This is a genomic window from Massilia sp. LXY-5 (genome assembly GCF_059801075.1).
Window position 1 is genome coordinate 340967 of record NZ_JBNNEH010000001.1, and the last position, 113865, is coordinate 454831.

The following is a 113865-nucleotide window of genomic DNA, read 5'->3' on the forward strand; positions in this document are numbered from 1 at the left end:
TCGAGCATAAAACACCTCGAAACTTTCTGCCAGCCTTTGTGTCTCTTACATTTTTACCTACAAATCCACACGTCAGCTTCCCTCGTGCACGACGAAAACGGCGGACGCTGCGTGTTCCGGACCCATTTGTACAAAGATTGGACGCATCAGCCAGCTAATCCTTTAAAATTAGGTCGATTATAACTCTCTCTTTTTAAAAAGAATTCATCGATATGCGCGCCTCACGATTTTTTATTTCTACGCTTAAAGAAGCGCCATCCGACGCCGAGATCGTCAGCCACCAGCTCATGATGCGCGCCGGCATGATCAAGCGCCTGGGTTCGGGCATCTATACGTACATGCCGACCGGCCTGCGCGTGATCCGCAAGGTCGAGGCCATCATCCGTGAAGAAATGAACAAGTCAGGCGCCCTCGAACTCCTGATGCCGCTGGTGCAGCCAGCCGAGCTGTGGCAGGAAACCGGCCGCTGGGACAAGATGGGTCCTGAACTCATGCGCGTCAAGGACCGCCACGGCCGCGAGTACGCCATCCAGCCGACCTCGGAAGAAGTCATCACCGACGTCGTGCGCAGCGAAATCAAATCCTATCGCCAGCTGCCGCTGAATTTTTATCACATCCAGACCAAGTTCCGCGACGAGCGCCGTCCGCGCTTCGGCCTGATGCGCGGCCGCGAATTCACGATGAAGGACGCGTATTCGTTCGACCGCGACGTCGAGGGCATGCAGAAGTCCTACGGGATCATGTTCGATGCCTATGTCCGCATTTTTAACCGTTTTGGTTTGAAATTCCGCGCGGTGGCGGCGGATAACGGGGCGATTGGCGGCACCGGCTCGCACGAATTCCACGTCATCGCCTCGACCGGCGAAGACGCGCTGGTCTACTGCCCGGACTCGGATTTCGCGGCCAACATGGAAGCGGCCGAGGCGCTGGCCATCGGCGAGCGCGGCGCGGCCTCCGAACAAATGACCAAGGTGCCGACGCCAGGTAAAACCAAGTGCGAAAGCGTGGCCGAGCTGCTGAACCTGCCGCTGTCGCGCACCGTCAAGACCATTGCGCTGACGGTCGAAAAGGAAGAAGAGGGCAAGGTTTCCAAACAATACTTCATGCTGCTGCTGCGCGGCGACCATGAACTGAACGAGGTAAAAGTCGGCAAGGTCGCGGGCCTGGCGAACCACCGCTTCTCGACCGAAGCGGAAATCCAGGAAGTCTACGGCACCGCGCCGGGCTACCTGGGTCCAGTCTCGCCAAAAATGCCGGTGACCATTGTTGCCGACCGCACGGTCGCCAACATGAGCGATTTCGTCTGCGGCGCCAACAAGCTTGATTACCACCTGACGGGTGTGAACTGGGGCCGCGACCTGCCGGAACCGATCGTTGCCGACCTGCGCAACGTGGTCGAAGGCGACGCTTCGCCGGACGGTAAAGGTGTGCTCGCCATCGAGCGCGGCATCGAAGTGGGTCATGTGTTCCAGCTCGGCACGGCGTACTCCGAAAAGATGGGCGCAACTTACCTCGACGAAAACGGCAAGCCGGCCCCGCTGCAGATGGGCTGCTACGGCATCGGCGTGACGCGCATCCTGGGCGCGGCGATCGAGCAGAATTTCGATGACAAGGGCATCGTCTGGCCGGACGCGCTGGCGCCGTTCCAGCTCGTGCTGTGCCCGATGGGCATGGACCGCAGCGAGATGGTCAAGGCGCAGGTCGAGCAGCTGTACGCCGACCTGCAAGCTGCCGGCGTGGACGTGATCGTCGACGACCGCGGCCTGCGTCCGGGCGCGATGTTCGCCGACTGGGAACTGATCGGCGTGCCGCACCGCGTCGTCATCGGCGAGCGCGGACTGAAGGAAGGCAACCTGGAATACCAGGGCCGCCGCGACACCGAGGCAACCGCCGTGCCGGTGGCGGAGATGGTCGCCTTCATCAAGGGCAAGCTGGGCCAGTGATGCGGCAGGGTTTCCACGGCCGGGCCACGGCCTGGCTGGGCGGCCTTGCGTTCGCGGCACTTCTGGCCGCGGGCGGGAGTGCGCACGCCGGCAACCAGAAGGAAGAGGAGATGGCCGATTCGGTGCGCCTGGCGCTGTCGAACGCCATCGCCGACACCCGCCCGCCGAAACCCGCCTTCCGCGACGAGGCGGCACGGGTGCGCTACCAGCAGTGGTTCACCGAGATGTCGGCGCGCCTGAAAAAACGCCTGCCCGACGAGCTCTCGCGCACCGAATTCCTGGAGTCGGCCTGGTACGAAGCGACCCGCGCCGGGCTCGATCCGGGCCTGGTGCTGGGCCTGATCCAGGTCGAATCGGCCTACCGCAAATACGCCGTCTCGATCGCCGGCGCGCGCGGCTACATGCAGGTGATGCCGTTCTGGACCAAGGTCATCGGCGACAACGACCGCCGTAAACTCTTCCACATGCAGACGAACCTGCGCTACGGCTGCTCGATCCTGCGCATGTACATCGACATGGAGCGCGGCGACCTGTACCTCGCCCTGGGCCGCTACAACGGCAGCCGCGGCAGGCCGCAGTATCCGAATGCGGTGCTGGCGGCGTGGAAGAAGTGGGAGTTCAATCCGGTGGCGGTGGCGTCGCGCTAAGCCGATTTTGCCGGGGTCTGCCGGTTGCGGTATACACTCATCGTTTTCCCGCTACGACACCTCATCATGCGAATCAACACCCTTGCCGCCGCGGTCACGCTGGCGGCGCTTGCCGGTTGCGCCGCAACCGGCCCGGCCGCGACCACGCCGCGTCCCGCGGTCGCCGGACAAGCGAAAAACGTCATCTTCTTCCTCGGCGACGGCATGGGCATCAACACCCTCACCGCCGCCCGCATCTACGCCGTCGGCGAAGCCGGCGAGCTGACGATCGACACGCTGCCCGAATCGGCGTTTATCAAAACCTTCTCGAACGACGCACAGGTCACCGACAGCGCCGCCTCGATGTCGGCCTACATGACCGGCGTAAAACAGAACAACGGCGTGATCTCGATGTCGACCGAGACCCGGGCGCTCTCGCCGACGCTCGAGGGCAAGCGCACGGTCAGCCGCTGCAACAACGGCAAGGCGGTGCCGACCCTGGCCGAACTGGCCAAGGCGCGCGGCATGGCCGCCGGCGTCGTCACGACCACCAGCGTCACCGATGCGACCCCTGCCGCGACCTATGCCCACGCCTGCCACCGCAAGCTCGAAGAAGACATTGCCGCGGCCCTGGTGCCGGGCGGCGCCGGCTACAACAAGGCTTTGGGCAGCAGCGGCCTCGATCTCGTCTTCGGCGGCGGACTGCAGCAGTTCACGCCCGTGGACGCCGGCGGCAAGCGCGCCGACGGCCGCAACCTGATCGGAGAATTGCAACATCAAGGCTGGCGCGTCGCATCGACTACGGCGCAGTTGCAGGCACTGGCGGCGAACAGCCAGCCGGCCATCGGCCTGTTCGCCCAGAACCACTTTGCGTATGAAGCGGCGCGCGACCCGGTCAAGCAGCCTCTCTTGAGCGACATGACGGCCAAGGCGATCGACATCCTGTCCACCAACCCGAACGGTTTTTTCCTCGTCGTCGAGGGTGGCCTGATCGACCACGCGCTGCACGCGACCCTTGCCAAGCGCGCCTTGCAGGAAACGGTCGGTTACAACGCCGCCATCAAGACCGCGCTCGATAAAATGAACCGGCTCGATCCGGGTCTGAAGAACACGCTGATCGTCGCCACGGCCGACCATGACCACACCCTCTTGATCAACGGCTACTCGCCGCGCACCGGCAAGACGACGCCGGCGAATCCGGGCATTCTCGGCCTGGTGCGCAGCCTCCCGGACGGCAAGGTCCGCCTCGACAAGGACGGCGCGCCGTTCACGATTCTCGGCTTCGGCACCGGCGAACACCGGGTTGCCGGCAGCCGCAAGGACGTCAAGCTCACCGACGAGATCGCGGCCGGCGACGACTACCACCAGGAGGCCGTGGTGCGCACCAGGGCGGGCAGCGAGACGCATGGCGGCACCGACGTCTACCTCGGCGCGGCCGGCGCCAACGCCGAGCTGTTCCGCGGCACCATCGACAACACCCGTGTGTTCGACCTGATCAAGAACGCGGCGGGCCTGTGAGCCCGGCCGCCAGAAAGCATCCGATGACCAGAACTCTCCTCTCCACGCTGCTGCTGGCAGCATGCTGCACCACGAGCGCGCAGGCCGCAGCACCGGCTGCCAGGCCGCAGGCGAAAAACATCCTCTTCTTCCTCGGCGACGGCATGGGTCCGACCACCATCACGGCCGCGCGCATCTTCAAGGAAGGCGAAGACGGCCTCCTGAACTTCGAACGCCTCGACCGCACCGCGCGCATCAAGACCTACTCGGCGGACGCGCAGGTGACCGACAGCGCGCCCTCGATGGGCGCCTACATGACGGGCGTGAAGATCAACAACGACGTGATCTCGATGAAGGATGCGAAACCGGTCGCTCCCGGCAAGGACGGCAACGGCATCGCCTCCATCGACCGCTGCGGCGCCGGCAACGGCAGTTCTCCGATGACGATCCTGGAACTGGCCAAGGCCGCCGGCAAGTCGGTCGGCGCCGTCACGACGACCGAACTGACGCACGCCACGCCGGCATCGACCTTCTCCCACGTCTGCGACCGCGACATGGCCTACACGATCGCCCAGCAGCTCGTCCCGGGCGGCGCGGGCTACAACACGCGTTTGAAAGACGGCGTCGACGTGCTGATGGGAGGAGGGCGCAACCACTTCACGCCGTTCGACGCGAAGCGCAACCCGAAGGGCCGCGGCGACGGGCGCGACCTGGTCGAGGAGCTGGAAAAACAGGGGTATGCGGTCGCGAACACGCGCGCCGACATGGCCTCGAGCCGGCCGGGTAAAAAATTCCTCGGCCTGTACAGCGCCGAGAGCCATCTCGACTACGCTTCGAAGCGCTCGCCGACCCAGCCGACGCTGGCCGAGATGACGGCCAAGTCGATCGAGCTTTTATCGGGTAATCCGAACGGCTTCTTCCTGATGGTCGAAGGCGGCAAGATCGACCACGCGCTGCACGACACGAACGCGCGCAACGCGCTGATCGAAACGGTCGCTTTCGACGAGGCGATCCAGACCGCGCTGGAGCGCATGCGCGCCATCGACCCCGGCCTCGACAACACCCTGATCGTCGTCACCGCCGACCATGACCACACGATGGTCCTGAACGGCTACCCGAAGCGCGGCAACCCGGTGCTCGACATCGTGCGCGGCTACACGGACGGCGAACCGACCCGCGACGCCGACGGCAAGACGTTTACGACGCTGGTCTTCGGCAACGGCCCGAACCGGCCGGACGTGCGCGCCGACGTCGACAGCGCCCAGGCGCTGGCGCCGGACTATCACCAGGAGACGGGCGTGAAATGGTCGAGCGAGTCGCACGGCGGCGGCGACGTCAAGCTGTACGCGGCAGGGGCGGGCTCGGCGCCGTTCAGGGGGACGATGGAGAATACCCACGTGTTCGACCTGATGAAGGCCGCGGCAGGCTTGTAATCGTCCGTAACGCTATTAGCAACCCGTAGGGTGGGCGGGTCTCCCGCCCACGCGGTGATAGTCAGCTGTAAGATCACCGAACACGATAACGGAGCCGATAACGATCACCGCGTGGGCGGGGAACCCGCCCACCCTACAAAACAAAAAGCCCCGATCTCGCGAGCGGGGCTTTTTAAACATCTGGCCGCAACAGCCAGGTATTCTTATTTCAGGTGATTCGAAATGAGTTTGGTCATTTCGAACATCGAGACCTGGGCCTTGCCACCGAAGACGGCTTTCAGCTTGTCGTCGGCGTTGATCATCTGGCGGTTGTCTGCAGCTTGCAGGTCCGCTTTCTTGATGTATTCCCAGACTTTCTTCGTCACTTCGGTACGTGGCAGCGGCTTGTTGCCGACCACTGCAGCCAGTTCCGCCGATGGGGTCAGTTCTTTCATGAACGCGGCGTTTGGCTTGCGCGCTGCGGCCGGTTTCTTGGCTGCTGCCGCTTTCGGTGCTGCTTCCTTTGCAGGAGCTGCTGCCTTCTTCGCTGCAGGCTTGGCCGCGGCGGCCGGCTTGGCGGCTGCCTTCTTTGCAGGCGCTGCTGGGGATTTCTTGGCTGTTGCCATCTTCGAGCCTCCTAATATGAGAAATTGCGCAATACATCGCACGGCTTATATTGGTGGCGTTTTACTGTTCCTGCAAGTCTTTTTCACCATTTTTTCACTCTGATAAGCCCAAAAAACAGGGTTTATTCGCAACTCGTCCTCATAGAGTGAAAAACTGCAGCAAAACGCATAAAAAACGCCGCGCCGGGAGGGAGCCGGGCGCGGCGTTTGAAGAGGGCAAAAGCGTCCGGAAACGCTAAAGAAAGCCTGTTAACGCATGCCCGGCATCATGCCCTTCATCCCGCGCATCATCTTCATCAGGCCGCCGCCCTTCAGTTTTTTCATCATCGTCTGCATCTGGTCGTACTGATTCAGCATGCGATTGACTTCCTGCACCTGCACGCCGGCGCCGGCCGCGATGCGGCGCTTGCGGTTCGCCTTGATCAGCTCCGGCTTGGCGCGCTCGAGCGGCGTCATGGAATCGATGATGCCGCACATGCGTTTCACCTGCTTCTCGGCCTGGTCCATGTTGGCGCCCGCTGCCGCTTGCTGGAACTGCGCCGGCAGTTTATCGAGCAGCCCCGACATGCCGCCCATCTTCTTCATCTGCGTCAGCTGCGCCTTGAAGTCGTTCATGTCGAAGCGTCCGCCGGCCTTGATCTTGTTGGCCATGTCGGTGGCCGCCTTCTCGTCGACGCCTTTGCGGGCTTCTTCGACCAGCGCCATGATGTCGCCCATGCCCAGCACGCGGCTCGCCATGCGGGTCGGGTCGAAGGCTTCCAGGCCGTCCAGCTTTTCCGAGACGCCGGCGAACTTGATCGGCTTACCCGTCACGTGGCGCACCGAGAGGGCCGCACCGCCGCGCGAATCGCCATCGAGCTTGGTCAGCACGATACCGGTCAGCGGCAGCGCGTCGTTAAACGCTTTCGCCGTGTTGATCGCATCCTGGCCGAGCATGGCGTCGACCACGAACAGGGTCTCGATCGGTTTGACGGCGCCGTGGACGGCGGCGATTTCCTGCATCATCGCTTCGTCGATACCGAGACGGCCGGCGGTGTCGATGATCAGGACGTCGTGGTAGTGCTTCTTCGCCCAGTCCAGCGCATTGAGGGCGATGTCGACCGGCTTGTCGGTGGACGTCGACGGGAAGAAGTCGGCGCCGACCTGCTTCGTCACCGATTCGAGCTGGGCGATTGCGGCGGGACGATACACGTCGGCCGAAACGGTCAGCACCTTTTTCTTCTTCTGTTCCTTCAGGTACTTGGCGAGCTTGCCGACGGTCGTGGTTTTACCCACACCCTGCAGGCCGGCCATCAGGATGATCGCGGGCGGCTGCTGCGCGAACGAGAGCTGGGTCGCGTCGGGGCCGAGGTCGGCGCCCATCAGGGCGGCCAGCTCGCGCTGCACCACGCCGACCAGGGCCTGGCCGGGGCTGAGCGAGCCGATGACTTCTTCGCCCAGCGCTTTTTCCTTGACCTTGGCGATGAATTCGCGCACCGCCGGCAGCGCCACGTCGGCCTCGAGCAGGGCCAGGCGCACTTCGCGCAGCATCTCGGCAGTGTTCGCCTCGGTCAGACGCGCCTCGCCGCGCATCGTCTTGACGACCTTGGCAAGGCGTTGGGTAAGGTTATCTAGCATGTTCTACCTGACTATATATAGAGGACGGCAATTCGGAATCCGTCATTTTACCCTGCGCAACGGCGCGCCGCCCGTCCATGCGCCGTTCATATCGCGAATTTTTGGCCGCAGTTCTGCTGCTTGTCAAAAGCCGGCTCCGCTTTCTCTGACACATTCTGCAATCGCGGATTGTCGTTTCCTGATGGAATCACTTTGTAGGCAGGAAAGTCCGACCGATCGATGTGGAAGCACTGCATAACGGAGAAATGGCATGAGGAGAGTATTACGTATGACAAGCCTGGCCGTGCTCGTCCTGTGGGCGAGCGGCGCCCGGGCCGAGGAAGTGGTCAGGCTGGGGAACCTGAAACTGGCGCATTTCGGCGCCGTCTCCTATATCAAGGAGATCGCGCCCAGCTGCGGTATCCGGGTCGAGGAAAAGGTGTTCGCCAAGGGCCTGGACGTGATGCAGGCCATCATCGCCGGCGAACTCGATGTCGGCGCGACGGCCTCGGAGGCGGCCATTTCCGGCCGGGCCGGCGGCGCCCCGGTCGTGGTCGTCGCCGGTTTCGCGCGCGGCGGCGCGCGCCTGGTGGCACGGCCCGACCTGAAGCTGACCGGCATGGCGCAGCTCAAGGGCCGCAAGGTCGGCGTGACGCGCGGCGCGATCCAGGAGGTGCTGCTGATGGCGGAACTGGCGCGCCACAATCTGACTGCCGATGTTGCGCCCGGCAAGGACGTGCAGCTGGTCTACTTGCCCTTCGCCGACCTGAACGGGGCGCTGCTGAATAAACAGATCGACGCCATGATGCAGTCCGAACCGCAATCCTCGCAGGCGATCAACCGTGGCTTCGGCGTCGAGGTCATGAAGCCGTATGGCACCCCGATCGGCGAACCGGTGCGCACGCTGGTCATGACCGAACAGTTCTACCGCACCCGCAAGCCGCTGGCCGAAAAATTCATGCGCTGCTTCGTGCAGGCGACCAAGTCCTTCGTCGACGACAAGGCCCTGGCCTCGAAATATGTGCGCGAGGTCGTCTTCAAGGGCCAGATCTCGGCGGACGATTTCGACGACGCCATCGCCAATTCTCCCTTTTCCTACGACATCAGCGTACAGCACATCCAGGCCACGACCGACATGATGGTGAAGACCGGCGTCGGCCGCATGCGTTCGCCGCCGCGTGCGCAGGAATGGGTGCATACCGAGCTGCTTGCCGCGGCCAAGAAAAACCTGCGCATCGACTGAGGAGACGCGATGAAAACATGGAACCTGCGTGAACTGGGCATCGGCATGGTAGTGCCGCTGCTGGCCATCGCGCTCTGGCAATGGGTGGCCTGGGCGGGTCTGGTCAATCCCCAGGTGCTGCCGGCGCCCCTCGACGTCGGGCGCAAATGGGTCGAATACCTGCTGCCGCTGGCGCCCGCGGCGGACGAGGGCGGCTGGTTGAAATGGGCGCTGTCGGGCGAACTGGTGGTCGATACGATCGCCAGCCTGTACCGGGTGGTGGTGGGTTTCGCCATCGGCGCGGGTCTCGCGCTGCCGCTCGGACTGGCGATGGGCGCCAGTCCCGCCGTGTATGCCTGGTTCAATCCGCTGGTGCAGATCCTGCGCCCGATCCCGCCGATCGCCTACATCCCGCTGGCGATCCTGTGGTTCGGCCTGGGCAATCCGCCGGCCGTGTTCCTGATCGCGCTGGGCGCCTTCTTCCCGGTCCTGATGAACACGATCGCCGGCGTGCGCCAGGTCGACGGCATTTATCTGCGCGCCGCGCGCAGCCTGGGCGCCGGCCGCACCACGATGTTCGTGCGCGTGATCCTGCCGGCCGCCGTGCCCTACATCCTGTCGGGCGTAAGGATCGGCATCGGCACCGCCTTCATCGTCGTCATCGTCTCCGAGATGATCGCGGTGAACAACGGGCTCGGCTACCGCATCCTGGAAGCGCGCGAATATTTTTGGTCCGACAAGATCATCGCCGGCATGATCAGCATCGGCTTGCTGGGCCTGGCGATCGACATCGGCGTGAATCGGCTCAACAACTATCTGCTGCGCTGGCACCGCGGCCTGGAGCACTGACATGAAGATGGACACGAGAAGCGCATCCCATATCCGCATCGACGGCGTCAACAAGGAGTTCGTCAGCGGCCGGCGCCAGGTGGTGGCGCTGCAGGACATCCGGCTCGACATCCCGCAAGGCCAGTTCACCTGCCTGCTCGGCCCCTCGGGCTGCGGCAAGTCGACCCTGCTCAACGCGGTCGCCGGTTTTTCGCATCCGACCAGCGGCACGATCACGGTCGACGGCGTGCCGGTGGCGGGGCCGGGGCCGCAGCGCGGCATGGTATTCCAGGAATACGCGCTCTTTCCCTGGATGACGGTCGAGAAGAACATCGCCTTCGGTCTCGAGATCAGGCGGATGCCGAAGGAGCGCATCGCCGCCACCGTGGAGCAGTTATTGGGCATGCTGGCGCTGACGGAGTTCCGGGCGCGCTATCCGAAAGACCTGTCCGGCGGCATGCGCCAGCGGGTGGCGATCGCGCGCGTGCTGGCGCTCGATTCGCCGATCATGTTGATGGACGAGCCCTTCGGCGCCCTCGACGCGCTGACCCGCCGTAACCTGCAGGACGAGCTGCTGCGCATCTGGATGGAAACGAAGAAAACCATCCTGTTCGTCACCCACAGCATCGAGGAAGCGATCTACCTGGCCGACCGTATCGTCGTCATGACTTACCGGCCGGGCACGGTCAAGCGTGACCTCATCGTCGACTTGCCGCGCCTGCGCGACCCGGCTTCCGCCGCGTTCAACGACCTGAAACGCGAACTCGGGCAGCTCGTCATGGAAGAGCAGCAGCGCCATCACATCGATGAGCGGCGCATGGCGATCGTGGACTGAGCCGCAGCCTGGCAGGCCGGGCAGGGGCCTGCCACTCGCGTGCCCTGATGGTGTAGACTCGCGCTATGCACAACACCCTCTTTTTCGCCGCGGCCATCCTGTACGCGGCCTGCGCCCTGCTGGCCTCAAACCGGGGCGCCGTCATCTCCGGCGTCACCGCGCTGGCCTGGGCGGTGCACGGCGCCGCCCTGTGGAGCGACGCGTTCGCACCCGGCGGCCTGCGCATCGGTTTTGCCATCATGCTCTCGGCCGCGCTGTGGGTGTCGGTGGGCGCCTACTGGATCGAGAACCGGAATTTCGCCCTCGACGGCCTGCGCCGCCTGGTCATGCCCTGCGCCTGCGCCGCGGCTTTGCTGCCGCTGGTCTTCCCGGGCGCGATCATGCCGCTGCAGAACCAGTCGAGCGCCTTCGGCTGGCATGTGGCGGTCGCGGTGCTGGCCTACAGTACGCTGACGATTGCCGCCTTCCACGCGGTCCTGATGGCCTTGCAGGAAACCCGCCTGCATGCGCGCACGGTGACGGCCGGCGGCGGCTGGCTCGGCGGCGCGCTCGACCAGCTGCCGGCCTTGCTGACCATGGAAAAGCTGCTGTTCCGCCTGATCTGGATCGGTTTCGTGCTGCTCAGTCTCACGGTGCTGTCGGGCGTCGTGTTCTCGGAACAGCTGTTTGGCCGGGCGCTGCGCTGGGACCACAAGAATGTCTTCGCGCTGCTGTCGTGGATGCTGTTCGCAGCCTTGCTCGCCGGACGCTACCTGCGCGGCTGGCGCGGCAAGACGGCGCTGCGCTTCACGCTGGCCGGCTTCGCCACGCTGGCGCTGGCCTATGTCGGCAGCCGCTTCGTGCTCGAAGTCGTGCTGCATCGGGGGATCGCATGAGCCGCCTCGTCTTCTGGATCGCCCTGGCTGTCCTGATCTTCTTCGCCGTGCGCGCGAAGCTGCGCGCAGCCGTGCGCAACCAGCAGATGCACGTGCCGCCGCAGGGGCGTCCCGCCGCGGCGCCGCCGGCGGCGATCGAAGACATGACCAGCTGCGCGCACTGCGGCCTGCATTTCCCGGTCTCGGAAGCGGTACGGGCCGACGGCCGCGACTACTGCAGCCCGGCGCACGTGCCGCCTGTTGCGCACTAATTGATGACCGGCTGGCAGGTGCTGTCCACGCAATCGCGCGCGACCTTCTGGCGCTCGCTCGGGGCGCTGACCGTCACGCGCATCGTGATCGCGCTGGTGCTGATCCTGTACCTCGCCTTCGACGTGCGCGAGGGCAGTGTCCAGGCCTCCCCGGCATACGTGCGCATCTGCCTGTTCTACCTCGGCGCCGCCCTCGTGTTCGGTGCATTGAGCCTGTCCTGGCGGCGCCGCTTCACGATCCAGCTGGCGTCGCAGATCGCGGTCGACCTGGCCGTGATCTCGCTGTTGTATCTTGCCGCCGGCGGCCTGCGCAGCGGCCTCGGTATCCTGTACCTGTTCCCGCTGGCGGGCGCGGCGATCCTGGCGCCGCTGGTGCCGGCCCTGTTTTCGGCTGCGCTGGCGACCCTGTTCGTCCTGTTCGAGGCGGCCTGGCAGATGGTCAGGCGCGAAGGCGAACCGGCGCTGATGCAGGCGGGGATGTACGGCATCGCCTTTTTCGCCGTGGTCTGGCTGGTCAACCGGCTGGCGGCGCGCCTGATCGGGCAGGAAGAACTGGCGGCGCAGCGCGGCGTCGACCTGCAGGTGCAGCAGGCAATCAACGAGATCGTGATCGCGGACGTGGGCGATGGCGTGCTCGTGGTCGGGGCCGATGGACGCATCCACACGGCCAATCCCGCGGCGCGCCGCATGCTCGGCATGGACGCCGCGGCCGGCTTGCTGCTCGACGAATTGCCGGGACTCGAACCGGTGGCGCAGGCCTTCGCCACCTGGATGGGAACGGCAGCGACCCCCGCCCTGGCCGCGGTCGAGCCGGTGTCGGGGGAAGCGGGGCCGGATGCGGCCTGGGTGATCCTGAAACCCTACCAGGAAATGGCGGTTGGGGAGGCGGGCCTGCGGGCGCGGCGCGACCAGCCGGCGCACCTGAAACTGCGCTTTGCCAGCGTCGCGGCCGGCGGCGCGCTGCCGGGGCGCAGCGTGATCTTCCTGCAGGACGTCAGCGCCATCGAAAACCAGGCGCAGCAACTGAAACTGGCCTCGATGGGCCGCCTGACGGCCAGCATCGCGCACGAAGTGCGCAACCCCCTGTCGGCGATCGGCCACGCCACGGCCCTGCTGGCCGAAGACCTGCATGGCAAGGCCGAGCTGCGCTTGTTAAAGATCATCGGCGACAACGTGGCGCGCGTGAACCGCATGGTCGAGGACATCCTGCAGCTCTCGCGCAAGGCCCAGCCGTATGCGGAACCGGTGCAGCTGGCGCCGTTCCTGCTGGAGCTGAAAAACGAGTTCTGCGAAACCCAGGGCCTGCTCGATGAGATGGTCTGGCTGGGCGGCGCCGGTGCGATCGAGGTACGCTTCGACGCCCTGCACCTGAGGGAAGTGCTGGTCAATTTGCTGGGCAATGCGATCCGCTACGCCAGCCGCAAGCCGGCCAGCATCCGCATCTGGCCCGAGCTCGACGCCTTCGGCACGCTGGAGTTGCACGTGCAGGACGACGGTCCGGGCATCACGCCCGAGGTGCGCGCCCACCTGTTCGAACCGTTTTATACGACCTCCAGCAAGGGCACCGGCCTGGGGCTGTACCTGGCGCGCGAGCTGTGCCTGAACAATGGCGCTAAACTCGATTACGAGTCGCGGTTCGACACGGCGGCGCTGGGCCCGCGCAAGGCCAGCGGCCGTTTCGTCATCACCTTCGCCCAGCCGCAAGCGGCCGGCGCGAGCGCTGAGTAAAAGAGGAAAGCATGACATCACCCCGCATCCTGGTCGTCGACGACGAAGCGGACCTGCGCGAACTGCTGGAGATCACGCTCCTGAAAATGGGCCTGGACGTCGATTGCGCGGCCACGCTGCGCGAAGCCCGGCGCCTGGTCGAGGACAACCAGTACCAGCTGGTGCTGACCGACATGCGCCTGCCCGACGGGCTCGGACTGGAACTGGTGCGCGAAGTGTCGGCTAGCTCGAAGACGCCGATCGCCGTGATCACCGCCTTCGGCAGCGCCGAAAACGCGGTGGTGGCCCTGAAAGCCGGCGCTTTTGATTACGTGTCGAAACCGGTAGTGCTCGATGAGCTGCGCGTGATGGTGCGTTCGGCGCTGAAGCTGTCCGACGGTAGCGCCGCGGCTGGGGCGGGCGAGGGCACGGGCTCGCGCCTGATCGGCAATTCGCAGGCGATGCAGGCGCTGCGGGCCCAGATCGGGCGCCTGGCGCGCTCGATGGCGCCGATTGCGATCACCGGCGAGTCCGGCGCCGGCAAGGAACTGGCCGCGCGCGAAATCCACGCCCAGAGTTCGCGCGCTGCGAAACCGTTCGTGGCGGTGAACTGCGGCGCGATTCCCGAAAACCTGATGGAGTCCGAATTCTTCGGACACCGCAAGGGCGCGTTCACCGGGGCCGGGGAGGAGCGCGACGGCTTCTTCCAGGCGGCCAATGGCGGCACCCTGATGCTGGACGAGGTGGCCGATTTGCCGCTGGCGATGCAGGTCAAACTGCTGCGCGCGATCCAGGAGCGGCGCGTGCGCAAGATCGGCGCCACCAATGAGGAGCCGGTCGACGTGCGCATCATCAGCGCCACCCACAAGGACCTCGCCCGATGCGTCGAGACGGGCGTCTTCCGCCAGGATTTGTTCTATCGCCTGAACGTGATCGAGCTGGCGCTGCCGCCGCTGCGCGAGCGGCTCGACGATTTACCGGTGCTGGCCAACGGCATCCTGGCGCGCCTGGCCGGGCCTGGCGGGGCCTCGCTCGGGCCCGGCGTGCTCGATGCCTTGCGCGCCTACTCCTTCCCGGGCAACGTGCGCGAACTGGAGAACGTGCTGGAACGGGCGCTTGCCTTCGCCAATCATGGCGTGATCGAGGTCGGCGATTTATCCCTGAAAGCCGCGCGCCTGGCCGACGTGGCGCGGGTGGAACCATTGCCGGTCGTCGCCACGCCGCCGTCCCCGGCCGCGGCGCCGCCCATGCCGGCGGCCGCGCCGCTTGCGCAGGAAGTGCAGGGCCTCGGTCCGGCTTCGCTGCCGAGCAACCTGCCGGCTTACCTGGAACAGGTGGAACGCGACATCATCCAGCGCGCCCTCCAGCAGACCCAGTTCAACCGCACCAGGACCGCCAGCCTGCTCGGCATCAGCGTGCGCCAGCTGCGGTATCAAATGCAGAAGCTCGATATCCAGGCGCCGGAAAACTGAATTTTGTGTCATCGCACAACTCCGGCTTGTCAAAAAGCGTTGCCTTTTCGCCAGTGCAAAATGGTGCGCGCTGCACTGCGTTTGGGCACTGCCTTCACGCGCTGAACAAGCATTAAGCAGCAGGTTAGTGCTCACTTACCGGCCAGCGCGCATTCGAAGTCCAGCGCTCCGATGTCAAGAGTCCGGGACATAAAAAACACCTGAATTTGAAAATTTATTCACTTGCGGCTTGCGCCGGCCAAGTACTACAATTAGTCCAATGTCAAACCACGGCACTATATCTAGTAGTAGCAGGCTCAAGTGTCAAAGACCTTTTGTGTAGCAGTGGCAACAATGGCATAGTGTGCGTCTTGTTGTTCGAATTTGCTCCAAGCAAGATAAATCCATCCGCAGCAACGTTGTCCAGCCTGGTCACTCAGGCTGGCCGGGGTTCGTTTTGCTTCGTATTTTTTAGTTAATTTTTGGCTGCCCGTAACGCGGGTGATCGATAAACATAGGCGGCAGCCCGACTGCCCTTCCTGGAGGCCCCATGCAGACTTCTCAAGACATTTCCATCCACCCGCAAGCGGCACCAGGAACGGCAGCCGGCGCCAATAGCGCCGCCGAACTGGCCGCCCGCGCGGACTACCGCATCCTGCGCCGCAACGGCGCCGTCGTCCCGTTCGAGCCAAATAAAATCTCGGTCGCGATGACCAAGGCCTTCCTGGCGGTCGCCGGTGGCCAGGGCGCGGTCTCGGCCCGCATCCGCGAGCTGGTGGAAGAGCTGACCAATAACGTGGTCGCTGCCCTGATGCGCCGCCAGCCGAACGGCGGCACCTTCCACATCGAAGATGTGCAGGACCAGGTCGAACTGTCCTTGATGCGCTCGGGCGAACACGATGTCGCGCGCGCCTATGTCCTGTACCGCGCCAAGCAGATGGAAGAGCGCCGCGCCGCCAAGGAAGCCGCCGGTGCCCAGCACGTGGCCGCGCCGCAGATCCACGTGGTCGATGGCGGCCAGCGCGTGCCGCTCGACGTCAACTATGTGCACGCCCTGGTGAACGCCGCCTGCGCCGGCCTGGAAAAGCACGTCGACGCCGACGCCATCGTCGCCGAGACCCTGCGCAACCTGTACGACGGCGTGCCGGTCGAAGAGCTGCACAAGTCCGCCATCCTGGCCGCGCGCGCGCTGATGGAAACCGATCCGGCCTACAGCCAGGTCACGGCCCGCATCCTGCTGCACACGATCCGCAAGGAAGTCTTCGGCAAGGAAGTCCCGCAAGCCAAGGCTGCCGCCGAATACATCACCTATTTCCCGCAGTACGTGGCGAAAGGCATCGAGAACGAACTGCTCGACGCCGAACTGGGCAACTATGACCTCGAGCGCCTGGCAAAAGCCATCGTCGCCGACCGCGACCTGCAATTCGGCTACATCGGCCTGCAGACCCTGTACGACCGTTACTTCCTGCACGTGCGCGAAACCCGCATCGAGATGCCGCAGGCCTTCTACATGCGCGTCGCCATGGGCCTGGCCCTGCGCGAAGCGGACCGCGAAGAGCGCGCCATCGAGTTCTACAACCTGCTGTCGAGCTTTGACTTCATGAGCTCGACGCCGACCCTGTTCAACTCGGGCACCCGCCGCTCGCAGCTGTCGTCCTGCTACCTGACCACCGTCGGCGACGACCTGGAAGGTATCTACGACGCCATTAAGGAAAACGCGCTGCTGTCGAAGTTTGCCGGTGGTCTCGGTAACGACTGGACCCCGGTGCGTGCGCTCGGCTCGCGCATCAAGGGCACCAACGGCAAGTCGCAAGGCGTGGTCCCGTTCCTGAAAGTGGTCAACGATACGGCCGTGGCCGTGAACCAGGGCGGCAAGCGCAAGGGCGCGGTGTGCGCCTACCTGGAAACCTGGCACATGGACATCGAGGAATTCCTCGACCTGCGCAAGAACACCGGCGACGACCGCCGCCGCACCCACGACATGAACACGGCGAACTGGATTCCCGACCTGTTCATGAAGCGCGTGATGGAAAAGGGCTACTGGACCCTGTTCACCCCGAGCGAAACGCCGGACCTGCACGACCTGGTCGGTAAAGCCTTCGAACAAGCCTACCTGGCCTATGAGGCCAAGGCAGAGCGCGGCGAAATGCTGGTGTTCAAAAAGATCGAAGCGCTCGACCTGTGGCGCAAGATGCTGTCGATGCTGTTCGAAACCGGCCACCCATGGATCACGTTCAAGGATCCGTGCAACATCCGTTCGCCGCAGCAGCACATCGGCGTCGTGCACTCGTCGAACCTGTGCACCGAGATCACCCTGAACACCAGCGCCGACGAAATCGCGGTCTGCAACCTGGGCTCGATCAACATGCCGCAGCACATGAAGGGCGATGGCCTGGATCACGTGAAACTGCAGAAGACGATCCGCACCGCGATGCGCATGCTCGACAACGTCATCGACATCAACTACTACGCCGTCGACAAGGCGCGTAACTCGAACCTGCGCCACCGCCCGGTCGGCATGGGCATCATGGGCCACCAGGACTGCCTGCACATGATGCGTGTGCCGTTCGCCTCGGACAAGGCCGTCGAGTTCGCCGACAAGTCGATGGAAGCCGTCTGCTACTACGCCTACATGGCCTCGACCGAGCTGGCCGAAGAGCGCGGCCGTTACGAATCCTACGCCGGTTCGCTGTGGGACCGCGGCATCCTGCCGCAGGACTCGATCAAGCTGCTGGCGGAAGAGCGCGGCGGCTACCTCGAGCAGGACACGAGCGAATCGATGGACTGGACCGTGGTGCGCGAGCGTATCAAGCAGTTCGGCATGCGTAACTCGAACTGCGTGGCGATTGCCCCGACCGCGACGATCTCGAACATCATCGGCGTCTCGGCCTGCATCGAGCCGACCTTCCAGAACCTGTATGTGAAGTCGAACCTGTCCGGCGAATTCACCGAGATCAACGGCTACCTGGTGCGCGACCTGAAGGCACGCGACCTGTGGGACGAAGTCATGATCGCCGACCTGAAGTATTTCGACGGTTCGCTCAGCAAGATCGACCGCGTGCCGCAAGACCTGCGCGACATCTACGCCACGGCCTTCGAAGTCGAGCCGAAGTGGCTGGTCGAGCAGGCATCGCGCCGCCAGAAGTGGATCGACCAGGCCCAGTCGCTGAACATCTACATGGCCGGCGCCTCGGGCAAGAAGCTGGACGAGACCTATAAACTGGCCTGGCTGCGCGGCCTGAAGACGACCTACTACCTGCGCACCATCGCGGCGACGCACATGGAGAAGTCGACCACCCGCACCGGCGCGCTGAACGCGGTGCCGGTCTCGGGCGGCCTGGCGGCCGGTCATGCGGCGCCGGCAGCGGCTCCGGCGGCAGCACCTGCCCCCGTTGAAGCAGACGGCGCGGCTTGCTACCTGCGTCCGGGCGATGCCGGTTTCGACGAGTGCGAGGCGTGCCAATAAGTTGCCAATAAGCGGTCTTTAACTAATTAATCCACGCCCGGCCGAGTGCCGGGCGCAGTTGTCACAGAATTCAAGAGGAACAAATCATGCTGTCATGGGACGATGAACCAACGAGCGCCGCGCGCGCACCGCAAGCTGCTGGCCTGCCGGAAACCGTCGACGCCGCCCTGGTCGCCACCCGCGTGAACGCCGACGACAAGCGCATCATCAACGGCAAGACCGACGTCAACCAACTGGTACCCTTCAAATACAAGTGGGCCTGGGACAAGTACCTGGCCGGCTGCGCGAACCACTGGATGCCGCAGGAAGTGAACATGCAGCGCGACATCGAGCTCTGGAAGAGCCCGAACGGCCTGTCGGAAGACGAGCGCCGCCTGGTCAAGCGCAACCTCGGCTTCTTCGTGACGGCCGACTCGCTGGCCGCGAACAACATCGTGCTGGGTACCTACCGCCACATCACGGCCCCGGAATGCCGCCAGTACCTGCTGCGCCAGGCGTTTGAGGAGGCGATCCACACCCACGCCTACCAGTACATCGTCGAGTCGCTGGGACTGGATGAAAAAGAGATCTTCAACGCCTACAACGAGATCGCGTCGATCCACGACAAGGACCAGTTCCTGATTCCGTATATCAACGTGCTGACCGACCCTGATTTCAAGACCGGCACGCTGGAAGCGGACCAGACGCTGCTGAAGTCGATCATCGTCTTCGCCTGCATGATGGAAGGCCTGTTCTTCTACGTCGGCTTCACCCAGATCCTGGCGCTGGGCCGTCAAAACAAGATGACCGGCGCCGCCGAGCAGTACCAGTACATCCTGCGCGACGAGTCGATGCACGTGAACTTCGGCATCGACCTGATCAACACGATCAAGATGGAAAACCCGCTGCTGTGGACCCCGGCCTTCCGCGACGAGATCAAGGCCCTGTTCCTGGAAGCGGTAGAACTCGAATACCGCTACGCCGAAGACACCATGCCGCGCGGCGTGCTGGGCCTGAACGCGACCATGTTCAAGGGCTACCTGCGCTTCATCGCCAACCGCCGCGCCGTGCAGATCGGGCTCGATCCGCTGTTCCCGGCCGAAGAGAATCCATTCCCATGGATGAGCGAGATGATCGACCTGAAGAAGGAACGTAACTTCTTCGAGACCCGCGTGACGGAGTACCAGACGGGTGGGGCGCTGAACTGGGATTGATTCCAGCTGCTCTATATAGATGTCGAGAAGCCCGGTGAAAAATCATCGGGCTTTTTTTATGCGCTAACCTAGACCGAACCTGACTCCACGTAGCGACTTGATCAACACGATCAAGATGGATAACCCGCTGCTGTGGCCCCCGGCCTTCCGGGACAAGATCAAGACCCTGTTCCTGGAAGCCGTCAACTTCCATACCGCTACGCCGAAGACACCAAGCCGCGCGGCCTGCTGGGCCTGAACGCGACCATGTTCAAGGGCTACCTGCGCTTCATCGCGAATCGCCGCGCCGTGCAGATCGGGCTCGATCCGCTGTTCCCGGCCGAAGAGAATCCATTCCCATGGATGAGCGAGATGATCGACCTGAAGAAGGAACGTAGCTTCTTCGAGACGCGCGTGACGGAGTACCAGACGGGTGGGGCGCTGAACTGGGATTGATTCCAGCTGCTCTATATAGATGTCGAGAAGCCCGGTGAAAAATCACCGGGCTTTTTTTATGCGCGTGCGCCGTCGGGGCGCGTCACGATGCCGAATGTCTGGCGTCCGTGACGGTCAAAGCAGATAAATCGTCTCGACTTGGCGCGCGTCCTTCGTTGGCCGGCCGAAGCAGGTCCATTTCAAGGGAGGCCTGATGGAATCAGGCGCGCTTTGAAATGAAGCGGCGCGGCGCGCGCTGAAGTTCCCGCACGGGGTTTGTTGTAGTCGTAGCGAAGAAGTGAATTTACGCGTGCGCGGGTTGCGGAGTGACAAGGTTTTCGTGTACTTTACGTGATTGAATTTGTCAAAACGTGAACATGGCCTTTTTCGCATGCTCGCAGGCAGACAAAACCGATTGAAAAAGGGAGTCGAAACAGCCTCGGCAAGCGCAGCAAATGCGGCGCGAAATGAGCTTCGAGACTTCCGTAATGGGACGCTGATTCAAGCCAGCATGCACATAAGCGTAACGAAAAGAACAAGCCGCACTGCCTGATCCTTTTCAGGCAAGGCGGCTTTTTCTTTTCGTGCTCGTAAGGGCAGCGATGTGAAAGCGCAGCTAAGTAATGGATGGGTGTCCCGACGTCGTTGGCTGAAGCGCTGCAATTGTGAGGAGTTGCAGCAGTTCAGCTGGTGCCGGATTCATTGGCAGTAACCCAAACGGTTTATGCCGATGAATAACCCGCCCGGCCATCCGGACGGACGGGTTTCAACCTTGTAGCGTATTTTCTCATCGCAGAGAAGGAGAACTAAAATGGCAACAGCAGCGAAGAAACCAGCAGCAAAACCGGCAGCGAAATCGGCCGCCGCAGAGAAACCAGCCGCCAAGTCGGCAGCGAAGACGACGGCCAAAGCGGCCGCCAAGCCTGCTGCCAAACCGGCAGCAAAAGCTGCATCGAAGACTCCGGCAAAAGCTGCCGCAAAACCAGCGGCGAAGGCCGCTGCAAAGCCAGCAGCAAAACCAGCAGCGAAGAAAGCCGCCGCCAAGCCGGCAGCCAAGCCGGCTGCAAAGAAAGCCGCCGCTAAACCGGCAGCCAAGCCAGCTGCCAAGAAAGCCGCTGCCAAGCCGGCAGCCAAGCCGGCTGCAAAGAAAGCCGCCGCCAAACCGGCAGCCAAGCCAGCCGCAAAGAAAGCCGCTGCTAAATCCGCCGCCAAGCCAGTAGCAAAAGCAGCTGCCACCAAGTCGGCAGCCAAGCCAGCGGCCAAGAAGACCGCTACCAAAGCCGTAGCCAAGCCAGCCGCCAAGACCGCAGCCAAGTCGGCAGCCAAGCCGGCAGCGAAGAAGACCGCGACCAAAGCCGCGGCCAAGCCAGCTGCCAAGAAAACCGCGACCAAAGCAGCAGCCAAGCCTGCCGCCAAGACCGCAACCAAGTCGGCAGCCAAGCCAGCAGCGAAGAAGACCGCAACCAAAGCAGCAGCCAAGCCAGCAGCCAAAAAGACTGCAGCCGCCAAGCCGGTAGCAAAAGCAGCAGCGACCAAGTCGGCAGCCAAGGGGGCGTCTGCAAAGACGTCCGCGAAGAGCGCAGCCAAGGCACCGGCGAAGACCGCTGCCAAGGCGCCAGCCAAGTCCGCAGCGAAGACCGCTGCCAAAGCACCAGCCAAGTCGGCATCGAAGGGTCCGGCCAAGGCACCGGCGAAGACCGTCGCCAAGACCGCAGCCAAGGCACCAGCCAAGACTGCAGCCAAAGCATCAGCCAAGAGCGCTGCCAAGGGGACGGCTGCGAAGCCGTCCGCGAAAGCCGCTGCCACGAAGGCGCCGGTCAAGTCAGCCGCTAAGACTGCCACCCCAGCTCCAGCCAAGGCTGCTGCTACCAAGACCGCCGCTACCAAGACCGCAGCGCCAGCTCCGGCCAAAGCAGCAGCGACCAAGCCAGCCGCTACCAAGACCGCAGCATCCGCTCCGGCCAAAGCAGCAGCGACCAAGCCAGCCGCTACCAAGACCGCAGCATCCGCTCCGGCCAAAGCAGCAGCGACCAAGCCAGCCGCCAAGCCAGCTGCCAAAGCTGAAGCCAAGCCCGAAGCCATGAAGGCCGAAGCCAAGCCGGAAGCAGCGAAAGCCGAAGCCAAGCCGGAAGCAGCCAAGGCCGAAGCCAAGCGGGAAGCCGCCGCAGCACCTGCGGTGAAGGCGGAAGCCAAGCCGGAAGCGGCAGCCAAGCCAGCAGCCAAGAAAGCCGCTGCGAAGAAGCCGGCGGCCAAGGAAACGGAAGCCAAGCCAGCCCAGGCAGCAGGCGAAGCCAAGCCGGCCGCACCGGCACCAGCGGCGAAGACCGTGCTGGCACCGGCAGCCGCCTGGCCGTTCCCGACCAGCAGCCGTCCGTAATCCCGGGTCTGGCCCGCTTTAGGGCAAAATACCGCTGTGTGAACCGTTCACACAGCGGTTTTTTTATTTCAAGGAGTTCTCGTGCTGTCCATTCTTCAGTTGATCGTCGATACCATTGCCACTGTGCTGGGCGGGGTGCTCCTGTTGCGCTTCTGGATGCAGGCCATCCGCGTGCGTCCGCCAGCCTCGGTGGCGCAGTTCACCTTCACGCTGAGCGACTGGCTCGTGAAACCCCTGCGCCGCATCGTGCCGGGGGCAGGCGGCTACGACTGGGCAAGCCTGATCGGCGCCTTCCTGGTGGTGCTGCTGGCGACCTCGATCCTGTTCATCGTCGGGGCGTCGGTGGAGCAGGTGCTGCTGCTGGCGCTGGGGCGCTTCGTGAAGTGGATCATCTACGGTTTCATCGCGCTCCTGATCATCGAGGCGATCTTCAGCTGGGTCAATCCGCATGCGCCGCTGGCGCCGTTCGTGCATGCGCTGAACGATCCGCTGCTGCGGCCGATCCGCAAGGTGGTGCCGCCGATCGGCGGGCTGGATTTGTCGGTGCTGGTGGCGGTGCTGCTGCTGCAGATTGCGCTGTATTTGCTGAGGACTGTGGTGCCGATTTGATTGGGTAGTACGGATGTGAAAACGGGCAGCCTGGCTGCCCGTTTTTTTTTGGCTTCGCTTGAGGGCGTAACGCGTGGGCTCGGGGAGCCCGGTGAACCCGTCATTGAGGACATTGTCCTCAATGACCCCTACAGTGCGCATCCGCCAACAGTGTATGCCGGCGGTTGTACCCTTTTAATTATTTGAAGCGGTAGCCGAAGGCGGCTTCGAATTTATTGGCGATCTCGGCCGGAGTAAAACTGTGGTTCTGGCCGCCCTGGTGGGCGATCTTGATGGAGCCGAGCAGGCTGGCGATGCGGCCGGTGGTCGGCCAGTCGTAGCCTTGCGCGATGCCGTACAGGAGGCCGGCGCGGTAGGCGTCGCCGCAGCCGGTCGGGTCGACCACGGCGGTGGCCGGCACGGCCGGGATGTCGTGGCGCTCGCCGCCGGCGTAGATCTCGGAACCCTTTTCGCCGCGGGTGACGATCAGCGCCTCCAGGCGCGCGGCGATCTGTTCGAGCGAGAGGCCGGTGCGGTCCATCACCATCTCGAATTCGTAGTCGTTCGCGGCCAGGTAGGTGGCCTGCTCGATGAAGGTCAGCAGTTCTTCGCCGCTGAACATCGGCAGCTGCTGGCCCGGGTCGAACATGAAGGGCAGGCCCTGGGCGGCGCAGTCGCGCGCGTGCTTGAGCATGCCGTCGCGGCCGTCCGGGGCGATGATCGCCACGCGCAGCGGGCCCTGGTCGGCGACGTTGTTCTCGTGCGAGAACTGCATCGCGCCCGGGTGGAAGGCGTTGATCTGGTTGTTGTCCTGGTCGGCAGTGACGAAGCACTGGGCCGTGTAGGCGTCCTGGATGGTCTTGATGGCACGCGTCTTGATGCCGAAGTTGCGCAGGCGCTCGAGGTAGTCGGCGCCGTCCTGGCCGAGGGTGGCCATGATCAGGGGCTCGCCGCCGAGCAGCTTCAGGTTATAGGCGATGTTCGCCGAGCAGCCGCCGTATTCGGTGCGCAGGGTCGGTACCAGGAAGGAGACGTTCACGCGGTGCAGCTGGTCGGCCAGCAGGGTCTCGGCGAAACGGCCGTGGTATTGCATGATCTTGTCGAATGCGAGCGATCCGCAGATCAGGGTAGCTTGGGTCATGTGAGGTCCAACGTCAATTCAGGGGTAGAAGACGGCAATGTGGTAGCCGGAAGGTTTCAGGTCCTCCACGCGGAAGTGGAGTTTGATCGCGTGTTCGGCGCGCGGCGCGATGCCGTTCGCGGCCGGGGTGTCGGCGGCGAGATAATCCCTGGGGCCGAATACGCGGCGCACCAGCGGTTTGTCGTTGGCGTCGGTCAGCGCCAGTTCCAGGCTCGGCCAGGCCTGGGCCGTGGTGCCGGCGTTGCGCAGCTCGGTGGTGAAGGAATAGACGCCGCCGCCGAGCGTCGTCAGTTCGCCCGTTTCGATGGCGAGGTTGTCGATCTGGGCCGGCAGTTCGACGCGGCAGCCGAAGACGGCGCAGCTGGAGACGAGGGCCGGTTTCGCGGCCGGGAAGCGGGCGGCGAGGGCGTTGCGGAAGTTCAGTACCCCTTGCACGAACAGGAGGATCAACAGGGCGATGGCGGCGGCGACCAGCGCGATCTTGCGCGCGCGCCCGTTCTGCTCCTGCTGGCGGCCGCGCTTGACGAACTCCGGCTCGTCGATCTCGGCCGCGCGCAGTTTCGGTTGCGCTTCGATGCGGGTGGGCGTGAGCTTCGAACGGCGCGCGGCGGCCTTTTCGGCACGCTTGGCGGCCGGCGTGCGCGCAATCGGCGGCACATGGGCGGCGGCGGGCGGCGTGACCACGCTGGCAGTCGATTCGCGCATCAGCAGCGGCGGCGCGTCGTCGGCGGGAACGTTGGCGCGTGGCGCGGGCGCAGCCGGTTCCAGTTCCGGTTCGTGGCCGGGCAGGGGCGCGGCGACCAGTTCTTCGTCGACCGGCAGGCCGAAGGCGGGCTCGATGCGGCCGGCGTGCTGCGGGACGAGCGGCTCAGGCTCCGCTTGCGCTTCGAGGACGGGTTCGGCCGCGTCGTCGGGCTGCGGCGCAAGGGCGGCCGGCTCCGGCGCGGCGGGCGGTGTCGCCTCCGCAACCGGCTCCGGGTTCTTCAACAGCTGCGACCAGGGCGGCATGACCGGCTGGACGGGCTCCTCGTCGATCACGGGTTCTTCGGGTGCGGACCCGGACGCCTCGACCGCGACCGCGTCGGGCACGGGCGTTTCCACTTCAGGCGCCGCGGGTGCATCGACTTTCGGCAGGATCCCGAACGGATCGAAGGTATGGTCGAAGTCGAGCGTGTAGACCGGCTGGTCCTCGAAACGCGGTAGCTCGACCGCCATGTCCAGCGGCGCGAGCGCTTCGTCGTCAGCCAGGGACTCCTCCTCAAGGGCAGGCGCAGGCTCGGGTTCGGGTTCGGATATGGGGGCGGGTTCGACGACGGCAGCGGGCGCCGTGTCGGGAGAGGGCAGATCAGGCTTGGCAGCCACCGGCGCCTTGGCCGGCAGCGCATCGAGGTCCACCAGGGTGGCGCTGCCGTCGAAGATCTCCTGGCAGGAGCCGCAACGGACAATGCCCCCACGCAGCTTGAGTTGGTCCGAGGCGACCCGGAACATCGTGCCGCAATGGGGGCATTGGGTGGCAAGCGCCATGCCGGGCTCCTTAACCGTTGGTAGTGGAGCGCGCGGCCGGTACCGTATCCTGGCCGAGCGTCCCGTGAAGGGCAACCCAGCCGTCCTGCTCGGCCCAGACGCCCAGCTTGATGAAAGGTGCGTAGGCGGCGGCCACTTCGTCGGCCTGGCGCGCCAGCACGCCCGAGAGCACCAGCGAACCGCCAGGCGCCACGCGGCCCGACAACATCGGCGCCATCAGCTTCAATGGGCTCGACAGGATGTTGGCCACGACGATGTCGAACTTGCCATTTGCATGGCGCTCGTTCGACGAGGCGGCAAATGCGTCCGGCACGTAGAAATCGATTTCGCAGTTGTTACGCTCGGCATTCGCACGCGCCGATTCGATCGCCTGCGGATCGATGTCGACCCCGGCCACGTCGCCGGCGGCCAGCTTCTTGGCGACCATCGCCAGGATGCCGGAACCGCAGCCGTAGTCCAGGACGCTCTTGCCCGGTGCCGGATGGGCTTCCAGCCACTCCATGCACAGGCGGGTGGTCGGATGGCTGCCGGTGCCAAACGCCAGGCCTGGATCGAGTTCGAGAATGAGCCCGTTCGGGTCCGGCGCTTCGTGCCAGCTCGGCACGACCCAGATGTTGGTGCCGATGTGGATCGGCTCGAATTGCGACTGCGTCAGGCGTACCCAGTCGGCATCGGCCACCGCGCGGGTGGAAAACGCCGGCACGGTAGTGAGCCCGATGGCGGCCGCTGCTTCGGCGACGATGGCCTGTTGGTCAGCGTCGATGTCAGTCAGGGCCACGACACGGCTGTGATCCCAGGCCGCCTCGGTCGGCTCCATGCCAGGTTCGCCGAACAGCGGCTTTTCCTGGTCGGTGCCTTCGTCGGCATCTTCCACCGAAACCGACAGCGCGCCCGCTTCCATCAAGGCGTCGGACAGGCTTTCCGCGTGCTCGCGTGCGATTTCGATGATGACTTCGGTCCAGCTCATGCGTCAGCCTTGTTTTCCGGGGCCACGACAACCTTGGTGTCGGGGCGATTCGCCAGCTTCTGCTCCAGGTAATGGATGTTGGTGCCGCCTTCGATGAAGCGGGCATCGACCATCAGTTCGCGGTGCAGCTGGATGTTGGTCAAAATACCCTCAACCACCATTTCCGACAACGCAATTTGCATGCGGCGGATTGCTTGCTCACGAGTAGCACCGTAGGAAATTACCTTGCCGATCATCGAGTCGTAATGAGGTGGCACATAGTAGCCCGCATACGAGTGCGAATCGACACGGATGCCGGGACCGCCCGGCGGGTGCCAGCCGGTGATGCGGCCAGGGGACGGCGTAAACTTGAATGGGTCTTCCGCATTGATGCGGCATTCGATCGCGTGGCCGGCCAGCATGATGTCGCGCTGGCGGAAACGCAGCTTCTCGCCGCAGGCGATGCGGATCTGTTCCTGCACGATGTCGATGCCGGTGATCATTTCGGTGACCGGATGTTCGACCTGGACGCGGGTGTTCATTTCGATGAAATAGAACTCGCCGTTTTCATACAGGAATTCGAAGGTACCGGCGCCGCGGTAGCCGATCTTGCGGCAGGCTTCGGCGCAGCGGTCGCCGATCTTCTCGATCAGCTTGCGCGGGATGCCCGGTGCCGGCGCTTCCTCGATCACCTTCTGGTGGCGGCGCTGCATCGAGCAGTCGCGTTCGCCCAGCCAGACGGCGTTTTTGTGTTCGTCGGCGAGGATCTGGATTTCCACGTGGCGCGGATTCTCCAGGTACTTCTCCATATAGACTTCCGGATTGCCGAAGGCGGTACCGGCTTCGGTCTTGGTCATCGCCACGGCGTTGAGCAGGGCCGCTTCGGTGTGGACCACGCGCATGCCGCGCCCGCCGCCGCCGCCGGCAGCTTTGATGATGACCGGATAGCCAACCTTGCGGGCGGTCTGGATGATTTCCTTCGGATCGTCAGGCAGGGCGCCATCCGAACCCGGCACGCAAGGCACGCCGGCGCGGATCATCGCCTGCTTGGCCGAGACCTTGTCGCCCATCAGGCGGATCGAATCGGAACGCGGGCCGATGAAGACGAAGCCCGATTTTTCCACGCGCTCGGCGAAGTCGGCGTTTTCCGACAGGAAGCCGTAGCCGGGGTGGATCGCTTCGGCGTCCGTCACTTCGGCGGCGCTGATAATCGCCGGCATGTTCAGGTAGCTCAGCGCGGACTGGGCCGGGCCGATGCAGACGGACTCGTCGGCCAGCTTCACATACTTGGCGTCCTTGTCGGCTTCGGAGTGGACGACCACCGTCTTGATGCCCATTTCGCGGCATGCGCGCTGGATACGCAGCGCGATTTCACCACGATTGGCGATAAGAATTTTTTCAAACATGGTTAGCTTCGGAGTGTGAGAGAGCCGGCGTCGTGCGCCGGCCTGGGTTCGGGATCATGCGGCCGGAACGATGTCACGGCCGGGCGGCGCAGCGAAAGCCGAAACTTAGCCGATCACGAACAGTGGCTGGCCGAATTCGACCGGCTGGCCATTTTCCACCAGGATCTTGGTCACCACGCCGGAGACATCGGCGTCGATTTCGTTCAGGAGTTTCATTGCCTCGATGATGCAGAGGGTGTCGCCTTCCTTGATGTTGGTGCCGACTTCGACGAACGCAGCGGCGCCCGGAGCGGACGAACGGTAGAAGGTGCCGACCATCGGCGACTTGACGACGTGACCAGTTTCAACGGCAACGGCCGGTGCTGCAGGCGCGGCCGGGGCAGCAGGAGCGGCGGCTGGGGCGGGCGCCGAATATTGCTGCATGCCGGACGGCATCATGACCATCTGGCCTTGGGGCGCGGCGGACGACTTGACGATGCGAACCTTGCTTTCGCCTTCTGTCACTTCGAGTTCAGCGATGTCCGATTCGGCGACGAGGTCGATCAAAGTCTTGAGTTTACGTAGATCCATGTGAAACCCCTTGGAATTATTGTGGTATTAAGAGAGTAAAACAGCGCGCCAAAAGAGGGCGCAGCCGAAGATGATGCATGAAGTTACTTGAGATTAACGCTATTTGAGCGCGAAGTCGATGGCATACCGGTATCCGTCGATGCCGAGCCCGCAGATGGTGCCGCGGGCCAGCGCCGACAGGTAGGAATGGTGGCGGAATTCTTCGCGCTGATAAATATTTGAGATATGGACCTCAATGAACGGGATCGCCACCGCAGCAAACGCATCGCGCAAGGCCACGCTCGTGTGGGTCAGCCCGCCAGGATTGATGACGATCGCGTCCACGCCTTCGCTACGGGCGGCGTGGATGCGGTCGATCAGCGCACCTTCGTGGTTGCTCTGAAAGCAGGAAAGCGACCCGCCCGCTGCGATGGCCTGGGCCGTCGCAGCGCTTTCGATGTCGGCCAGCGTTGCCGCGCCATACACCGCAGGCTCGCGGGTTCCCAATAAATTCAGATTGGGACCGTTGAGCAGCAGTAGCTTTTTCGCCATTATTTTGTAGAGTCTATGCTCGAAAGTGACGCATTTTGCCGCCAACGTCAGCTATTGGCAAGCGATAAAATTCTCCGTGGATAACAACCACTTGCGCGGAGATCGGAAAAGAACGACCGTTCGCGAGCTCTACAGTGCCGCGAGGTCGGCCTTCAACTCGTCGAATTTCAGCTTGCCGAGGTAGGTCTTCCTTACCTGGCCGTCCGCGCCGATGAGTACCGTGAAGGGCAGGCCGCCATTCGTATTACCGAAGGCGCGCGACAGTTCCGTGCCGCCCATGCCGCCCACATACAGCGGGTACTTGATGTTGTGCTTGGCCGCAAATTCGCTCATGGCCAAGGGCGAATCGATGCCGAGGCCGATGACATTGAAGCGCTTGCCGGCCTCTTCGTTGGCGAGGGCCGACAGCTCGGGCATTTCCTGCACGCAGGGTCCGCACCAGGTGGCCCAGAAATTGACGAGCAGGGGTTTGCCTTTCCACTGAGACAGGGACTGCGGCTTGCCCGCCAGGTCGTTCAGGGTTTGCGCATATAAGTGAGTGGAGGCGGTGTGCGCTGGGCCGCCGCCGTCCGGCGTACCGGTCGGGGCGATGCTGGTCGTCAGCGGAGCTGGCACCGGCTTCGTTTTGCTGCCGAACACAACGCCAAGGGCGCAAAAAATCGCTGCCACGGCCGCCACGGCGGCCATCTTTTTATTCTTCATTCGTCCTGTTCCAGGGATTCGTCGGTAGACATCAGGGCGCGCAGGCCGGCCGCGTCGACACGCTGCAGGCGGCCATCGCCCCGGGGTTTCAGTGCGCCGCGCAGATCGTGAAAATCGTAGAGCTCGGCATGCACCGCTTCCTTATGCCACAGGAAGCTCACCGTTTCAACGGGATCGTGTCTGGCGCCCTTAAAGTGGGGCGTTTCCGAGATATCTATATTGACGTTGCGGTTCAACAGATAAATCTCGACCTCTTTCGCGCTGTCGGCGAACAGTTGCAGGTGGATGTCGTCGTGCTCGCCGGCCGTGCCGTTCAGCACGGCCCCTGTCAGGTAAGGGCGGAACTCGGCCAGCGCATCCATCACTTGCAAGGCCGTTTCGCGCAGCGCCTGCAGGCGTTCGGCGTGGGCCGCGCCGCCGAACAGGGTCAAATAGCGCCGTACTTCCTCTTCGATCTCGCCGTTGTCCGGCATCAGGTTCGGCTGGGGCTGGTCCACACCCAGCACTTGCCGGGCGGCCTTTTTGCGTGCCGTGGGGTAGTCGGCGCCGTCTTGCGCGATCATGCGCGCAGCCGTCGCGGCGATCTGCGCACGCAGCTGCTGAAGGTCATTATTCTGGGTTGGCATCATGACCTCGATCATACTCTTGAACGGAAAATGGCATCGCGTCGGGTAGAATCGCGTATTCGCTTTATTCCTTACCATCATGCACATTCACATCCTCGGCATTTGCGGCACCTTCATGGGCGGCCTGGCGGTCCTGGCGAAAGAGGCCGGCCACCGCGTTACCGGTTGCGACGCCAACGTCTATCCCCCGATGAGTACCCAGCTCGAGGCCCAGGGTATCGAACTGATCCAGGGCTATGGCCCGGAACAGGTGTCGCTGAATCCCGACCTGTATGTGGTGGGTAATGTGATGACGCGCGGGAATCCGCTGATCGAGGAAATCCTGAACCGCGGCCTGCCGTATGTGTCGGGCCCGCAGTGGATCGGCGAACATATTTTGCGCGAAAAATGGGTGCTTGCCGTGGCCGGCACCCACGGCAAGACGACGACCTCGTCGATGCTGGCCTGGATCCTGGAAGACGCGGGCTATGCGCCGGGCTTCCTGATCGGCGGCGTGCCGATGAATTTCGGTATTTCGGCGCGCCTGCAGGGCGCCACCGAATCGGACTTCTTCGTCATCGAAGCGGACGAATACGACACCGCCTTTTTCGACAAGCGCAGCAAGTTCGTGCACTACCACGCGAAGACGGCCGTGCTGAACAACCTCGAATTCGACCACGCCGACATCTTCCCGGACATCGGCGCCATCGAGACCCAGTTCCACCACCTGGTGCGCACCGTGCCCGGCGTCGGGCGCCTGGTCGTCAACGGCGACGAAGCCTCGCTGGCGCGCGTGATCAAGCGCGGCTGCTGGAGCGAGAAGGAAACGTTTGGTTCGTCCGACGGCGTGAACTGGGCAATGGTCGAGCATCCGGGCGGCGCCAGCTTCGACGTCATGTTCAATGGCGAGAACCAGGGCACTGTGCACTGGGAACTGACCGGCAAGCACAACCGCTCGAACGCGCTGGCCGCGATTGCCGCTGCCCGCCACGTCGGCGTGCCGGTGGCGCAGGCCGTCGATTCGCTGTCTCGCTTCCAGAGCGTCAAGCGGCGCATGGAAGTACGCGGCGTGGTGAACAACGTCACCGTCTACGACGATTTTGCGCACCACCCGACCGCGATCGCGACCACCGTCGGCGGCCTGCGCCAGCGCATCGGCAGCGCGGGGCGCATCCTGGCCGTGCTGGAGCCCCGCTCGAACACGATGAAGCTGGGCGCTATGAAGGATGCGCTGCCGGGCAGTCTGAAAGATGCGGACCTCGTGTTCGGCTTCGGCAGCCAGCAGGCGCTGGGCTGGTCGCTGGCCGATGCCTTGAAGCCGCTGGGCACGATCGCGCACAGCTTCGACCAGATCGACTACATGGTGCAGGCCATCGTGCAGGCGGCCCAGCCGGGCGACCACATCCTCGTGATGAGCAATGGCGGCTTCGGCGGCGTGCACCAGAAGCTGCTCGAGGCGCTGGCGCAATGATTTTGTACTTGCACGGCTTCCGCTCGTCGCCGCGTTCCTTTAAAGCGCGGGTGATGCAGGAACGCATGGCGGCGGCCGGCCGCGCGGGCGACCTGATCTGCCCGCAGCTGCCGGCGTCGCCGAAAGCGGCGATGGAACTGGCGCTGCTGCTGGCGGAACGCCACGCGCCGCACAACCTGTCCATCGTCGGTTCCTCGCTGGGCGGCTTTTATGCGACCTGGCTGGCCGAGCGGCTGGACGTGCCGGCCGTGTTATTGAATCCCTCGGTCGATCCCCTGAAAAACCTGGAGCATCACGTCGGCGTGACGACGAACTGGCACTCAAGCGAACCTTTCGAATTCCGGCGCGAATACATCGATGAGCTGGCCGAGCTGAAAGTGGCGCGCATCACCAGGCCGGAACGCTATTTCCTGATTGCCGCGACCGGCGACGAAGTGCTGGATTACCGCGACATGGTGAATCACTATGCCGGTGCGCGCCAGCACGTGATCGAGGGCAGCGACCACGCGATTTCCGAATTCCCGCAGTATGTGGATGAGGTGCTGGGCTTTTGCCAGCCGCACGCGGACTGGTCGCCAGGGCAGGAGGGCGCGCCCCGGTGAGGGGACAATCGCTGCGCCTGGCGAAGTGGCATCGCAGGGCCGCCGCCGTCGGCGCCGAGGGGTCCATGCGCGGCTGGCTTGAAACGAAGGGTTCGCTGACGGCGCGCCTGGTGGCGCACAGCGCGGCGTTTCGCGTGCGGCGCCTGCACCAGGAGGTGGCGCTCTGTTCGCTGGAGGAGGCGGTGCCGATCGGCCTGCCGCGCCGCGAGCGCGTCTGGGAGCGCGAGGTTGTATTGTGCTGCGATGGCGTGCCGGTGGTCTTCGGCCACACCGTCGTACCGATGTCGGCCACGGCGAACGACTGGCCGCTGTTTTCGGCGCTGGGCGAGCAGTCGCTCGGTTCCACCCTGTTTTACGACCCCAAGGTCGTGCGCGGGCCGCTCGAATTTGCCCGGCTGCGCGCTGGTCACCCGCTGCTGGCGCGCGTGCGCGCAGCGCTTGGAGCTGACCTGGGTAGCAAGGATTTCCATGCGCGGCGCTGTGTTTACCGCCGTCATCAAGGCCTGTTGATGGTCACCGAAGTATTCTTGCCGGCTGTATTGGAGCTGACGGCAGCTGCAACAATAAAGATAGCGAAATAACATGAACGTATTTTTTGAAGAATCGGGCGACTTCAAGGTCGGCACGGTGTTGTCGACGGCTGGCGAAGCCTATCAGGTCGAACTGTCGAGCGGCAAACGGTCCAAGGTCAAGACCAAGGACGTCTTGCTCCAGTTCGAGAAACCGGCGCCCGAAGTGCTGCTGGACGAAGCCAGGGGGATCGCCGCCGAGGTCGACCTCGACTTCCTGTGGGAGGTGGCGGGGCAGGAAGAATTCGGCTTTGCCGAGCTGGGCGCCGAGTACTTCGGCCACGCCCCGTTGCCCGCGGAGGCCGCGGGCCTGGTGCTGGCCCTGCACAACGCCCCGATCTATTTCTATAAAAAGGGCCGTGGACGCTACAAGGCTGCGCCCGAGCAGTCGCTGCGCGCGGCCCAGGCCGGCATCGAAAAGAAAAAGCAGCAGGCACTGATCCAGGCCGGCTATGTCGAGGAACTCAAGGCGGGCACGCTGCCGGCCACGATGCAGCCGATCGTCGCCCAGTTGCTGTTCAAGCCGGACAAGAACACGATCGAATACAAGGCGCTGGAAGCCGCGGCCGACGAGCTGCAGACCACCGCGCCACGGCTGATGCTGGCCACCAAAGGCTTCGCCTCGCCCAAAGACCTGCACATGGGACGTTTCCTGTTCGAGAACTTCTCGCGTGGCGCCGGCTTCCCATCGGTCGCCGTGCCGAGCGCGCCGACTGCGCTGCCTGTCGCCAGGGTCGCCGCCTTCTCGATCGACGACGTCACCACCACCGAGATCGATGACGCCTTCTCGGTCGAGCACCTGGACGACGGCACCGTGCGCGTCGGCATCCACATCGCCGCGCCGGGCCTGGCCATCAAGCCGGACGACGAGATCGACAAGATCGCCCGTGCGCGCATGTCGACCGTCTATATGCCGGGCGACAAGATCACGATGCTGCCGGACGAAGTCGTCAACGCCTTCACCCTGGCCGAGGGCACGACCTGCCCGGCACTGTCGCTGTACGCGGTCCTCGATCCGGCCGACTGGTCGACGATCTCGACCACGACGCGCGCCGAACTGGTGCCGATCCAGAGCAACCTGCGCCACAACGACCTCGACGAGCTGGTCAACGAAGAGACGCTGGAAAACGGGGCGGGCGAGTATCCGCACAAAATGGAATTGGCCCTGCTGTGGAAATGGGCGCTGAAACTCGAAGCGGGCCGTATGCAGAAGCGCGAAGCCTTCGGTTTGAAGCCGGAGCAGGCGAACCGGGTCGACTTCAATTTCTATGTCGAGGACGACGTGGTCTCGATCGTGCGCCGCAAGCGCGGCGCGCCGCTGGATAAAATCGTCGCCGAACTGATGATTTTCGCGAACAGCACCTGGGGCAAGCTGCTGCACGACTCCGGCGTGCCGGGCATCTACCGTTCGCAGGGCGCCGGCAGCGGCGCCGGCTGGGCGGCGAAGATGCAGGTGCGCATGGTCACCCATGCGGCCCCGCACCAGGGCCTGGGCGTCGATCAATACGCCTGGAGCACGTCGCCGCTGCGCCGCTACACGGACCTGGTGAACCAGTGGCAGATCATCGCCTGCGCCGAGCACGGCGTGACCGCGCCGCTGGTCGCCCCCTTCAAGCCACGCGATGCGACGCTGTTCTCGATCGTCTCCGCTTTCGATGCGGCGTATGCGTCCTACAACGACTTCCAGCAGACGATGGAACGCTACTGGTGCCTGCGCTGGCTGGGCCAGGAGGGCGTCAAGCAGGCCGAGGCCGTCGTGCTGAAGGACGACGTGCTGCGCCTGACGGACGTGCCGCTGGTGATCCGCCTGGCCGGCATGCCGCAGGTGGCGCGCGGCGCGCAAGTCAAACTCGATATCGTGCGCTGGGACGAGGTCGACCTGTCGCTCGAGGCGAGATTGCTCGAAGTGGCGGCGGCACCGGGCGAGGAGATCGCGTTCGAGGAAGAAGAGGGCGATAGCGGAGAAGCGGCGGTCGAAGAGGCAGTCGAAGCCGAAGGTGCGGTGGCAGTGGTCAGCACCGATGACCCTGCGCCAGCAGAATCGTAAGCCGTTAGCAGTCGTGTAACGTAGGGTGGGCTCCTGAGCCCACGCGGTGATACGTAGCTCCAGCATCAGCGTGCACGAACGCGCAGCCGGTGCATATCACCGCGTGGGCACAAGTGCCCACCCTACGGTAGTGGTAACGATGTTGCCGTGCTGCCACCCAGCCCGCATCGGCAACCCACACGGCCGCTGCGCACGGTAGAATGCTCGGATTCCCAGATTCAACAGCCGTCCGGCTCCCCGCGTGAAGTATTCCCGAGAAAACCGTCCCCTCATGATTGCCCTGGCCGCTTCGGTGGCGGCGCATGCGGTCCTGCTCGCCATCCGTTTCGTGGCGCCCGATGCCTTGCGCTTCGAGCCGGCCGATCCGGGCCTGGAAGTCATCCTCGTCAACGCGAAACATGCCAAGGCCCCGAGTAAAGCCGAAGCGCTGGCCCAGGCCAACCTCGAAGGCGGCGGCACGGCCGATGCCGGGCGTTCGAAATCGCCGCTGCCCGACCTGCGCAAGAACGAGAACGGCGACAGCATCAAGGCCCTGCAGAAGCGCATCGTCGAACTCGAGCAGCTGCAGCAGAACGTGCTCACGCGCGCGCAACAGTCGCCGTTCACCGCCGCGCCCGTCACCGACAAGGACAAGCCCGATCCGACCCGTACCGGCGCCGACGAGGTCGACACAACGCGCCAGATCGCGCGCATGACGGCAGAAATCACGCAGACCATCGAGGACCAGAATAAACGTCCGAAGCGCACCCATATTTCGCCGAGCACGCGCCAGGTCGGCTATGCGCTGTATTACAAGGCCATGCAAAAGCAGGTGGAAGAGGTCGGCACGCTGAACTTCCCCCAGCAGAACGGCAAGAAACTCTACGGCGAGCTGGTGGTGTCGATTCCCGTGTTCCAGGACGGCAGCCTGTACCAGAAGGAAGGCGGACCGCGCATCGAGCGTTCGTCCGGTAATCCGGCGCTCGACAAGGCGGCCCTGGAAATCGTGCGCCGCGCGGCTCCCTTCGGCGCCTTCCCGCAGAACATGCGCACCGCCGGCAAGGATGACCTGTGGATCGTGATCACGCGTTTTACTTTTACACGCGAAGAAAAAGTGAAAGCCGAACTCCAGGAGCAGGTATGACCGACCAATACTGCGTGATCGGCAATCCGATCGCCCACAGCAAGTCGCCCGAGATCCACCCCGTGTTCGCCGCCCAGACCGGACAGGACATCGCTTACGGACGCTGCCTGGCGCCGCTCGACGGTTTTACGGAGGCGGTGCGCCAGCTGGTCGCCCAGGGCTATCGCGGCGCGAACGTCACCGTGCCCTTCAAGATCGAGGCAGTGGCGGTGGCCACCCGGCTGACCGGGCGCGCGCGCGCCGCCGGCGCCGTGAATACCCTCAGCTTCGAGGACGGAGAGATCGTCGGCGACAACACCGACGGCCCCGGCCTAGTGGCCGACATCGTCCGGAATGCCGGCGTCGCGCTGGCTGGTCAACGCATCCTGCTGCTCGGCGCGGGCGGCGCGGCGCGCGGGGTCATGCTGCCGTTTATCGAGCAACAACCGGCATCGATCCTGGTGGCCAACCGCACCCGCGCCACGGCCGACAGCCTGGTCGCCAACTTTGCCGGGCACGGCGTTCCACTGGCCGCCTGCGGCTTCGACGAGATCGAAGGACCCTTCGACATCGTCATCAACGCCACCTCGAGCAGCCTGGGCGGAACGATGCCGCCAGTGCCGGCCTCGGCTTTTGCCAAAGGCAGCCTGGCCTTGGATATGATGTACGGCAGCGCGCCGTCGCCCTTCATGGACTTCGCGCGCGCGCAGGGCGCCGTCACGCGCGACGGCCTCGGCATGCTGGTCGAACAGGCCGCCGAAGCGTTTATGGTCTGGCGCGGCGTGCGGCCCGACACGAGCGCTGTCTTCAAACAATTACGCACCTAAAAAAACGATAATGGCAAAACGAGGCAATGCGGCGGGGACAGGCAAGGGCGGACGGCGCTGGATCAAGTGGATTTTTCTCGGGCCGATCCTGGCCGTCTTTTTACTCCAGCTGTATTTCTTCGTGCAGGTCTGCTGGTTCGCCCGGTTCAATCCCGGTTCGACCAGTTTCATGCGTGAGCAACTGTCGGCGCTGCGCGAAACGAATCCGAATGCCCAGCTGAAGTACCAGTGGGTTCCTTACGAGCGCATTTCGGATAATCTGAAACGCGCCGTGGTCGCCTCGGAAGACGCGAATTTCGCCGACCACCCGGGCGTCGACTTCGACGCCCTCGAACGCGCCTACAACCGCAACAACCGCAAGCACAAGGTCGTCGGCGGCGGCTCGACCATCACGCAGCAGCTGGCCAAGAATTTATTCCTGTCGGGCTCGCGCAACTACCTGCGCAAGGGCCAGGAGATGATCATCGCCTTCATGCTGGAAACGGTGATGAGCAAGCGCCGCATCCTGGAGATCTATCTCAACGTCGTCGAGTTCGGGCGCGGCGTGTTCGGCGCCGAAGCGGCCGCGCGCTATTACTTCAAGACGCCGGCAGCCAACTTGCAGCCGTTCCAGGCGGCGCGCCTGGCCGTGATGCTGCCCAATCCGCGCTACTACGATGTTCATCGCAGCACGAATTATCTGGTCAAGCGCACCGGACTGATCCAGCGCCGCATGGCCTCCGCCGAAGTCCCATAACACTCGCTTCTTGATTTCGCTGAAAAACAGCCTAATGCGGGGCAAAAGTGTTGTTTCGGGGTGGCCGGGCTCGGGGCTAACGGGTACACTTGCGTCAGTTTTGATTCCGGCCGAGAAAGCGCATGATCAACGTATTTGTCCTACAAAATGGCCGACTGAACCAGGTGCCCATCGCTTCCCGCGCGGACCTGGAGAATGCCACGCCTGTCTGGGTCGACCTCACCGATCCGGATGACGACGAACGCGCGTGGGTCAAGGCGATTTATGGCGTCACCCTGCCGGGCGAAGACGAAGTCTCGGACATCGAAGCCTCGGCCCGCTACTACGAAGCGGAGAATGGCGACCTGCACCTGCGCACCGACTTCCTGCTCGAGGAAGAAGACGGCCCGTCGCGGGTGGTGACGGTTGCCTTCATCCTGTCGGGCAAGCGCCTGTTCTCGGTCCACTCGGACGATTTGCCCGTGTTTCGCCTGGTGCGCATGCGCGCCCGTTCGCGTCCCGGTTCGATCGCCGACTACATGGACGTGCTGCTCGACTTGTACGCAACCGATGCCGAGTATTCGGCGGACGCGCTCGAGGGCATTTACGAGAGCCTGGAAGAAGTCAGCCAGCGCGTGCTGCAGAAGGAATTCACCGACCAGGATGCGGCCGCGGCGCTGAACGCGATCGCCCACGAGGAAGATTTGAATGGCCGCATCCGCCGCAACATGATGGATACCCGGCGCGCCGTCAGTTTCCTGATGCGCGGGCGATTACTGAACTCGGAACAGTTCGACGAAGCGCGCCAGATTTTGCGCGACATCGAATCGCTGGACGGCCACACCTCTTTCCTGTTCGACAAGGTCAACTTCCTGATGGATGCCACGGTCGGCTTCATCAACATCAACCAGAACAAGATCATCAAGATCTTCTCGGTGGCCTCGGTCGCCTTCATGCCGCCGACGATGATCGCCAGCATCTACGGGATGAACTTCCATAAATGGTTCCCGGAGCTGGACTGGTCGTATGGCTATCCGTTTGCGCTGGCGCTGATGGCGGCCACGGCGATTGCGCCGCTCCTGTATTTCAAAAAGCGTGGCTGGCTGAACCTGGCGTAGCAAACGACGCTTATTTTCCTGCGACGGAACCCACCGGCTCGCGAAACCCTTCGCCGCCATCCTCGCAGCGCATCCTGCTGAGCACCTTCCCGCGCCGGGAGACGATGACGCCGTCCTCGAATTCGGGCGTCTTGCCATCGTCCGCGCGCGCCACCTTGCTGTAGACGGTATACGTATAGGCGCCGCGCTCGAACGCGACCGTCGTTTCGCCACCGCCGACCAGCGGCCTCGATTTGACGGTGAAGGCGACACTCGCCTGGCGGCCGGGCTCGGGGTAGGACAGTTCGACACCGTCCGGCCGGCCGAAACGGTAGCTCAGCATGCCGCGGTCGCCGCTCGCGCGGCACAGCGAGACCAGTTTGGTGCCCACATGGCAGGCGAACACGACTGGTTCGTCGGCGGCGCACAGCGACGCGGCCGATGCGAACGGCGCAACGAAGCAGCAGGCCGCTGCGACGACGCGTTCAGATACCCAGTACTTTCTTGATGCTCGCAAGGCGTGCTCCGCGATCTTCCAGTCCATTCAGGCCGCCATTCACGGCACGGGTGACTTGCTCGAGGTCGTCCAGGTCGGCAAGCGTATTGACTGTACGCGCATCCCAGTAATAGAAAGCCGATTCGATGGCGTATTTGAGCTCGCTCATGACGAGGTCGGGTTGCGCCACGAAATCGCGCGGATCGGCAGGGTTGCGCGCGTTGTGCGCCGTCGTAAAAGCGGCGTAATTGTCCTTGCCGGTCAGCTGGATCAGGCCGCGTCCGCGGTAGCGGTAACCGTCGCCCGAGGCTTCGTCGCCATTGCCGAGGCGGTTCGCGTACACATAGGCGAGCAGGTGTTCCGGATTGCCGGCGTACTTGTCCTGTTCCGTCCACAGCTTGGGGCGCAGGCGGTCGGGCTGGTCTTCGGCATTCAGGTGGCAGTCGTCGAGGGCGCGCTCGTAGCGCGACGGTCCACCGCGGCACCCGAAAATCTCGTGCATGCGTGGCACCGAATAGCGGCCGTTTTCCTCTGTCGCCCGAAAGCCGCTTTCATGCCCGATCTGGGCCAGGAAGTGGGACAGGCGCAAAGGCGTAGTCACCTCGTAGCGGCGCGCGTAGTCGTTCAGGCTATCGACCAGGGCGGCGTAATAACTGTCGGGATTGGTCGCATCGGCCGCGTGCAGCAGGGCGAGCGTGACCACCGCCTGCCCGGTCTGGGGCAGGGGCTGCTGAAAGCGCGGCACCCGTGAACGGGGCGCGCCGGGAGAAGAACGTCGGAGTCGTGCCATGATCAACCCAACCGGAGTTGGATCCATGATGGCACAAGCGTTGGCGGGCGCCGCGCGCGCGACAGCGCCCCGTTTGCTCTGCCTTAAGCGATGCGGGCGAAGACTTTCCGCGCGGCTGAAATCGTTTCCTCGATGACCGCATCGTCGTGCGCAGCGGACACGAAGCCCGCTTCGAACATGGCTGGAGCGAAATACACACCTTCATCCAGCATGCCGTGGAAGAAGGCATTGAAGCGCGCCTTGTCGCCCGCCATCATCTGGCCATAGGTCGACGGCACCGTCTCGCTGAAATAGAAGCCGAACATGCCGCCCACCGAATCGCCGCAGAAGGCGATGCCCGCTTCTTTCGCCGCTGCCGTCAGGCCGGCGACCAGCTTCTCGCCGGCGGCCGTCAGCCGCTCATAAAAGCCGGCTTCCTGCACGATCTTCAGGGTCGTCATGCCGGCGGCGACCGCCACCGGATTGCCCGACAGCGTACCGGCCTGGTACACGGGGCCGATCGGCGCCATCTTCTGCATCAGGTCGCGCTTGCCGCCAAAGGCCGCCACCGGCAGGCCGCCGCCGATGACTTTACCCAGGGCGGTGAGGTCCGGGGTGATGCCGTACATTTCCTGGGCGCCGCCGAGGCCGACGCGGAAGCCGCACATGACCTCGTCGAAAATCAGCACGGCGCCGTGTTCGGTGCACAGCTCGCGCATGCGTCCGAGGAATTCGGGCGTCGCGCGGATCAGGTTCATGTTGCCGGCGACCGGCTCGACGATCACGCAGGCAATCGTATCGCCCATCGTTTTAAAAGCGTCTTCCAGCTGGGCGACGTTGTTGTAGTCGAGGACCAGGGTGTGCTTGACGAAGTCTTCCGGCACGCCGGCCGAGGTCGGGTTGCCGAAGGTCAGCAGGCCGGAGCCGGCTTTCACCAGCAGCGAGTCAGCGTGGCCGTGGTAGCAGCCTTCGAATTTCACGATCTTGTCGCGGCCGGTGGCGCCGCGCGCCAGGCGCAGGGCGCTCATCGTCGCTTCGGTGCCCGAGGAAACCAGGCGCACCTGCTCGATCGACGGCACCAGCTTGCAGATTTCTTCCGCGATCTCGATCTCGGCTTCGGTCGGCGCGCCAAAAGATAGACCATTAGAAGCAGCAAGCTGCACCGCCTTGACAACTTGAGGGTGGGCGTGGCCGACGATGGCCGGGCCCCAGGAACCGATGTAGTCGATATAGCGCTTGCCGTCGGCGTCCCAAAAATACGGTCCCTCGGCGCGGGTGATGAAGCGCGGGGTGCCGCCGACCGAGCGGAAGGCGCGCACCGGCGAATTCACGCCGCCGGGCGTGGTTTCCTGGGCGCGGGCGAACAGGGTGTCGTTACGGGATGCGGATTGGTCAGTCGTCATGTCTTGGATGCTTTCGTGCTGCCGGCCTGCGGCAGGATGCGGTAGAAACGGTTGGGAACGAGCTTGCCCATGCCGAAGCGCTGGGCGTGCAGGAGGGCGCCATAGGTGTACTCCTGGGCGGCACGCAGGGCGTCGATGGCGTCCATCCCACGCGCCATCAATGCGGCGATCGCGCCCGAGAGAGTGGTGCCGGCGCCCACGAAATGGCCGGGCAGGTGCTGCCAGTCGATGATGGTGACGCCGTCGTCGCGGTCGAACAGGGTGTTGGCGCGTTTATGCCCCTCGCTCGAGGTGCCGGTGACGAGCACGTACTGGCAGCCGCGCGCGGTCAGCTCGGCGACGTCCGTCTCCAGGGACCCCTCTACTCCGGCTTCGCGCCAGAGTTCGGCCATGCGTCCGAGTTCCGATTGCGACAGTTGTAATACCGTCGCCTGCGGTGCCAGGATCTGGCGGATCGAGGCGACGATGTCCTCGTCCGACATGCCGGAGTCGGGCAGGGCGGAGAGAAACGGGTCGACGATCAGCGGCACCTCGGCGTAATCGGAAACGATTTCGGCGATCGCCGCGGCCTGCTCGATGCTGGCAATCGCCCCGATTTTCACTGCGGCGATCGGCATGTCCTCGAGCACCTGGCGCGCCTGGTCGGCCATGACGCCGGTGTCGACTTCATGCCATTCTTCGACGCGCGCGCTGTCGGACACCAGCAGCGCGGTGGTGATGGAGAGGGCGTGGCAGCCATGGGCGGCGAAGGTGGCGACATCTGCCTGCACGCCAAGTGCCCCGACCGGGTCGGACACCCCAAATGTGAGAATCAGCGGAGACGGTTGGTTTTGCACGACGGGTAGATTAAGATACCTGATTCCCCATTTTACTAGATCGAAGGAACTACACGTGAGTAACGAGACGACCGCAACCGCCTACCAGACCTGGATGTGCCTGATCTGCGGATGGGTCTACGACGAAGAAGCGGGCGCCCCGGAAGACGGGATTGCTCCCGGTACCCGCTGGGCCGATGTGCCGATGAACTGGACCTGTCCGGAATGCGGCGCCCGGAAAGACGATTTCGAAATGACCGCGATCTGATTGTGTAGGGTGGGCTCCGCCCACGCGGTATCGTGCTCATGCATACCACTGACGACATTCCACGCTGCGGCTGTGCAAATGTCCGACCGCGTGGGCGGAGCCCACCCTGCAACATCGGCATTTCCGATGCCAACTTTGCAATCAAGTTATCAATTCCACCCCACCCGATAACGTAATTTCTAGCCCTTCCAACAAGCTTTTCCCCCTTCCGTTTGCTCCTAGTTGACGCTGTGCAACACTTCACGCACAAGCCCATCGCCCTATGCTATCTTGGCGGTCCATGCTGAAGTGAAACGAAAATGACGACATCGCAGCAAGCAAGCAGCCTCACCGTGATGGTGGTCGACGACAGCAACACGATCCGCCGTTCGGCCGAGATTTTCCTCACCCAGGCCGGCTACCGCGTGGTGCTGGCCGAGGACGGTTTCGATGCGCTCGCCAAGATCAACGACCACCATCCGGCGCTCGTCTTCTGCGACATCCTGATGCCGCGCCTGGACGGTTACCAGACCTGTGCGCTGATCAAGAAGAGCGCGCGTTTTCACGCGACGCCGGTGGTCATGCTCTCGTCGAAGGATGGCCTGTTCGACCGCGCGCGCGGCGCGATGGTCGGCTCGAGCGCCTATCTCACCAAGCCGTTTTCCAAAGATACCCTGCTCGCGGCCGTCCGCGAGCACACGGCCCCACAGGCCGGAACCCCTTGATTTGCGGAGCCCCCGTGGCCATACACAAGATCCTGATCGTCGACGACTCACCGACGGAACGCTACTACCTGACCGACATCCTGGTCAAAAACGGCTTTGCCGTCTCCACTGCCGACAACGGCGAAGAAGCGCTGGTCAAAATGCGTGCCGACCGGCCCGAGCTGATCCTGATGGACGTCGTCATGCCTGGCGCGAACGGCTTCCAGGTGACGCGTTCGATCGCGCGCGACCCCGAGCTGGCCGCCGTGCCGGTCATCATCTGCAGCAGCAAGAACCAGGAAACCGACCGCATCTGGGGCATGCGCCAGGGCGCCAGGGATTATTTCGTCAAGCCGGTCGATCCGACCCAGCTGCTGGCGCGCATCGCCGCCCTGGGCGCCTGATGAACGCCGGCGTGAACGGCAGCGCGCTCGCCCCGGCGGCGGCCCGCCGCACCCGCCTGCGCGACTACCAGGCGCAGTTGCTGGCCCGGATGCAGGCCGCGCAAAGCGGCGCCGCAGAGGCGCAGCACCAGCTGGGCGTGGACATCGGCGGCGCGCGTTATTTATTGGAGCTGACCGAAGCCGGAGAAATCGTGGCGCCGCCGCCCCTGGCCGGCGTGCCGCTGACCCAGCCCTGGTACCTGGGGCTGGCCAACGTGCGCGGCAGCCTGCTGGGCGTGATCGACCTGGCGCGCTATCTCGACCCCAAGGCCGCGGCCAGCGGGCCGGAGGCGCGCCTGGTCTCGCTGGCGCCGCGCCTCGGCTTCAATTGCGCGCTGCTCGTCACGCGCGTGTACGGCCTGCGTCGCCGCAGTGCGATGCAGGCCGAGGGCGCCGTGCTGCGCGACGCCGACGGCCATGCATGGACGCCCTTGTCGCTGGCGGCACTGGTGCGGGAAGAACGCTTCCTGCACGTCGCCCTCCAGCCCCGCCAATAAAAACACCGCAGCACCAGGAGCCGCAATGGGAATCGCTTCAAAGATGGGCCTGAATTTCCTCCCGAAGGGGAAGGGCGAGAACGACACCGTGCTGGCGTCGCCGGACACGCGCTTCGGCGCCGAGCTGATGCCGGAGACGCCGCCCGCCGCTGTGGAGGCAGGCGGCTCGGCCGAGGAAGCCATGCTGCGGCTCGGGAACGTGATGCGCCGCCGCGCACCGGGTGCCGCCGAAGAGAGCGAGGAAGAGGATAACCTCAGCCTGCCGCTGATCGGCCACCTGTCGCTGCCGCGCCAGCTGCGCCTGCTGCTGGTCGCCTTCGCCGCCGGCATTTTGCTGACCATCCTCGGGATGTGGCAGAACGCCGCCGTCAACGCCAAAGTCGCCGCCCAGATCCAGGTCGCCGGCGACATCCTGATGCATACCCAGCGTGCCGGCAAGGCGGCGCCGAACGCGCTCGCCGGGCGCCCCGATTCCTTCGCCCAGCTCGACGAGAGCCGCGCCGAAGTCGAGCGCAATATGCGCCTGCTGGCCAAGGGCGGCGATCTCGGCGCCGTCAGCATCCCGGGCGCCAGCGGCCGCCAGGCCGCCCAGCTGGCGCGCGTGCGCAATACCTGGAACGCCTCCGACCAGGGCGCGGCCAACATCATCAAGATGAAGCCGGCGCTGATCGCCTTCGACAAAAGCGTGCGCCAGCTCGACGCCCTCGCGTCCGAAATGCTGACCCTGACCGAAGACCTGATGGCGCAGAACGTCGAACGCGGCGCCAGCGCGCGCGAGCTGGCCGCGATCGGCCGCATGATGATGCTGACCCAGCGCCTGGCGCGCGGCGCCAACCAGTTCTTCGCCATCGGCGTGCCCGGCGACGACGCCGCGGTGCGCATCGGCGCCGACAGTGCCGCCTTCGAACATGCGCTCGGCGAGCTGCAGGGCGGCGGCGCGGCCCAGCGCAACCCGGATTTGCGCGACAAGCTGATCCAGGTGCAGACCCGTTTCAATGCCTTCCGCAAGGACTTCGCGCCCTTCCTCGACAACCCGGCGGCGTATTCGAAAGCGCGCGCCGCCGCGCGCACCATCCACCGCGACAACGAAGAAATCAAGAAGGAAGTCAGCGCGCTGCAGGCCGGCTACCGCGAACAGCAATCCACGCAGAACAGCTGGTTCTGGCTGCTGGTGGTGGCCTCGATCTTCACGCTGGCCACCGCCGGCTCGATCAGCCGCGTCATGCTGCAGGACTCGCGCAACCGCACCCGCGGCGCCGACGCGCGGCGCCGCGAAGCGGAAAGCCTGCGCCAGCTGGCGCAGGCGCAGGAAGAAGAAGCCAAGGCCACCAACAACCAGAACCAGGCCGCGATTCTGCGCCTGATGAACGAACTGCAGGAAGTGGCCGACGGCGATTTGACCGTGCACGCCACCGTCTCGGAAGACATCACCGGCGCGATCGCCGACTCCGTCAACTATACGGTCGAGGAGCTGCGTACGCTGGTGCAGCGCGTCACCACCACCGCCGAGCAGGTGACGCAGGCCTCGAACGAGGCGCAGACGATTTCCACGGGCTTGCTGGACGCGACCGGACAGCAGTCGCGCGAGATCGAGGAAGCCTCGTCGACGGTCCTGCGCATGGCCGGCGAGATCACCGACGTATCGAAGTCGGCCAACGAATCGGCCGAGGTCGCGCGCCAGTCGGTGGCGGCGGCGGAGCAGGGCGCGGCGGCGGTGCAGAACGCGATCCTCGGCATGCACGAGATCCGCGAACAGATCCAGGAAACCTCGAAGCGCATCAAGCGCCTGGGCGAATCCTCGCAGGAGATCGGCGAAATTACCGAACTGATTTCCGACATTACCGAGCAGACCAACGTGTTGGCGCTGAACGCGGCGATCCAGGCGGCGTCGGCCGGCGAAGCGGGACGCGGCTTCTCGGTCGTGGCCGAAGAGGTGCAGCGCCTGGCCGAACGTTCCGGCGACGCCGCCAAGCAGATCGGCGCGCTGGTGCGGACGATTCAGACGGACACGCACGACGCCGCGGCGGCGATGGAAAAATCGACCCAGGGCGTGGTCGAGGGTGCGCGCCTGTCGGATGCGGCCGGTGCCGCGCTGGCGGACATCTCGCGCGTCTCGAACCGCCTCGCGGAACTGATCCAGGGGATCTCGTTTGCGACCGGGTTGCAGGCGACATCGGCCAACGGCGTGGCGCACAATATGCAGCACATCCTCTCCGTGACCGAGCATACCCAGGCCGGCACCGAGCAGACCGCACTATCGATCCGCCAGCTGGCCGTGCTGGCGCAGGAACTGAAAAACTCGGTGTCGCGCTTCCGCGTCGCCGCCTGAGGACCAACCCCGACAACGACGATGACTTCATCCCAGCCCGCGCCCCTTTTTGACACCGGCCCTTTGTCCTGGGTGATCGGCGAGATCCGCGGCGCGCTCGAGCGCTCCAGCAGCGCCCTGAACGATGCGGCGACGCGTTCGAGCGAAGCCCAGCCGACCCTGCTGCTGCATGCGAAGACGCATTTGCACCAGGCGCACGGCGCGCTGCAGATGGTCGATGTCGAAGGCGTGGGCCTGCTCACCAGCGCCGCCGAGCGCGCGCTCGACCGTTTCAAGGAGCGCACGCTCGACTGCACGCCGGAGAGTGTCAAGGCCGTGCGCGAGGCCTTCGGCGCGATCGGCGAATACCTGGACGAATTGGTCGCGGGCGCCGCGCCCCAGCCTGTACGCCTGTTCCCGTATTACCGCGCGCTGCAGGAATTGCTGGGCGCGGAGCGCATCCATCCGTCCGACCTGCTCGCTATCGACACGACGCATGCCGTTGCGTCCGGCGATGCCGCGCTTGAGTACGCGGCTTGCCGCGCCCAGTTCGAGAAGGCGCTGCTGCCTTACCTGAAGAGTCCTGACGCCGCCGCCCAGCGTACGCATGCGGGCGCCCTGGCCGCGGCGATCGCGCCGTTGACGCCTGCCGGTACAGCCTGGCAGGCGCTGCATGCGGTCGCCACGCTGGTGGCCGGGGGCGCTCTGGCGGGCGACCTGTTGATCAAGCAGCTGTTCGGCCAGATCAACCTGCAGCTGCGCCGCCTGGCCCAGGGCCAGGCCGGCCTGCCCGACACGATGCTGCGCGACGCGCTGTTCTTCATCGCGGCCGCAGGCGAGGCCGGGGGCGAGGCGGCGGTCCTGCGGCGCGCCTTCCGCCTCGACGGCGCGGTGCCGGCCGATTATGCCGAGCGCCGCTACGGCAAGGTCGATCCGCACGCGCTGAAGGAAGCCAAGGAAGCGCTGGCACGCTCGAAGTCGGACTGGGACCAGCTCGCCGTGCATCCCGACGCCGCGCGCGAAGCCGATTTCAACGGCGCGCTGGCGACGCTCGCCGGCGCCAGCGAGAAGCTCGGCGCGCCGGCCCTGGCGCAACTGCTGCGCGAACTCGGCCAGGCCGCCAACGACTCGATCGCTTCGGGCCGCAACGATCAGTTCGGCCTCGAGATGGCCACGGCCATGCTGTTCGTCGAACACGGCCTGGACCAGGTGCGCCAGCTGCCGGAGGATTTCGGGCAGCATGCGGAAGTGGTGGGCCAGCGCTTGCTGGCCCTCGCTGCCGGTGAAACGCCGCCCGCGGCACCCGACTGGCAGAACGAACTGGCGCAGTCGATCCAGCAGGGCCAGACGGTGGCCGTGCTGGCGGGAGAAATCAAGTCCGGCCTGCGCCAGGTCGAAAAACTGCTCGACGAGTATTACGACGACCCGCGCCACAAGCGCGGCGCGCTGGTGGCGGCCGCTCCGCTGCTGCACCAGATCCAGGGCGCACTCTCCATCCTCGACCACGAGGCGGCGGCGCGCACCGCGCACCATGTGCGCGAGGCGGTCTCGAACCTGGCCGAGGGCGACGGCGACGTCCAGGCCCAGGCCGGCACGCTGCATAACATCGCCCGGAATATCGGCGCGTTGGGCTTTTTCACCGACATGCTGGCGCAGAACAGCAACAGCGCGAAGGACCGCTTCGTGTTCGACGAGGAAGCGGAGCTGCTGTGCGAGTTGAGTGTCGAGCAGGCGAGCGCCGCGCAGGAAGCAGCGATGCCGGTGTCCGCGGTGCCTGACGAAGCTGCTGCTGCTGCTGCGGCCCTTGCACCGGAAGCCGGCATCGACGCCGAACTGCTCGAGATCTTCGTTGCCGAAGCGGGCGAAGTGCTGGACACGATCGCCGCCACACTGCCCGAGCTGCGCCGCGACCCGCAGGCGCAGGACGCATTGACCATCGTGCGGCGTGCCTTCCACACGCTCAAGGGCAGCGCGCGCATGGTCAGCCTCGACGAATTCGCGGCCGGCGCGGCGGCACTGGAGCGCGTGCTGAACGTCTGGCTCGCGGACGCCCGCGCCGCCACGTCCGATCTGCTCGATCTCGTCGGACACGCGCACGCCGAACTTTCGCCCTGGGTCGCCGAACTGGCGGCAAGCGGCAGCTCGGCACGCAGCAACGCCGGGCTGATCGCGGCAGCCGAAGGCGTGCAGGGCGGCGCCGCCTTTGCCGTGGAGCCCGTGACGGCCGAGGAGACGCCGCCGGCGCAACGGGAAGCGGCCAGCAATGTGATTTCCCTGCCGACGGCCACCCGTCCAGCGCCGGCCGCCGACGAGAACATGCACCGCGTCGGCACGCTTGAGATTCCGCTGGCCCTGTACAACATCTATGTCGCCGAGACCGACGAACTCCTGCGCCTGCTCGAGCGCGATTTCGGCGAGTGGCGCCATGAAACGGGACGCCTGGCCAGCGCCGAGGCATTGAAGGCGGTGCACACGCTGGGCGGCACGTCGGGCACGGTCGGTTTCCTCCCCTTGCGCGACCTGGCGCAGGCGCTGGAGACGACGCTCGAGATGCTGGCGGCGCCAGGCTTGAGCCTGAGCCCGGCCCAGCACGACGTGCTCGACGCCGCGCTGGCGCGCGTGCGCCAGATGCTGCAGGCCTTCGGACGCGACGAACTGGCGCCCGCCCAGCCGGACATGCTGGCCGAGCTCGACGCCCTGCGCACAGCCCTGGCGCAGCAGCAGGCCGCAGCCGCGTACGGCGACGCCGGCACGGATCTCGCGCGCCAGCTCGACACGCTGTTCGCGCAGGCCTACGACAGCCTGCGGGCCGAGCCGCCGGTGGCGGTGCCGGCTGCGCAGCCCGTCGAGGAAAAACCGGCCGCGGACGCAGCCGTCGACGACCTGTTCGGCCTCGATTTCGACGCCTTGTTCGATGCGCCGGAGGCCCAGGCCGAAGCGCAGGTGGAACCGGAAGCGCAAGCGGAACCTGTGCCCGAGCCCGAGCCCGAGCCCGAGCCCGAGCCCGAGCCCGAGCCCGAGCCGCACGAGGCGGCCCAGCCGGAAGCGACCGCGCGTCCCGTGGCCCTGGCGACGGACGGCGCGCCGGCGCCCGAACCGGTGCTGCACGACGAGCTCGATCCAGACTTGCTGCCGGTGTTCCTGGAAGAGGCGGCCGACCTGCTGCCGCAGATCGGCAACGGCCTGCGCCAGTGGCAGAACAACCCGCAGGACCCGGCGCCGGCGCAAGGCCTGCTGCGCACCCTGCACACCGTCAAAGGCAGCGCGCGCATGGCCGGCGCGATGCGCATCGGCCAGCATACCCACGAGCTGGAAACGCAAGTCGAGAACATGGTGCATGCGGGGACCAGCGCGCCCGCCGCGTTCGACGAGCTGATGGCCAACTACGACACGGCGCTGGCGCTGTTCGAGCAGCTGGTGCAGCCGGCGCAGGCGCCGGCAAGCGATGCGCCCGATGCGTCCGAAGCGCCGGCGGAGCCTGCCGCGGATGCGCTGACCCCGAGCGAGGCGCGCACGCCGCTGGTGCGGGTACGCGCCGACATCCTCGACCGTCTCGTGACCCAGGCCGGCGAGGTCTCGATCACGCGCTCGAAACTGGAAAACCAGATGGGCGTATTAAAAGCTGCGCTGGGTGAGTTTTCCGACAACCTCGGCCGCCTGCGGCGCCAGCTGCGCGAAGTCGAGATGCAGGCCGAATCGCAGATCGCCTCGCGAATGTCGATCGCTGGCGAGCGCGAGTTCGACCCGCTCGAATTCGACCGTTTTACCCGGCTGCAGGAACTGACCCGCATGATGGCCGAGAGCGTCAACGACGTCGCCTCCTTCCACGAGTCGCTCTCGCGCACGGTCGACGGCGCCGGCGAAGAACTGGCGGCGCAATCGCGCATGACGCGCGACCTCCAGCGCGACCTGATGCGGGTGCGGATGGTGCCCTTTGCCAGCTTGTCCGAACGCCTGTTTCGCGTCGCGCGCCAGACGGCCAAGGAAACGGATAAACGCGTAAACCTGGACATCCGCGGCGGCGCCGTCGAGATCGACCGCAGCGTGCTGGAACAGATGGCCGCGCCCTTCGAACACCTGCTGCGCAACGCCATCGTGCACGGCATCGAGCCGCGTACCGAGCGCGCAGCCGGCGGCAAATCCGATACCGGCGAGCTGCTGGTGCAGGTGAGCCAGCAGGGCAACGAGGTCGTGCTGCAGTTCGGCGACGACGGCGCCGGCCTGGATTTGGGGCGCATCCGCGCCAAGGCGATTGCGCTCGGCCTGATTGCCGGGGATGCGGAACTGAGCGACGCGCAGGCGGCCGAACTGATTTTCGCGCCCGGCTTCTCGACCGCCGATACGCTGACCGAACTGGCGGGACGCGGCGTCGGCATGGACGTGGTGCGCTCGGAAGCGCAGGCCCTGGGCGGGCGCGTGACGATCGACACCGAGGCCGGGCAGGGCACGCGTTTTACCATCCGCCTGCCGCTGACCCTCGCCGTCACGCAGGTCGTGCTGGTCGCCAGCGCCGGCAAGACCTATGCGCTGCCCTCGACCCTGGTCGAGCAGGTGGTACAGGTGCGCGAGCCGGACCTGGCCGCCGCCGCGGAGACCGGCACGCTCGACGCCGGCGGACAGGTACTGCCCTTCCACTACCTGCCGGCGCTGCTGGGGGAAGGAGACCGTTTCGAACCCGGCCTGCGTTCGCGTCCGGTGCTGCTGCTGCACAGCGCCGGCGAGCGCATCGCACTGCAGGTCGACGAGGTACTGGGCAACCGCGAGGTGGTCATCAAAAACCTCGGACCGCAACTGGCGCGGGTGCCGGGGATTGCCGGCGCCACGGTGCTCGGCAGCGGCGACATCGTGTTGATCCTGAACCCGCTGGCCCTGGGCCGGAATGCCGGGAGCGTGGGCATGGTTCCCGCCGCGGCCCAGCCGGCGCCCGTCCACCGCCCGACGGTGATGGTGGTCGACGACTCGCTGACCGTGCGCCGCGTGACCCAGCGCCTGCTCGAGCGCGAGGGCTACCGGGTGGCGCTCGCCAAGGATGGGGTCGACGCGCTGGCGCAGCTGCCGGAAGTGCGTCCCGACCTGATGCTGGTCGATATCGAGATGCCGCGCATGGACGGTTTTGATCTCGTGCGCCACGTGCGCGGCGATCCTGCCACGGCCGCGCTGCCGGTGATCATGATCACCTCGCGCACGGCCGACAAGCACCGCAATGTCGCGCTGGGATTGGGCGTAAATGCGTATTTCGGCAAGCCGTTCCAGGAGCCGGTGTTGTTGGGGGCGATTGCCGGGTTGTTGAATGGCGAGATGCCGGAGGCGTAATCGATTTGCCTATGCCGTAGGGTGGGCTCTCGAGCCCACGCGTTCGTGCCCCTGAACACCCGACGGCATCACCCGCCTTTGACGACGGTAAATCGCTCCAGCGTCCGCTGCCGCGCCTGCGCATGATCGATGATCGGCTCCGGATAATCCCTCCCCAACACGATCCCGCACGCCGCCAATTCATCCGCCGGCACCAGCCACGGCGCATGAATATCCCGCGCCTCCAGCTTCGCCAGCTGCGGCAGGTACTGTTTTATAAACTCCCCCTGCCGGTCGAACTTCTGCGACTGCGTCACCGGATTGAAGATGCGGAACCACGGCTGCGCATCGCATCCGGTCGATGCCGCCCACTGCCAGCCGCCGACGTTCGAGGCCAGGTCGTAGTCGTTCAATTGGCGCGCAAAATAGCGCTCGCCCCAGCGCCAGTCGATCCCGAGATCTTTTACTAAAAAGCTGGCCGTCACCATGCGCAGCCGGTTGTGCATGAAGCCGGTCGTGTTCAGCTGGACCATCGCCGCGTCCACCAGCGGATAGCCGGTACGGCCTTCGCACCAGGCGGCAAATAAAGCCTGCGCCGGCTCGCCCGCTTCCCATGCGATCGCATCGAAGGCCGGCTTGAACGACTGCTGCGCGATATGCGGATGGTGGAACAGGATCATCGCGTAGAACTCGCGCCAGATCAGTTCCGACAGCCACACCGGCGCGCCCGCGCCACCGGCGCCATTGGCCATCATCTGGCGCAGCGTGCGCACCAGGTGGCGTACCGAGGTAGTGCCGAAGCGCAGGTGAATCGACAGGCGAGACGTTGCGTCCAGCGCCGGGAAGTCGCGCGCCGTGCCGTAATCAGCCAGGCGTGGCAGGAAGTGTTCGAACAGTTCACTTGCCCCCGCCATCCCGGGCGGCGCGGGCAGGGGACCGTCATCGAACCCGAGCTGCGCCAGGCCAGGCAGCGCCACCTCGGGCACGGGCGCCAGGGCCCCCGCATGCGGTTCGATCATCCACGGCGCGGCCGCTTCCGGCTGGGCGGCCAGGCGCTTGAGCCATGCGTTCTTATACGGGGTGAACACGCCGTAGATCCCGCCGGCCAGGGTCAGCACCTCGTTTTTCTCGAAAATCACCTGGTCCTTGAAGCGCAACAGGCTGCGGCCCCCGGCTTCCAGTGCCGCGGCCACGGCCGCGTCGCGGGCGATCGCGTCCGGTTCGTAATCCTCGTTGACGTACACGCTGCGGGCATCGAGTTCGGCGGCCAGGCGCGGGATCTCGTCCACCGCGGCGCCGTGGCGCACCATCAGCCCGCCGCCGAGTTTGCGCAGCTCGGCGTCGAGTTCGCGCAGGCTGGCGTGGATGAAGCGCACGCGCCGTTCCTCGCGCGGCAAGCCGTCCAGGATACCGGTGTCGAACACGAAGACGCAGACCACGCTGCCGCCGTATTGGGCGGCATCGCGCAACGCATGGTGCAGGGCGGCGTGGTCGAAGGCGCGCAGGTCGCGCCGGAACCAGACAACAGACTTGCTTTTCGGAATCATCGTGTTTTCAGTCAACAGGGCGAGCCATTTTACGGGCTAGGATCGAACGGTTGCATCACGTTATCGAGTGGTGCTTCGCGCGCGCAACGGCGCTCCGGATGGCTGGTCGCGCGTTTCAGTGTAAACTATCGAAAAGCCTAATGTTGTAGTCGGGATACTAGCCAACAGAGAGTCAGCGTATGAAGAAGAGCAAAATCGGCACAACTCTGCCCATGGCCGGCCTGCCGCAGGGAGGCGAAACACTCGGCAATATCGGTCCGGCACCGTCAGGGTTGAATTTGGCCAATCATTTCCTCATCGCCATGCCTTCCATGGAAGACCCGATCTTCGGCGGCGCGGTGGTGTACATCTGCGAGCATAACGAAAAAGGCGTGCTCGGGGTCGTCATCAACAAGCCGACCGACATGACGATGGAGGTGCTGTTCGACCGCATCGACCTGAAAGTGGCCGAAGGCCTGCGCGCGCAGGTAGTCGACGAGCCGATCATGTTCGGCGGTCCGGTCCAGGACGACCGCGGCTTCGTGCTGCACAGTCCGGGCGGACGCTATTCTTCCTCGCTGAACGTGACCGACGACGTCGCCTTCACCACCTCGATCGACGTGCTCGAGGCGGTCGCCAGCGGTGCCGGACCCGCCCGCATGCTGGTTTCGATCGGCTACGCCGGCTGGAGTCCGGGCCAGCTCGAGGAAGAATTGTCGCGCAACGGCTGGCTCACCGTGGGCGCCGACGCCCACGTGCTGTTCGACCTGCCGATCGAGGAGCGCTACAACGCCGCCATCAAATTGCTGGGTATCGATCCGATGATGCTCACCACCGAGGCCGGCCATGCGTGAGCTTGGTCGAGATTGATGGTTGAGATTGTTTTTGGATTCGACTTCGGCATCAAGCGGATCGGTATCGCGATGGGCAATACGCTGACCGGGCAGGCCCAGCCTCTCACGGTCGTGAACGCCATCGACAACGCCACCCGCTTCAAGACCATCGGCGCGCTGATCGACGAGTGGCGCCCGACGCGCCTGGTCGTCGGCGAGCCGCGCCATCCGGACGGCGCCGAGCACGACATGACCTTGCGCGCGCGCCGCTTCGCCAACCAGCTGCACGGCCGCTTCGACCTGCCCGTCGAGCTGGTCGACGAGCGCTACTCTTCCGTCGTGATCCCCGCCAGGCGCGGCGAGATTATCGACGCCAAGGCTGCCTCCATCATTTTGCAACAGTACTTTGACGATCATGCCAACAACTAATCAAGACTTCGATGCCGAGGCGCTGTACCGCGCCCTGCTCGAACAGGTGCGCGCGGGCCTCGCGAACGTGCCGGACGCCGCCATCGTCGGCATCCATTCGGGCGGCGCCTGGCTGGCCGAGCGCCTCGCCGCCGACCTCGACCTGAAAGGCCGCCTCGGCTTCATCGACGTCTCGTTCTACCGCGACGACTATGCCAGGAAGGGCCTGCATCCGGACGTGAAGCCGACCCATATCGGCTTCAACGTCGACGGCGCCACCATCGTGCTGGTCGACGACGTACTCTACACGGGGCGCACGACGCGCGCCGCGATCAACGTGCTGTTCGACTACGGCCGCCCGGCCTGCATCAAGCTGGCGGCGCTGGCCGACCGCGGCGGGCGCGAGCTGCCCGTGGCGCCCGATTTCGTTGGCGTGACCACCACGCTGGCAGGCCGCCAGTCGCTGTCGCTGGCACGCGACGCATCCGGCCAACTCTCGCTCACGATCGAAGAAGACAATGCCGACTCTGAACAATAACCCGCAACTGAACAAGAACGGCGAGCTGCAGCACCTGCTCACCATCGAAGGCCTGCCCAAGGCGATCATCAACCATATCCTCGACACCGCGCAGAGTTTCGTCGGCATCTCCGACCGCGAAGTGAAAAAGGTGCCGCTGATGCGCGGTAAAAGCGTGTTCAACCTGTTCTTTGAAAACAGCACCCGCACCCGCACCACCTTCGAGATCGCCTCGAAGCGCCTGTCGGCCGACGTCATCAACCTGAACATCCAGGCCTCTTCGACCACGAAGGGCGAGTCGCTGTTGGATACCATCGACAACCTGGCGGCCATGCACGCCGACATGTTCGTGGTGCGCCACGCGCAGTCGGGCGCGCCTTACCTGATCGCCAAGCACCTGAACGACAGCGGCCGCAAGGAAATCCACGTCGTCAACGCCGGCGACGGTCGCCATGCGCACCCGACCCAGGGCCTGCTCGACATGTACACGATCCGTCACTACAAGCAGGATTTTACGAACCTGCGCGTGGCCATCGTCGGCGACATCCTGCACAGCCGGGTGGCGCGTTCGGACATTCACGCACTGACCACCCTCGGCGTGCCGGAAGTGCGCGCCATCGGCCCGCAGACTCTGCTGCCGAGCGGCCTGGAACACATGGGCGTGCGCGTGTTCAACAACATGGATGAAGGTCTGAAAGACGTCGACGTCATCATCATGCTGCGCCTGCAGAACGAGCGCATGTCGGGCGCGCTGCTGCCCTCGGCCCAGGAGTATTTCAAGAGCTACGGCCTGACGCCCGAGCGCCTGGCGCTGGCCAGGCCGGACGCGATCGTGATGCACCCGGGGCCGATGAACCGCGGCGTCGAGATCGACTCGGCGGTGGCCGACGGCAAGCAGGCCGTCATTCTGCCGCAGGTGACCTTCGGGATCGCGGTACGGATGGCGGTGATGAGTATTTTGGCGGGAGGCAGAGCTTGAACTTCGCACGGATGAAATTACATATCAAGAACGGGCGTGTCATCGACCCGGCGAATAACATTGACCGCGTGACGGACCTGTTCATCGTGGATGGCAAGGTAGCCGCTGTAGGGGACGCGCCCGCCGGCTTCACGGCCGACGACACCATCGACGCTTCCAATCTCGTGGTCGCTCCTGGCCTCGTGGATCTGTCGGCACGCCTGCGCGAGCCGGGCTACGAATACAAGGCGACGCTGGAGTCGGAAATGCGCGCGGCGGTGCAGGGCGGCGTGACGACGCTGGTCTGCCCGCCCGACACTGATCCGGTGCTGGACGAGCCGGGCCTGGTCGAAATGCTGAAACACCGCGCCCGCAACCTGGACCTGGCCCAGGTGCACCCGCTGGGTGCGCTGACCATGGGCCTGAAGGGAGAAGCGCTGACCGAAATGGCCGAGCTGACCGAGGCCGGCTGCATCGGCTTCGCCCAGGCCGAAGTGCCGATCCTGGACACCAACGTCCTGCTGCGCGCCCTGCAGTATGCGAAAACCTTCGGCTATACCGTCTGGCTGCGCCCGCAGGATCCGCACATCGGCCGCGGCGGCGTCGCCCACAGCGGGCCGCTGGCCTCGCGCCTGGGCCTGTCGGGCGTGCCCGTCATGGCCGAGACGATCGCCCTGCACACCATTTTCGATCTGGTGCGCTCGACCGGCGCCCGCGTCCACCTGTGCCGCATGTCGTCCGCGGCCGGCCTCGACCTGGTGCGCGCGGCGAAGAAGGAAGGCTTGCCGGTCACCTGCGACGTCGGCGTGCACCACCTGCACATGACCGACGCCGACATCGGCTTCTTCGATTCCAACGCGCGCCTGACCCCGCCGGTCCGGAGCGGCCGCGACCGCGACGCCATCACGGCCGCCCTGCTGGACGGCACCATCGACGCCGTCTGTTCGGACCACACCCCGGTCGACGACGACGAGAAGCTGCTGCCTTTCGCCGAAGCCTCGCCGGGCGCCACCGGTCTGGAACTGCTGCTGTCGCTGATGCTGAAGTGGGTGGAAGACCAGCGCGGACAGGATGCCCTGCCGCGTGCGCTGGCCAAGATCACCGCCGACGCCGCACGCACGGCGGGCCTGGCAGCCGGCGACCTGAAAGTGGGCGCGGCCGCCGACATCGTCGTGTTCGACCCGAACGTCCGCTGGCTGGTCGAAGGCGCGGCGCTGGCCAGCCAGGGCAAGCACACGCCTTTCCTGGGCTATGAACTGACCGGCCAGGTGCAAGTCACGGTCGTCGGCGGGCGCATCGCCTACCAGCGTTAAGCATTGCGCGGGGCTGCGGCCCCGCTTCTCTTTTCTACGATGATTCGACTTCGCCTCGCCTGGCGCCTCGCGCGCGTGATCGTCCACCTGCTGGCAGGCCTGGCGACCTGCGCGCTCGTCTTCCCCTGGGCCGGCCGCCGGCTGCGCGACGCGGCCACGCGGCGCTGGTCGCGCCGCCTGCTGGCGATCTGCAACGTCCGGGTGGAAGAAGCCCCGGGCGCGCCGGCGCTCGAGCACGCGCTGTTCGTCGCGAACCACATCTCCTGGCTCGACATCTTCGTCCTCAATTCGCTGCACCCCTGCCGCTTCGTCGCCAAGGCCGAGATCCGGTCCTGGCCGGTGCTCGGCTGGCTGGCCGCCGCCGCCGGCACGGTGTTTATCGCGCGTGGCAACCGGCGCGAGCTGCGCCACATTTTCAAAGGGATCGTGTCGGTGCTGGGACAGGGCGAGCGGGTCGCCTTCTTCCCCGAGGGGACCGTCGGCCAGCAGGGTAGCGTGCTGCCCTTCCACGCCAACCTGTTCGAGGCCGCGATCGACGCCAAAGTCGCGCTGCAGCCCTGCGCGCTGGCCTATCTCGACGAGGCCGGCGCCTGGCACCGCGGCGTCGACTATGCGGGCGACGTGAGTTTCGTCGACAGCATCGTCACCATCCTCGGCGGCGCGCCGGTGCGGGCACGCGTGGCCTGCCTGGCCCCGATCGCGGGAGAGGGTGCGCACCGGCGCGAACTGGCGCAGGCGGCGCACGACGCGATCCAGGCGGCGCTGAGGCCCGTGGACGCATCGCCGCTCCTGGCGCAATCGGGCAGCGTCTAGCCTTTTCCGCTGTGCGGCCGGTATTCCGGGCAGTCGACCTGCAGCAGGCCTCGGTCGTCCAGGCAGACGGCGGTCAGCTTGCCGCCCCAGACGCAGCCGCTGTCGAGTCCCACCAGGTTCGGGCGCAGGATCAGGCCCAGCGCCGACCAGTGGCCGAACACCACCGTCACGTCCATCGTGCGCCGGCCCGGCAGGTCGAACCAGGGCAGCAGGCCCGATCCGATCGGTCCGCTCTCGCTTTCCTTGTGCGCGAAATCCATCGTCCCGTCGGGCAGGCACAGGCGCATGCGGGTGAGGGCGTTGACGATGCAGCGCAGGCGGTCCATGCCGGTCAAGTTGTCGTCCCAGCGGTCGGGCTGGTTGCCGTACATCTGCGCCAGGAAATCGATCCAGCCGTCGCCGCGCAGGACCTCCTCGACCTCATTGGCGAGCGCCATCGTCTGCGCCGCGTCCCACTGCGGCGCCACCCCGGCATGCACCAGCAGGTGGGCGTCGACGAAGATCGCCAGCGGACGCCCGCGCAGCCAGGCCAGCAGTTCGTCGCGGTCGGGGGCGGCGAGGATCTCGTCCAGGGTGTCGGACTTGCTGGCGCGCTGGGCGCCGGCGGCCACCGCCAGCAGGTGCAGGTCGTGGTTGCCGAGCAGGGCTTCCACGCGGCCGCCGCTCGTTTCGGCCAGCGCCTTCATGCGCCGCAGGGCCAGCAGCGACTCCGGGCCGCGGTTGATCAGGTCGCCGACAAAGAGGATGCGCGCATGGGTGCCGGCGCCGGCGTCCTGCGCGATTTTTTCCAGCAGGGCCTCTGCCTCATGGGCGCAACCCTGCAGGTCGCCGATGACATAGGTTTTCATAATCTGACTTCCTGGCCGCCGCGGCGGATATTCTTGTTGGATAATGCCGCCAACGCAGCGATGCGGACGGATGAATGGCTGTGGAGGGCATACTAAATGATTTTGCCGGGGTGCGCAGTCTTGCGGACCGGGCGGTTCGAATACTCAGGACAGGGGACGGCATGAGCAGCATGCACAGGGCGCGCAAGGGAATCATCCTGGCGGGCGGATCGGGTTCGCGCCTGTATCCGATGACGACGGCTATCTCGAAGCAAATGCTGCCGGTGTACGACAAGCCGATGATTTATTATCCGCTAACGACGCTGATGCAGGCGGGAATACGCGAAATCCTGATTATCTCGACCGAACAGGATTTGCCGCGCTTCCAGCAATTGCTGGGCGATGGAGGGCAATGGGGATTGGCCCTGCATTATGCCGTCCAGCCCGCGCCCGAGGGAATCGCGCAAGCCTACCTGATCGGCCGCGCATTTCTGGCCGGTGGTCCCGCGGCATTGGTCCTGGGCGATAATATCTTTTATGGCCATGGCCTGGAGCAGACACTGCAGGCGGCCAGCGCGCGCAACGAGGGCGCGACCGTATTTGCCTACCATGTGAACGATCCGCAGCGTTACGGCGTGATCGAATTCGACCGCGGCGGCAAGGCCTTGTCGATCGAGGAAAAACCGCAGGTGCTGAAATCGAATTATGCGGTGACCGGACTGTATTTCCACGATGGCGGAGTCTGCGATATCGCGGCCGGCCTGCGTCCCTCGGCACGGGGCGAACTGGAAATCACCGATATTAACCAGGCTTATCTGTCGGCAGGGCGATTGCGGGTCGAGCTGATGGGGCGTGGGATGGCCTGGCTCGATACCGGCACCCATGAATCCCTGCTCGATGCCTCGCAATTCATCGCCACCATCGAAAAACGCCAGGGCCTGAAAGTGGCGGTGCCCGAAGAAACGGCATTTCGGATGGGCTATATCGATGCCGCGCAACTGCACGCCCTGGCCGCGCCCATATCCGGTACCGGATATGGGCAGTACCTGCTGCAATTGCTCAGGGAAGGCGTGCTGAAATAAGCGCCTGGCGCGCGCTGCTGTCTTCCGGCAAGCTCGATCGCCGCCACCGAATTGCGTTTTCGATACATCCTCGCACCCGGTCTGGCGCAATTCCAACACTACTCACGCGGTACACGGGCCTGCCCGCGTTGAGGGCGCTTATCCGGTTAGAATAGATTTGACTCCTTTGCAAGCACGCGAGGTGGACGTTTCTCGTGCGCCTTTCGCCGCCCCGGCGTCCAGAGCGGCTGCCCCTTGCGCTTTAAAACCGCGGAAACGCCATGTTTTCATTCTTCGTCAGCTTCGTCTGCTCGGCCCTGCTGACCCTGCTTGTGATCAAGCACGCGAGACTGCGCAGGCTGGCGCTCGACACCGACTTCAAGGGGGTGCAGCGCGCGCATACGCACCTGGTGGCCCGGATTGGCGGGCTGCCGATCTACCTGTCGGTGGTGCTGGCCGCCGCGATCTCGATCGCGCGCCAGCCGACGTCCTTGCAAGCGCTGCCGCCGCTGCTGCTGTGCGCCTTCGTCGCCTTCCTCGGCGGCGTGCTCGAAGACTATACCGGGGCGGTGCGGCCTTCGCGCCGGCTGCTGTTGACGATGACCGGCGCCATGCTGGCCTATCTGCTGCTCGACGCGGCCATCGGACGCATCGACCTGCCGTTCGGAATGGTGATTTTTGTCGCGGGCTGGGTGGCGCTGCCGCTGACGGTATTGGCGGTGGCGGGGATTGCGAACGCGGTGAATATCATCGACGGCTTCAATGGCCTGGCAAGCATGGTCACGATCTGCATGCTGCTGTCGCTGGCCTATGTAGCCTTGCAAGTGAACGACATGTTCATCCTGATTACCGCCCTGATGGTCGCCGGTGCGACCGCCGGGTTCCTGATCTGGAATTATCCGGTGGGCCTGATATTCCTCGGCGATGGCGGCGCCTATTTCATTGGATTCATGCTTGGCGAACTGGCCCTGTTGCTGGTAATGCGCAACCCGCAAGTGTCGACCTGGTACGCGGCATTGCTGCTCATTTATCCCGCATTCGAAACCCTTTTCTCCGCTTACCGCCGTATGTTTGTGCGCGGAAAATCGCCTGGGGTACCCGACGGTATTCACTTGCACAGCCTTATTTTCAGGCGTATTGTCAGGTGGACTGTCGGTAATAAAGAGGCCAGGGCGCTGCTCCAGCGTAATGCTCGTACCTCGCCTTATTTGTGGTTATTTTCACTCATGGCCGTCATCCCTGCCACATTGTTCTGGCAAAATACAATCGTCTTGATAGTATTCTGTTTATTGTTCGTTATCAGCTACCTGTGGCTGTATGCGCGTATTGTTCGATTCAAATCGCCGAGATGGCTGATTTCGCGCAAGAAGGACTGGCAATAAATTGCCAATGTAGTATATTGCGACATTTGGTGAGATTTCACCTGAATTGGATTAACCCAACTTTCGAGGAACGATGATGGATCTGTCAAATATGTCGGTTGGCGATTTGCGCAACCTGCAGGAGCAAATCAAGCAGGAAATGAAACAGCGCGAGCACCAGGAAGTGCAGCAGGCACGCGAGCAGATCCTGGCTATCGCTCAAAAGGTAGGCGTACCGCTGAAAGACCTGATGACCACGCCTGCACGTGGAACCAAAACTGGTACGGTCGCTGTGCGTTATCGCCACCCGGACAATTCGTCGCAGCAGTGGACCGGCCGCGGCCGCCAGCCTAAATGGGTCAAGGAATGGGTCGAAGGCGGTAAGTCCCTCGATAAACTGCGCGTTTAAATCCTTCCCCCGTTACCGGCGCTCGCCGCTAACGTACTTCTGCACCTCAGCCGGCCATCCGTTTCCACGGTGGCCGCGCTTGCCGCTACAATACCCCCTGTTTTGTCATCCTCTCATCATTGGCGCTGGCCGCTTTCCGTGCTGTTCATATGCACCCACCGGGCAGGCATCGCGGCGCCCGACTCTTCAAGGTAGAACATGGTTGCTCTCTCAAAAACGATTTTCAAGGCGTATGACATTCGCGGCGTGATCGACAGCACGCTCGACGCGGGCGTGGCACGCAGCATTGGCCAGGCCTTTGGCCAGGCGGCGCTTGCCAAGGGGGAGCGCAGCGTCGTGATCGGCCGCGACGGCCGTTTGTCGGGCCCGGCGCTGTCCGCAGCCCTGGCCGAAGGCCTGCAGGCCGCCGGCGTCGACGTCATCGACCTCGGCATGGTCGCCACGCCCATGGTCTATTTCGCCACCAATGTGCTCGAGGGTACGCGCTCGGGCATCATGGTCACGGGCAGCCACAATCCGCCCGACTACAACGGTTTCAAAATGGTGCTCGCGGGCGAGGCGATCTACGGCGACGCGATCACGGCCTTGTACGACAGCATTCAGGCGCACGACGGCAGCAGCGCCGCCGACAAGGGCAGCTACCGCACCCACGACATCCGCGCCGCCTACCTCGAGCGCATCATCGGCGACGTCAGGATTGCGCGTCCGATCAAGATCGCGGTCGACTGCGGCAACGGCGTGGCCGGCGCCTTCGCGGGCGACCTGTACCGCGGCATGGGCTGCGAAGTCATCGAGCTGTTCTGCGAAGTCGACGGCCACTTCCCGAACCACCACCCGGACCCGGCGCACCCGGAAAACCTGCAGGACCTGATCCGCGCGCTGCAAACGAGCGACGCCGAGATCGGCCTGGCCTTCGACGGCGACGGCGACCGCCTGGGCATCGTCACCAAGGACGGCCACATCATCTATCCGGACCGCCAGATGATGCTGTTTGCGGCCGATGTCCTGTCGCGCAATCCGGGTGCCGAAATCCTGTACGACGTCAAATGCACGCGCCACCTGGCACCGTACATCGAGCAGCACGGCGGCCGTCCGCTGATGTACAAGACCGGCCACTCGCTGGTGAAGGCCAAGCTGAAGGAAACCGGGTCCCCGCTGGGCGGCGAGATGAGCGGCCACGTCTTCTTCAAGGACCGTTGGTACGGCTTCGACGACGGCCTGTATGCGGGCGCGCGCATGCTCGAATTGCTGACCAAAGTCGACGATCCGTCGGCGCTGCTGAACGCGCTGCCGATGGCGATCAGCACGCCCGAGCTGCACCTGCACCTGGACGAGGGCGAGAACGTTGCGCTGATCGACAAGCTGCGTACCGACGCCACCTTCCCGACTTCGGAAAAAATCAACGACATCGACGGCCTGCGCGTCGAGTACCCGGACGGTTTTGGCCTGGCCCGTTCGTCGAACACGACCCCGGTCGTGGTGCTGCGCTTCGAGGGCGAGAACCCGGAAGCGCTGGCGCGCATCCAGGACGAATTCCGCAGCGTGATCCTGGCTGCCAAGCCGGATGCCAAGCTGCCGTTCTGAAGCAATCCTGAAGAGAGATGCATGTGAAGATCCTGCTGGTGCGGGTGTCGTCCCTGGGCGACGTCCTGCACAACCTGCCGATGGTGGCCGACCTCCTGCGCCACCATCCGCAGGCGACAATCGACTGGGTCGTGGAAGAGGGCTATGTCAGCCTCGTGCGCCTGAACCCGCACGTGCGCAAGATTATCCCGTTCGCGCTGCGGCGCTGGCGCAAGGGCCTGCGCAGTCCCGCGGTGCGCGCCGAGATCAAGGCCTTCTTCTCTACCTTGCGCGAAGAAGAATACGATCTCGTCTTCGACACCCAGGGTTTATTAAAAACCGGGATCATCATGGGCGCCGCGCGCATCAAGCGCGGCGGGCGCAAGGTGGGCCTTGCCAACGGCAGCGAGGGCTCCGGCTACGAGGGCATCTCGCGACTCTTCCACACCGAGAGCGTCCCGCTCGACCCGCGCACCCATGCGGTCGCGCGCGGGCGCCTGGTGGCCGGCACGGCGCTCGGCTACCCGGTCGACACCGCACCCGACTTCGGCCTGCCGCCGCCCGAGTCCACCCAGCGTCCCCACTGGCTGCCGCATGAGCCATTTGCCGTCTTCTTCCACGGCACCGCGCGCGACGCCAAGAAGTGGGCGCCCGCGAACTGGATCGCCACCGGCCTGGCCTTGTCGCCGATGCCGGTGCTGCTGCCCTGGGGCTCGGAAGGAGAGAAGCGCGAAGCCGAGGCGCTGGCCGCCCGGCTGCCGAATGCGCGCGTGCTGCCGAAGCTGTCGATGATGGATGCCGTGACGCTGGCGCAGCAGGCGGCGCTGGCGATCGGGGTCGACACCGGACTGACCCACATCGCGGCCGCCTTCTACCGGCCGACGGTCGAGATCTATGCCGATTCGCCGAAATGGAAGACCGAGGGCAACTGGTCGCCGCGCATCGTCAACCTCGGCGACCAGGGCGCGCCGCCCTCCAGCGCCGAGGTGATCGCCGCCGCGCGCGGCCTGCTGGGCGTGCAATGAACCGCACACTGTATTCCTTCCTGTGGTGGCTGGCGCTGCCGATCGTGCTGGCGCGCCTGTGGTGGCGCGGACGCAAGGAGCCCGGTTACCGCGGCCACGTAGGCGAGCGCCTGGGCTTCTACGACGACGTGGCGCCTGCGCGCATGACCTTCATGGTGCACGCCGTGTCGGTCGGCGAGACGCGCGCCGCCGAGCCGCTGGTCGAAGCGCTGCTGGCAGGGTGGCCCGGGAGCCGCGTGCTGCTGACCCACATGACGCCGACCGGCCGCGCCACCGGCCGCGCGCTGTTTGCGAAACACGGCGCGCGCGTCATTCAATCCTATCTTCCTTACGACACCGGCTTCATGGTGCGGCGCTTCCTGCGCCACTATGCGCCGCGCATCTGCATCCTGATGGAGACCGAAGTCTGGCCGAACCTGATCGCCGGCTGCGCCGCACGGCAGGTGCCGGTGGCGCTGGTGAACGCGCGCCTGTCCGAGCGCTCGCTGCGCCGCGGCCAGCGTTTCGGTACCTTGATGTCGGAGGCGGCACGGGCGATCACGGTCGTGGCGGCGCAGACCGAAGCGGACGCGCAGCGCATCCGTTCGCTTGGCGCGCCGAAGGTGGCGATTACCGGCAGCATCAAGTTCGACGTCGTGCCGCCGCAGGCGGCGCTGGCCACCGGCAGCCGGCTGCGCGCACGCCTCAATGGCCGTCCGGTCTTCCTGTGCGCCAGCACGCGTGAAGGCGAAGAAGTCCTGATCCTCGACGCCTATACGCGTTTGAAAGACCGGCCCGCCGGCATGCTGCTGGCCATCGTGCCGCGCCACCCGCAGCGCTTCGACGAAGTTGCGCAACTGGTGCGTGCACGCGGCCTGTCGCTGCAGCGCCGTTCGGACATGAACGAGGCCGCGGTCGACGCCGCGGTGGAAGCCGATGTACTGCTGGGCGACTCGATGGGCGAGATGTTCGCCTATTACGCGGCCTGCGACTGCGCCTACATCGGCGGCAGCCTGCTGCCGCTCGGCGGACAGAACCTGATCGAGGCCTGCGCGCTGGGTAAACCGGTGCTGGTGGGCGAACACACCTTCAATTTCCTCGACGCGACCGAGGAAGCGGTCACGGCCGGTGCGGCGCTGCGCGTGCCCGACGCGGACAGCCTGCTGGCGCAGGCCGTGCGCCTGTTATGCGATGCGCATGCGCGCACCGAAATGGGCACCCATGCGGCGGATTTTGCAAGCCGCCACCGTGGCGCGACCCTGCGCACTGTTGAACTCTTGCAACAGGAATTTGAGTAGTTTTTGATACCATTGCTTTTTGAGTTCGGCAGAAAAAGGGGATGCGCATGTCGTCGTTAAATCGCCCGGAACCAGGCGGCAGCAGCAAGCCGATGGCCATGGTGGCGCATGGAGCAACCGATGGCGCCGGTGACGCTTACTTTGGATCCTCGGGCGCGCCCGCCTTGCCGACGGTCGCCACCGCCCTGGGCGACCTGCATTTCTTCGTACGCTATTCGCTGCGCGAATACATCGGCTTCATGTGGCAGCACGGCGGCTTCCTGATCCGCCGCCGCCGCATCCGCTGGCCGGCCAGCTTCTACTGGCGCATCAGGAGCACGGCCAGCGCGGCCCTGAATTTCGTGCTGCTCGGACGCGGACGCCGCACCTACGAATTCACCATCGACGAACACGGCATCGTGCGCACCAGCGGCGGCGTGACCCTGATCGGCTGGTCCGACGTGACCGCGGTGCGCACCTATTCGCGCGGCTTCATGATGGTGTTGAAGCGCGGGACGCTGCCGATTCCGTTTCGCTGCCTGAACGAGGCGCAGCGTGGGGCGATGCGCGGGCTGGCAGAGGCGCGGCGCGATCACGTGCTGAGGTAATCGACGTTTCCTGGATTGCTGACGTGCGTTGAACGCGTGGGCGGAGACCGCCCACCCTAGGTCCCTGCGATAAGGCATGACATTGACCGTAGTGTGAGCGGTCTCCGCCCACGCAACCGGCTCACGTGTAGCCGCACAAATCGATCAATCCGTAAACAACACCGGCATCTCATGCGAGCGCCTGCGTAGCTCCAGCCGCGCCCCGTCGTAATCCGCATACACCGACCCGACGACCGCCCAGAAGCGCGGGCTGTGGTTCATCTCGCGCAGGTGCGCCAGTTCGTGCACCACCACGTAATCGAGCAGCGCCAGCGCATAGTGCACCAGGCGCCAGTTCAGGCGGATGCTGCCGCCCACCGTGCATGATCCCCAGCGCGTGCCGGCCGAGGACAGCGTCAGCGCGCTGTAGCGCACGCCGAGCTGCGGCGCATAGAAGTCGAGGCGCTCGACGAACAGGCGCTTGGCTTCGGCCTGGAACCACAGCTTGATACGTTCCTTCAGCTGCCACTCCGACAGTCCCGGCGTCACGCCGACATTCAGTTCACGGGTCTGCGCATCGAATACGCAGTGGCTGCGCGCGGCCGGCTGCAGGCGCAGCACGATTTCGCCACCCAGGTAGGGCAGGCGTGCGCCGTCTTCCCAGACCAGCGGCACGCGCTCGGCGCGCCTGGCGCGGCGCTCGCCGCGTTCGTGCAGCTTGGTCAGGATCCAGCGCTGCTTGGCGCGGATCGCGTTGTCGATGTCGGGCAGGATGGCGCGCCGCGGCGCCGTCACGTGCAGGCCGTCGTCGTCGATCATGAAGCCGATCGAGCGGCGCGCAGAGCGTTTCAGTTCGTAGTCGACCGCGTAGTGGCCCAGCACGATGCGCCGCAGGGGCGGATCCTCGGGCGTGCGCGGCGGAGAGGGCAGATTGATGCGGGGCGGCGCAGGAGGCGCCTTGAACAGGGGCTGCGGAGGCGGCGGCACCGGCGCCGGCCTTGCGGCCGGCACCAGCGCTGCGAACGGGTCCTGGGCGGTCCGTTCCTGGCTAAAAAGGTCGAGCTGGGGCCCGTCGGTCTTGGGGGAATTCATGGCGTGCAGAGGTGGAGGTGCTGTGATCTGCGCGCCGACTTCGTTCAGCCACCGGTGTAGACGTGGGGCGAAATGACGCGCATTTCTGATTCTATCCAATTTTCGACCTCTTGCATCAGACTGTCGGGAGTGTGGTGTTGCGGCGATATCGGTTTGCCAATCGAGACCGTCACGAGTCCTGGCCGCTTGATGAAGGAATTCTTCGGCCAGCACTCACCTGAATTATGCGCGATCGGCACGACCACGGCTTGGGTTTCTACAGCCAGGCGCGCACCGCCGCTCTTGTACTTTCCCTTTTTTCCAACAGGGATGCGCGTCCCCTCCGGGAACATGATGATCCACTGGCCGTCGGCCAGGCGCCGCTTGCCGTGGCGGACCACGTGGGCAAAGGCGTTCTTGCCTTCGCTGCGGTCGATCGGGATCATGCGCAGCAGCGCCATCGCCCAGCCGAAGAAGGGGATGTAGAGGATTTCCTTCTTGAAGACGAAGACCAGCGGGCGGATCAGGTTCGGCAGCAGGAAGATCGTCTCCCAGGCCGACTGGTGTTTCGACAGCACGATGGCCGGCGCGTCCGGCAGGTTCTCGTAGCCCTTGAACTGGTAGCGGATGCCGCAAATGACTTTCGCGCACCAGATGATGAAGACGTTCCAGCGCGAGGTCACCCAGAAGCGCTTGTTGTAGGGAAGCGGGGCGGCCAGAAAGCAGACGCAGGCCCAGACCACGGTGGCGACCACCATCACGATGGCAAACAGCAGGGAACGCAGGAAGGGGACGACGTTACGCAAGAAGGACTCTCTTTGGATATATTAGTTGGGCTGAGGGCGGGCGCTGCTTTTCAGCAGGCTTGTCACCATCGCGGCCAGGTCGGGGAAGACCTGGGTGCCGGGCGGCAGGCCCCCGGTCTCGTGGGTTTTTTCGCCCTTGCCGGTCAGGACCAGGTTGGGCAGGCAGCCGCTGATGAAGCCGGCCTGCAGGTCGCGCAGCGAATCGCCGACCGTCGGCACGCCCTTCAGGCTGACTTTAAAACGCTTGCTGATCTCCTCGAACATGCCGGCCTTCGGTTTCCTGCAGTCGCAGTTGTCGATCGCCGCGTGCGGGCAGAAGAACACCGCGTCGATGTCGGCGCCGACCTGCTGGGCGGCGTTGTGCATCTTCTGGTGGATCGCGTTCAGCGTCTGCATGTCGAACAGTTCGCGCGCGATGCCGGACTGGTTCGAGGCGATGATGACCCGGTAGCCGGCCTGGTTGAGGCGCGCGATCGCCTCGAGCGAGCCGGGAATCGGAATCCACTCCGCCGGGCTTTTAATAAAATCCGGGGAGTCATGGTTGATGACCCCGTCGCGGTCGAGGATGATCAGCTTCATGGTAATGCCCTTACGCGGCCAGCTTCGAGATGTCGGCCACGCGGTTCATCATGCCGTGCAGCGAAGACAGCAGCGCCAGGCGGTTGTTGCGCAGCGCCTGGTCCTCGGCCATCACCATCACGTCGTTGAAGAAGGCGTCGACATCGTCGCGCAGCTGGGCCAGGGTTTTCAGCGTGCCAGCGAAGTCGCCGTTTGCGAAGGCCGCGTCGACCTGCGGACGCACCCGTTCGATCGCACCCGCCAGCTTGCGCTCTGCTTCTTCCTGCAGCAGTTCCTGCGAGACGGTCCCGATGGCGGCATCGGTCTTTTTCAGGATGTTGGTGATGCGCTTGTTGGCCGCGGCCAGCGAGGCACTTTCCGGCAGGGCGGCGAAGGCCTGCACCGCTTCCAGGCGCTGCACCACGTCGTCGACGCGGTCCGGGTTCTGGGCCAGCACCGCTTCCACTTCGTTCGGCGTAAAGCCGCGCTCGCGCAGCATGCCGCGCAGGCGATCGAGCATGAAGGCGCCGACTTCCTCGCGCGGATCTTTAAATGCAGCTTGCCCGGCGAAGACGTTGGCGGCGTCCGCCAGCAGCTCCGAGATCGCGAGAGGCAGGCGTTTTTCCACCAGCATGCGCATCACGCCCAGTGCGTGGCGGCGCAGCGCGAACGGATCCTTCTCTCCAGTCGGCTGCAGGCCGATGGCCCAGATGCCGACCAGGGTTTCCAGTTTATCGGCCAGCGCGACCACCAGGCCGGTATTGGTGGAGGGCAGCTTGTCGCCGGCGAAGCGCGGCTGATAGTGTTCGGATGCGGCCAGCGCCACTTCATCCGGCTCGCCGTCGTGGCGCGCGTAATAGGTCCCCATGATGCCTTGCAGCTCGGGGAATTCGCCGACCATGTCGGTCAGCAGGTCGGCCTTGGCCAGGCGCGCGCCGCGTTCGGCCAGGGCCACGTCGTAGCCGAGGCGTTTGGCGATGGCGCCGGCGAGTCTGGTCACGCGCTCGGTGCGCTCGGCCTGGGTGCCCAGCTTGTTGTGGTAGACCACGTTCGCCAGCTGCGGCAGGCGCGATTCGAGGCTCTTCTTCTTGTCCTGCTCGAAGAAGAACTTGGCGTCCGACAAGCGCGGGCGCACGACGCGCTCGTTGCCGCCGACGATGTGCTGCGGGTCGTCGGTCGCAATATTCGAGACGATCAGGAAGCGCGAACGCAGCTTGCCTTCGCTGTCGGTCAGCGCGAAGTATTTCTGGTTCGTCTGCATGGTGAGGATCAGGCATTCCTGGGGCACGGAGAGGAAGGCGTCCTCGAAGCGGCATTCGTAAACCACCGGCCACTCGACCAGGGCCGCGACTTCGTCGAGCAGCGATTCCGGCATCAACACCTGGTCGGCGCCCGCTTTTTCAAGCAGCTGGGCGCGGATGCTTTCCTTGCGTGCGTCGGCGCCGGCCATGACCTTGCCCTCGTTCTCGAGGATGGTCGCGTACTTGTCGGCATGCGTGATCGCGATCGACTGGCCGTGCGACAGGAAGCGGTGGCCCATGGTCAGGCGGCCGGCATCGAGACCGAGCAGGGTCAGTGGCAGCACCTGTTCGCCAAACAGGGCGAGCAGCAGGTGTACCGGACGCACGAACTGCACGGTGGCGCCGTCGGGGCGCTGGTAGCTCATGACTTTCGGGATCGGCAGCTTGGCGACGGTGTCGGCCAGCACCTCCTGCAGGCCGCCGGCAAGCGCGCTGCCCGGTGCGGTATAGGTGTAGAAGAAGCTTTCCGCTTTACCGTCCTGGGCGCGTTCGAGGTCGGCGATGCGCAGCTCGGGGAAGCCCAGGGCCGCCAGCTTCTTGGCCAGCGGCGCGCTCGGGTTGCCTTCCTTGTCGAGGGCGACCGAGACCGGCAGCACTTTTTCACGGATCGATTTGTCGGGCGAGGTCGCGCGCACCCTGGTGATCGAGACGGCCAGGCGGCGCGGTGTGGCGTAAGGGGTGACGACGCTGTCGGCGTCCAGGAAGTCGCGGGCCTTGAGGCCATTGGCGATACCGGCGGCAAAGGCCGCGCCCAGTTTGACGAGTGCTTTCGGCGGCAGTTCTTCGGTCTGCAGTTCGACGAGGAGTGTTTGATTCATGGGTTCTGTTCTTGTCTGGTGCGTCGGTGTTCAGGCAGCGGCTGGGGCGGCAGCGGCGTTCGGTGCCATCGGGAAGCCGAGCTTCTCGCGCGAGTCGTAATAGGCCTGGGCGACCAGGCGCGACAGCGTGCGCACGCGGCCGATGTAGGCGGCGCGCTCGGTGACCGAAATGGCGCCGCGCGCATCGAGCATATTGAAGCTGTGCGAAGCCTTCATGATCTGCTCGTAGGCCGGCAGCGTCAGCTCCAGTTCGATCAGGCGCTTGGCTTCCGATTCGTGGTTGGCGAAAGCCTGGAACAGCAGATCGGTGTTGGCGTGCTCGAAGTTATAGGTCGACTGCTCGACTTCGTTCTGGTGGAAGACGTCGCCGTACGACAGCTTCTTCTTCTGGCCATTCTCTTCCCACTCGGTCCAGACCAGGTCGTAGACGTTTTCCACGCCCTGCAGGTACATGGCAAGACGCTCGATGCCATAGGTGATTTCGCCCAGCACCGGCTTGCAATCGAGGCCGCCCACTTGCTGGAAATAGGTGAACTGCGTCACTTCCATGCCGTTCAGCCAGACTTCCCAGCCCAGGCCCCAGGCGCCCAGGGTCGGGCTTTCCCAGTCGTCTTCGACGAAACGCACGTCATTCTTTTTCAGGTCCAGGCCCAGCGCCTCGAGCGAACCGAGGTAGAGATCGAGGATGTTTTCCGGGGCCGGCTTCAGGACCACCTGGTACTGGTAATAGTGTTGCAGACGGTTCGGGTTCTCGCCGTAACGGCCATCCTTCGGGCGGCGCGAAGGCTGCACATAGGCCGCGCGCCATGGCTCCGGTCCAATTGCGCGCAAGAAGGTGCCAGTGTGGAAGGTGCCGGCGCCCACTTCCATGTCGTAAGGCTGGAGCAGGGCGCAACCTTGCTTGTCCCAATAGGTCTGCAAGGTCAGAATGATTTGTTGGAATGTGAGCATCTTGAAATGGCGTCGCGAGGAAAAGCGCGAACACGGTGAGTTTGCTAAATGACCAATTCTAGCGGGTTTTGAGCGGCCTCTGGGACCGGATTCACCTCAACTATTCAGCATTGGCCTTTTTCTTGAGGTAAGTGCGCCCGGAAAACCAGGCGCCCAACAGGGCCAGCGCGCCCAGCAGCAGGAAGGCATAGTTGCCGAAGCGAATGTAGGGCGTCATGCCGGCCATGCCTTGTACCTTCGCCGCGAGCACGCCCTGGCGGAAGTAAGGGATCGTTTGCGCGACATTGCCCTTGCCGTCGATGATCGCCGTGGCGCCGTTGTTCGTCGCACGCAGCATCGGCCGCCCCGTTTCGAGCGAGCGCATCCGCGAAATCTGCAGGTGCTGCGGAATCGCCACCGATTCGCCGTACCAGGCCAGGTTCGACACGTTCAGCAGCAAAGTCGCCGGTTGCGCCGCGCCGCGCAGCTGGGCGGCGATTTCCTCGCCGAACACGTCCTCATAACAGACATTCGGCAGCACCAGCTGGTCCTTCACCTTGAACGGCTGCTGGACTGCGGCACCGCGCGTAAAATCGCCCAACGGAATGTGCATCAGGTCGGTGAACCAGCGGAAGCCGGTCGGGATGAACTCGCCGAAGGGCACGAGATGATGCTTGTCGTAGCGGAAGGATTCGCCTTGCGGCCCCAGGCTGGCGACGCTGTTGGCGTAGTCGGTGGCGCTGTCCATCAGCGGGATGCCGAACACCAGGTGGCTGCCGCTTTGTTTCGCGTAGTCGCCCAGGTGCGCCAGGTAGCCGCTCGGCAGCTGGTGCGGGAACACGGGAATGGCCGTTTCCGGGGCGGCGACCAGGTCGGCCGGCTGCGCCGTCAGCAGTTGCTGGTAACGGTCCAGGATCTTTTGCAGGTGTTCGTTGCTGAACTTCTCGTCCTGCGGGATGTCGCCTTGCAGCAGGCGCACCGAGATCGGGGCGCCGGACGGATGGGTCCAGTCGATCTGGCGCAAGCCATAGCCGCAAGCGAGCAGGGCGCAGAACAGGCCGATCGCCAGCGGTCGCGCGCGCTGGGTCAGCATCACGAGGCAGCCGGCGCAGACCGCGACCAGCACGCCGATGCCGTACACGCCGATCAGCGGCGCAAAGCCACCCAGCGGCGCGACGTTGTGCGCATAGCCCGAGGAAGCCCAGGGAAAACCGGTAAACACCCAGCCGCGCATCCATTCGGACACGCCCCAGGTGACCGGCAGGACCAGCAGCACGAAGCTGACCAATGGCAGCGACCAGCGCCGGCGCAGCCAGGTGGCGCTGCCGGCGGCAAAGGCCCCGAACAGGCCCATGTACAGACCGAGCAGGCAGATGGCGATGGCGGAGAGGATCGCCGGCAAGCCGCCGAAACGGTTCAGGGCGATATACAGCCAGTGCATGCCGGCCACCGACCAGCCGAAGCCGAAGGCCCAGCCGAGCAGGGTCGCGCGTTTCACATGATTGCCGAGCCCGACCCGGTAGAAGAAGTAAGCCAGCAGCAGGAACTGCAGCGGCCACCAGCCGAAGGGCTCGAAGGAAAACAGGGAAGCGCCGCCGGCGAGGCCGGCAACGACTAACTCACGCAGCGAAGGATGCGCGCCCCGCACCACTGGCACGGGCGTGCTGGCGGGACGGCGGCGCAGCATCAATCGTCGTCGTCGCGGGCGTGCTGCGTGTGCGGCAGCTTTTCGACCAGCAGGACGTGGATCTGGCGCGCGTCGGCGCGCAGCACCTCGAAGCGCAGATTACGCAGGGTGAATTCCTCCCCCTTGTGCGGCATCCGGCCCAGGTGGCCGGCAACAAAGCCACCGATGGTGTCGGCTTCGTCTTCCGGCAGGTCGACGCCGATTTCTTCGTTGAACTGGTCGATCTCGGTCAGCGCTTTGACGCGCCAGCGCGGGCCCAATTGGCCTTCCTTGACGGAAAGAACGTTATCTTCTTCCTCGTCGAAGTCGTATTCGTCCTCGATGTCGCCGACGATCTGTTCCAGCACGTCTTCGATCGTGATCAGGCCGGCCACGCCGCTGTACTCGTCGACGACGATGGCCATGTGGTTGTGGTTGGCGCGGAAATCGCGCAACAGCACGTTCAGGCGCTTCGACTCGGGAATGAAAATCGCCGGACGCAGCATGGCGCGCACGTCGAACGATTTCTCCGTGTAATAGCGCAGCAAATCCTTGGCCAGCAGGATGCCGACGACCTTGTCGCGCTCGCCTTCGATGGCGGGGAAGCGCGAGTGCTGGGTTTCCAGCACGATCGGCAGCCATTCCTCGATCGGATCGGTGATGTCGATCACGTCCATCTGGGAACGTGGCACCATGATGTCGCGCGCGGACAGGTCGGAGACCTGGAACACACCCTCGATCATCGACAAGGCATCGGCGTCGATGAGGTTGCGCTCGTGTGCTTCGTGCAGCACTTCGAGCAGCTCGGTGCGATTTTCTGGCTCAGGGGAGATGAGTGCGGTCAGTCGTTCGAAGAGCGACCGGTGGGGTTTGGCGTCCGATCGGACGTCACTGGGATACTCGGGCATAGTTGGCGTGAAGCCGTTGTTACGATGGGCGTAGCATACACCAAAAGCGGACCCGCCAGAGCGCGGGAGCCGGGACGCGGCACTGTCGAGCGAAGTCGGCAGGCTTGCTTTATCATGGATAAATTGGCCAAAAAGCAAAGGAATCGCCCCATGCCCGCCCTCACCATCAACGGCACCACCACCACCCTCGACGTCCCCGACGACATGCCCCTGCTGTGGGTGCTGCGCGACGTGGCCGGCCTGACCGGCACCAAGTTCGGCTGCGGCCAGGCCCTGTGCGGCGCCTGCACCGTCCACCTCGACGGCCAGCCGATCCGCTCCTGCGTGACCCCGGTCTCGGCGGCGGCCGGCAAGAAAATCGTCACGATCGAGGCCATCGGCCAGGACCCGGTCGGCGCCAAGGTGCAGGACGCCTGGCGCCAGATCGACGTGGTGCAGTGCGGTTATTGCCAGTCGGGCCAGATCATGTCGGCCACCGCCTTGTTGCAGGCGACGCCGAAGCCGAGCGACGCCGACATCGACAATGCGATGTCCGGCAACATCTGCCGCTGCGGCACCTATGGACGTATCCGCCAGGCGATCAAGATCGCCGCCGCCAAATAAGGAGATTTTGTGAGCCAAAACAAGACCACGCAAGTCTCCCCGGCGCGCCGCCGTTTCATGCAACTCGGGGCTACCGCCGGCGGCGGCCTGCTGTTCGGTTTCTCGCTGTTCGGCTGCCAGAAGGACGGCGACCGCAAGGAAGCGCCGCCCGAAAAAGCCGTGGGCACAGCCAGCACCGAACACTCCGACACCCCGGCCGGCCTGGCGCGCGACGCGTTTATCCGGATCGACCGCAGCGGCATCGTCACCCTGATCATCCACAAGGTCGAGATGGGGCAAGGCACCTTCACGGCGATGCCGATGCTGCTGGCCGAGGAACTCGGCGCCGATCTGTCGAAAGTCAAACTCGAGCAGGCACCGGCGAACAACGAGCTGTATGCCGATCCCTTGCTCGGCGGCCAGGTCACGGGCGGTTCGACCTCGGTGCGCGGCGCCTGGAAGCCGCTGCGCGAAGCCGGTGCCATGGTACGCAGCGTGCTGGTCTCGGCTGCCGCGAAAAACTGGAATGTCGACACCAATGAATTGCAGGTCGTGGCCGGCAGCGTGCGCCACCAGGCCTCGAACCGCTCGGCCCACTTCGGAGAGCTGGTCGACGCCGCCTCGAAAATGGACTTGCCGAAGAACGTCAAGCTGAAGGCCCCGGAAGATTTCGTGCTGATCGGCAAAACCATGAAGCGCCTCGATTCGCCGGCCAAGACGGATGGTTCAGCCCTGTTCGGCATCGATGCGCGCTTGCCGAACATGGGCATTGCCGCCGTTGCCGCCTCGCCGGTCACGGGTGGCAAGCTCGCCGCCGTCGACGAGGCCAAGGCAATGGCCGTGAAAGGCGTGCGCCAGGTGCTGCGCCTGGAGGGTGCGGTCGCCGTCGTGGCCGACCATTTCTGGGCTGCAAAGCAGGGCCTGCTGGCTGCCGCGCCGCGCTGGGACGATGGCGCCAACGGCAATGTCTCGCTGGCCGGCATCGTCGCCGACATGATGAAGGTATCGGAAGGCGGCGGCGCCGTGGCGAAGAATGCCGGCGATGCCGTCAAGGCGCTGGCCAGGGAAGGCGGACGCAAGGTCGAGGCCGTGTACGAAATGCCTTTCCTCGCCCACGCGACCATGGAGCCGATGAATTGCACGGTCGACCTGCGCGCCGACGGCTGCGACCTCTGGGTCGGCACGCAGGTGCCGGCGCTGGCGCAGGGGGCGGCCGCCAAGGTGGCCGGCATTCCGGTCGAAAAAGTCAAAGTCCACAACTATTATTTAGGTGGCGGCTTCGGCCGGCGCCTGGAAGTCGACTACGTGATCCAGGCGGTCGCGTTCGCGAAACTGACCAAGGGGCCCGTCAAATTCATCTGGACCCGGGAAGAGGATATCCAGCACGACATGTTCCGCCCATATTACGTGGACCGGCTGTCGGCGCGCCTGGACGACAAGGGTCATATCGCGGCCTGGTTCCATCGGGTGACGGGCTCGTCCATCATGTCGCGCTTCGCGCCGCCGGCCATGAAAAATGGCGTCGATCCGGATGCGGTCGAAGGTGCGGCCGATTTGCAGTACACGATTCCCGACATGCGGGTCGAGTACGTGCGCCACGAACCGCAGGGCGTGCCGACCGCCTTCTGGCGCGGCGTCGGCCCGACCCACAACGTCTTTGTCGTGGAAAGTTTCATCGACGAACTGGCACAGGCGGCCAGGCAGGACCCGCTTGCCTTCCGCCGCGCTTTACTCGATAAATCGCCGCGTACCCTGGCCGTGCTGAACCTGGCGGCGCAGAAGGCCGGCTGGGGCAAGCCGCTGGCGCCGGTGGCGGGACGCAAGGTCGGGCGCGGCATCTCGACCCAGTTCGCTTTCGGCAGCTATATGGCGCAGGTGGCGGAAGTCTCGGTCGGCCCGGACGGCGACGTGCGCGTGCACCGCGTCGTGTGCGCGGTCGACTGCGGCCAGACGGTCAATCCGGACACCATCGTTGCACAGATAGAGGGCGGCATCATCTTCGGCGCCACGGCGGCGCTGTGGAACGAGATCACGATCGACAAGGGCCGGGTGCAGCAGACCAATTTCGGCGACTACCGCATGATGCGCATCAATGAAGCACCGAAGGTCGAAGTGCATATCGTGAATAGCAAGGATGAGCCGGGTGGCATCGGCGAGCCCGGCACGGCGGGCATTGCGCCGGCGCTGGCGAATGCCGTGTTCGCGGCGACCGGCAAGCGGATTCGCAAGCTGCCGATCGGCGAGCAGTTGAAAAAGGCGTAAAAAAAGCCGGCGCGGGTGGCAAGCCACCGGCGCCGGCGTTTCGTATCGAACGCGCCGTAAACTTATTCCGCGTATGGGTCCGGATACCCGAGCACTTCCATGATGTCGCGCTCGAACTGTTCCATCTCCTCGGCTTCCTCGTCGTGTTCGTGGTCGTAGCCCTGCGCATGCAGCACGCCATGCACCACCAGGTGCGCCGCATGTTCCTCGACCGTCTTCTTCTGTTCGTCCGCCTCGCGCTGCAGCACGTCCGTGCACAGGATGATGTCGGCCTGGGTCGGCTCGTCGTCCGCCAGTTCCTCGCCTTCGTTGTAAGCGAAGGTCAGCACGTTGGTCGCATAGTCCTTGCCGCGGTAGTCGCGGTTCAGCGTTTGCCCCTCGGCACTGTCGACGAAGCGGATCGTCAGCTCGGCCGGGCCAAGCAGGGTGGCGCGCACCCAGCGTTCGACCAGTTCAGGCGTGATGGTCGATTCGAGGCGGGCGTCCGGGTACTGGACGTCCAGGTCAAGCGGGTGATTTTTTTCTTGCATTGCGGACTGGAGTTGGTTTTGGCAAGGCGCCCATTTCCTGGACGGCGGTGGCTTTTTCGTAGGCATCGACAATGCGGCCCACCAGCGGGTGGCGCACCACGTCGGCGCTCGAGAATTGCGTAAAGGCGATGCCCCGCACGTCTTTCAGGACGTGCATCGCGTCGACCAGGCCGCTGCGCTGGGTTTTATGCAGGTCGACCTGGGTGACGTCGCCCGTCACCACGGCCTTGCTGCCGAAACCGATGCGCGTGAGGAACATCTTCATTTGCTCGACGGTCGTGTTCTGCGCCTCGTCGAGAATCACGAAGGCGTGGTTCAGCGTGCGGCCGCGCATGTAGGCGAGGGGGGCAATCTCGATGACCTGCTTCTCGAACAGCTTTTGCGTGCGGTCAAAGCCGAGCAGGTCGTACAGCGCGTCGTACAGCGGACGCAGGTAGGGATCGACCTTCTGGCTCATGTCGCCCGGCAGGAAGCCCAGGCGTTCGCCCGCTTCGACCGCTGGACGGGTCAGGATGATGCGTTTCACGGCGTCGCGTTCCAGTGCGTCGACTGCGCAGGCGACGGCCAGGTAGGTTTTACCGGTACCGGCCGGGCCGATGCCGAAGCTGATGTCGTGCTCGAGCACGGCTTTTAAATACTGGATCTGGTGCGGGGTACGGCCGCGCAGGTCGCTGCGGCGCGTTTTCAGCATCGGGCTGACGAGTTCCGACTCGTCGACATCCGCCTCGGCCTGCTCGGCTTCCTTGACCTGGCTCGGCTCGTCGGCGCCTTCGGCTTTCGGTTTCAGCCCGGCACGCTGCTCGACCAGGGCCAACTGCACTTCCTCGATCGGCACGACCTTGTTGGCGACCGCATAGAAGCGTTCGAGCAGTTCGACCGCGCGTTCGGCATTGGCGCCGTTGACGATGAATTTCTCGCCGCGGCGGAAGATGGTCACGTCGAGCGCCGCCGAGATCTGGCGCAGGTTCTCGTCGAGCGGACCGCACAGGTGGGCAAGCCGCGAATTATCGAGCGGCTCGGGAATGAAGTAGGACGGCTGGGTCGGTTGTGTTTTCAACTGGCTATGGCAATCGTATCGAGATTGGCGACGAGTTCGCCGCGCAATGAATAATCCAGGCTCTCGGTGACGCGCACATCGACCAGCTGGCCGATCAGCGCATGTCCCGAGCTGCCCGGCGCGAAAATGACCACCCGGTTGCTCTCGGTGCGGCCTTGCAGTTCGGACGGATCTTTCTTCGACGGTCCCTCGACGAGCACGCGCTGGACCGTGCCGACCATCGCCGCACTGTACTTGCGCGTGTTGGCGTCGATCAGGGCCTGCAGGCGTTGCAGGCGCGCCAACTTGACCTCGTGCGGGGTATCGTCTTCCAGGTTCGCGGCCGGCGTGCCGGGGCGCTTGCTGAAGATAAAACTGAAACTGTTATCGAAGCCGACATCCTGCACCAGCTTCATCATGGCCTCGAAATCGGCATCGGTTTCGCCGGGGAATCCCACGATGAAATCCGAGGAGATCGCGATGTCGGGGCGCACCGCACGGATGCGGCGAATGATCGATTTGTATTCCAGCCCCGTATAGCCGCGCTTCATGGCGCCGAGGATGCGGTCGGAACCGTGCTGCACGGGCAGGTACAGGTGGTTCACCAGCTGCGGGATCTTCGCGTAGGCGTCGATCAGGCGCTGCGTAAATTCCTTCGGGTGGCTGGTGACGAAACGCAGGCGCTCGATGCCGGGAATGTCGGCCACGTATTCGAGCAGCAAGGCAAAATCGGCAGTCTCGCCACTTTCCATCGTGCCGCGGTAGGCATTCACGTTCTGGCCCAGCAGCATGATTTCCTTGACGCCCTGGGCAGCCAGTCCCGCTACTTCCGTCAGCACGTCCTCGAAGCGGCGCGACACTTCCTCGCCGCGGGTGTACGGCACCACGCAGTAACTGCAATATTTACTGCAGCCTTCCATGATCGACACATAGGCCACCGGGCCGTCGATCTTCGCCGGGGGCAGGTGATCGAACTTCTCGATTTCCGGGAAGCTGATGTCGACCTGGGCCGTGCCGGTGCTGCGGCGCTCGCGGATCATCTGCGGCAGGCGATGCAGGGTCTGCGGCCCGAACACCATGTCCACATGCGGCGCGCGCTTGACGATCGCTTCGCCTTCCTGTGAGGCCACGCATCCGCCTACACCAATGATGAGGTCGGGACGCTCGCGTTTCAAGGCGCGCAACCGACCGAGGTCGGAAAATACTTTTTCCTGAGCCTTTTCTCGTACAGAACAAGTATTAAAGAGAATAACGTCGGCATCCTCGGGCGTCTCGGTACGCACGAGCCCGTCGGACGCGCCGAGGACGTCCGCCATCTTGTCCGAGTCGTACTCGTTCATCTGGCAACCAAAGGTCTTGATAAATACTTTTTTCTGCATGTGTTTGGTGAGAAAGGAAGGCGGGAGCCGTGGCAAGGCGACAAGCCAGTTTACCGTAATTTGGTCTTGCTCACCAAAAAACGGCTTATGCATGGGCGATATTCGATGCGTTTTGGAATGATGTGTTGCCCGGTCTGAAACGATTGCCATTCTAGCCAGATTGTTAAATTGCGCGCAGGAATTAAATCGCTGGGACTAAGGCAGAGTCAGCGTTTGCTCAATATATTTCCTGTTGTAAATCAAGACCTTCGATCCAAATTCTTTTACACAAATTACCAAAAAAAATCTCTTGCGTGCGCCACAAATTATCCCCATGTGTTGAAATGCCTATGTGACAAGCTTTCCACACGATAGCTTGATTTCCAACAATGACTCATGTGCTCGGGACGGACACGAAGGGTTCGTAAGGGTCTGATAATTTGTTTGAAAGACAAGTGCGTTCGGGGGAGTATCAAGCAGGACGGATGTATGTCGGCATTGTTTTTAAGCTAGGACTCAGACTCGTTCTGTTTAATGGCCCAAGAGCGTGTCCGGGAACTTATGTTGACGGAAGCACAGTCATTAACAAAGTTCGTAGCGGAACTATTTTATTCACTTTACGAGGTAAAAATCATGGCACACCATGCTTTGTCATCGCAGGAAAGCTACAACCCCAACCACCTGCTCGACATCTTGCTCGGCAAGATGCAGCTGAAGAACGACGCGGCCCTGTCGCGCATGCTCGAGGTGGCTCCACCGGTTATCAGCAAAATCCGCCACCACCGCCTGCCGGTCGGTGCCTCGCTGCTGATCCGCATGCACGAAGTGACCGGCATGAGCATTCGCGACCTGCGCGACTTGATGGGCGACCGCCGTACCAAGTATCGCCTGTCCGACGCCCAGGGCCGTCCGAAGCCAGAAGAGAAGGCAGCGCAAGCGGCAGCCGCCCAACAGCAGCAGCAACAGCAGCAATCGCAGAACAACGAGGCTACGCCTTCGTCGTCCGGCAACTATGCGCACTAATATCGACGGCATGGCAAGTCTCATTGCCATGCCTTCGGTAAAGCCAGGCAGCGGCCCGGCGTCCTGAGCGACGCCGCGCGCGCTGCCTGTTCTTTTTCGCGTCCCGCTGGCGCTTGCCTGCCGGATGCGTTGTCGTTTCCGCTTTCCCTTTCATTTGCCCAGCTTGCCGTGCGCTCGCGCGTCCGCCACGGCCTTGCCGCGCCCGTAACTCCCGTCCTTGGCCTTTTCTGCGCCGTCCCAAGCGCTGGTGCGCCGATTATTGTATTCTCGCCATGCTTCGCCGGACTGCCTTTCATACAGCCCGGCGCGTTTATCACCCACCAGATCTAGGACACCAATGAAACTGTACTTCAGCCCCGGCGCCTGCTCGCTGTCTCCCCACATCGTCCTGCTCGAGGCCGGCCTGGCATTCACGTCCGAACGCGTCGACCTGCGCGAAAAGAAGACCGCCGGCGGCGACGACTACCGCGCCATCAATCCGAAAGGCTATGTGCCGGCCCTGGCGCTGGACGACGGCACGCTGCTGACCGAAGGCCCGGCCATCGTCCAGTACCTGGCCGACCTGGCGCCTGGCGCGGCCCTGCTGCCGCCCGTCGGCGACGTCGCGCGTTATAAAGTCATCGGCTGGCTGAACTTCGTCTCCGCCGAATTGCACAAGAACTTCGGCCCGCTGTTCAACCCGGCCGCGACCGAGGACATGAAGGCCCACGCACACAAGATGCTCGCGCTGCGCCTCGACCACGTCGCCTCGCAACTGAACGGCCGCGACTACCTGGAAACGCATTTCAGTGTGGCCGATGCCTACCTGTTCACGGTGCTCGGCTGGACCGATTTCCTGAAAGTGAGCCTGGACGCCTGGCCGGTGCTGGGCGAGTACCGCGCCCGCGTTGCCGCGCGCCCGGCCGTGCAGCAAGCGCTGCGCGAAGAAGGCCTGGTCAAGTAAACGATAAAGTAAGAGAACGTAAGCGGGTACCGTCCCACTCCCTCTGGGCGGTACCATGAGCCCATGACGAGTCAACGCTACATTGCCCTGATCCGCGGGATCAACGTCGGCCGCGCCAAGCGCGTGGCCATGGCCGATTTGCGCAAGCTGCTCGAGGAGCTTGGCTATACCGACGTGCGCAGCGTCCTCAACAGCGGCAACCTCGTGTTCGCCGCCGATGGGGTCGAAGCAGTTGCGGCCGCGGCCGCGATCGAAGAACAGATGGTGCTGAAACTCGGCGTTGCCGCCAAGGTGATGGTGCTCAGCCGCGAGGAACTGGCCACCGTGCTGGCCGAGAATACGGTGCTGGAGCAGGCGAGCGACCATGCGCGCCTGCTCGTGTTCATCCTTGGCGACGCCGCCCTGCGCGCAGCGGTCGCGCCCCTGTGCGAACAGGCCTGGGGCAGCGAGGCGCTGGCGCTCGGCCAGCGTGCGGCGTATGTCTGGTGTCCGGAAGGCGTGCTGGCCAGTGCCGCAGCCACCGCGCTCGGCAAGCAGCTGGGCGACAACACGACCTCGCGCAACTGGAATACCTTGTGCAAGCTCTATGCGCTGTGCAATGAGCCGGCGATGGCGCCGCCAGGAGCGTAACGAGTTCGCCTCGTGCCGACTCCTGTACCTGCTTGACGCTTTACTTGAATTTTTCGCTGCTGTGCCGACGCGCCCGATAGCCGAGCAGGATCAGGCCGACCAGCATCATGGCGGAAACCTCGGGTTCCTGCAGCTCGGAAATGCTGGTCGGCAGCGCAAAACGCCGTGACGCACCGACGTTCGATTCGTGCCGAAAACAGCTCGGCGGCAAGTCGCCGCGCATCATCGTGGAAGTCCGCAAACCTGTGAAAGAAATGCGACAGGGAGTCAATCCGACAATGCCAAGCAGTCAAGCTTTTCGTCGCCTCTCATTGAAACTGTATTAACTGTTTTCCATAATGACCACGCGTGATACTGCATTTTTTGCCAGGCCGACAACGAATTGCGTTGTCAAGGTTTCCAGCTATGAGCCCGATCAAGAAATTTTAAGCGTGGCGTATACATCTGCGTTTTCTTTACGGGTATAGTCTCTCTATCCCTATTGCCCCAAGGCATCAAAATGATGTCGAACTCATATGTTCGGCATATCTACGGCCTCCAAGAGCCGCCGCCTTTCCGACAGTTTCATTTGGAACGGCAACCGCTGTTTGCACTGTCGCAGCCGCGCACCAACCATTTGTAAAGTCACGAACATGCCCAATTTTGCCCGACTTCAGATTGCCCTCAAGAACATTTATGTACGCATCGCTGCCGCTGTCCTGCTGGGCGCGGTCACTGGCATTGCGATCTATACGGCTGACGCGCCGCAGGATCCAAGCCCGGTCGTGCATTCGCAGGACATTTCTGAAATCACGCGCCTGGCCGGCCAGAAAGACAAGCTCGACTACCTGATGGTGGCCAAGCCGCTGTCGGAGTCGCCGCGCTATGTCTTCAAGTTCAAGGATGCGCCCGCGCTGCACGTGGTCAAGGTGCCGAGCACCTCGCACCTGTCGCTCGAGCGCGAAGTGCTGCTCAAGAATGCGATTCCGTATTCGATCGCCAAGGACGAGTTCCTGGCCTCGCACAAGAGCGTGCTCGACGAAGGCGGCTCGGTGGGCGCCGACGCGGCCGACTTCCTGAAGCGCCACGCTTTCGAGATCGTGCTGTTGCTGTTGATCGTCTACAGCCTGAAGTTCGGTATCCCGGGCATGGGTGCCAGCGCCACGATGATCATGCCGGACAAGCTCAAGGGCAGCATGGACGACCTGATCGGCATGGAAGACATCAAGCAGGAAGTGCTGCACCTGGAAGACATGATCCGCAACCGCGACGAGTACGCGTCGCACAACATCGACAAGCCGTTCAACGTGATGCTGACCGGGCCTGCCGGTACCGGCAAGACGAAGCTGGTCGGCTACCTGGCCAAGCGCCTGAACCTGCCGCTGATCTCGGCGTCGGGCTCGGCCCTGGAATCGGGTTACGTCGGCGGCGGCTCGAAAGCCCTGAACGCCCTGTACCGCAAGGCTTGCGCCAAGGGCAAATGCATCATCTTCCTCGATGAAGGCCAGAGCCTGTTCATGCCGCGCGGCCGCAGCGAAAAGAAATGGGAAGACGATACCGCCAACACCCTGCTCGGCCTGCTGGACGGCGTGAAAAGCGACAAGGGCCAGGGCGTCATCTGGGTCATTGCTTCGAATTTCGACGACGCCTCGACCGAGATGGACGAAGCGATGCTGCGCCGCTTCTCGGTCAAGATCAACTTCCGCCTGCCGAACAAGGGCGAGCGCCGCGAACTGATCAAGAGCTTCCTGTCGCGTAAAAAAGAGGGCCTGGTCGACTACAACGACCTCGACCTGGACCAGGTGGCGGAAATCACGCAGAACCTGAGTCCGGCCCTGCTGGAAACCGTGGTCGAACGTGCTTCGATGCTGTCGATCCAGGAAAAGACGATCATCAATACCGATCTGCTGTTCCGTGCCTACGAGCGCGCCACGATCGGCCTGACCGACCGCGCCACCACGGCCGAGAAGCACAAGCAGCGCGAGCGCATCGCCCTGCACGAACTGGGCCACTTCTTCATGCAGATCGACCCGCACCTGCGTGCCGGCCTCTCCCTGGCCGAAGTGAAGGAAAAGTCGCACCTGCTGAAGATTTCGACGGAAGCGGTGTCGAAGATCGGCGCCCTCGGTTACGTGCTGCAGTCGGGTGACGACATGTCGCTGCGCACGCTGGAAGAGCTCGAGCGCGACGTGGTCGGGCTGTACGGCGGCATGGCGGCCGAAGAGCTGTTCTACGGCGCCCGCGGCATCTCGGTCGGCGCCCAGAACGACATCGAGAAGGTCACCAAGATGCTCAACCTGATGGTCAACCGCCTGTCGATGTACTCGCGCTCGAAGATCGACTACAGCCAGTTGAAAAACGACGCCAGCGGCGAGCACACGCTGCGCCAGATGGAAGAAAAGGCCGACGAACTGTATAGCTACACGCTGGGCGCGATGCGCGACTACCGCGCGCTGATCGAGTCGCTGAAGGACACGCTGCTCGAGCAATACGTACTGTCGAAGGACGCCGTGTTCGCGCTGCTGGAAGAGCACAAGGACTTGCTGCACTTCGCACCGAAGCACGCGAACCTGAAACTGTGCTCGGAGACCGGGGAGATGGTCGCAGCCTGAGATCTGGCGTCAACAAAAAATGCCCGCTGTGCGTGATGCGCCAGCGGGCATTTTTTATTGTTGGCCGATGCGCACGGAATGGTGGGCGCAGCCACCTCAGTGCTGGTGCTCCTTCTCCTGCAGCGTCTCCATCACATAGCGCGTCATGCTTCCCGCCAGCTCCTGCTCGCCGAGGAAGACCTTGCCGCCCGTATCCCGGCGCAGCAGTTCCGCCTCTTCCTCGTTATGGGTGCGCACCACGCAGCGGATCGCCGGATTGAGCATCGTCGCCGTCTCGACCATCTTGCGGACGTGGAAGGTGTCGGGCGTGGCGATCACCAGCACCGCCGCGCGCGCGATATGGGCCTGGATCAGCACCGCCGGTTCGGCCGCATTGCCGACCACCGCCGGCTGGTCGCGCCGGCGCAGCGCTTCGACCAGTTCGCGGTTCTGTTCGGCGACGACGAAGTGCACGCCCTGCGCAGTCAGTTCGTCGGCGATGCGCCGTCCCACGCGGCCGAAACCGACCAGCACCACCTGCCCGGTCAGGCGTTCGTGCGGCACCGTCATCGGCAGTTCGGCCAGCGGATCGGGCGAAGCTTCGAGCTTGCGCACGGCCTCTGAATTCGCGCGCAGCCAGCGCTGCAGCGGCTCGATCGCCTTGAACAGCAGCGGATTGACGGCGATCGAGATGATGGCGCCGGCCAGGATCAGGCTTTGCCCCTCTTTCGGCATCAGTTCCAGCGAAATGCCGAGCGCCGCCAGGATGAAGGAGAATTCGCCGATCTGCGCCAGGCTGGCCGAAACCGTGATCGCCGTATTCAACGGATAGCGCAGGGCCAGCACCAGCACCATGGCCGCGATCGACTTGCCGAAAATGATGACGGCGACCACTGCCAGCACCTTCACCGGGCTGTCGACCAGCACCGCCGGATCGAACAGCATGCCGACCGAGACGAAGAACAGCACCGAGAACGCGTCGCGCAAGGGCAGCGACTCTTCGGCGGCGCGGTGGGAGAGGTCCGACTCGCGCAGCACCATGCCGGCAAAGAAGGCGCCCAGCGCGAACGAGACCCCGAACAGCTCCGAGGAGCCATAGGCGATGCCGACCGCGGCGGCAATCACCGCCAGCGTAAACAGTTCGCGCGAGGCCGTCTTGGCAACCCGCCACAGGAACCAGGGAAACAGTTTGCGGCCGACGATCAGCATGAAGGCGACAAAGGCGCCCACCTGCAGCAGCGTTTTACCGAGCGCATATAGAAGCGATGCATCTGCCCCCCCGGCGCCGTCGGCACCCTTGCCGCCGAGCGGACCGGCGAGCGCCGGCAGCAGCACCAGCACCAGCACCGTGACCAGGTCTTCGACCACCAGCCAGCCGACCGCGATGCGGCCGTTCATCGAGTCGAGGATGCCGCGCCCTTCGAGCGCGCGCAGCAGCACCACGGTACTGGCCACCGACAGCGCCAGGCCGAATACCAGGCCCGCACCGAGGCTCCAGCCCCACATGTACGCCATGCCCATGCCCATCGCGGTCGCGACCGCGATCTGCAGCACCGCGCCGGGCAGGGCGATCTTGCGTACGTCGAGCAGGTCGCGCAATGAAAAGTGCAGGCCGACCCCGAACATCAGCAGCATCACACCGATCTCGGCCAGTTGCGAGGCCAGCCCGACGTCGGCAACGAAGCCCGGCGTGGCCGGTCCGATGACGATGCCGGCGGCGAGATACCCCACCAGGGCCGGCAGTTTCAGGCGCACGGCGAGCATGCCGAAGATGAGGCCGAAGCCGAGGGCGGCGGCGATGGTGGTGATCAGGCTGAGTTCATGATGCATGCAGGACGGCTCCTTATCAAGGTGGAATCGCACCAGTATAAGCGACGTAGACGACATGGCCGGAAAATAGAGGATTGCCTCGGGAGGCTGGCGGGTCCAGCCCGGCTCTGGCTGGCTATAATCGATTCGATAAAGGCGGTTACAGCCACGAACACAAACAGGAGACAGCATGAACAAGGTATTCGTCACGGGCGTGGGCATGATCCCCTTCGCCAAGCCGGGCGCGAGCGCGCCGTACCACGTCATGGCGGCGGAAGCAGCGCGCGCCGCCCTGCAGGACGCCGGCGTCGACTACAGTGACATCGAGCAGGCCTATGCCGGCTACGTGTACGGCGACTCGACCTGCGGCCAGAAGGCGCTGTATGGCGTCGGCATGACCGGCATCCCGATCGTCAACGTCAACAACAACTGCTCGACCGGCTCGACAGCCCTGTTCCTGGCGCGCCAGGCGATCGCCAGCGGCGCCGCCGACTGCGTACTGGTGCTCGGCTTCGAGCAGATGAGCCCCGGCGCCCTCGGCTCGGTCTTCACCGACCGCCCGGCGCCCTTCGACGATTTCGACGCCGTCACCGACCGCCTTGTCGGCAAGCCGGAAATCCCGCTGGCGCTGCGCTACTTCGGCGGCGCGGGCCTGGCGCACATGGAAAAATACGGCACGCCCCTGGAAGCCTTTGCCCGGATCCGCGCCAAGGCCAGCCGCCACGCCGCGAACAACCCGCTTGCGCTGTTCAGGAAGGAAGTCACGGCCCAGGACGTGCTCGACGCGCCGATGATCTGGCCCGGCGTGATGACGCGCCTGATGGCCTGCCCGCCGACCTGTGGCGCCGCCGCGGCCGTGCTGGTCTCGGAAGAATTCGCGAAGAAGCGCGGCCTGCGCGCCGACGTGTTCATCGCCGCCCAGGCAATGACGACCGACCGTGCCAGCACCTTCGAGGCGAACGACATGATGCGCCTGGTCGGCTACGAGATGAGCCGCGAAGCCGCCGCCAAAGTCTACGCGCAGAGCGGCATCGGCCCGGACGACCTCGACGTGGTCGAGCTGCACGACTGCTTCGCGCACAACGAACTGATTACCTATGAAGCCCTCGGCCTGTGCCCGGAAGGCGGCGCGGACAAATTCATCCGCGACGGCGACAACACCTATGGCGGCAAGGTCGTCACCAATCCCTCGGGCGGCCTGCTCTCAAAAGGACACCCGCTCGGCGCCACGGGCCTGGCCCAGTGTTTTGAACTGACCCACCAGCTGCGCGGCAGCGCCGGCGCCCGCCAGGTGGCGAATGCACGCACGGCTCTTCAGCACAACCTGGGCCTGGGCGGCGCCTGCGTGGTCACCCTGTACCAGGCAGCGTAAGGAGAGGCGCATGGAACTGATGACGCCCTCCTGGATGAACCCGGAACTGGACAGCTTCCGCGACGCGGTGCGCCGCTTCGTGGCGACTGAAGTCGCCCCGCACGGCGAGCGCTGGCGCCACCAGCAGCACGTCGACCGCGCGCTCTGGCACAAGGCCGGAGAGATGGGCCTGCTGGCGGCCGACATCCCCGAAGAATACGGTGGCTCGGGCGGCAACTTCGCCCACATGGCCGTCGTGTTCGAAGAGCTGGGTTATGCCGGCGACATGGCGTTTGGTCTGCACGTACACGCCATCGTTGCGCACTACCTGCTCAATCAGGGCACCGAAGAACAGAAACAACGCTACCTGCCGCGGCTCGCCAGCGGCGAGATGATCGCGGCGATCGCGATGTCGGAACCGGGCGCCGGCTCCGACCTGAAAGGCATCCGCACTACGGCCGTCAAAGGCAGCGATGGCTACCGCCTGAACGGCTCGAAGACCTTCATTTCGAACGGTTATTTGGCCGACCTGATTCTGGTCGTCGTCAAAACCGATCCGGCCGCCGGCGCCAAGGGCATCTCGCTGATGCTGCTCGAGACGAAGGACAATCCGGGCTTCCGGGTCGGACGCATCCTGGAAAAGGTCGGGCAGAAGGGCCAGGACACCTGCGAGCTGTTCTTCGATGACGCGCGCGTGGCGCCCGACGGCGTGCTCGGTGGCGAAGAGGGCAGGGGTTTTATCCAGCTGATGACGGAGCTGCAGTATGAACGCACCATCATCGGGGTGGCCGGTGTCGCCGCGATCGAACGCGCGCTGCAGCTTACGGTCGACCATGCAAAGGAGCGCAAGGCCTTCGGCCAGGCCCTGATCGAGATGCAGAACACGCGTTTCGTGCTCGCCGAAATCAAGACCGAAGCGACGGTGGCGCGCATCTTCATCGATCGCTGCGTGGAAGACATGCTGGCTGGGCGCATGGACACCGTGCGCGCTTCGATGGCGAAGTACTGGATCTCGGATTTGCAGTGCAAGGTCGTCGATCAGTGCGTCCAGCTGTTCGGCGGCTACGGCTACATGCTCGAATACCCGATCGCCCAGATGTACGTCGACGCGCGCGTGCAGCGCATCTACGGCGGCGCCAACGAGATCATGAAAGAGATCATCGCCCGTTCGCTGTAATCTGCCCCTGGTTTTCGTAGGGTGGGCTCCGCCCACGCGGTACAACGCATCCGAGTCGAGGAGTCATTCATGCCAGGTCCACTAGCAGGCATCAAAGTCATCGAAATGGTCGGCCTCGGCCCCTGTCCCTTCGCCGCCATGATGCTGGCCGACATGGGCGCCGAGGTGATCCGTATCGACCGCAAAACCAAACCCGGCGCCGACAACCCGTTCCCGATGCTGGGCACGAAATTCGACGTCATGGCCCGCGGCCGCCGCTCGCTCGCGCTCGACCTGAAAAAGCCGGAAGCACGCGCAGTCGTGCTGCAACTGGCCGAACAGGCCGACATCCTGATCGAGGGTTTCCGCCCCGGCGTGATGGAACGCCTCGGCCTCGGCCCCGACGCCTGCCTGGCGCGCAACCCGAAGCTGGTGTTCGGGCGCATCACCGGCTGGGGCCAGACCGGCCCGCTGGCGCAAGCCGCCGGCCACGACCTGAACTACATCGCCCTGTCCGGCATGCTGCACGCGATGGGGCGCGCCGACACGCCGCCAAGCCCGCCCCTGAACCTGGTCGGCGACTTCGGCGGCGGCGCCATGATGCTGGCCTTCGGCGTCGTCTGCGCGGCACTGGAAGCGAAGACCTCGGGCAAGGGCCAGGTGGTCGACGCCGCCATGACCGACGGCTCGGCCCTGCTGGGCGCCATGATGTACGGTCTGCGCGCCTTTGGCTCATGGACTGACGCGCGCGAAGCCAACATGCTCGACGGCGGCGCGCCGTTCTACGATACCTATGCCTGCCGCGACGGCAAATTCCTGTCGGTGGGCGCGATCGAGCCGCAATTCTATGCGCAGCTGCTGGAGATCACCGGGGTCGCTGACCCGGATTTCGCAAAACAGTGGAGCCAGAAGCGCTGGCCGGAACTGAAAACGAAATTCGCGGCGCTGTTCGCCACCCGCACGCGCGACGAGTGGTGCGAGATATTGGAAGGGACCGACGCCTGCGTCGCGCCGGTGCTCGACATGGCGGAAGCGCCGGGCCACCCGCACAATGCGGCGCGCGCCACGTTCGTCGAGATCGACGGCGTGATCCAGCCGGCGCCGGCGCCGCGTTTCAGCCGCACCCAGGCCGAAGCAGGGCAGGCCGCCGCCGCACCCGGGCAGCACAGCGCCGCCGTGCTCGCGGACTGGGGTTTTAGTCAGGAATCAATCGAAACGCTGAAAGGCGCCGGGGTCATATAGGATTGCTACGGTAGAGACAAGCTGCCGTGCACATATGACCAAGGAACGTGAACTCGACAAATCGAAACGGCTGGCGCTGGGCTTTTTCATCGGCGCCGCGCTGCTCTTCGTCCTGAGCTTTTTCCTGCCCCAGAACTGGTGGACGGGATTACTCAAGGCCTTTGCCGAAGCGGCGATGGTCGGCGCCCTGGCCGACTGGTTCGCCGTGGTCGCGCTGTTCAGGCGGGTGCCGATTCCGATCGTCTCGCGCCATACCAACATCATCCCCAACAACAAGGCCAGGATCGCCGACAACCTTGCGCTCTTCGTGCACGAAAAATTCCTCGATACCGAATCGATCGTGCGCCTGATCCAGAAACACGACCCGGCGCAGAAAGTGGCCGACTGGCTGACCAAACCGGCCAATACCCGGCACATGGGCAGCTACCTGGTCAAAACCGCGGGCTGGATGCTCGACTTCACCGAAGACGCGGCGATCCAGAATTTCATGCGCAAAGCCGTGCACACGATGGTCGGCAGCGTCGATTTATCCAGATCGGCCGGCACCATCCTGGAAAGTCTCACCAAAGGCGGACGCCACCAGGAGTTGCTGAACGAGGGCATTTACCAGCTCGCCAAGCTGCTGGATAACGAAGAAACCCAGGCGACGATCGCGCAGGGTATCGTCGACTGGCTGAAGGAGGAATATGCGCTGGTCGAAAAAATGCTGCCGTCCGAACTCATTGGCCGCAAGGGCGCCGATATCGCGGTCAAACTGGCCTTCGGCATCCTCAGTAAGGTGTCGCGCGACCCGGATCACCCGCTGCGCCAGCGTTTCGACGAGTTCACCGCCGAATTCATCGAGCGCCTGAAAGCGGACCCGCAATTCTCGGAAAAGAGCGAGGAGATCAAGCACTACTTGCTGAACGATGACACGCTCAACAATTATCTGGCATCGCTGTGGGGCGACCTGAAGGCATGGCTCAAGAAAGACCTGGAGAGCGACACCTCGACTTTGCGTGCGCGCCTGGAAGCGACCGGCGCCTGGCTGGGTAAAACCCTGGCCGAGGATCCGCAATTGCGCCAATCGCTCAACGAGAACCTGGAACTGGCGGCGCGCGCGGCGGCGCCGGAATTTGCCGTTTATCTCACGCGGCACATTGCCGATACCGTGAAAAACTGGGACAGCGCCGAGATGTCGGAACAGATCGAACTGAATATCGGCAAGGATCTGCAGTTCATTCGTATTAATGGCACCATCGTCGGCGGCCTGATCGGGGTTATCCTCTACCTGCTGTCTTCGCTGCCAGGAATCGTCCACTAGGAGAAGTCATGGAACAGGCATTGGATGCATGGCTTGCCGCCCATCCCGATATCGAAGCAATTCCCGGCCGCGACCTGTTCATCGTCGCGCGCTACCTGATTCCGATGGAAGCGAGCCTGATGCAAGGCTGCATGGAAGCGTCCGGCATCCCGGCGGTGCTGGCCGATGCGCACCTGATGCAGGCCGATTTGCTGCTGGCGCCGGCCCTGGGCGGGGTACGCATCCTGGTCCCGGCGTCCTTCGTGCAGCAGGCGCAGTCGGTGATCGAAGCCTTCAAGCGGGGCGACTTCGCACTCGACGACAATAGCGACGTCGAATAAAAAAGCCACCGGTTCTCGCGAAGCGGTGGCTTTTTGAACGACTGCGTTTGGTGGTGATAGGTGGACTTGAACCACCGACCCCAGCATTATGAGTGCTGTGCTCTAACCAACTGAGCTATATCACCGAAACTCTGTATAGCAAAATGGCCCGACTCGCATGAGCCAAGCCATTTGCCTGGAATTCTGTGGTGGTGATAGGTGGACTTGAACCACCGACCCCAGCATTATGAGTGCTGTGCTCTAACCAACTGAGCTATATCACCAAAAGAGAACGCTATTATCCAAGGCCCGGCGCCTTGTGTCAAGGCTGTGTACACCGAGCAAGCACGGTTGTGCGCAGTGCTGCTAACTTGGCAAGCCCTTCAGCTGCGTCAGGATTTCTCCCGTCGGGTCGCGCCCGAGGCAGTCGACGACGATCCGGTCCGGCATCGCGCGCAGCCAGGTCAACTGGCGCTTGGCGAGCTGGCGGGTGGCGATGATGCCGGTCTCGCGCAGGCCCGCGCGGTCGATCTTGCCGTCCAGGTAGTCCCAGCTCTGGCGGTAGCCGACGCAGCGCATCGACGGTAAATTCGGCGACAGGTTGCCCCGTGCGCGCAGGCGCGCCACCTCCGCCACGATGCCGTCGTCGTCGGAGTCGCCCAGCATCTGGTCGAAACGCAGCGCGATCCGCTTGTGCAGCACCGCGCGATCGGACGGCTCCAAAGCGAACGAGACGAGATCGAAAGGCAGCTCTGGCTTCTCGCGCCGCGCCAGCAGGGACGACATCGGCTGGCCCGTCAATTCGATGATTTCCAGCGCGCGGTTGATGCGCTGGGCGTCGTTCGGCGCCAGGCGCTCGGCCGTGACCGGGTCGAGTGCGCGCAGTTTGTCGTGCATGCCCGGCCAGCCGATGCGTGCGGCTTCGGCATCGAGCGCAGCACGCACGCCGGCATCGGCGGTGGGTAAATCGTCCAGGCCGTCGGCCAGCCCCTTAAAGTACATCATCGTGCCGCCGACCAGCAGCGGCAGCTTGCCGCGCGCGCTGATCTCGGCCACCAGGCGCAGGGTGTCGGTCCTGAACTGCATCACCGAATAGGCGTCGAGCGGGTCGATGATGTCGATCAGGTGGTGCGGCGCGCTCGCCAATTCTTCCGCCGTCGGTTTCGCCGTACCGATGTCCATCTCGCGGTACACGAGGGCGGAGTCGACCGAGATGATCTCGACCGGCTGTTCACGTGCGATGGCGAGGGCGGCTGCGGTCTTGCCCGACGCGGTCGGGCCCATGATCGCCACCGCCAGAGGCTTGGCGTCGCTTGCTTTCACGATCATCTTATTGGCCGCGCAGGAAAAGTTTGTCGAGCGCGGAGATGTCGAGCTGGACCCAGGTCGGGCGGCCGTGGTTGCACTGGTCGGCGCGCTCGGTGTGTTCCATCTGGCGCAGCAGCGCGTTCATTTCCTGTGTCGCCAGGATGCGGTTGGCGCGCACGGCCGTGTGGCAGGCGAGGGTGCCGAGCAGTTCGTTGCGGCGCTCGATCAGCACCCGCGAGCCGCCGAATTCGCGCACGTCGCGCAGCACGTCGCGCGCCAGGGTCTGGGCGTCGGCATTTTTCAACAGCGTCGGCACCGCGCGCACGGCCAGCGTCGTCGGCGACAGCGCGGCGATGTCGAAGCCCAGCGCCTTTAATGTCTCCTGGTGGTCGGTGGCGGTGGCGACCTCGATCGCGTCGGCAAAGAAGGTCACCGGAATCAGGAGCGACTGCACCTGCATGTCCTGGCCGTCGACCTGGGCGTCGAGCGCGTTTTTCAGCTGCTCGTACAGGATGCGTTCGTGCGCGGCGTGCATGTCGACCAGCACCAGGCCCTTCGTGTTCTGGGCCAGGATGTAGATGCCGTGCAGCTGGGCCAGCGCGAAGCCGAGCGGGAAGTCGTCGTTGCTGGGCGCGGTCGAGGTGGCCGGCATCGGCATCGCCGCCGCTGAGGCAGGGCGCTGCGCGGAATCGGCGAACAGGGCGCCGTAATTGGCCGTGCTCTGCGCGACGCCCTGCGTGGCCGGCGCATCCCAGCGGCTGCCCGGCGGGAAGGGAGAGGGCGAGAAGCTCGGCGCCAGCTGGGCGCCGAAGCCGGTCTGCTCGTGCGGACGGCGCCAGTCCGTGCCGCTCGGCGTGATCTCGGCGGCCGTGATCGGCGCCGGCACGCTGCCGTGGGCGGTGGCGGAGGTCGCCGCCAGCGCGCGCTGCACTGCGTGGAACACGAACTGGTGCACCGCGCGGCTGTCGCGGAAGCGCACTTCGATTTTGGACGGGTGGACGTTGACGTCGACCAGCGCCGGGTCCAGATCGAGCGCCAGCACGTACGAGGGGAAGCGGTCGCCGTGCAGCACGTCCTGGTAGGCGGCGCGCACCGCATGTACCAGCAGCTTGTCGCGCACGTAGCGCCCGTTCACGTAGAAGAACTGGCCGTCGGCGCGCGCCTTCGAGGCCGTCGGCAGGCCGGCATAGCCGTGCAGGCGCAGGGGGCCGGCCGCTTCATCGATGTTCAGGCGCGCCTCGGCGAAATCGCTGCCGAGGATCTGGGCGCTCCTTCTCGCCATCTCGCACACGTTCCAGTGGTCGATCGTGCGTCCGTTATGGGTCAGGCTGAACGACACGTCCGGCCGCGCCAGCGCGATGCGGCGCACGACTTCGGCGCAGTGGCCGTATTCGGTCTGTTCGGATTTCAAAAACTTGCGGCGCGCCGGCGTATTGAAGTACAGGTCCTGCACGTCGATCGTGGTGCCGCAAGGGCCCGACGAAGGCGCGACCGTGCCCAGGTGCGAGCCGACGATTTCCCAGGCGTGCGGCGCGTCGGCCGTGCGCGAGGTGATCGACACCGCCGCCACCGACGCGATCGAGGCGAGCGCCTCGCCGCGGAAACCGAGCGTGGCCACGTTTTCCAGGTCGGTCAGCGAGGCGATTTTCGAGGTGGCGTGGCGGGCCAGGGCCAGCGGCAGCTGCTCGGGCGCGATGCCGCGGCCGTTGTCGGTGATGGCGATGCGCTTGACGCCGCCTTCCTCCAGCCGGACCGTGATCTGGGTCGCGCCCGCGTCGAGCGCGTTTTCGAGCAGCTCTTTTACCACGGCCGAGGGCCGTTCGACCACCTCGCCGGCGGCGATCTGCGAGATCAGCTGGTCGTTCAGCTGCTGGATGGGACGGTGGGTGGGGACGGGCGCGTTCATACCCGGATTATATCGCGCGGCCCCGCCGCGGAATCGCCGCAGCCCTTATTTTGCCTCACGCACCGGAATCGGCGCATTGCACAGGTCGACGTGACCGGCCGCGACCTTCGTCCACGGCCCGCCGCGGTTGCGCTGGGCCTCGACCACTTTCTGGAAGGTGGCGCTGTCGGTGCGCATGACTTCGAACTTCGAACGCTCGGCTTCCGGAACGTCGGCCGCGACGCGGAATGCCTTGATCGGCACCTGCATCTCCGGCTTGTCGAAGAAGCCCATCGGCGCCGGGCCGCGCGGCACCGTCGACAGCAACGGCATGCCGGACACGACGCGGCCGACCACGGTGATGTTGCGGTCGAGCTGGCGCGGCGCCTGGCCGGTAACGACGTACAGCGCGGTGCCGCCGCCGCTGTCGGCATCGGCGTCGCGCCCCACGCCGACCATCGCGTAGCAGTGGGCGAGCCAGGTTTCGCCGGTTTTCGGATCGCGCCCGACCGGGAAGCCGTTCGAGTGGCCCACCTGCGGCGCGTAGCCGTCGACGTCCTTCAGGCGCGTAAACTGCGTGTCATTCTTGAGCGGCACCGTGAACTCGCCCTTCAGGGTCATCTTCGCTTTTTTCGGTTGTTTCGGGTTCTTCTCGTCCGGGTCGCCCCACTGGACGACGAAATTGTCCTGCGAGCGCAGGATGACGAGACCGTCGAAATAGTTTTCGCGGGCCAGCGCCTTGATGTTGGCCGCGTGGTTCGGGGCGAAGGTCGGGGCCAGTTCGATCACGACGCGCCCAAGGGGCAAGTCCATGTACAGGGTGTTCTCGGGATCGAGCGCGCGCCAGTCGGCCGGCTTCGATTCCTTGACGATATCGCCGACGCTCGGCTTCGGCGGCAGGGGTTTCATCGTGGCCGCCTGCGCGCCCGCCGCCACCGCCAGTGTGACAGCTGCCTGTACTGCAATCCGGACTGCCTTCATCTCCACTCCTCGTCTTATTAATGGTTATTAATGTTGAGTAATTGTAATCGCGATTTTTATGCTGTCTGCAAAACTTAACACTTCCTTAAAAACTGGCGCGGCGCTTGCCCGCCCGGCGGTTCGGTACACCGGTCTGATGGTATGATTCGTTGTTACCGTTTAGGAAAATTATGGATCTGATGCAATTTTTCAGCATGATTCTTCATGTTGATAAGACGTTGGGAGTGCTGCTCGCCGAGTACGGCATCTATGTCTATATGGTCCTGTTCGCGATTGTGTTTTGCGAAACAGGTCTGGTGGTCCTGTTTTTCTTCCCGGGCGATACCCTGCTGTTCATTGCCGGCGCCTTCTGCGCTACCGGCCAGATGAGTTATCCATTACTGATGCTGCTACTGATTGTCGCGGCGGTCACCGGTAACACCCTGAATTACTATATCGGCGAAGCCGTCGGCCAGCGCATGTTCACCCAGAACTACCGCTGGATCAACAAGGACGCGCTGCACCGCACCCACGATTTCTTCGAAAAGCACGGCGGCAAGACCATTATCCTGGCCCGTTTCGTGCCGGTGGTGCGCACCTTCGCACCCTTCGTCGCCGGCGTGTCGGACATGACCCACTGGCGCTTCCAGCTCTACAACATCACCGGCGCCGTGTTGTGGGTCGCCAGCCTGGTGACTGCCGGCTACTTCTTCGGCAACATCCCGATCGTGCGCGACCACCTGACGGAAATCGTGCTCGTGGGCGTCAGCGCCGCGATCGTGCCGCTTGCCATCGGCGGGCTGTACAAGTTCGGCCGCAAGGTGCTCAGCCGCTAAGCGCATGCGCAGCTTGCACGAATGACCAGCGCGCCGGATTTATCCGGCGCGTTTGCGTTTACCCTCTCAAGTTTCTTCATGGAAGCGTCGTTAAGGAGGGGTGAACTCACTTCTCTCCACCCCCATGCGTAACCTGATCGCCCTGTTTGCCACCAGCATCCTGATGCTGAGCGCAAGCGCCAACGAACCGCCGCACGCCGCCAAGCCGGCGCCGGAGGCCGACAAGAAATCGCAGGACGCCGCCAGACTGGCTGCCGCGCTGGCCAGGCCGGCCGTGGCCGCCGACAAGCCGACCGCCGGGAAAGTGGAGAAGGACGAGAAGGGCGGCAAGGCGTCCGCGCCGCTCACCAAACCCCTGGTCGACAAGCCGCTGATCGACAAGTCCCTGGCCGAAAAGCCGCCCAGGGCCAGCGCGGCGACGGCCGACAAGGTCGCCGCCGCCGTCTCCGCTCCCGACGACGATGCGCAAGTCGACCTGTCCGTGAAAATCGCCGAGCGCCTGGCCGAGATGCGTGCCAGGCAGGCTGCGCGCGCGGCCGCGGCCGCTAAGGCGAGGAAAGCGGCCGAGGCCAAACGCAAGAAGGAAGCGGCGATCGCGGCCGCGCCGAAGATCAGCAACCACTGGGATTACGAGGGCGAATTCGGCCCGGAAAACTGGGGCAGGATCAACCCGGCCTGGGCCCAGTGCGGCAAGGGCAGCCGCCAGTCGCCGATCGACATCCGCGACGGCATGAAGGTCAACCTCGACGAGATCGATTTCGACTACCGTCCCGCGAGCTTCACCGAGATCGACAACGGCCACACGGTGCAGGTGAATGTCGCCGGCGGCAGTTTCATCCAGGTCGGCGTCGAGCGCTACGAGCTGGTGCAGTTCCACTTCCACCGCCCCTCGGAAGAACGCATCAACGGCAAGGGCACCGAAATGGTGGTGCACCTCGTGCACCGCGGCCGTGGCGGCCAGCTGGCGGTCGTCGCCGTGCTGCTCGAGCGCGGCAAGCCGAACGAGGCGATCCAGACCGTGTGGAACAACATCCCCCTGGAGAAGGGGCAGCTCGGTTCGCCGGGCGTGGACCTCGACCCGCTCGAGCTGCTGCCGAACCGGCGCGAGTACTACACCTACATGGGTTCGCTGACCACGCCGCCCTGCACCGAGAACGTGCAGTGGCTGGTGATGAAGCAGCCGATGACCGCCTCGCCGGCGCAGATGGCGCTGTTCTCGCGCCTGTATCCGCTGAACGCGCGGCCGCTGCAGGAAGGTGGTGGGCGGATGGTCAAGGAATCGAATTAAAGGAAAAGCCGGCGATGCCGTAATGCCGGTCAGTTGAGCCGAAGCAGCCGCGTAACCTAGGGTGGGCACTTGTGCCCACGCGTAATACCTGCCATCAAGATCGTCGATTACGGCATCGGAGCCGGTACGTATCACCGCGTGGGCTCGGGGAGCCCACCCTACGGTGCACTCAATGCGCGGCCGGTGCAGTTGAACGCGTGGGCGGGAGACCCGCCCACCCTACGGGTCAGAGTTCAGCTGACCTGGTATTCACCTACCCAGGCTTCACCCGGCTGCAAGGCCGGCCCCTCCAGCCGCGCCGGCTCGATGCACACGAAACGCCGGTATTCTTCGTCCGCCATATCCGCCAGCGCCGCCGCATCCTCAAGCCCCGGATTCCACACCACCGCATCCGCAAACCCATCCTGCCGCAGCGTCAGCACGACCCCGCCATCGACCAGGGCGAGGCGCGGCTCGACGCCCTGGTACACGCGGTCGAACTTGTCGCTGATCGCCAGCTCCTCGCGCTCGACGCCGAGGATGCGCACGCTGCCCACATCGTCGACGAGGAAATAGGTATGCAGCGCCGCCGCGAACGGGAAGGGCGTGGCGCCCGTATTGCGCACTTCAAAAGCCATCGTCAGCTCGTTGGCGCGGATCGCGATGCGCAGCCTCAATTCAAACGCGTGCGGCCAGGCTTGCGCATGCTGCGGCGCCAGGTCCGACGGCGCCAGCGCGAACACGGCAAAGGCCCAGCCCTCATCGAGACCCTGGTCGAGCACGCGCCAGTTGCTGACCCGCGCAAAACCGTGGCGCATGCCGCTGCCGCGTTCCGCGAATTGCGGGAAGATCACCGGCACCCCGCCGCGGATCGCCTTGCTGCCGTCCAGCGCCGACTTCGCGCTGCAGAACAGGCGCTCGCGCCCGTCGGCGCCGCGCCAGGAAATCAGGTGGGCGCCGTACAGCGTGACGTTCGCCTGCGCGCCGTCGGGAGAAGTGAGCAGCAGGGCCGGCAATTGGCCGAAGGTGGTGGAGACGGCGGCATCGAGATGGTTCATGTCTAAAACCTGACGGATCTGGGCCGCGTAGTATGCCATGGCAGCCCGGAATGCGGCCTTACGTCATGCGGCTCTTCGCCATCGGCGGATTCGCCGAGAAATAACGCTTGATGCCCTTGGTGATGGCGTTCGCCAGCTGCTCCTGGTAGTCGTCGTCCTTCAGCTTCGCTTCCTCTTCCGGATTCGAAATGAAGGCCGTCTCGACCAGGATCGACGGAATGTCCGGGGCTTTCAGCACCGCGAATCCGGCCTGCTCGACGGCCGCCTTGTGCAGCCGGTTGATGCCGCCGATCTCGCCCAGCACCGCCTTGCCGAGTTTTAAACTGTCGTTGATCTGGGCCGTCGTCGACAGGTCGAACAGCACGCTGGCCAGCTGGCGGTCATGCTTGGCGAGGTTCACGCCGCCGATCATGTCGGCCTTGTTCTGGTCGGTCGCGAGCCAGCGTGCGGCGGTCGAGCTGGCGCCTTTTTCGGAGAGCACGAAAACGGACGAGCCGCGTGCGCGCTGCTCGATGAAGGCGTCGGCGTGGATCGAGACGAACAGGTCGGCCTGCACCTTTCTTGCCTTTTCCACGCGCGTGCCGAGCGGGACGAAATAGTCGCCGTCGCGGGTCAGCATCACGCGCGTGTTCGGCAGCGCTTCCAGGCGCGTTTTCAGTTTTTTCGCCACCGCCAGCACGATGTCCTTTTCGCGCGTGCCGGTGGCGCCGATCGCGCCCGGGTCCTCGCCGCCGTGGCCGGGGTCGAGCGCGATCGTCACCATCCGCACCACGTTGTTCGCAGGGAGCGGCGGTTTATTCGCAGGCTTGCCGGGCGCCGGCGCCGGCGCCGGCGTCGGCTGCATTGGCTGAGTAGCGCGCGGTGCCGCGTTGCCGCTCATGGCGGCGATTTCCGCTTCCAGGCGCGCCACCGGATCGGGCGCTACCGGCTGCGCGGGCGGCACCGGTACGGCCGGCACCGCGGTGGCCGTGCCGTCGCCGGGCGACCATTCTCCCTTGTCGATCAGGGCCGCGATCGGATCGGCTTCGCGTACCGGATACAGGTCGAAGATCAGGCGGTGTTTATACTCCGCGACCGGGGCCAGCGTGAACACCTGCGGCTTGACTTCTTCCTTCAGGTCGAACACCAGGCGCACCACGTTCGGGCGGTTCTGGCCGACGCGTACCTGCTTGATGTACGGGTCGTTCGACTCGATTTTCGCCACCAGGCTTTTCAGGGTGTCGTTCAGTTGCAGGCCGTCGATGTCGACTACCAGGCGCGGCGGATCGGGCACCAGGAAGTGCTCGGCCTTCAGGTTGGTGTCGTTTTCCAGCGTGACGCGCGTGTAGTCGTCGGCCGGCCAGACGCGCACGGCGAGAATCTGCGCCGCATATGCGGGCAGCGGGGCGATCACCGACAGCAGCAGCGTGCCGCCGGCTTTGAGCACGGTACGGCGGCGCGCAGGGGAGGTCACGGAGGCGGGGCGAAGGAGAGGCGGTCGAGACATAGCAGGCCCTGTGGAGACAACGCCTGCAATTCTACAGCACGTCCGACCCCGTGGACCTCGAGCGACACCCGGACGTCGGGTGGCGGCAACACCGGCTCGCCCTTTTCCGGCCACTCGACGATGCAGATGTTCTTGCCGTCGAAGTCTTCGCGAAAGCCCGCATCCAGGAATTCCTCCGGACTGGACATGCGGTACAGGTCGTAGTGGATGATGTTGGCGGGCTGGCCGTCCAGCTGCACCCGATACGGTTCCGACAAGGTATAGGTCGGGCTTTTGACGGTGCCCTGGTGCCCGGCCGCCTGGATCAGCGCGCGCGTGAGCGCCGTCTTGCCGGCGCCGAGGTCGCCGTGCAGGTAGATGACGAGGCCCGGAACGACGGCCCGGGCCAGGGCGGCGCCAAGGAGAAGGGTCGCCGATTCGTCCGGCAGGTAGGCTGTGAAGTGCTGCATCAATTAAAATGGTAGGTTTGGTGGCGCGCTGGTGCCGTGATTGTCCTTGACCGAATGTCCATTCAACTCCCCGACCTGCAGGAACTGACCCGTGCCATCAAGGCCTGGGGACGCGAACTCGGCTTTGCCGACGTCCGCATCGCCGACGTCGACCTCGCGCACGCCGAAGAAGGGCTGACTGCCTGGCTGGCGGCGGGTCATCACGGCGAGATGGATTATATGGCAAGCCACGGCATGAAGCGCGCCCGGCCGGCCGAACTGGTGCCGGGAACGGTGCGCGCGATCGTGGCGCGCATGGATTATCTGCCGCTGCAGGAGGGCTGGCGCGAGCGCGAGCTGGCGCGCCAGCTGGAGCCGGGCGCCGCCGTGGTGTCGATGTATGCGCGCGGCCGCGATTACCACAAGGTGCTGCGCAACCGCCTGGCCCAGCTGGCCGAGCGCGTGAAGGGCGAGATCGGCGAATATGGCTACCGGGTGTTTACGGATTCGGCACCTGTGATGGAATTGCCGCTGGCAGAAAAGGCGGGCCTGGGCTGGCGCGGCAAGCACACGCTGCTGCTCTCGCGCGACGCCGGCTCGACCTTTTTTATCGGCGAGATCCTGGTCGATTTACCACTGCCGGTCGATGCGCCGACGAGCAGTCACTGCGGCGCCTGCAGCAACTGCATCGACCTCTGTCCTACCCAGGCCATCCTCGGCCCTGGCCGGCTCGACGCGCGGCGCTGCATCTCTTACCTGACGATCGAACTGAAGGGGAGCATTCCGGTCGAGCTGCGCGGCCTGATCGGGAACCGCATCTACGGCTGCGACGATTGCCAGCTGGCCTGCCCCTGGAACAAGTTCGCGCAACGGGCGACGGTGCCGGATTTCGACGAAAGAAATGGTCTCGGCGACGCCAGCATGCTGGAACTGTTCGCGTGGGAAGAAGAGGAATTCAACCGCCGTATGGAAGGCAGTCCGATCCGGCGCATCGGCCACGAGCGCTGGCTGCGCAACCTGGCGGTGGGGCTGGGCAATGCCGCGCAGGGGCGCCGCGGCGATCCGCTCATCGTGGCGGCACTGCAGGCGCGCGCAACGCACCCGTCCGCGCTGGTGCGCGAACACGTCGAATGGGCGCTGCTGCAACACGCATCATAGTTCGATGCGCTTGGCGCGCATGGCCGACCAGTCGCCATCGATCGAGATCATCGCCACGGCGGTGATCCCGTTTTCCTTCAGATAAGCGTTGATCGAGTCGCGATTGATATCGGTGGCTTTCGAGGCCGTCTGCTTCAGGTAAGCGATCCAGAGCGAACCCTTGTCGCTTAGCCGTTCTTTGGCCTGCGGCAGGAATTGCTCGAGGTCCTTGCGGTTCATGCAGAACATCATGATCACGTCGAAGGGGCCATCGCCTTCCTTGACCAGCTCTTGCGGAAACTGCGCCACGACCGTCGGGTGGACGCTGCCGTTCATGATCAGCATCGATTTCGCGTTGCGCAGGAACATGCGGTCTGCAACTGTCTTTTCGTTCATCTGCTTTCCCTAAAGAAGTTGGCGTCACGGGCGCAAGCAGCGACGCGTTCAATGTGGATTTTACAAGCGATCGACAAAACGGGACGGCGTTCGGCACGTCCTGTGCGCGCTCATTTGTGACCGGAAGTCGTGCCTGAGTTGTGGTGTGGGAAAAGGGAACCGAAAGGGAACTACTTCAGCAAGCCCGCCAGCTCCACCGCCGTCTTGACCTGCATCTTGTCGAAGATGTGCGCCCGGTGCACCTCGACCGTCCGCATGCTGATGCCGAGTTCGTCGGCCACGACCTTGTTCATCTTGCCGGCCAAAATCAGGTCGAGCACTTCGCGTTCGCGTGCCGACAGGGTCGCCAGGCGCGCCTGCACGCGGGCGGCGCTGGCGGCGTTGCGGGCCGCGGCCAGGGCCTGGTCGACGCGGTCCATCAGGTCGTTGTCGTTGAAGGGCTTTTCGAAGAAATCGAAGGCGCCGCGCTTGAGCGAATCGACCGCCATCGGCACGTCGCCGTGGCCGGTGAGGAAGATGACGGGCATCCGCGCCAGCCAGCCGCGGCTGATGATCTGGTCGAACACGGCGATGCCGTTCATGTCGGGCATGCGCACATCGAGCAGCACGCAGTCGCCCTCCGGGTCGGGTTCCCCGACACTGTCGAGGAAGGCCTGGCCGCCGGCATAGCCGCGCACCGCGAGTCCGCGCGACTGCGCCAGCCAGGCGAGGGCATCGCGGATCACGTCTTCGTCGTCGACAATATGCAGCATCGGGGTCTCCTGGTTGCCGTCATTGTAGCTCGGCCGGCGGGGCGGCGGAGGGCCGCGGCAGGCTGAAGGTGAAGACGGTACCGCCGCCCGGGTTCGGCGCATGGGTCAGCGTGCCGCCGTGGAACTCGATCGCCGTGCGGCAGATCGACAGTCCCATGCCCATGCCCTCGGCCTTGGTCGAGAAGAAGGGAGAGAACAGGCGCTCGGCCACGTCGGGTGCGATGCCATGGCCCTTGTCGATCACGGAAACGGATACCTGAGCCGCGTCGGCGCTGGCCGTGATGCGCAGGATGCGCTGCTCGGGTGCCACGTCCGCCATCGCCTCGACGCCGTTGCGCGTCAGGTTCAGCAGCACCTGCTCGAGCATCACGCGGTCGGCCGAGACCGGCGGCAGCCGCGCCGGCAGCTCGATCTGGAGGGCGACATACCACTTGCGCGCCTGCAGTTCGATCAAGGCGCGCACGCCGTCGACCACGCTGTAGATATCGACCGTCTCGCGCTGCGGCTCGCTCTTCTTGACGAATTCGTGCACGCTTTTGATGATCTGTCCCGCGCGCTGGGCCTGCTGGCGCGCCTGCTCCAGCGCGCGCCGCAGCAGGGTCGGCTCGATCGCCACGCCCTTGTCGGCGCGCTCGAGCACATTCAGGGCGCCGGCCGTGTAGCTGGAAATGGCCGCCAGCGGCTGGTTCAGCTCGTGCGCCAGCATCGACGAGATCTCGCCCATGGTTGCCAGGCGCGCGCTCGTTTCCAGCTTTTCCTGCTGCTGGCGATTGAGTTCCTCGGCCTTCTTGCGGTCGGTGATGTCGAGGATAGAACTCATCCAGCCGGTCTGGTTGCCGCGGCTGTCGACCAATGGCGCCTCGAACACGAGCACCGGCACCCGGACGCCATCCGAGCGCTGGAACACGGTCTCGAACTGCGGCGTGATCGTGCCGGCCAATACGCCGGCGAAGCGTTCCTCGTATTCGCCGCGCGCTTCCGGCGCCCAGTAGGGCATCGGCGGCTTCCTGCCTACCAGCTCTTCCGGCGGCAGGCCGACCATCTCGCAGAAGGCCTTGTTGACATAGGTGACGCGCCCCTCGAGGTCGCGCGCGCGCAGGCCCGTCATCAGCGAATTTTCCATCGCGGTGCGGAAGGCCATCTGCTGGCGCAGCGCGGACTCGGCCGCCAGCGTGCGCGAGATGTGGCGCCACAGGGTGAGCAGGCTCCACAGCAAGCCGAGCGCCAGCACGATCACCGAGCCGACGAGTAAATTCGGCAGCAGGCGCGGCGCGCCCTTGACGCTGTCGGTGGCGAGCACGATCGAGGCGCCGGGCAGGTCGAGCGCGCGGCGGTGGGTGTAGACCCCGCGCCCCGGGCCGCCGTCGGCGCGCGCCGCCACCGCGACGTCGTTGCGGTCGAGCAGGGACAGGGCATTGTCCTGGGCGAACCACCAGGGCACGGTTTCGTTCAGCAGGGTTTTCAGGCTGTAGGTCGCCATCAGGCTGCCGGCGTAGGCGCCGTCGTGGTACAGCGGCAGGTAATAGTCCAGTAAACCCTGCATGTGCGAGGTGGCGCCGTAGGGCTCGGTGTAGCGTCCGGCCCGTGTCAGGCGCGCCATCTCCTGGGTCTCGCTCAGGCCCGGCGCGCCGCCGGCCGGGTCGGCCCCATGGCGCGCCAGCACCTCGCCGTTCGGCCCCAGCCACAACACGCGGCGCAGTTCCGGACCGTTCTTGAACAGTTGCGCCAGGCGCGCCTGCAGCACGGCGGGCGCGGGCGGCTTGTCGGCCAGGTCGGTGCCGAGCGTGGCCAGCGCTTCCTCGCTGCGCGCGAGTTCGAAGCGCAGGGTCTGCTCGACCCACAGCGTGTCGGCGATCAGTTGTTCCTGGCGCTCGTTGCTTTCCATCTGGCGCGCCTGCCAGGGCAGCCAGAACAGGACGGCGAGAAACAGCAGCACCAGCAGGACCGGCACCAGCCAGCGCCAGGGACGGGCCAGGTTGGCGCGGCGGCGCAGGGAAAACGGGTTATTCATGGGATAGTGGAAGGTTTTCTTGTGCGATGCTATTGTGGACTTCTGTCGTGGCAACGCAACCGCGGTCCGCGCCAGGCGCCTTGCTTATTTCATCTTTTTCGATCGACGCATGACCATCAAATTCCTGGCCGCGGTCCTGGCCTTTGTCGCCTCTCTCAATGTCGCCTGGGCCCAGGCCCCGATCGTCATCCGGTTCAGCCACGTGGTCGCGCCCGATACCCCGAAAGGGCAGGCCGCCGAACGTTTCAAACTGCTGGCCGAACAGTTCACGCGCGGCCGGGTCAAGGTGGAAGTGTATCCGAACAGCCAGCTCTACAAGGACAAGGAGGAGCTCGAAGCCCTGCAGCTGGGCGCCGTCCAGATGCTGGCGCCCTCGCTGGCCAAGTTCGGCCCGCTCGGCGTGAAGGAATTTGAAGCGTTCGACCTGCCGTATATCTTCCCCTCGAAGGCGGCGCTGTACGCCGTCACCGAGGGGCCGATCGGGCGCGACCTGCTCGGTAAGCTGCAGTCGAAAGGCATCACCGGCCTGGCCTATTGGGACAACGGCTTCAAGCTGATGTCGGCCAACCGGCCGCTGCACGTGCCGCTCGACTTCCGCGGCCTGCGCATGCGCATCCAGTCGTCGACCGTGCTCGACGCCCAGATGCGCGCGCTTGGGGCCCGGCCCCAGGTGATGGCCTTCTCGGAAGCCTACCAGGCGCTCGAGACGGGCGTGGTCGACGGTACCGAGAATCCGCCCTCGAACATGTACACCCAGCGCATGCACCTGGTGCAGAAGCACCTGACGGTGTCGAACCACGGTTATCTCGGCTATGCGGTGATCGTCAACCGCAAGTTCTGGGACGGATTGCCGACCGACGTGCGCGCCGCGCTCGAACGCGCGATGCGCGACGCGACCGCGTTCGAAAAAACGATCGCCCAGCGCGACAACGACCGCGCGCTGGAGGCGATCCGCAAGGCGGGCAAGACCACGATCTACTACCTGACGCCCCAGGAACAGGAGAAATGGCGCGCCGCGCTGCTGCCGGTGCACCGCCAGATGGAGCGTCGTATCGGCAAGGATTTAATTGATGCAATTGCCCGACAAACAGCGGAGAAATAATGACGCTTCGGTCAGTAAGAACGGTGTCGCGAGGGGTGTCGTGACACGGGCGCCTCGACTGTGGTGCATTTGCGAAAACCGTATATAAAAAACTATTCTTCGTTGGCACAGTTGCGTTATGATTGGGCGCTGCGGCACCAAAGCGGTGCAGGCAACCCGGACACAGTCTTTGGAGGGGCAGAAAAAGCACGGTAGTCCATACCGGAGATCATGAGAGGAGACACACGTTCGACAGAAGTCGTTGGCACTGCCAAACGACCGGGACGTGCCTGATGATTGGAGCGCACCCAAGGGTGCGCTTTTTTTTCGCCTGGGGTTTCGTGAACACCCGTCAGTTTGCTATAACACCTGGCATTGGCATCACTGACCCCGTACGTTACCTCGACGCCGTAGGTATCGTTTCAGGCTGCCAGCTCCTCCAGCGTTCTGGCATCCACCGGCCTGCTGAATAAATACCCCTGCCAGTGATCGCACCCGATCCCCGCCAGAAAGTTGCGCTGGGCCTCAGTCTCGACCCCTTCGGCGATGATTTTCAAGCCTAAGGATTTGCCCAGCGCAACCACGCTGCGCGCGATCGAGGCGTCGTTCGGGTCGTCCAGCACATCGCGCACGAAACTCTGGTCGATCTTCAATTGGTCGAGCGGCAGCCGCTTCAGGTAGCTCAGCGACGAATACCCCGTACCGAAATCGTCGAGCGAGAAGCAGATGCCGTGTTCGCGCAGGGCATGCATCTTGCCGATCGTTTCCTCGACGCCTTCGATCATCAGGGTCTCGGTCAATTCCAGTTTCAGGCAGGCCGGATCGATGCCGCTTTCGCGCACGATGGCGAGCGTCTCTTCAACGAAATCCCGCTGCAGGAACTGGCGCACGCTGACGTTCACGGCGATCGTGAAGTGGGCTGTGGCCGCCGAGGCCGACCAGAGCGCCAGCTGCTCGCAGGCGGTGCGCAGCACCCAGCGGCCCAGGGGCAGGATCAGGCCCGAGGTCTCGGCGATGGCGATGAAGCCGGCGGGTCCCACCAGGCCGCGCGTCGGATGCTGCCAGCGCACCAGCGCCTCGGCGCCGGTGAGCAGGCCGTCGCCGTCGACCTGGCCCTGGTAGTGCAGCACGAACTGCGAATCGAGCAGCGCCGCGCGCAGCTCCGTCTCGATCTCGGTGCGGTAGGTCACCTCGTGTTCCATCGACGGATGGAACAAGCGCAGCGTGTTGCGGCCCTGGCGCTTGGCCTCGTACATCGCCAGGTCGCCGCGCCGCATCAGGTCGTCCAGCCTGTCTTCGTGGCCGGTGCTAAAGGTGACGCCGATGCTGCAGCTGGCGTGGTGCACGGCGCCCCCGACCTCGAAGGGTTCGCGCAGGGCCACGAGGATTTTTTCGCCCACGGCCTCGGCATGCTGCCGCGCTTGCGGCTCGTCCGGACCGAGCGCGTCGAGCAGGATCACGAATTCGTCGCCGCCCAGGCGCGCCACGGTGTCGCTCGCGCCCACGCAGGCCAGCAGGCGCGCGGCGACCTGCTGCAGCAGCTGGTCGCCGACGACATGGCCGCGGCTGTCGTTGAGGTCCTTGAAATTGTCCATGTCGAGGAACAGCAGGGCGCCCACGTGGTCCTGGCGCCCGTGCCGGCCGAGGCAACCCGTGACCCGGTCGTAGAGCAGGCGCCGGTTCGGCAGGCCGGTCAGCGAATCGTAATAGGCCAGCTGGACGATTTTCTCGTCGGCCTGCTTGCGCGCGCTGATGTCGGACTGGGTGCAGACGAAATTGGTCAGTACGCCGTTTGCATCGCGCACGGCGCTGACCGTCAGCCAGGCCGGATAGCGCTCGCCGTCGCGGCGCCGGGTCCAGACTTCGCCCTGCCACGACTGCTCGTAGCGCACGCTGTCCCACATCCGTTCGCGGTAGTCGTCGCCGTCGCTCTCGAGCGAGAACGGCGGGAAGGGCGCGCCGGCCAGTTCCGACGCCGGGCAGCCGTTGAGCGTGCCGAAGGCCTGGTTGGCTTCGACAATGATCGCATCGGGCGTGAGCACGCACATGCCTTCGGCCGACTGGAACACGGTGGCGGCGATGCGCAGCGATTCCTCGGCCTGCTTGCGCGGTGTGATGTCGGTAGTGATGCCGCACAGCGCGTGGACTTCCTCGTCGTGCACCAGCGGGATTTTGGTGGTCAGGTAAAGCTTGCCGTTGAGGCACTCCTCCGCCACGTAACGCTCGTGCCGCTCGATGACGGCGAGGTCGCCGGCGCGCGTCATCCTGGCCTGCTCGGGACCGAACAGGTCGGCATCGGTCTTGCCCAGGATGGCGGCCGCCGGCCGGTTCAGCAGGCGGCACAGGGCGCCGTTCACGTACTGGAAGCGCGACTGGGCATCCTTGATGTAGATGAGGCTATCGACGCTGTCGAGGATGGTCGAGAGTTTGCGCTCGTTGTCGCGCAGCGCGCGCGTGCGCGCCGCGACCTCGGTGCGCAGCCAGCTCGCCACGGCCAGCGCGGAGAGCAGCAGGCCGATGGTCGCGGCCAGGGTCCACAGCAAAGCCGGCGGTACCGCGGGCGCCGGCCCGGCCGCCTGCCAGCGGCGCAGCGAGGCGAAATACACCGAGTCCGGGTCGGCGCGCCAGGCGCCCAGGTGGCGGTCGATGGCGTCCAGCACCGCCGGCTGGCGCCCGGGCATGGCAGCGTAATACAGGCGCGCCGGATTGAACACGACCGGCGTGGCCTCGAGCCCGTGCGCCTTCGCGCTGGCCTCGCCATAATAGTGGTTCGCGGCCACGACATCGGCCTGGTCATTGCCGACCATCGCGAAGCCCTGCTCGAGCGAGACGACCGGCACCAGCACCGCGCCATACCCGGCCAGCACGCCAGGGAGCACTTGCGCCTGCACCGAGCCGGCCAGCACGGCCACGCGGCGGCCTTTCAAATCGAGCAGGGAACGGATCGCGCTGCCGGGACGCGCATAGATCTGCGACCAGCTGTGCAGCACCGGCACCTGGTGGAAGGCATAGCGGCGCGCGCGTTCCTCGGACCAGGCCACGTCGGGCAGCAGGTCGATCCGGCCCGCGGACAGCGCGTCCAGGCAGGCCTGCCATTCGCAGGCGACGAATTCGAGCGGCCAGTGTTCGGCGCTGGCCATTTCGCGCAACAGGTCGACCAGGATGCCGGAGGCGCCGCCGTCCTCGTTCATGAACACTTTCGGCGCATTCTGATAAATTCCGACCCGCAGCGGCGCCTGCGGCGCGGCGCCCGCCTGGGCCAGGCAGGCAAGCAGGAACAGAAGGGCCAGAATGCGTTTCGCGGGCGGCATGGGGATCCTGTCACGTATGAGGCCAGCATAGCCTTTTTCGGCTCAGCCGGCCGCCACGGACAGGCAATTTCCCCAGCGAAAAAGTTTGGTAAGCGCGGCGCGCGAGGAGTAAACTGTGGCGATGACTACACAACAAGGCAGCGAGCTGTTTTCCGCCATCGTGGCGGCCCCGTTCGGCGCGATCGGCATCCGCACCGAGGATCAACGGGTGCGCGAGCTCGTCTATTTGCAGCCGCGTTTCCACGAGAAAGACGCCCAGGATGCCGTGGCCGAGCAGGCCGCGCTGCAGGTCGAGCGTTACCTGGCGGACCCCGATTTCCGCTTCGATCTGCCGCTGTTCGAGGCCGGCAGCGCCTTCCAGAAACGCGTGTGGGACGCGATCAGCGCCATCCCGCGCGGCTCGGTGCTTACCTACGGCAGGATCGCCAAGAACATCGGCTCGGCCCCGCGCGCGGTCGGCCAGGCCTGCGGCGCCAACTGGTTCCCGCTCGTCATTCCCTGCCACCGCGTGACCGCCGCCGGCGGCCTTGGCGGCTTTTCGAACAACGACGACGAAAACGGCTTTCACCTGTCGGTGAAACGCTGGCTGCTGCGCCACGAAGGCGCGACCGCATCTCCATGGCAGCAGCAGGCGATCTGGGACTGATCGACGAGTTCTGCGACACGCTCTGGCTCGAGCAGGGCCTGGCGAAGAACTCGCTCGACGCTTACCGGCGCGACATGCGCATGTTCTCGACCTGGCTCGGCGTCAAACGCCCCGGCCGCGGCCTGCTCGGCGCCGGCCCCGAAGACCTGGCCAGTTATTTCGCAGAGCGCCATCCCGACACCAAGCCGAGCACGGCGAACCGGCGGTTGTCGGTCTTAAAACGTTTCTATGCGCTGGCGCTGCGGCGTAACCAGGTAGCCGAGGACCCCTGCCTGAAGATGGCCACCGCGCGCCAGCCGACGCGCTTCGTGCATACGCTCTCCGAAGCGCAAGTCGAGGCATTATTGGCCGCGCCCGACGTCGCCACGCCGCTCGGCCTGCGCGAGCGCACGATGCTCGAACTCATGTATGCGAGCGGACTGCGGGTGTCGGAACTGGTGGCCCTGAAAATTGTCGAACTCAGCTTGAACGATGGCGTGTTGCGGGTCACGGGTAAAGGCGCGAAGACACGGCTGGTGCCGTTCGGCGCCGAAGCGCGTGCCTGGCTCGAGCGCTATTTGAAGGATGCGCGCGGCATCATCCTGAACGGGCAGGTCGACGACGCCCTGTTCGTGACGGGCCGCGGCGGACCGATGACGCGCCAGATGTTCTGGGTCGTGATCAAGAAGCATGCTGTCAAAGCCGGCATCCACGCGCCGCTGTCGCCGCACACGCTGCGCCATGCCTTTGCCACCCATTTGCTCAACCACGGCGCCGACTTGCGCGTGGTGCAACTGCTTCTGGGACACTCCGACATTTCCACCACACAGATCTACACCCATGTTGCGCGCGAACGCCTGAAGCATCTGCATGCACAGCACCATCCACGTGGTTAATTCAAAACTTGAAAGCTTATCTGGCGCATAATAGTCGCGCACCGGGAGCGTTCCGCGCTCTACATCCATTCAAGTCAGAGCATAAGAGGTGATCATGGCCAAAACCAACTTCAGTTATGAGAAGCGGCAACGGGAACTGGAAAAGAAACGCAAGGCGGAAGAAAAAGCCAAGCGGAAAGCAGAAGCGAAGAACCATCCGCAGGGGGAAGGGATGACGGAGGAGGCGTCGAACGATGCCGAGGGCGATACTGAGGTGAATGCGGATGCGCAGGAGACGCAGACGCCGTAGTCGATTTTGTACATGTTGATACGATAACGCGCCGCAGTATTGGCTTCGAATGAAGCTGACACTGCGGCGCGTTCACGCGTGGGCTCGGAGAGCCCACCCTACGTTACTGCGGCGCGTTCACGCGTGGGCTCGGGGAGCCCGATGAAACCGTAGGCGAGGCCATTGGCCTCGCCCACCCCTACGTTACGCGGCGGCCCGGGGGTGACTCAAGCATCCCGGGCATTCCCTACGCGCTTTCCTTCGCGATGACAGGTGCGACCTCGGCCACATGCTCGTGCCCTTTGGCAAACCAGCGGCGTGCCCGCTTGCCGATATTGTCCAGATAACTGTAGGCCACCGGCACTACCACCAGGGTGAGCAGCGTCGAGGTAATCACCCCGCCGATCACCGCCCGTCCCATCGGCGCCTGCGTTTCGCCACCGTCGCCGGCGCCGATCGCCATCGGCAGCATGCCGAAGATCATTGCCAGCGTCGTCATCAGGATCGGGCGCAGGCGTACCTGTCCCGCTTCCAGGATCGCCGCGAATTGCGCCTTGCCTTCGCGCTGGCCGTGGTTCGCGAAGTCGACCAGCAGGATCGCATTCTTGGTGACTAAACCCATCAGCATCACGACGCCGATCACCGAGAACACGTTCAGGGTGCTGCCCGTGGCCAGCAGCGCCAGCAGCACGCCGATGAGCGACATCGGCAGCGACATCATGATGGCAATCGGCTGCAGGAAGGAGCCGAACTGCGAAGCGAGCACCAGGTAGATGAAGATGATCGCGATCACGATCGCCGAACCGAAGTTGGCCATCGTTTCCGCCATCTGCTGGGCATCGCCGCCGACGTCGAAGCGCACGCCTTCCGGCAGTTCGATGGACTCCATCGCCTTCTTGATGTCGGCATTCACGTCGCCCGAAGGGCGGCCTTCGATACCGGCATAGATCGCGACCCGGCGTTCCAGCGCCTGGCGTTTTAACACCTGCGGGCTGAACGAAGGCACGAACTCGACCACCTGGCGCAGCGGCACCATGATCGGGTTGCCGGCCGCGTCGACGCGCGAGGAGGCCAGCGACAGGTCGGCCAGGTCCGCCACCTTCTGGCGGCTGCTGCGCGGCAGCTGCACGTTGACTTCGTAGTTCTGGCCGTCCGGCGCCAGCCAGTTGCTGATCTGGTCGCCGCCCACGAAGGGACGCAGCGCCGCGCCGACCTGCGCCACGGACAGGCCCAGGTCGCTCGCCAGCTCGTTGTTGATCTTGATGACGGTGGCGGGATTGGCGCCTTCCTGGCTGTACTCGATGTCGGCCACGCCTTTGATGGCGCGCATCTTGTCCATCAGCTTGTGGGCGGCGGCGTCGAGCTTGGCTTCGTCGCGGCCGAGAATCGCGATGAAGATCGGCTTGTTACCGACCGACATCGTGATGCCGGCGATCGGCTGCAGGCGCGCGCGAATCACCGACTCCATCGTTTCCTGCGAGCGGCGGTGCGTCTTCTTCACGTCGGTCAGTTTCAGGATCACCTGGGCACTGTTATGTCCCTCGTAGACGCCGATGGCGCTGCTGATCGCCTCGATTTCCGGATAGGCGCGCAGCGCCTCTTCCACCTGTTTCACCTTGCCGTCGGTGTAGGCCAGGCTCGAGCCAACCGGGGTCTTGAACTTCATCTGGATGAAGCCGTCGTCGGTTTTAGGAGCGAACTCGCCGCCGATCATCGGGATCAGGAACAGGCTGCCGACGAAAATGCCCAGGGCCAGCGCCAGCGTCGATTTCCTCCAGCGCAGGGCCAGCGCCAGCACGCGGCCATAAATACCGT

101 protein-coding genes, 2 tRNA genes and 1 pseudogene (2 of these 104 only partly in view) are annotated in these 113865 nt (G+C 64.7%); 61 read left to right on the forward strand and 43 right to left on the reverse strand.

Annotated features, from left to right (window positions below):
• A protein-coding gene (locus ACI48I_RS01550; RefSeq protein ID WP_193688328.1) for an RNA pyrophosphohydrolase crosses the window boundary here: on the reverse strand, positions 1-8 show its start. The gene continues 613 nt to the left of window position 1, outside the view; 8 of the gene's 621 nt are visible here — the first part of the coding sequence; it begins with the start codon at positions 6-8; its stop codon lies off the left edge, out of view.
• A gap of 204 nt (positions 9-212) precedes the next feature.
• On the opposite strand from ACI48I_RS01550, the gene ACI48I_RS01555 reads away from it, so the two are divergent.
• The 4 genes from ACI48I_RS01555 to ACI48I_RS01570 all read left to right on the forward strand — a co-directional run bounded on the left by ACI48I_RS01555 (position 213) and on the right by ACI48I_RS01570 (position 5499).
• A complete protein-coding gene (locus ACI48I_RS01555) occupies positions 213-1943 on the forward strand; it encodes a proline--tRNA ligase (RefSeq protein WP_498573134.1) in 1731 nt (576 codons plus the stop codon).
• Entirely contained in the window at positions 1943-2590 is a 648-nt protein-coding gene (locus ACI48I_RS01560; RefSeq protein WP_193688330.1) for a lytic transglycosylase domain-containing protein, read from the forward strand. The genes ACI48I_RS01555 and ACI48I_RS01560 overlap by 1 nt, the downstream gene beginning before the upstream one ends.
• A 66-nt stretch (positions 2591-2656) precedes the next feature.
• Positions 2657-4087: an alkaline phosphatase gene (locus ACI48I_RS01565; RefSeq protein ID WP_498573135.1), complete on the forward strand. Its 1431-nt coding sequence runs from the start codon at positions 2657-2659 to the stop codon at positions 4085-4087.
• A 23-nt stretch (positions 4088-4110) separates the two neighbouring features.
• Positions 4111-5499 carry an alkaline phosphatase gene (locus tag ACI48I_RS01570; protein ID WP_498573136.1) on the forward strand — a complete coding sequence of 463 codons (1389 nt, stop codon included), beginning with the start codon at positions 4111-4113 and terminating at the stop codon, positions 5497-5499.
• A 203-nt stretch (positions 5500-5702) separates the two neighbouring features.
• Here the strand turns inward: ACI48I_RS01570 and ACI48I_RS01575 are convergent, their stop codons facing one another.
• Both ACI48I_RS01575 and ffh read right to left on the reverse strand, forming a co-directional pair.
• A complete protein-coding gene (locus tag ACI48I_RS01575; RefSeq protein ID WP_056343657.1) occupies positions 5703-6104 on the reverse strand; it encodes an SWIB/MDM2 domain-containing protein in 402 nt (133 codons plus the stop codon).
• A 249-nt stretch (positions 6105-6353) separates the two neighbouring features.
• Positions 6354-7721, reverse strand: coding sequence for a signal recognition particle protein (gene ffh, locus ACI48I_RS01580; protein WP_193688334.1), 1368 nt, complete (start codon positions 7719-7721; stop codon positions 6354-6356).
• Positions 7722-7989: 268 nt separating this feature from the next.
• Between ffh and ACI48I_RS01585 the strand changes: the two genes are divergently transcribed.
• The 10 genes and pseudogenes from ACI48I_RS01585 to ACI48I_RS01630 all read left to right on the forward strand — a co-directional run.
• Positions 7990-8943 (forward strand): ABC transporter substrate-binding protein, encoded by a 954-nt coding sequence (locus tag ACI48I_RS01585; protein ID WP_498573137.1) that lies wholly within the window; start codon positions 7990-7992, stop codon positions 8941-8943.
• 9 nt (positions 8944-8952) lie between these two features.
• On the forward strand, positions 8953-9771 hold the full coding sequence (locus ACI48I_RS01590) for an ABC transporter permease (RefSeq protein WP_193688336.1): 819 nt from the start codon (positions 8953-8955) through the stop codon (positions 9769-9771).
• A 1-nt stretch (position 9772) separates the two neighbouring features.
• Positions 9773-10585 (forward strand): ABC transporter ATP-binding protein, encoded by an 813-nt coding sequence (locus ACI48I_RS01595; RefSeq protein ID WP_227496675.1) that lies wholly within the window; start codon positions 9773-9775, stop codon positions 10583-10585.
• Between the two features lie 65 nt (positions 10586-10650).
• Positions 10651-11460, forward strand: coding sequence for a cytochrome C assembly family protein (locus tag ACI48I_RS01600; protein ID WP_193688337.1), 810 nt, complete (start codon positions 10651-10653; stop codon positions 11458-11460).
• A complete protein-coding gene (locus ACI48I_RS01605; RefSeq protein WP_193688338.1) occupies positions 11457-11711 on the forward strand; it encodes a PP0621 family protein in 255 nt (84 codons plus the stop codon). The genes ACI48I_RS01600 and ACI48I_RS01605 overlap by 4 nt, the downstream gene beginning before the upstream one ends.
• A 3-nt stretch (positions 11712-11714) precedes the next feature.
• Positions 11715-13439: a sensor histidine kinase gene (locus ACI48I_RS01610; protein ID WP_193688339.1), complete on the forward strand. Its 1725-nt coding sequence runs from the start codon at positions 11715-11717 to the stop codon at positions 13437-13439.
• An 11-nt stretch (positions 13440-13450) separates the two neighbouring features.
• On the forward strand, positions 13451-14890 hold the full coding sequence (locus tag ACI48I_RS01615; RefSeq protein WP_193688340.1) for a sigma-54-dependent transcriptional regulator: 1440 nt from the start codon (positions 13451-13453) through the stop codon (positions 14888-14890).
• 529 nt (positions 14891-15419) lie between these two features.
• Positions 15420-18335: a ribonucleoside-diphosphate reductase subunit alpha gene (locus tag ACI48I_RS01620; RefSeq protein WP_498573138.1), complete on the forward strand. Its 2916-nt coding sequence runs from the start codon at positions 15420-15422 to the stop codon at positions 18333-18335.
• A gap of 86 nt (positions 18336-18421) precedes the next feature.
• Positions 18422-19528: a ribonucleotide-diphosphate reductase subunit beta gene (locus tag ACI48I_RS01625; RefSeq protein ID WP_193688342.1), complete on the forward strand. Its 1107-nt coding sequence runs from the start codon at positions 18422-18424 to the stop codon at positions 19526-19528.
• A gap of 94 nt (positions 19529-19622) precedes the next feature.
• A pseudogene (locus ACI48I_RS01630) lies at positions 19623-19963 on the forward strand (ribonucleotide-diphosphate reductase subunit beta); the annotation flags it as partial.
• Positions 19964-20641: 678 nt separating this feature from the next.
• On the opposite strand, the gene ACI48I_RS01635 reads toward ACI48I_RS01630, so the two are convergent.
• Positions 20642-21709 carry a hypothetical protein gene (locus ACI48I_RS01635; protein ID WP_498573139.1) on the reverse strand — a complete coding sequence of 356 codons (1068 nt, stop codon included), beginning with the start codon at positions 21707-21709 and terminating at the stop codon, positions 20642-20644.
• A 313-nt stretch (positions 21710-22022) separates the two neighbouring features.
• Between ACI48I_RS01635 and ACI48I_RS01640 the strand changes: the two genes are divergently transcribed.
• Both ACI48I_RS01640 and ACI48I_RS01645 read left to right on the forward strand, forming a co-directional pair.
• On the forward strand, positions 22023-22319 hold the full coding sequence (locus ACI48I_RS01640) for a histone (protein ID WP_498573140.1): 297 nt from the start codon (positions 22023-22025) through the stop codon (positions 22317-22319).
• An 81-nt stretch (positions 22320-22400) separates the two neighbouring features.
• Complete coding sequence (locus ACI48I_RS01645; protein ID WP_498573141.1) at positions 22401-22928, forward strand: YggT family protein; 528 nt, start codon at positions 22401-22403, stop codon at positions 22926-22928.
• A 178-nt stretch (positions 22929-23106) separates the two neighbouring features.
• Here ACI48I_RS01645 and ACI48I_RS01650 read toward each other — a convergent pair whose 3' ends face one another.
• The 8 genes from ACI48I_RS01650 to ACI48I_RS01685 all read right to left on the reverse strand — a co-directional run bounded on the left by ACI48I_RS01650 (position 23107) and on the right by ACI48I_RS01685 (position 30356).
• Positions 23107-24048, reverse strand: coding sequence for a carbohydrate kinase family protein (locus ACI48I_RS01650; protein ID WP_498573142.1), 942 nt, complete (start codon positions 24046-24048; stop codon positions 23107-23109).
• A gap of 18 nt (positions 24049-24066) precedes the next feature.
• Complete coding sequence (locus ACI48I_RS01655) at positions 24067-25572, reverse strand: zinc-ribbon and DUF3426 domain-containing protein (RefSeq protein WP_498573143.1); 1506 nt, start codon at positions 25570-25572, stop codon at positions 24067-24069.
• 10 nt (positions 25573-25582) lie between these two features.
• Positions 25583-26539 carry a 50S ribosomal protein L11 methyltransferase gene (gene prmA / locus ACI48I_RS01660; protein WP_498573144.1) on the reverse strand — a complete coding sequence of 319 codons (957 nt, stop codon included), beginning with the start codon at positions 26537-26539 and terminating at the stop codon, positions 25583-25585.
• A complete protein-coding gene (accC, locus tag ACI48I_RS01665) occupies positions 26536-27924 on the reverse strand; it encodes an acetyl-CoA carboxylase biotin carboxylase subunit (protein WP_193688346.1) in 1389 nt (462 codons plus the stop codon). The genes prmA and accC overlap by 4 nt, the downstream gene beginning before the upstream one ends.
• A 105-nt stretch (positions 27925-28029) precedes the next feature.
• Positions 28030-28494 carry an acetyl-CoA carboxylase biotin carboxyl carrier protein gene (gene accB, locus ACI48I_RS01670; RefSeq protein WP_193688347.1) on the reverse strand — a complete coding sequence of 155 codons (465 nt, stop codon included), beginning with the start codon at positions 28492-28494 and terminating at the stop codon, positions 28030-28032.
• Between the two features lie 99 nt (positions 28495-28593).
• Positions 28594-29025, reverse strand: a complete 432-nt coding sequence (aroQ, locus tag ACI48I_RS01675) for a type II 3-dehydroquinate dehydratase (RefSeq protein ID WP_193688915.1) — start codon at positions 29023-29025, stop codon at positions 28594-28596.
• A gap of 129 nt (positions 29026-29154) precedes the next feature.
• Positions 29155-29727 carry a TlpA family protein disulfide reductase gene (locus ACI48I_RS01680; RefSeq protein WP_498573145.1) on the reverse strand — a complete coding sequence of 191 codons (573 nt, stop codon included), beginning with the start codon at positions 29725-29727 and terminating at the stop codon, positions 29155-29157.
• Positions 29724-30356, reverse strand: a complete 633-nt coding sequence (locus ACI48I_RS01685) for a hypothetical protein (protein ID WP_193688349.1) — start codon at positions 30354-30356, stop codon at positions 29724-29726. Before ACI48I_RS01685 ends, ACI48I_RS01680 begins: the two co-directional genes overlap by 4 nt.
• 76 nt (positions 30357-30432) lie before the next feature.
• Between ACI48I_RS01685 and mpl the strand changes: the two genes are divergently transcribed.
• From mpl to corA, 8 genes are all read left to right on the forward strand, one after another.
• Entirely contained in the window at positions 30433-31803 is a 1371-nt protein-coding gene (gene mpl, locus ACI48I_RS01690) for a UDP-N-acetylmuramate:L-alanyl-gamma-D-glutamyl-meso-diaminopimelate ligase (protein ID WP_498573146.1), read from the forward strand.
• Positions 31800-32405 carry a YqiA/YcfP family alpha/beta fold hydrolase gene (locus tag ACI48I_RS01695; protein WP_498573147.1) on the forward strand — a complete coding sequence of 202 codons (606 nt, stop codon included), beginning with the start codon at positions 31800-31802 and terminating at the stop codon, positions 32403-32405. Before mpl ends, ACI48I_RS01695 begins: the two co-directional genes overlap by 4 nt.
• Complete coding sequence (locus ACI48I_RS01700) at positions 32402-32986, forward strand: chorismate--pyruvate lyase family protein (RefSeq protein ID WP_498573148.1); 585 nt, start codon at positions 32402-32404, stop codon at positions 32984-32986. The genes ACI48I_RS01695 and ACI48I_RS01700 overlap by 4 nt, the downstream gene beginning before the upstream one ends.
• A gap of 1 nt (position 32987) precedes the next feature.
• Positions 32988-35021, forward strand: a complete 2034-nt coding sequence (locus ACI48I_RS01705) for a ribonuclease catalytic domain-containing protein (RefSeq protein ID WP_498573149.1) — start codon at positions 32988-32990, stop codon at positions 35019-35021.
• 271 nt (positions 35022-35292) lie between these two features.
• Positions 35293-36144, forward strand: coding sequence for a TonB family protein (locus tag ACI48I_RS01710; protein ID WP_498573150.1), 852 nt, complete (start codon positions 35293-35295; stop codon positions 36142-36144).
• On the forward strand, positions 36141-36950 hold the full coding sequence (gene aroE / locus ACI48I_RS01715) for a shikimate dehydrogenase (protein WP_498573151.1): 810 nt from the start codon (positions 36141-36143) through the stop codon (positions 36948-36950). The genes ACI48I_RS01710 and aroE overlap by 4 nt, the downstream gene beginning before the upstream one ends.
• Before the next feature lie 10 nt (positions 36951-36960).
• Positions 36961-37686 carry a monofunctional biosynthetic peptidoglycan transglycosylase gene (gene mtgA, locus ACI48I_RS01720; RefSeq protein ID WP_498573152.1) on the forward strand — a complete coding sequence of 242 codons (726 nt, stop codon included), beginning with the start codon at positions 36961-36963 and terminating at the stop codon, positions 37684-37686.
• Positions 37687-37808: 122 nt separating this feature from the next.
• Positions 37809-38783 carry a magnesium/cobalt transporter CorA gene (gene corA / locus ACI48I_RS01725; RefSeq protein ID WP_498573153.1) on the forward strand — a complete coding sequence of 325 codons (975 nt, stop codon included), beginning with the start codon at positions 37809-37811 and terminating at the stop codon, positions 38781-38783.
• Positions 38784-38793: 10 nt separating this feature from the next.
• Here corA and ACI48I_RS01730 read toward each other — a convergent pair whose 3' ends face one another.
• From ACI48I_RS01730 to thiD, 4 genes are all read right to left on the reverse strand, one after another.
• Positions 38794-39279 (reverse strand): hypothetical protein, encoded by a 486-nt coding sequence (locus ACI48I_RS01730; RefSeq protein WP_498573154.1) that lies wholly within the window; start codon positions 39277-39279, stop codon positions 38794-38796.
• Positions 39248-40048 (reverse strand): glycoside hydrolase family 19 protein, encoded by an 801-nt coding sequence (locus ACI48I_RS01735; protein WP_498573155.1) that lies wholly within the window; start codon positions 40046-40048, stop codon positions 39248-39250. Before ACI48I_RS01735 ends, ACI48I_RS01730 begins: the two co-directional genes overlap by 32 nt.
• Before the next feature lie 83 nt (positions 40049-40131).
• A complete protein-coding gene (gene hemL / locus ACI48I_RS01740; RefSeq protein ID WP_498573156.1) occupies positions 40132-41430 on the reverse strand; it encodes a glutamate-1-semialdehyde 2,1-aminomutase in 1299 nt (432 codons plus the stop codon).
• Positions 41427-42266, reverse strand: a complete 840-nt coding sequence (gene thiD, locus ACI48I_RS01745; protein ID WP_498573157.1) for a bifunctional hydroxymethylpyrimidine kinase/phosphomethylpyrimidine kinase — start codon at positions 42264-42266, stop codon at positions 41427-41429. Before thiD ends, hemL begins: the two co-directional genes overlap by 4 nt.
• A gap of 94 nt (positions 42267-42360) precedes the next feature.
• Between thiD and ACI48I_RS01750 the strand changes: the two genes are divergently transcribed.
• The 6 genes from ACI48I_RS01750 to ACI48I_RS01775 all read left to right on the forward strand — a co-directional run bounded on the left by ACI48I_RS01750 (position 42361) and on the right by ACI48I_RS01775 (position 51757).
• Positions 42361-42513 (forward strand): rubredoxin, encoded by a 153-nt coding sequence (locus ACI48I_RS01750; protein WP_091876441.1) that lies wholly within the window; start codon positions 42361-42363, stop codon positions 42511-42513.
• Between the two features lie 299 nt (positions 42514-42812).
• Positions 42813-43217: a response regulator gene (locus ACI48I_RS01755; RefSeq protein ID WP_193688360.1), complete on the forward strand. Its 405-nt coding sequence runs from the start codon at positions 42813-42815 to the stop codon at positions 43215-43217.
• A 14-nt stretch (positions 43218-43231) separates the two neighbouring features.
• Positions 43232-43600: a response regulator transcription factor gene (locus ACI48I_RS01760; RefSeq protein ID WP_307727401.1), complete on the forward strand. Its 369-nt coding sequence runs from the start codon at positions 43232-43234 to the stop codon at positions 43598-43600.
• Positions 43600-44136 (forward strand): chemotaxis protein CheW, encoded by a 537-nt coding sequence (locus tag ACI48I_RS01765; protein ID WP_193688361.1) that lies wholly within the window; start codon positions 43600-43602, stop codon positions 44134-44136. Before ACI48I_RS01760 ends, ACI48I_RS01765 begins: the two co-directional genes overlap by 1 nt.
• A gap of 25 nt (positions 44137-44161) precedes the next feature.
• A complete protein-coding gene (locus ACI48I_RS01770; protein WP_498573158.1) occupies positions 44162-46465 on the forward strand; it encodes a methyl-accepting chemotaxis protein in 2304 nt (767 codons plus the stop codon).
• Positions 46466-46486: 21 nt separating this feature from the next.
• Entirely contained in the window at positions 46487-51757 is a 5271-nt protein-coding gene (locus ACI48I_RS01775) for a hybrid sensor histidine kinase/response regulator (RefSeq protein ID WP_498573159.1), read from the forward strand.
• A gap of 68 nt (positions 51758-51825) precedes the next feature.
• Here ACI48I_RS01775 and ACI48I_RS01780 read toward each other — a convergent pair whose 3' ends face one another.
• A complete protein-coding gene (locus tag ACI48I_RS01780) occupies positions 51826-53283 on the reverse strand; it encodes a cryptochrome/photolyase family protein (protein ID WP_498573160.1) in 1458 nt (485 codons plus the stop codon).
• Between the two features lie 179 nt (positions 53284-53462).
• Here ACI48I_RS01780 and ACI48I_RS01785 point away from each other — a divergent pair, with 179 nt between their 5' ends.
• Genes ACI48I_RS01785 through ACI48I_RS01810 form a run of 6 tightly spaced genes read left to right on the forward strand, consistent with a single transcriptional unit; the run spans position 53463 to position 58104 of the window.
• On the forward strand, positions 53463-54116 hold the full coding sequence (locus tag ACI48I_RS01785) for a YqgE/AlgH family protein (protein WP_498573161.1): 654 nt from the start codon (positions 53463-53465) through the stop codon (positions 54114-54116).
• A gap of 15 nt (positions 54117-54131) precedes the next feature.
• Positions 54132-54524: a Holliday junction resolvase RuvX gene (ruvX, locus tag ACI48I_RS01790; protein ID WP_498573162.1), complete on the forward strand. Its 393-nt coding sequence runs from the start codon at positions 54132-54134 to the stop codon at positions 54522-54524.
• Positions 54511-55041, forward strand: a complete 531-nt coding sequence (gene pyrR, locus ACI48I_RS01795) for a bifunctional pyr operon transcriptional regulator/uracil phosphoribosyltransferase PyrR (protein WP_193688366.1) — start codon at positions 54511-54513, stop codon at positions 55039-55041. The genes ruvX and pyrR overlap by 14 nt, the downstream gene beginning before the upstream one ends.
• Entirely contained in the window at positions 55022-55999 is a 978-nt protein-coding gene (locus tag ACI48I_RS01800) for an aspartate carbamoyltransferase catalytic subunit (protein ID WP_193688367.1), read from the forward strand. The genes pyrR and ACI48I_RS01800 overlap by 20 nt, the downstream gene beginning before the upstream one ends.
• Before the next feature lie 11 nt (positions 56000-56010).
• The gene (locus ACI48I_RS01805; protein WP_498573163.1) at positions 56011-57291 is read left to right on the forward strand and encodes a dihydroorotase; all 1281 of its coding nucleotides are present in this window, start codon (positions 56011-56013) and stop codon (positions 57289-57291) included.
• A gap of 42 nt (positions 57292-57333) precedes the next feature.
• Positions 57334-58104 carry a lysophospholipid acyltransferase family protein gene (locus tag ACI48I_RS01810; protein WP_498573338.1) on the forward strand — a complete coding sequence of 257 codons (771 nt, stop codon included), beginning with the start codon at positions 57334-57336 and terminating at the stop codon, positions 58102-58104.
• Here the strand turns inward: ACI48I_RS01810 and ACI48I_RS01815 are convergent.
• Entirely contained in the window at positions 58101-58952 is an 852-nt protein-coding gene (locus ACI48I_RS01815; protein ID WP_193688370.1) for a symmetrical bis(5'-nucleosyl)-tetraphosphatase, read from the reverse strand. The genes ACI48I_RS01810 and ACI48I_RS01815 overlap by 4 nt on opposite strands.
• A 170-nt stretch (positions 58953-59122) precedes the next feature.
• On the opposite strand from ACI48I_RS01815, the gene rfbA reads away from it, so the two are divergent.
• From rfbA to ACI48I_RS01850, 7 genes are all read left to right on the forward strand, one after another.
• Complete coding sequence (gene rfbA, locus ACI48I_RS01820) at positions 59123-60013, forward strand: glucose-1-phosphate thymidylyltransferase RfbA (RefSeq protein WP_407943900.1); 891 nt, start codon at positions 59123-59125, stop codon at positions 60011-60013.
• Positions 60014-60273: 260 nt separating this feature from the next.
• Positions 60274-61374: a glycosyltransferase family 4 protein gene (locus tag ACI48I_RS01825; protein ID WP_193688371.1), complete on the forward strand. Its 1101-nt coding sequence runs from the start codon at positions 60274-60276 to the stop codon at positions 61372-61374.
• 76 nt (positions 61375-61450) lie between these two features.
• Positions 61451-61762, forward strand: coding sequence for an H-NS histone family protein (locus ACI48I_RS01830; RefSeq protein ID WP_193688921.1), 312 nt, complete (start codon positions 61451-61453; stop codon positions 61760-61762).
• Positions 61763-61960: 198 nt separating this feature from the next.
• On the forward strand, positions 61961-63346 hold the full coding sequence (locus tag ACI48I_RS01835) for a phosphomannomutase/phosphoglucomutase (protein ID WP_498573164.1): 1386 nt from the start codon (positions 61961-61963) through the stop codon (positions 63344-63346).
• Positions 63347-63363: 17 nt separating this feature from the next.
• On the forward strand, positions 63364-64350 hold the full coding sequence (waaC, locus tag ACI48I_RS01840; RefSeq protein WP_498573165.1) for a lipopolysaccharide heptosyltransferase I: 987 nt from the start codon (positions 63364-63366) through the stop codon (positions 64348-64350).
• Positions 64347-65627, forward strand: a complete 1281-nt coding sequence (gene waaA, locus ACI48I_RS01845) for a lipid IV(A) 3-deoxy-D-manno-octulosonic acid transferase (RefSeq protein WP_498573166.1) — start codon at positions 64347-64349, stop codon at positions 65625-65627. The genes waaC and waaA overlap by 4 nt, the downstream gene beginning before the upstream one ends.
• Before the next feature lie 47 nt (positions 65628-65674).
• Entirely contained in the window at positions 65675-66214 is a 540-nt protein-coding gene (locus tag ACI48I_RS01850) for a YcxB family protein (RefSeq protein ID WP_193688375.1), read from the forward strand.
• Between the two features lie 144 nt (positions 66215-66358).
• Here ACI48I_RS01850 and ACI48I_RS01855 read toward each other — a convergent pair whose 3' ends face one another.
• The 7 genes from ACI48I_RS01855 to ACI48I_RS01885 form a co-directional block, all read right to left on the reverse strand.
• Positions 66359-67285 carry a M48 family metallopeptidase gene (locus tag ACI48I_RS01855; RefSeq protein ID WP_498573167.1) on the reverse strand — a complete coding sequence of 309 codons (927 nt, stop codon included), beginning with the start codon at positions 67283-67285 and terminating at the stop codon, positions 66359-66361.
• A gap of 44 nt (positions 67286-67329) precedes the next feature.
• The gene (locus ACI48I_RS01860) at positions 67330-68022 is read right to left on the reverse strand and encodes a lysophospholipid acyltransferase family protein (protein ID WP_498573339.1); all 693 of its coding nucleotides are present in this window, start codon (positions 68020-68022) and stop codon (positions 67330-67332) included.
• A gap of 69 nt (positions 68023-68091) precedes the next feature.
• Positions 68092-68649 (reverse strand): D-glycero-beta-D-manno-heptose 1,7-bisphosphate 7-phosphatase, encoded by a 558-nt coding sequence (gene gmhB, locus ACI48I_RS01865; protein WP_193688377.1) that lies wholly within the window; start codon positions 68647-68649, stop codon positions 68092-68094.
• Positions 68650-68659: 10 nt separating this feature from the next.
• Positions 68660-70747: a glycine--tRNA ligase subunit beta gene (glyS, locus tag ACI48I_RS01870; protein ID WP_498573168.1), complete on the reverse strand. Its 2088-nt coding sequence runs from the start codon at positions 70745-70747 to the stop codon at positions 68660-68662.
• Between the two features lie 30 nt (positions 70748-70777).
• Entirely contained in the window at positions 70778-71698 is a 921-nt protein-coding gene (gene glyQ / locus ACI48I_RS01875) for a glycine--tRNA ligase subunit alpha (protein WP_193688379.1), read from the reverse strand.
• A 100-nt stretch (positions 71699-71798) separates the two neighbouring features.
• On the reverse strand, positions 71799-73364 hold the full coding sequence (gene lnt / locus ACI48I_RS01880) for an apolipoprotein N-acyltransferase (RefSeq protein ID WP_498573169.1): 1566 nt from the start codon (positions 73362-73364) through the stop codon (positions 71799-71801).
• Entirely contained in the window at positions 73364-74251 is an 888-nt protein-coding gene (locus ACI48I_RS01885; protein ID WP_193688381.1) for a CorC family transporter, read from the reverse strand. Before ACI48I_RS01885 ends, lnt begins: the two co-directional genes overlap by 1 nt.
• Positions 74252-74401: 150 nt before the next feature.
• Here ACI48I_RS01885 and ACI48I_RS01890 point away from each other — a divergent pair, with 150 nt between their 5' ends.
• Positions 74402-74854, forward strand: coding sequence for a (2Fe-2S)-binding protein (locus ACI48I_RS01890; protein ID WP_193688382.1), 453 nt, complete (start codon positions 74402-74404; stop codon positions 74852-74854).
• Between the two features lie 57 nt (positions 74855-74911).
• A complete protein-coding gene (locus ACI48I_RS01895) occupies positions 74912-77095 on the forward strand; it encodes a xanthine dehydrogenase family protein molybdopterin-binding subunit (protein WP_498573340.1) in 2184 nt (727 codons plus the stop codon).
• 62 nt (positions 77096-77157) lie between these two features.
• On the opposite strand, the gene ybeY is transcribed toward ACI48I_RS01895, so the two are convergent.
• Genes ybeY through miaB form a run of 3 tightly spaced genes read right to left on the reverse strand, consistent with a single transcriptional unit; the run spans position 77158 to position 80040 of the window.
• Positions 77158-77625, reverse strand: coding sequence for an rRNA maturation RNase YbeY (gene ybeY, locus ACI48I_RS01900; RefSeq protein ID WP_193688383.1), 468 nt, complete (start codon positions 77623-77625; stop codon positions 77158-77160).
• The gene (locus ACI48I_RS01905) at positions 77600-78682 is read right to left on the reverse strand and encodes a PhoH family protein (protein ID WP_193688384.1); all 1083 of its coding nucleotides are present in this window, start codon (positions 78680-78682) and stop codon (positions 77600-77602) included. The genes ybeY and ACI48I_RS01905 overlap by 26 nt, the downstream gene beginning before the upstream one ends.
• Positions 78679-80040, reverse strand: a complete 1362-nt coding sequence (gene miaB / locus ACI48I_RS01910) for a tRNA (N6-isopentenyl adenosine(37)-C2)-methylthiotransferase MiaB (RefSeq protein ID WP_193688385.1) — start codon at positions 80038-80040, stop codon at positions 78679-78681. The genes ACI48I_RS01905 and miaB overlap by 4 nt, the downstream gene beginning before the upstream one ends.
• Before the next feature lie 612 nt (positions 80041-80652).
• Between miaB and ACI48I_RS01915 the strand changes: the two genes are divergently transcribed.
• From ACI48I_RS01915 to ACI48I_RS01925, 3 genes are all read left to right on the forward strand, one after another.
• Complete coding sequence (locus tag ACI48I_RS01915; protein ID WP_193688386.1) at positions 80653-81042, forward strand: hypothetical protein; 390 nt, start codon at positions 80653-80655, stop codon at positions 81040-81042.
• Positions 81043-81379: 337 nt separating this feature from the next.
• Entirely contained in the window at positions 81380-81985 is a 606-nt protein-coding gene (gene gstA / locus ACI48I_RS01920) for a glutathione transferase GstA (RefSeq protein WP_498573170.1), read from the forward strand.
• Positions 81986-82048: 63 nt separating this feature from the next.
• Positions 82049-82615 carry a DUF1697 domain-containing protein gene (locus tag ACI48I_RS01925; protein ID WP_193688388.1) on the forward strand — a complete coding sequence of 189 codons (567 nt, stop codon included), beginning with the start codon at positions 82049-82051 and terminating at the stop codon, positions 82613-82615.
• A gap of 40 nt (positions 82616-82655) precedes the next feature.
• Here ACI48I_RS01925 and ACI48I_RS01930 read toward each other — a convergent pair whose 3' ends face one another.
• Complete coding sequence (locus ACI48I_RS01930) at positions 82656-82841, reverse strand: hypothetical protein (protein ID WP_193689169.1); 186 nt, start codon at positions 82839-82841, stop codon at positions 82656-82658.
• 406 nt (positions 82842-83247) lie between these two features.
• On the opposite strand from ACI48I_RS01930, the gene ACI48I_RS01935 reads away from it, so the two are divergent.
• Positions 83248-85206 (forward strand): AAA family ATPase, encoded by a 1959-nt coding sequence (locus tag ACI48I_RS01935; RefSeq protein ID WP_193688389.1) that lies wholly within the window; start codon positions 83248-83250, stop codon positions 85204-85206.
• A 96-nt stretch (positions 85207-85302) separates the two neighbouring features.
• Here ACI48I_RS01935 and ACI48I_RS01940 read toward each other — a convergent pair whose 3' ends face one another.
• Positions 85303-87015 (reverse strand): cation:proton antiporter domain-containing protein, encoded by a 1713-nt coding sequence (locus tag ACI48I_RS01940; RefSeq protein ID WP_498573171.1) that lies wholly within the window; start codon positions 87013-87015, stop codon positions 85303-85305.
• 169 nt (positions 87016-87184) lie between these two features.
• Here ACI48I_RS01940 and ACI48I_RS01945 point away from each other — a divergent pair, with 169 nt between their 5' ends.
• The 5 genes from ACI48I_RS01945 to ACI48I_RS01965 all read left to right on the forward strand — a co-directional run bounded on the left by ACI48I_RS01945 (position 87185) and on the right by ACI48I_RS01965 (position 92366).
• A complete protein-coding gene (locus tag ACI48I_RS01945) occupies positions 87185-88366 on the forward strand; it encodes a lipid-transfer protein (RefSeq protein WP_193688391.1) in 1182 nt (393 codons plus the stop codon).
• A gap of 10 nt (positions 88367-88376) precedes the next feature.
• Complete coding sequence (locus tag ACI48I_RS01950; RefSeq protein WP_498573172.1) at positions 88377-89522, forward strand: acyl-CoA dehydrogenase family protein; 1146 nt, start codon at positions 88377-88379, stop codon at positions 89520-89522.
• A gap of 69 nt (positions 89523-89591) precedes the next feature.
• Positions 89592-90743 (forward strand): CaiB/BaiF CoA transferase family protein, encoded by a 1152-nt coding sequence (locus ACI48I_RS01955; RefSeq protein ID WP_498573173.1) that lies wholly within the window; start codon positions 89592-89594, stop codon positions 90741-90743.
• A gap of 34 nt (positions 90744-90777) precedes the next feature.
• Positions 90778-92046, forward strand: coding sequence for a DUF445 domain-containing protein (locus tag ACI48I_RS01960; protein ID WP_498573174.1), 1269 nt, complete (start codon positions 90778-90780; stop codon positions 92044-92046).
• Between the two features lie 8 nt (positions 92047-92054).
• Positions 92055-92366: a putative signal transducing protein gene (locus tag ACI48I_RS01965; protein ID WP_193688394.1), complete on the forward strand. Its 312-nt coding sequence runs from the start codon at positions 92055-92057 to the stop codon at positions 92364-92366.
• Positions 92367-92414: 48 nt separating this feature from the next.
• Here the strand turns inward: ACI48I_RS01965 and ACI48I_RS01970 are convergent.
• The 5 genes from ACI48I_RS01970 to ACI48I_RS01990 all read right to left on the reverse strand — a co-directional run bounded on the left by ACI48I_RS01970 (position 92415) and on the right by ACI48I_RS01990 (position 96519).
• Positions 92415-92491, reverse strand: a tRNA-Met gene (locus ACI48I_RS01970).
• Between the two features lie 61 nt (positions 92492-92552).
• A tRNA-Met gene (locus ACI48I_RS01975) sits at positions 92553-92629 on the reverse strand.
• Positions 92630-92711: 82 nt separating this feature from the next.
• Positions 92712-93629, reverse strand: coding sequence for a tRNA (adenosine(37)-N6)-dimethylallyltransferase MiaA (gene miaA / locus ACI48I_RS01980; RefSeq protein WP_227496742.1), 918 nt, complete (start codon positions 93627-93629; stop codon positions 92712-92714).
• Positions 93630-93675: 46 nt separating this feature from the next.
• Positions 93676-95559, reverse strand: a complete 1884-nt coding sequence (gene mutL / locus ACI48I_RS01985; RefSeq protein WP_498573175.1) for a DNA mismatch repair endonuclease MutL — start codon at positions 95557-95559, stop codon at positions 93676-93678.
• A 45-nt stretch (positions 95560-95604) separates the two neighbouring features.
• Positions 95605-96519, reverse strand: a complete 915-nt coding sequence (locus tag ACI48I_RS01990) for a peptidylprolyl isomerase (protein ID WP_498573176.1) — start codon at positions 96517-96519, stop codon at positions 95605-95607.
• 170 nt (positions 96520-96689) lie between these two features.
• On the opposite strand from ACI48I_RS01990, the gene ACI48I_RS01995 reads away from it, so the two are divergent.
• Both ACI48I_RS01995 and ACI48I_RS02000 read left to right on the forward strand, forming a co-directional pair.
• A complete protein-coding gene (locus ACI48I_RS01995; RefSeq protein ID WP_193688398.1) occupies positions 96690-97334 on the forward strand; it encodes a VTT domain-containing protein in 645 nt (214 codons plus the stop codon).
• A 100-nt stretch (positions 97335-97434) separates the two neighbouring features.
• A complete protein-coding gene (locus ACI48I_RS02000; protein ID WP_498573177.1) occupies positions 97435-98622 on the forward strand; it encodes a carbonic anhydrase in 1188 nt (395 codons plus the stop codon).
• A gap of 233 nt (positions 98623-98855) precedes the next feature.
• Here ACI48I_RS02000 and ACI48I_RS02005 read toward each other — a convergent pair whose 3' ends face one another.
• The 3 genes from ACI48I_RS02005 to tsaE are packed head-to-tail and all read right to left on the reverse strand — an operon-like array spanning position 98856 to position 101594.
• The gene (locus tag ACI48I_RS02005) at positions 98856-99659 is read right to left on the reverse strand and encodes a D-hexose-6-phosphate mutarotase (RefSeq protein WP_498573178.1); all 804 of its coding nucleotides are present in this window, start codon (positions 99657-99659) and stop codon (positions 98856-98858) included.
• Between the two features lie 58 nt (positions 99660-99717).
• Entirely contained in the window at positions 99718-101145 is a 1428-nt protein-coding gene (locus tag ACI48I_RS02010) for an N-acetylmuramoyl-L-alanine amidase (protein WP_193688400.1), read from the reverse strand.
• Positions 101109-101594, reverse strand: a complete 486-nt coding sequence (gene tsaE / locus ACI48I_RS02015) for a tRNA (adenosine(37)-N6)-threonylcarbamoyltransferase complex ATPase subunit type 1 TsaE (protein ID WP_193688401.1) — start codon at positions 101592-101594, stop codon at positions 101109-101111. Before tsaE ends, ACI48I_RS02010 begins: the two co-directional genes overlap by 37 nt.
• A 54-nt stretch (positions 101595-101648) precedes the next feature.
• On the opposite strand from tsaE, the gene queG reads away from it, so the two are divergent.
• Positions 101649-102731, forward strand: a complete 1083-nt coding sequence (gene queG / locus ACI48I_RS02020) for a tRNA epoxyqueuosine(34) reductase QueG (protein ID WP_193688402.1) — start codon at positions 101649-101651, stop codon at positions 102729-102731.
• Here queG and ACI48I_RS02025 read toward each other — a convergent pair.
• The 3 genes from ACI48I_RS02025 to ACI48I_RS02035 all read right to left on the reverse strand — a co-directional run bounded on the left by ACI48I_RS02025 (position 102726) and on the right by ACI48I_RS02035 (position 105869).
• Entirely contained in the window at positions 102726-103106 is a 381-nt protein-coding gene (locus ACI48I_RS02025; protein ID WP_193688403.1) for a DUF3052 family protein, read from the reverse strand. The two genes, queG and ACI48I_RS02025, sit on opposite strands and share 6 nt — an antisense overlap.
• Before the next feature lie 170 nt (positions 103107-103276).
• Positions 103277-103858 carry a response regulator transcription factor gene (locus ACI48I_RS02030; protein WP_193688404.1) on the reverse strand — a complete coding sequence of 194 codons (582 nt, stop codon included), beginning with the start codon at positions 103856-103858 and terminating at the stop codon, positions 103277-103279.
• 19 nt (positions 103859-103877) lie between these two features.
• Complete coding sequence (locus tag ACI48I_RS02035; protein ID WP_193688405.1) at positions 103878-105869, reverse strand: sensor histidine kinase; 1992 nt, start codon at positions 105867-105869, stop codon at positions 103878-103880.
• Positions 105870-105978: 109 nt separating this feature from the next.
• Between ACI48I_RS02035 and ACI48I_RS02040 the strand changes: the two genes are divergently transcribed.
• Entirely contained in the window at positions 105979-106971 is a 993-nt protein-coding gene (locus tag ACI48I_RS02040) for a TRAP transporter substrate-binding protein (RefSeq protein WP_193688406.1), read from the forward strand.
• Between the two features lie 401 nt (positions 106972-107372).
• Here ACI48I_RS02040 and ACI48I_RS02045 read toward each other — a convergent pair whose 3' ends face one another.
• The gene (locus tag ACI48I_RS02045) at positions 107373-110261 is read right to left on the reverse strand and encodes an EAL domain-containing protein (RefSeq protein WP_498573179.1); all 2889 of its coding nucleotides are present in this window, start codon (positions 110259-110261) and stop codon (positions 107373-107375) included.
• Between the two features lie 121 nt (positions 110262-110382).
• On the opposite strand from ACI48I_RS02045, the gene ACI48I_RS02050 reads away from it, so the two are divergent.
• From ACI48I_RS02050 to ACI48I_RS02060, 3 genes are all read left to right on the forward strand, one after another.
• Positions 110383-110907: a methylated-DNA--[protein]-cysteine S-methyltransferase gene (locus ACI48I_RS02050; RefSeq protein WP_193688407.1), complete on the forward strand. Its 525-nt coding sequence runs from the start codon at positions 110383-110385 to the stop codon at positions 110905-110907.
• On the forward strand, positions 110880-111782 hold the full coding sequence (gene xerD / locus ACI48I_RS02055) for a site-specific tyrosine recombinase XerD (protein ID WP_498573180.1): 903 nt from the start codon (positions 110880-110882) through the stop codon (positions 111780-111782). Before ACI48I_RS02050 ends, xerD begins: the two co-directional genes overlap by 28 nt.
• A 94-nt stretch (positions 111783-111876) precedes the next feature.
• Positions 111877-112071: a hypothetical protein gene (locus ACI48I_RS02060; RefSeq protein ID WP_193688409.1), complete on the forward strand. Its 195-nt coding sequence runs from the start codon at positions 111877-111879 to the stop codon at positions 112069-112071.
• A gap of 226 nt (positions 112072-112297) precedes the next feature.
• On the opposite strand, the gene ACI48I_RS02065 is transcribed toward ACI48I_RS02060, so the two are convergent.
• A protein-coding gene (locus tag ACI48I_RS02065; RefSeq protein WP_498573181.1) for an efflux RND transporter permease subunit crosses the window boundary here: on the reverse strand, positions 112298-113865 show its 3' portion. 1552 nt of this gene lie beyond the right edge of the window; 1568 of the gene's 3120 nt are visible here — the last part of the coding sequence; its start codon lies beyond the right edge, outside the window; it ends in the stop codon at positions 112298-112300.

Coding starts and splice junctions, on each gene's coding strand:
- ACI48I_RS01615 (WP_193688340.1), top strand. CDS start 13,451: ATGACATCACCCCGCATCCTGGTCGTCGACGACGAAGCGGACCTGCGC.
- ACI48I_RS02050 (WP_193688407.1), top strand. CDS start 110,383: ATGACTACACAACAAGGCAGCGAGCTGTTTTCCGCCATCGTGGCGGCC.
- ACI48I_RS01885 (WP_193688381.1), bottom strand. CDS start 74,251: ATGCCCGAGTATCCCAGTGACGTCCGATCGGACGCCAAACCCCACCGG.
- ACI48I_RS01785 (WP_498573161.1), top strand. CDS start 53,463: ATGAAGAAGAGCAAAATCGGCACAACTCTGCCCATGGCCGGCCTGCCG.
- ACI48I_RS01780 (WP_498573160.1), bottom strand. CDS start 53,283: ATGATTCCGAAAAGCAAGTCTGTTGTCTGGTTCCGGCGCGACCTGCGC.
- ACI48I_RS01765 (WP_193688361.1), top strand. CDS start 43,600: ATGAACGCCGGCGTGAACGGCAGCGCGCTCGCCCCGGCGGCGGCCCGC.
- ACI48I_RS01605 (WP_193688338.1), top strand. CDS start 11,457: ATGAGCCGCCTCGTCTTCTGGATCGCCCTGGCTGTCCTGATCTTCTTC.
- ruvX (WP_498573162.1), top strand. CDS start 54,132: ATGGTTGAGATTGTTTTTGGATTCGACTTCGGCATCAAGCGGATCGGT.
- ACI48I_RS01625 (WP_193688342.1), top strand. CDS start 18,422: ATGCTGTCATGGGACGATGAACCAACGAGCGCCGCGCGCGCACCGCAA.
- ACI48I_RS01680 (WP_498573145.1), bottom strand. CDS start 29,727: ATGAAGAATAAAAAGATGGCCGCCGTGGCGGCCGTGGCAGCGATTTTT.
- lnt (WP_498573169.1), bottom strand. CDS start 73,364: ATGCTGCGCCGCCGTCCCGCCAGCACGCCCGTGCCAGTGGTGCGGGGC.
- waaA (WP_498573166.1), top strand. CDS start 64,347: ATGAACCGCACACTGTATTCCTTCCTGTGGTGGCTGGCGCTGCCGATC.
- gmhB (WP_193688377.1), bottom strand. CDS start 68,649: ATGAAGCTGATCATCCTCGACCGCGACGGGGTCATCAACCATGACTCC.
- ACI48I_RS01850 (WP_193688375.1), top strand. CDS start 65,675: ATGTCGTCGTTAAATCGCCCGGAACCAGGCGGCAGCAGCAAGCCGATG.
- ACI48I_RS01590 (WP_193688336.1), top strand. CDS start 8,953: ATGAAAACATGGAACCTGCGTGAACTGGGCATCGGCATGGTAGTGCCG.
- corA (WP_498573153.1), top strand. CDS start 37,809: ATGATCAACGTATTTGTCCTACAAAATGGCCGACTGAACCAGGTGCCC.
- ACI48I_RS01650 (WP_498573142.1), bottom strand. CDS start 24,048: ATGACCCAAGCTACCCTGATCTGCGGATCGCTCGCATTCGACAAGATC.
- ACI48I_RS01960 (WP_498573174.1), top strand. CDS start 90,778: ATGACCAAGGAACGTGAACTCGACAAATCGAAACGGCTGGCGCTGGGC.
- ACI48I_RS01835 (WP_498573164.1), top strand. CDS start 61,961: ATGGTTGCTCTCTCAAAAACGATTTTCAAGGCGTATGACATTCGCGGC.
- ACI48I_RS01855 (WP_498573167.1), bottom strand. CDS start 67,285: ATGAATTCCCCCAAGACCGACGGGCCCCAGCTCGACCTTTTTAGCCAG.
- ACI48I_RS01710 (WP_498573150.1), top strand. CDS start 35,293: ATGATTGCCCTGGCCGCTTCGGTGGCGGCGCATGCGGTCCTGCTCGCC.
- mutL (WP_498573175.1), bottom strand. CDS start 95,559: ATGAACGCGCCCGTCCCCACCCACCGTCCCATCCAGCAGCTGAACGAC.
- tsaE (WP_193688401.1), bottom strand. CDS start 101,594: ATGCAGCACTTCACAGCCTACCTGCCGGACGAATCGGCGACCCTTCTC.
- xerD (WP_498573180.1), top strand. CDS start 110,880: ATGGCAGCAGCAGGCGATCTGGGACTGATCGACGAGTTCTGCGACACG.
- ACI48I_RS01610 (WP_193688339.1), top strand. CDS start 11,715: ATGACCGGCTGGCAGGTGCTGTCCACGCAATCGCGCGCGACCTTCTGG.
- ACI48I_RS01770 (WP_498573158.1), top strand. CDS start 44,162: ATGGGAATCGCTTCAAAGATGGGCCTGAATTTCCTCCCGAAGGGGAAG.
- ACI48I_RS01895 (WP_498573340.1), top strand. CDS start 74,912: ATGCAACTCGGGGCTACCGCCGGCGGCGGCCTGCTGTTCGGTTTCTCG.
- ACI48I_RS01640 (WP_498573140.1), top strand. CDS start 22,023: ATGAAGGCCGAAGCCAAGCCGGAAGCAGCGAAAGCCGAAGCCAAGCCG.
- ybeY (WP_193688383.1), bottom strand. CDS start 77,625: ATGCAAGAAAAAAATCACCCGCTTGACCTGGACGTCCAGTACCCGGAC.
- ACI48I_RS01775 (WP_498573159.1), top strand. CDS start 46,487: ATGACTTCATCCCAGCCCGCGCCCCTTTTTGACACCGGCCCTTTGTCC.
- queG (WP_193688402.1), top strand. CDS start 101,649: ATGTCCATTCAACTCCCCGACCTGCAGGAACTGACCCGTGCCATCAAG.
- ACI48I_RS01965 (WP_193688394.1), top strand. CDS start 92,055: ATGGAACAGGCATTGGATGCATGGCTTGCCGCCCATCCCGATATCGAA.
- miaA (WP_227496742.1), bottom strand. CDS start 93,629: ATGGGCCCGACCGCGTCGGGCAAGACCGCAGCCGCCCTCGCCATCGCA.
- ACI48I_RS01755 (WP_193688360.1), top strand. CDS start 42,813: ATGACGACATCGCAGCAAGCAAGCAGCCTCACCGTGATGGTGGTCGAC.
- ACI48I_RS02010 (WP_193688400.1), bottom strand. CDS start 101,145: ATGTCTCGACCGCCTCTCCTTCGCCCCGCCTCCGTGACCTCCCCTGCG.
- ffh (WP_193688334.1), bottom strand. CDS start 7,721: ATGCTAGATAACCTTACCCAACGCCTTGCCAAGGTCGTCAAGACGATG.
- ACI48I_RS02025 (WP_193688403.1), bottom strand. CDS start 103,106: ATGAACGAAAAGACAGTTGCAGACCGCATGTTCCTGCGCAACGCGAAA.
- ACI48I_RS01695 (WP_498573147.1), top strand. CDS start 31,800: ATGATTTTGTACTTGCACGGCTTCCGCTCGTCGCCGCGTTCCTTTAAA.
- aroE (WP_498573151.1), top strand. CDS start 36,141: ATGACCGACCAATACTGCGTGATCGGCAATCCGATCGCCCACAGCAAG.
- waaC (WP_498573165.1), top strand. CDS start 63,364: ATGCATGTGAAGATCCTGCTGGTGCGGGTGTCGTCCCTGGGCGACGTC.
- ACI48I_RS01800 (WP_193688367.1), top strand. CDS start 55,022: ATGCCGACTCTGAACAATAACCCGCAACTGAACAAGAACGGCGAGCTG.
- ACI48I_RS01570 (WP_498573136.1), top strand. CDS start 4,111: ATGACCAGAACTCTCCTCTCCACGCTGCTGCTGGCAGCATGCTGCACC.
- ACI48I_RS01705 (WP_498573149.1), top strand. CDS start 32,988: ATGAACGTATTTTTTGAAGAATCGGGCGACTTCAAGGTCGGCACGGTG.
- ACI48I_RS01825 (WP_193688371.1), top strand. CDS start 60,274: ATGTTTTCATTCTTCGTCAGCTTCGTCTGCTCGGCCCTGCTGACCCTG.
- ACI48I_RS01805 (WP_498573163.1), top strand. CDS start 56,011: ATGAAATTACATATCAAGAACGGGCGTGTCATCGACCCGGCGAATAAC.
- accC (WP_193688346.1), bottom strand. CDS start 27,924: ATGTTTGAAAAAATTCTTATCGCCAATCGTGGTGAAATCGCGCTGCGT.
- ACI48I_RS01620 (WP_498573138.1), top strand. CDS start 15,420: ATGCAGACTTCTCAAGACATTTCCATCCACCCGCAAGCGGCACCAGGA.
- ACI48I_RS01935 (WP_193688389.1), top strand. CDS start 83,248: ATGCCCAATTTTGCCCGACTTCAGATTGCCCTCAAGAACATTTATGTA.
- ACI48I_RS01575 (WP_056343657.1), bottom strand. CDS start 6,104: ATGGCAACAGCCAAGAAATCCCCAGCAGCGCCTGCAAAGAAGGCAGCC.
- mpl (WP_498573146.1), top strand. CDS start 30,433: ATGCACATTCACATCCTCGGCATTTGCGGCACCTTCATGGGCGGCCTG.
- ACI48I_RS02045 (WP_498573179.1), bottom strand. CDS start 110,261: ATGCCGCCCGCGAAACGCATTCTGGCCCTTCTGTTCCTGCTTGCCTGC.
- ACI48I_RS02040 (WP_193688406.1), top strand. CDS start 105,979: ATGACCATCAAATTCCTGGCCGCGGTCCTGGCCTTTGTCGCCTCTCTC.
- aroQ (WP_193688915.1), bottom strand. CDS start 29,025: ATGGCGAAAAAGCTACTGCTGCTCAACGGTCCCAATCTGAATTTATTG.
- ACI48I_RS01565 (WP_498573135.1), top strand. CDS start 2,657: ATGCGAATCAACACCCTTGCCGCCGCGGTCACGCTGGCGGCGCTTGCC.
- ACI48I_RS01655 (WP_498573143.1), bottom strand. CDS start 25,572: ATGGCGCTTGCCACCCAATGCCCCCATTGCGGCACGATGTTCCGGGTC.
- ACI48I_RS01940 (WP_498573171.1), bottom strand. CDS start 87,015: ATGCATCATGAACTCAGCCTGATCACCACCATCGCCGCCGCCCTCGGC.
- ACI48I_RS01595 (WP_227496675.1), top strand. CDS start 9,773: ATGAAGATGGACACGAGAAGCGCATCCCATATCCGCATCGACGGCGTC.
- ACI48I_RS01925 (WP_193688388.1), top strand. CDS start 82,049: ATGACGAGTCAACGCTACATTGCCCTGATCCGCGGGATCAACGTCGGC.
- glyS (WP_498573168.1), bottom strand. CDS start 70,747: ATGAATCAAACACTCCTCGTCGAACTGCAGACCGAAGAACTGCCGCCG.
- ACI48I_RS01750 (WP_091876441.1), top strand. CDS start 42,361: ATGTGCCTGATCTGCGGATGGGTCTACGACGAAGAAGCGGGCGCCCCG.
- ACI48I_RS01555 (WP_498573134.1), top strand. CDS start 213: ATGCGCGCCTCACGATTTTTTATTTCTACGCTTAAAGAAGCGCCATCC.
- ACI48I_RS01915 (WP_193688386.1), top strand. CDS start 80,653: ATGGCACACCATGCTTTGTCATCGCAGGAAAGCTACAACCCCAACCAC.
- hemL (WP_498573156.1), bottom strand. CDS start 41,430: ATGACGACTGACCAATCCGCATCCCGTAACGACACCCTGTTCGCCCGC.
- ACI48I_RS01685 (WP_193688349.1), bottom strand. CDS start 30,356: ATGATGCCAACCCAGAATAATGACCTTCAGCAGCTGCGTGCGCAGATC.
- ACI48I_RS01950 (WP_498573172.1), top strand. CDS start 88,377: ATGGAACTGATGACGCCCTCCTGGATGAACCCGGAACTGGACAGCTTC.
- ACI48I_RS01600 (WP_193688337.1), top strand. CDS start 10,651: ATGCACAACACCCTCTTTTTCGCCGCGGCCATCCTGTACGCGGCCTGC.
- prmA (WP_498573144.1), bottom strand. CDS start 26,539: ATGAGCTGGACCGAAGTCATCATCGAAATCGCACGCGAGCACGCGGAA.
- miaB (WP_193688385.1), bottom strand. CDS start 80,040: ATGCAGAAAAAAGTATTTATCAAGACCTTTGGTTGCCAGATGAACGAG.
- ACI48I_RS01930 (WP_193689169.1), bottom strand. CDS start 82,841: ATGATGCGCGGCGACTTGCCGCCGAGCTGTTTTCGGCACGAATCGAAC.
- accB (WP_193688347.1), bottom strand. CDS start 28,494: ATGGATCTACGTAAACTCAAGACTTTGATCGACCTCGTCGCCGAATCG.
- ACI48I_RS01995 (WP_193688398.1), top strand. CDS start 96,690: ATGGATCTGATGCAATTTTTCAGCATGATTCTTCATGTTGATAAGACG.
- glyQ (WP_193688379.1), bottom strand. CDS start 71,698: ATGCTCACATTCCAACAAATCATTCTGACCTTGCAGACCTATTGGGAC.
- ACI48I_RS01860 (WP_498573339.1), bottom strand. CDS start 68,022: ATGGTGGTCGCCACCGTGGTCTGGGCCTGCGTCTGCTTTCTGGCCGCC.
- mtgA (WP_498573152.1), top strand. CDS start 36,961: ATGGCAAAACGAGGCAATGCGGCGGGGACAGGCAAGGGCGGACGGCGC.
- ACI48I_RS02005 (WP_498573178.1), bottom strand. CDS start 99,659: ATGAACCATCTCGATGCCGCCGTCTCCACCACCTTCGGCCAATTGCCG.
- ACI48I_RS02030 (WP_193688404.1), bottom strand. CDS start 103,858: ATGCTGCATATTGTCGACGACGAAGACGTGATCCGCGATGCCCTCGCC.
- ACI48I_RS01945 (WP_193688391.1), top strand. CDS start 87,185: ATGAACAAGGTATTCGTCACGGGCGTGGGCATGATCCCCTTCGCCAAG.
- ACI48I_RS02060 (WP_193688409.1), top strand. CDS start 111,877: ATGGCCAAAACCAACTTCAGTTATGAGAAGCGGCAACGGGAACTGGAA.
- ACI48I_RS01560 (WP_193688330.1), top strand. CDS start 1,943: ATGCGGCAGGGTTTCCACGGCCGGGCCACGGCCTGGCTGGGCGGCCTT.
- ACI48I_RS01890 (WP_193688382.1), top strand. CDS start 74,402: ATGCCCGCCCTCACCATCAACGGCACCACCACCACCCTCGACGTCCCC.
- rfbA (WP_407943900.1), top strand. CDS start 59,123: ATGCACAGGGCGCGCAAGGGAATCATCCTGGCGGGCGGATCGGGTTCG.
- ACI48I_RS02035 (WP_193688405.1), bottom strand. CDS start 105,869: ATGAATAACCCGTTTTCCCTGCGCCGCCGCGCCAACCTGGCCCGTCCC.
- ACI48I_RS01955 (WP_498573173.1), top strand. CDS start 89,592: ATGCCAGGTCCACTAGCAGGCATCAAAGTCATCGAAATGGTCGGCCTC.
- ACI48I_RS01585 (WP_498573137.1), top strand. CDS start 7,990: ATGACAAGCCTGGCCGTGCTCGTCCTGTGGGCGAGCGGCGCCCGGGCC.
- pyrR (WP_193688366.1), top strand. CDS start 54,511: ATGCCAACAACTAATCAAGACTTCGATGCCGAGGCGCTGTACCGCGCC.
- ACI48I_RS01735 (WP_498573155.1), bottom strand. CDS start 40,048: ATGGCACGACTCCGACGTTCTTCTCCCGGCGCGCCCCGTTCACGGGTG.
- ACI48I_RS01815 (WP_193688370.1), bottom strand. CDS start 58,952: ATGAAAACCTATGTCATCGGCGACCTGCAGGGTTGCGCCCATGAGGCA.
- ACI48I_RS01990 (WP_498573176.1), bottom strand. CDS start 96,519: ATGAAGGCAGTCCGGATTGCAGTACAGGCAGCTGTCACACTGGCGGTG.
- gstA (WP_498573170.1), top strand. CDS start 81,380: ATGAAACTGTACTTCAGCCCCGGCGCCTGCTCGCTGTCTCCCCACATC.
- ACI48I_RS01830 (WP_193688921.1), top strand. CDS start 61,451: ATGGATCTGTCAAATATGTCGGTTGGCGATTTGCGCAACCTGCAGGAG.